The organism is Aliiroseovarius sp. PTFE2010 (assembly GCF_049943335.1).
In the GTDB taxonomy this organism is placed as follows: domain Bacteria; phylum Pseudomonadota; class Alphaproteobacteria; order Rhodobacterales; family Rhodobacteraceae; genus JBNFVY01.
Genome location: NZ_JBNFVY010000010.1, coordinates 1 through 99,203 on the forward strand (window position 1 = coordinate 1; position 99,203 = coordinate 99,203).

Annotated in this window: 91 protein-coding genes and 1 riboswitch; of the genes, 47 read left to right on the forward strand and 44 right to left on the reverse strand. The window is 60.1% G+C overall.

Annotation, left to right across the window (positions count from 1 at the left end; genetic code table 11):
- The first annotated feature begins 27 nt into the window (after nt 1–27).
- The 4 genes from ACP2AV_RS12555 (at nt 28) to ACP2AV_RS12570 (ending at nt 4,970) form a co-directional block, all read left to right on the forward strand.
- Nucleotides 28–1,263, forward strand: coding sequence for an ABC transporter permease (locus tag ACP2AV_RS12555; protein ID WP_426373189.1), 1,236 nt, complete (start codon nt 28–30; stop codon nt 1,261–1,263).
- Nucleotides 1,264–1,267: 4 nt separating this feature from the next.
- Nucleotides 1,268–2,116, forward strand: coding sequence for an ABC transporter permease (locus tag ACP2AV_RS12560; protein WP_426373093.1), 849 nt, complete (start codon nt 1,268–1,270; stop codon nt 2,114–2,116).
- Between the two features lie 601 nt (nt 2,117–2,717).
- On the forward strand, nt 2,718–3,905 hold the full coding sequence (locus tag ACP2AV_RS12565; RefSeq protein ID WP_426373094.1) for an acyl-CoA dehydrogenase family protein: 1,188 nt from the start codon (nt 2,718–2,720) through the stop codon (nt 3,903–3,905).
- A gap of 3 nt (nt 3,906–3,908) precedes the next feature.
- Nucleotides 3,909–4,970, forward strand: coding sequence for an acyl-CoA dehydrogenase family protein (locus tag ACP2AV_RS12570; RefSeq protein WP_426373095.1), 1,062 nt, complete (start codon nt 3,909–3,911; stop codon nt 4,968–4,970).
- Between the two features lie 68 nt (nt 4,971–5,038).
- Here the strand turns inward: ACP2AV_RS12570 and ACP2AV_RS12575 are convergent, their stop codons facing one another.
- The 10 genes from ACP2AV_RS12575 to ACP2AV_RS12620 form a co-directional block, all read right to left on the reverse strand.
- Nucleotides 5,039–5,434 carry a PaaI family thioesterase gene (locus ACP2AV_RS12575; RefSeq protein ID WP_426373096.1) on the reverse strand — a complete coding sequence of 132 codons (396 nt, stop codon included), beginning with the start codon at nt 5,432–5,434 and terminating at the stop codon, nt 5,039–5,041.
- Entirely contained in the window at nt 5,434–6,255 is an 822-nt protein-coding gene (locus ACP2AV_RS12580) for an IclR family transcriptional regulator (RefSeq protein WP_426373097.1), read from the reverse strand. The genes ACP2AV_RS12575 and ACP2AV_RS12580 overlap by 1 nt, the downstream gene beginning before the upstream one ends.
- An 11-nt stretch (nt 6,256–6,266) precedes the next feature.
- Nucleotides 6,267–7,052 carry an SDR family NAD(P)-dependent oxidoreductase gene (locus tag ACP2AV_RS12585; RefSeq protein WP_426373098.1) on the reverse strand — a complete coding sequence of 262 codons (786 nt, stop codon included), beginning with the start codon at nt 7,050–7,052 and terminating at the stop codon, nt 6,267–6,269.
- Nucleotides 7,045–8,082 carry a phosphotransferase family protein gene (locus ACP2AV_RS12590; protein ID WP_426373100.1) on the reverse strand — a complete coding sequence of 346 codons (1,038 nt, stop codon included), beginning with the start codon at nt 8,080–8,082 and terminating at the stop codon, nt 7,045–7,047. The genes ACP2AV_RS12585 and ACP2AV_RS12590 overlap by 8 nt, the downstream gene beginning before the upstream one ends.
- Before the next feature lie 243 nt (nt 8,083–8,325).
- On the reverse strand, nt 8,326–9,561 hold the full coding sequence (locus ACP2AV_RS12595) for an acyl-CoA dehydrogenase family protein (protein WP_426373101.1): 1,236 nt from the start codon (nt 9,559–9,561) through the stop codon (nt 8,326–8,328).
- A gap of 53 nt (nt 9,562–9,614) precedes the next feature.
- Nucleotides 9,615–10,817 (reverse strand): acetyl-CoA C-acyltransferase, encoded by a 1,203-nt coding sequence (locus ACP2AV_RS12600; protein ID WP_426373102.1) that lies wholly within the window; start codon nt 10,815–10,817, stop codon nt 9,615–9,617.
- Between the two features lie 29 nt (nt 10,818–10,846).
- Complete coding sequence (locus ACP2AV_RS12605) at nt 10,847–11,773, reverse strand: SDR family NAD(P)-dependent oxidoreductase (RefSeq protein ID WP_426373103.1); 927 nt, start codon at nt 11,771–11,773, stop codon at nt 10,847–10,849.
- Nucleotides 11,770–12,237 (reverse strand): MaoC family dehydratase, encoded by a 468-nt coding sequence (locus ACP2AV_RS12610; RefSeq protein ID WP_426373104.1) that lies wholly within the window; start codon nt 12,235–12,237, stop codon nt 11,770–11,772. The genes ACP2AV_RS12605 and ACP2AV_RS12610 overlap by 4 nt, the downstream gene beginning before the upstream one ends.
- Nucleotides 12,234–13,058: an SDR family NAD(P)-dependent oxidoreductase gene (locus ACP2AV_RS12615; RefSeq protein WP_426373106.1), complete on the reverse strand. Its 825-nt coding sequence runs from the start codon at nt 13,056–13,058 to the stop codon at nt 12,234–12,236. Before ACP2AV_RS12615 ends, ACP2AV_RS12610 begins: the two co-directional genes overlap by 4 nt.
- A gap of 113 nt (nt 13,059–13,171) precedes the next feature.
- On the reverse strand, nt 13,172–13,432 hold the full coding sequence (locus ACP2AV_RS12620) for a hypothetical protein (protein WP_426373107.1): 261 nt from the start codon (nt 13,430–13,432) through the stop codon (nt 13,172–13,174).
- Nucleotides 13,433–13,823: 391 nt separating this feature from the next.
- Between ACP2AV_RS12620 and ACP2AV_RS12625 the strand changes: the two genes are divergently transcribed.
- The 5 genes from ACP2AV_RS12625 (at nt 13,824) to ACP2AV_RS12645 (ending at nt 18,854) form a co-directional block, all read left to right on the forward strand.
- Nucleotides 13,824–15,071 (forward strand): branched-chain amino acid ABC transporter substrate-binding protein, encoded by a 1,248-nt coding sequence (locus tag ACP2AV_RS12625; RefSeq protein WP_426373108.1) that lies wholly within the window; start codon nt 13,824–13,826, stop codon nt 15,069–15,071.
- Nucleotides 15,072–15,152: 81 nt separating this feature from the next.
- Nucleotides 15,153–16,085 carry a branched-chain amino acid ABC transporter permease gene (locus ACP2AV_RS12630; protein ID WP_426373109.1) on the forward strand — a complete coding sequence of 311 codons (933 nt, stop codon included), beginning with the start codon at nt 15,153–15,155 and terminating at the stop codon, nt 16,083–16,085.
- Nucleotides 16,082–17,344: a branched-chain amino acid ABC transporter permease gene (locus ACP2AV_RS12635; protein WP_426373111.1), complete on the forward strand. Its 1,263-nt coding sequence runs from the start codon at nt 16,082–16,084 to the stop codon at nt 17,342–17,344. The genes ACP2AV_RS12630 and ACP2AV_RS12635 overlap by 4 nt, the downstream gene beginning before the upstream one ends.
- Nucleotides 17,344–18,108: an ABC transporter ATP-binding protein gene (locus ACP2AV_RS12640; RefSeq protein ID WP_426373112.1), complete on the forward strand. Its 765-nt coding sequence runs from the start codon at nt 17,344–17,346 to the stop codon at nt 18,106–18,108. The genes ACP2AV_RS12635 and ACP2AV_RS12640 overlap by 1 nt, the downstream gene beginning before the upstream one ends.
- Nucleotides 18,105–18,854 carry an ABC transporter ATP-binding protein gene (locus ACP2AV_RS12645; RefSeq protein ID WP_426373113.1) on the forward strand — a complete coding sequence of 250 codons (750 nt, stop codon included), beginning with the start codon at nt 18,105–18,107 and terminating at the stop codon, nt 18,852–18,854. The genes ACP2AV_RS12640 and ACP2AV_RS12645 overlap by 4 nt, the downstream gene beginning before the upstream one ends.
- A 403-nt stretch (nt 18,855–19,257) precedes the next feature.
- Here ACP2AV_RS12645 and ACP2AV_RS12650 read toward each other — a convergent pair whose 3' ends face one another.
- Nucleotides 19,258–20,892: a long-chain fatty acid--CoA ligase gene (locus tag ACP2AV_RS12650; protein WP_426373114.1), complete on the reverse strand. Its 1,635-nt coding sequence runs from the start codon at nt 20,890–20,892 to the stop codon at nt 19,258–19,260.
- A 129-nt stretch (nt 20,893–21,021) separates the two neighbouring features.
- On the opposite strand from ACP2AV_RS12650, the gene ACP2AV_RS12655 reads away from it, so the two are divergent.
- A complete protein-coding gene (locus tag ACP2AV_RS12655; protein WP_426373115.1) occupies nt 21,022–22,053 on the forward strand; it encodes an NADP-dependent oxidoreductase in 1,032 nt (343 codons plus the stop codon).
- 1 nt (nt 22,054) lies between these two features.
- Nucleotides 22,055–22,825, forward strand: coding sequence for an SDR family NAD(P)-dependent oxidoreductase (locus tag ACP2AV_RS12660; protein WP_426373116.1), 771 nt, complete (start codon nt 22,055–22,057; stop codon nt 22,823–22,825).
- Between the two features lie 7 nt (nt 22,826–22,832).
- Here the strand turns inward: ACP2AV_RS12660 and ACP2AV_RS12665 are convergent, their stop codons facing one another.
- The 3 genes from ACP2AV_RS12665 to ACP2AV_RS12675 form a co-directional block, all read right to left on the reverse strand.
- Nucleotides 22,833–23,492, reverse strand: a complete 660-nt coding sequence (locus ACP2AV_RS12665; protein ID WP_426373118.1) for an SOS response-associated peptidase — start codon at nt 23,490–23,492, stop codon at nt 22,833–22,835.
- 22 nt (nt 23,493–23,514) lie between these two features.
- A complete protein-coding gene (locus ACP2AV_RS12670) occupies nt 23,515–23,823 on the reverse strand; it encodes a DUF1992 domain-containing protein (RefSeq protein WP_426373119.1) in 309 nt (102 codons plus the stop codon).
- A 278-nt stretch (nt 23,824–24,101) separates the two neighbouring features.
- The gene (locus ACP2AV_RS12675) at nt 24,102–25,673 is read right to left on the reverse strand and encodes a bifunctional metallophosphatase/5'-nucleotidase (protein WP_426373120.1); all 1,572 of its coding nucleotides are present in this window, start codon (nt 25,671–25,673) and stop codon (nt 24,102–24,104) included.
- Nucleotides 25,674–25,827: 154 nt separating this feature from the next.
- On the opposite strand from ACP2AV_RS12675, the gene ACP2AV_RS12680 reads away from it, so the two are divergent.
- From ACP2AV_RS12680 to arsC, 3 genes are read left to right on the forward strand one after another with little or no spacing between them, the layout of a single operon-like run.
- Nucleotides 25,828–26,166 (forward strand): DUF952 domain-containing protein, encoded by a 339-nt coding sequence (locus tag ACP2AV_RS12680; protein ID WP_426373122.1) that lies wholly within the window; start codon nt 25,828–25,830, stop codon nt 26,164–26,166.
- Complete coding sequence (locus ACP2AV_RS12685) at nt 26,163–27,221, forward strand: quinone-dependent dihydroorotate dehydrogenase (RefSeq protein ID WP_426373123.1); 1,059 nt, start codon at nt 26,163–26,165, stop codon at nt 27,219–27,221. Before ACP2AV_RS12680 ends, ACP2AV_RS12685 begins: the two co-directional genes overlap by 4 nt.
- Complete coding sequence (gene arsC / locus ACP2AV_RS12690; protein WP_426373124.1) at nt 27,218–27,562, forward strand: arsenate reductase (glutaredoxin); 345 nt, start codon at nt 27,218–27,220, stop codon at nt 27,560–27,562. The genes ACP2AV_RS12685 and arsC overlap by 4 nt, the downstream gene beginning before the upstream one ends.
- On the opposite strand, the gene ACP2AV_RS12695 is transcribed toward arsC, so the two are convergent.
- The 3 genes from ACP2AV_RS12695 to ACP2AV_RS12705 are packed head-to-tail and all read right to left on the reverse strand — an operon-like array spanning nt 27,559 to nt 29,845.
- Complete coding sequence (locus tag ACP2AV_RS12695; RefSeq protein WP_426373190.1) at nt 27,559–28,821, reverse strand: MATE family efflux transporter; 1,263 nt, start codon at nt 28,819–28,821, stop codon at nt 27,559–27,561. The two genes, arsC and ACP2AV_RS12695, sit on opposite strands and share 4 nt — an antisense overlap.
- A 53-nt stretch (nt 28,822–28,874) precedes the next feature.
- Nucleotides 28,875–29,408, reverse strand: coding sequence for a PaaI family thioesterase (locus tag ACP2AV_RS12700; protein WP_426373125.1), 534 nt, complete (start codon nt 29,406–29,408; stop codon nt 28,875–28,877).
- Nucleotides 29,405–29,845: a PaaI family thioesterase gene (locus ACP2AV_RS12705; RefSeq protein WP_426373126.1), complete on the reverse strand. Its 441-nt coding sequence runs from the start codon at nt 29,843–29,845 to the stop codon at nt 29,405–29,407. Before ACP2AV_RS12705 ends, ACP2AV_RS12700 begins: the two co-directional genes overlap by 4 nt.
- A 105-nt stretch (nt 29,846–29,950) precedes the next feature.
- Here ACP2AV_RS12705 and ACP2AV_RS12710 point away from each other — a divergent pair, with 105 nt between their 5' ends.
- From ACP2AV_RS12710 to ACP2AV_RS12755, 10 genes are all read left to right on the forward strand, one after another.
- Nucleotides 29,951–31,090: a putative manganese transporter gene (locus tag ACP2AV_RS12710; RefSeq protein WP_426373127.1), complete on the forward strand. Its 1,140-nt coding sequence runs from the start codon at nt 29,951–29,953 to the stop codon at nt 31,088–31,090.
- 72 nt (nt 31,091–31,162) lie between these two features.
- Nucleotides 31,163–31,537, forward strand: coding sequence for a MerR family transcriptional regulator (locus ACP2AV_RS12715; protein WP_426373128.1), 375 nt, complete (start codon nt 31,163–31,165; stop codon nt 31,535–31,537).
- Between the two features lie 252 nt (nt 31,538–31,789).
- On the forward strand, nt 31,790–32,188 hold the full coding sequence (locus tag ACP2AV_RS12720; protein ID WP_426373129.1) for a MerR family transcriptional regulator: 399 nt from the start codon (nt 31,790–31,792) through the stop codon (nt 32,186–32,188).
- 29 nt (nt 32,189–32,217) lie between these two features.
- A complete protein-coding gene (locus ACP2AV_RS12725) occupies nt 32,218–33,993 on the forward strand; it encodes an acyl-CoA dehydrogenase C-terminal domain-containing protein (protein WP_426373130.1) in 1,776 nt (591 codons plus the stop codon).
- Between the two features lie 164 nt (nt 33,994–34,157).
- Nucleotides 34,158–34,370, forward strand: a complete 213-nt coding sequence (locus ACP2AV_RS12730) for a hypothetical protein (protein WP_426373131.1) — start codon at nt 34,158–34,160, stop codon at nt 34,368–34,370.
- Nucleotides 34,371–34,522: 152 nt separating this feature from the next.
- On the forward strand, nt 34,523–35,158 hold the full coding sequence (locus ACP2AV_RS12735; protein ID WP_426373132.1) for a glutathione S-transferase family protein: 636 nt from the start codon (nt 34,523–34,525) through the stop codon (nt 35,156–35,158).
- A 10-nt stretch (nt 35,159–35,168) separates the two neighbouring features.
- The gene (locus ACP2AV_RS12740) at nt 35,169–36,380 is read left to right on the forward strand and encodes an acetyl-CoA C-acetyltransferase (protein WP_426373133.1); all 1,212 of its coding nucleotides are present in this window, start codon (nt 35,169–35,171) and stop codon (nt 36,378–36,380) included.
- A 3-nt stretch (nt 36,381–36,383) separates the two neighbouring features.
- Complete coding sequence (locus ACP2AV_RS12745; RefSeq protein WP_426373134.1) at nt 36,384–36,806, forward strand: hypothetical protein; 423 nt, start codon at nt 36,384–36,386, stop codon at nt 36,804–36,806.
- A 2-nt stretch (nt 36,807–36,808) separates the two neighbouring features.
- Nucleotides 36,809–39,001 (forward strand): 3-hydroxyacyl-CoA dehydrogenase NAD-binding domain-containing protein, encoded by a 2,193-nt coding sequence (locus ACP2AV_RS12750; protein WP_426373135.1) that lies wholly within the window; start codon nt 36,809–36,811, stop codon nt 38,999–39,001.
- A 110-nt stretch (nt 39,002–39,111) separates the two neighbouring features.
- Nucleotides 39,112–39,480: a PaaI family thioesterase gene (locus tag ACP2AV_RS12755; RefSeq protein ID WP_426373136.1), complete on the forward strand. Its 369-nt coding sequence runs from the start codon at nt 39,112–39,114 to the stop codon at nt 39,478–39,480.
- 52 nt (nt 39,481–39,532) lie between these two features.
- On the opposite strand, the gene ACP2AV_RS12760 is transcribed toward ACP2AV_RS12755, so the two are convergent.
- Nucleotides 39,533–40,234: a Hint domain-containing protein gene (locus tag ACP2AV_RS12760; protein WP_426373137.1), complete on the reverse strand. Its 702-nt coding sequence runs from the start codon at nt 40,232–40,234 to the stop codon at nt 39,533–39,535.
- A 204-nt stretch (nt 40,235–40,438) separates the two neighbouring features.
- Nucleotides 40,439–41,104, reverse strand: a complete 666-nt coding sequence (locus ACP2AV_RS12765) for a sulfotransferase family 2 domain-containing protein (RefSeq protein ID WP_426373138.1) — start codon at nt 41,102–41,104, stop codon at nt 40,439–40,441.
- Between the two features lie 129 nt (nt 41,105–41,233).
- On the opposite strand from ACP2AV_RS12765, the gene ACP2AV_RS12770 reads away from it, so the two are divergent.
- Entirely contained in the window at nt 41,234–42,250 is a 1,017-nt protein-coding gene (locus tag ACP2AV_RS12770; protein ID WP_426373139.1) for a hypothetical protein, read from the forward strand.
- On the opposite strand, the gene ACP2AV_RS12775 is transcribed toward ACP2AV_RS12770, so the two are convergent.
- The 6 genes from ACP2AV_RS12775 to cdd form a co-directional block, all read right to left on the reverse strand.
- On the reverse strand, nt 42,251–43,525 hold the full coding sequence (locus ACP2AV_RS12775; protein WP_426373140.1) for an SPOR domain-containing protein: 1,275 nt from the start codon (nt 43,523–43,525) through the stop codon (nt 42,251–42,253).
- 69 nt (nt 43,526–43,594) lie between these two features.
- The gene (gene upp / locus ACP2AV_RS12780; protein ID WP_426373141.1) at nt 43,595–44,227 is read right to left on the reverse strand and encodes a uracil phosphoribosyltransferase; all 633 of its coding nucleotides are present in this window, start codon (nt 44,225–44,227) and stop codon (nt 43,595–43,597) included.
- Nucleotide 44,228: 1 nt separating this feature from the next.
- A complete protein-coding gene (locus ACP2AV_RS12785; protein ID WP_426373142.1) occupies nt 44,229–45,194 on the reverse strand; it encodes an adenosine deaminase in 966 nt (321 codons plus the stop codon).
- A complete protein-coding gene (locus tag ACP2AV_RS12790) occupies nt 45,191–46,402 on the reverse strand; it encodes a phosphopentomutase (RefSeq protein ID WP_426373143.1) in 1,212 nt (403 codons plus the stop codon). Before ACP2AV_RS12790 ends, ACP2AV_RS12785 begins: the two co-directional genes overlap by 4 nt.
- Nucleotides 46,399–47,715: a thymidine phosphorylase gene (locus ACP2AV_RS12795; protein ID WP_426373144.1), complete on the reverse strand. Its 1,317-nt coding sequence runs from the start codon at nt 47,713–47,715 to the stop codon at nt 46,399–46,401. Before ACP2AV_RS12795 ends, ACP2AV_RS12790 begins: the two co-directional genes overlap by 4 nt.
- On the reverse strand, nt 47,705–48,097 hold the full coding sequence (cdd, locus tag ACP2AV_RS12800; RefSeq protein ID WP_426373145.1) for a cytidine deaminase: 393 nt from the start codon (nt 48,095–48,097) through the stop codon (nt 47,705–47,707). Before cdd ends, ACP2AV_RS12795 begins: the two co-directional genes overlap by 11 nt.
- Before the next feature lie 207 nt (nt 48,098–48,304).
- On the opposite strand from cdd, the gene ACP2AV_RS12805 reads away from it, so the two are divergent.
- The 4 genes from ACP2AV_RS12805 to ACP2AV_RS12820 all read left to right on the forward strand — a co-directional run bounded on the left by ACP2AV_RS12805 (nt 48,305) and on the right by ACP2AV_RS12820 (nt 55,698).
- A complete protein-coding gene (locus ACP2AV_RS12805) occupies nt 48,305–50,584 on the forward strand; it encodes an NADP-dependent malic enzyme (RefSeq protein WP_426373146.1) in 2,280 nt (759 codons plus the stop codon).
- Between the two features lie 176 nt (nt 50,585–50,760).
- Complete coding sequence (gene prpE, locus ACP2AV_RS12810; RefSeq protein WP_426373147.1) at nt 50,761–52,653, forward strand: propionate-CoA ligase PrpE; 1,893 nt, start codon at nt 50,761–50,763, stop codon at nt 52,651–52,653.
- Nucleotides 52,654–52,927: 274 nt separating this feature from the next.
- The gene (locus tag ACP2AV_RS12815) at nt 52,928–54,355 is read left to right on the forward strand and encodes an ATP-binding protein (RefSeq protein ID WP_426373148.1); all 1,428 of its coding nucleotides are present in this window, start codon (nt 52,928–52,930) and stop codon (nt 54,353–54,355) included.
- The gene (locus ACP2AV_RS12820) at nt 54,352–55,698 is read left to right on the forward strand and encodes a sigma-54-dependent transcriptional regulator (RefSeq protein ID WP_426373149.1); all 1,347 of its coding nucleotides are present in this window, start codon (nt 54,352–54,354) and stop codon (nt 55,696–55,698) included. The genes ACP2AV_RS12815 and ACP2AV_RS12820 overlap by 4 nt, the downstream gene beginning before the upstream one ends.
- A gap of 44 nt (nt 55,699–55,742) precedes the next feature.
- Here ACP2AV_RS12820 and ACP2AV_RS12825 read toward each other — a convergent pair whose 3' ends face one another.
- On the reverse strand, nt 55,743–56,507 hold the full coding sequence (locus ACP2AV_RS12825) for an NAD kinase (protein WP_426373150.1): 765 nt from the start codon (nt 56,505–56,507) through the stop codon (nt 55,743–55,745).
- 169 nt (nt 56,508–56,676) lie between these two features.
- Between ACP2AV_RS12825 and glyA the strand changes: the two genes are divergently transcribed.
- Nucleotides 56,677–57,972, forward strand: a complete 1,296-nt coding sequence (gene glyA / locus ACP2AV_RS12830; protein WP_426373151.1) for a serine hydroxymethyltransferase — start codon at nt 56,677–56,679, stop codon at nt 57,970–57,972.
- A gap of 462 nt (nt 57,973–58,434) precedes the next feature.
- Here the strand turns inward: glyA and ACP2AV_RS12835 are convergent, their stop codons facing one another.
- Entirely contained in the window at nt 58,435–58,809 is a 375-nt protein-coding gene (locus tag ACP2AV_RS12835) for a hypothetical protein (RefSeq protein WP_426373152.1), read from the reverse strand.
- A 64-nt stretch (nt 58,810–58,873) separates the two neighbouring features.
- On the opposite strand from ACP2AV_RS12835, the gene ACP2AV_RS12840 reads away from it, so the two are divergent.
- On the forward strand, nt 58,874–59,626 hold the full coding sequence (locus tag ACP2AV_RS12840) for an alpha/beta fold hydrolase (protein ID WP_426373153.1): 753 nt from the start codon (nt 58,874–58,876) through the stop codon (nt 59,624–59,626).
- Here the strand turns inward: ACP2AV_RS12840 and ACP2AV_RS12845 are convergent.
- The 6 genes from ACP2AV_RS12845 to ACP2AV_RS12870 form a co-directional block, all read right to left on the reverse strand.
- The gene (locus ACP2AV_RS12845; protein ID WP_426373154.1) at nt 59,619–59,804 is read right to left on the reverse strand and encodes a CTP synthetase; all 186 of its coding nucleotides are present in this window, start codon (nt 59,802–59,804) and stop codon (nt 59,619–59,621) included. The two genes, ACP2AV_RS12840 and ACP2AV_RS12845, sit on opposite strands and share 8 nt — an antisense overlap.
- A gap of 227 nt (nt 59,805–60,031) precedes the next feature.
- Entirely contained in the window at nt 60,032–61,588 is a 1,557-nt protein-coding gene (locus tag ACP2AV_RS12850) for a cisplatin damage response ATP-dependent DNA ligase (RefSeq protein ID WP_426373155.1), read from the reverse strand.
- Nucleotides 61,588–62,592, reverse strand: a complete 1,005-nt coding sequence (locus tag ACP2AV_RS12855; RefSeq protein WP_426373156.1) for a ligase-associated DNA damage response exonuclease — start codon at nt 62,590–62,592, stop codon at nt 61,588–61,590. Before ACP2AV_RS12855 ends, ACP2AV_RS12850 begins: the two co-directional genes overlap by 1 nt.
- 36 nt (nt 62,593–62,628) lie before the next feature.
- Nucleotides 62,629–63,672, reverse strand: coding sequence for a quaternary amine ABC transporter ATP-binding protein (locus ACP2AV_RS12860; RefSeq protein ID WP_426373157.1), 1,044 nt, complete (start codon nt 63,670–63,672; stop codon nt 62,629–62,631).
- Nucleotides 63,669–64,559: an ABC transporter permease gene (locus ACP2AV_RS12865; protein WP_426373158.1), complete on the reverse strand. Its 891-nt coding sequence runs from the start codon at nt 64,557–64,559 to the stop codon at nt 63,669–63,671. Before ACP2AV_RS12865 ends, ACP2AV_RS12860 begins: the two co-directional genes overlap by 4 nt.
- A gap of 106 nt (nt 64,560–64,665) precedes the next feature.
- Nucleotides 64,666–65,676: a glycine betaine ABC transporter substrate-binding protein gene (locus ACP2AV_RS12870; protein WP_426373159.1), complete on the reverse strand. Its 1,011-nt coding sequence runs from the start codon at nt 65,674–65,676 to the stop codon at nt 64,666–64,668.
- A 659-nt stretch (nt 65,677–66,335) separates the two neighbouring features.
- A riboswitch (guanidine-I (ykkC/yxkD leader) is annotated at nt 66,336–66,445 on the forward strand.
- 98 nt (nt 66,446–66,543) lie between these two features.
- On the opposite strand from ACP2AV_RS12870, the gene ACP2AV_RS12875 reads away from it, so the two are divergent.
- From ACP2AV_RS12875 to ACP2AV_RS12905, 7 genes are all read left to right on the forward strand, one after another.
- Nucleotides 66,544–67,608 (forward strand): putative urea ABC transporter substrate-binding protein, encoded by a 1,065-nt coding sequence (locus tag ACP2AV_RS12875; protein WP_426373160.1) that lies wholly within the window; start codon nt 66,544–66,546, stop codon nt 67,606–67,608.
- A gap of 39 nt (nt 67,609–67,647) precedes the next feature.
- Nucleotides 67,648–68,460, forward strand: a complete 813-nt coding sequence (locus tag ACP2AV_RS12880) for an ABC transporter permease (RefSeq protein ID WP_426373161.1) — start codon at nt 67,648–67,650, stop codon at nt 68,458–68,460.
- Complete coding sequence (locus tag ACP2AV_RS12885; protein WP_426373162.1) at nt 68,457–69,224, forward strand: ABC transporter ATP-binding protein; 768 nt, start codon at nt 68,457–68,459, stop codon at nt 69,222–69,224. Before ACP2AV_RS12880 ends, ACP2AV_RS12885 begins: the two co-directional genes overlap by 4 nt.
- A 90-nt stretch (nt 69,225–69,314) precedes the next feature.
- Entirely contained in the window at nt 69,315–70,583 is a 1,269-nt protein-coding gene (locus tag ACP2AV_RS12890) for an agmatinase family protein (RefSeq protein WP_426373163.1), read from the forward strand.
- 3 nt (nt 70,584–70,586) lie between these two features.
- Nucleotides 70,587–71,036: a hypothetical protein gene (locus ACP2AV_RS12895; protein ID WP_426373164.1), complete on the forward strand. Its 450-nt coding sequence runs from the start codon at nt 70,587–70,589 to the stop codon at nt 71,034–71,036.
- Entirely contained in the window at nt 71,033–71,191 is a 159-nt protein-coding gene (locus ACP2AV_RS12900; RefSeq protein WP_426373165.1) for a hypothetical protein, read from the forward strand. Before ACP2AV_RS12895 ends, ACP2AV_RS12900 begins: the two co-directional genes overlap by 4 nt.
- A 581-nt stretch (nt 71,192–71,772) precedes the next feature.
- Nucleotides 71,773–72,429, forward strand: coding sequence for a GntR family transcriptional regulator (locus ACP2AV_RS12905; protein ID WP_426373166.1), 657 nt, complete (start codon nt 71,773–71,775; stop codon nt 72,427–72,429).
- Here ACP2AV_RS12905 and ACP2AV_RS12910 read toward each other — a convergent pair.
- From ACP2AV_RS12910 to ACP2AV_RS12935, 6 genes are all read right to left on the reverse strand, one after another.
- Nucleotides 72,426–73,244: a sulfite exporter TauE/SafE family protein gene (locus ACP2AV_RS12910; RefSeq protein WP_426373167.1), complete on the reverse strand. Its 819-nt coding sequence runs from the start codon at nt 73,242–73,244 to the stop codon at nt 72,426–72,428. The two genes, ACP2AV_RS12905 and ACP2AV_RS12910, sit on opposite strands and share 4 nt — an antisense overlap.
- Before the next feature lie 12 nt (nt 73,245–73,256).
- Complete coding sequence (locus ACP2AV_RS12915; protein ID WP_426373168.1) at nt 73,257–74,843, reverse strand: gamma-glutamyltransferase family protein; 1,587 nt, start codon at nt 74,841–74,843, stop codon at nt 73,257–73,259.
- 1 nt (nt 74,844) lies between these two features.
- On the reverse strand, nt 74,845–76,170 hold the full coding sequence (locus tag ACP2AV_RS12920; protein WP_426373169.1) for a TRAP transporter large permease: 1,326 nt from the start codon (nt 76,168–76,170) through the stop codon (nt 74,845–74,847).
- Nucleotides 76,157–76,705 (reverse strand): TRAP transporter small permease subunit, encoded by a 549-nt coding sequence (locus tag ACP2AV_RS12925; RefSeq protein ID WP_426373170.1) that lies wholly within the window; start codon nt 76,703–76,705, stop codon nt 76,157–76,159. Before ACP2AV_RS12925 ends, ACP2AV_RS12920 begins: the two co-directional genes overlap by 14 nt.
- Before the next feature lie 5 nt (nt 76,706–76,710).
- Complete coding sequence (locus tag ACP2AV_RS12930) at nt 76,711–77,691, reverse strand: TRAP transporter substrate-binding protein (protein ID WP_426373172.1); 981 nt, start codon at nt 77,689–77,691, stop codon at nt 76,711–76,713.
- Between the two features lie 554 nt (nt 77,692–78,245).
- On the reverse strand, nt 78,246–80,528 hold the full coding sequence (locus ACP2AV_RS12935) for an adenosylcobalamin-dependent ribonucleoside-diphosphate reductase (protein WP_426373173.1): 2,283 nt from the start codon (nt 80,526–80,528) through the stop codon (nt 78,246–78,248).
- 119 nt (nt 80,529–80,647) lie between these two features.
- On the opposite strand from ACP2AV_RS12935, the gene ACP2AV_RS12940 reads away from it, so the two are divergent.
- Entirely contained in the window at nt 80,648–81,070 is a 423-nt protein-coding gene (locus tag ACP2AV_RS12940) for a DUF1489 family protein (protein ID WP_426373174.1), read from the forward strand.
- On the opposite strand, the gene hisG is transcribed toward ACP2AV_RS12940, so the two are convergent.
- From hisG to hisS, 3 genes are read right to left on the reverse strand one after another with little or no spacing between them, the layout of a single operon-like run.
- On the reverse strand, nt 81,067–81,765 hold the full coding sequence (gene hisG, locus ACP2AV_RS12945) for an ATP phosphoribosyltransferase (protein ID WP_426373175.1): 699 nt from the start codon (nt 81,763–81,765) through the stop codon (nt 81,067–81,069). The two genes, ACP2AV_RS12940 and hisG, sit on opposite strands and share 4 nt — an antisense overlap.
- A complete protein-coding gene (locus ACP2AV_RS12950) occupies nt 81,762–82,850 on the reverse strand; it encodes an ATP phosphoribosyltransferase regulatory subunit (RefSeq protein ID WP_426373177.1) in 1,089 nt (362 codons plus the stop codon). The genes hisG and ACP2AV_RS12950 overlap by 4 nt, the downstream gene beginning before the upstream one ends.
- The gene (gene hisS, locus ACP2AV_RS12955) at nt 82,850–84,340 is read right to left on the reverse strand and encodes a histidine--tRNA ligase (RefSeq protein ID WP_426373178.1); all 1,491 of its coding nucleotides are present in this window, start codon (nt 84,338–84,340) and stop codon (nt 82,850–82,852) included. The genes ACP2AV_RS12950 and hisS overlap by 1 nt, the downstream gene beginning before the upstream one ends.
- 130 nt (nt 84,341–84,470) lie before the next feature.
- Here hisS and ACP2AV_RS12960 point away from each other — a divergent pair, with 130 nt between their 5' ends.
- Nucleotides 84,471–84,680, forward strand: coding sequence for a SlyX family protein (locus tag ACP2AV_RS12960; protein ID WP_426373179.1), 210 nt, complete (start codon nt 84,471–84,473; stop codon nt 84,678–84,680).
- Here ACP2AV_RS12960 and ACP2AV_RS12965 read toward each other — a convergent pair whose 3' ends face one another.
- Nucleotides 84,681–85,601, reverse strand: a complete 921-nt coding sequence (locus ACP2AV_RS12965; protein WP_426373180.1) for a hypothetical protein — start codon at nt 85,599–85,601, stop codon at nt 84,681–84,683.
- A gap of 95 nt (nt 85,602–85,696) precedes the next feature.
- Nucleotides 85,697–89,203, reverse strand: a complete 3,507-nt coding sequence (gene dnaE, locus ACP2AV_RS12970) for a DNA polymerase III subunit alpha (RefSeq protein ID WP_426373181.1) — start codon at nt 89,201–89,203, stop codon at nt 85,697–85,699.
- 536 nt (nt 89,204–89,739) lie between these two features.
- Between dnaE and xdhA the strand changes: the two genes are divergently transcribed.
- From xdhA to ACP2AV_RS13005, 7 genes are read left to right on the forward strand one after another with little or no spacing between them, the layout of a single operon-like run.
- Complete coding sequence (gene xdhA / locus ACP2AV_RS12975; RefSeq protein WP_426373182.1) at nt 89,740–91,149, forward strand: xanthine dehydrogenase small subunit; 1,410 nt, start codon at nt 89,740–89,742, stop codon at nt 91,147–91,149.
- A complete protein-coding gene (xdhB, locus tag ACP2AV_RS12980; RefSeq protein WP_426373183.1) occupies nt 91,146–93,551 on the forward strand; it encodes a xanthine dehydrogenase molybdopterin binding subunit in 2,406 nt (801 codons plus the stop codon). The genes xdhA and xdhB overlap by 4 nt, the downstream gene beginning before the upstream one ends.
- Nucleotides 93,548–94,468, forward strand: coding sequence for a xanthine dehydrogenase accessory protein XdhC (gene xdhC / locus ACP2AV_RS12985; protein ID WP_426373184.1), 921 nt, complete (start codon nt 93,548–93,550; stop codon nt 94,466–94,468). Before xdhB ends, xdhC begins: the two co-directional genes overlap by 4 nt.
- Nucleotides 94,465–95,982, forward strand: a complete 1,518-nt coding sequence (locus tag ACP2AV_RS12990; protein ID WP_426373185.1) for an ABC transporter ATP-binding protein — start codon at nt 94,465–94,467, stop codon at nt 95,980–95,982. The genes xdhC and ACP2AV_RS12990 overlap by 4 nt, the downstream gene beginning before the upstream one ends.
- Before the next feature lie 39 nt (nt 95,983–96,021).
- Nucleotides 96,022–97,107: an ABC transporter permease gene (locus ACP2AV_RS12995; protein ID WP_426373186.1), complete on the forward strand. Its 1,086-nt coding sequence runs from the start codon at nt 96,022–96,024 to the stop codon at nt 97,105–97,107.
- Nucleotides 97,108–97,145: 38 nt separating this feature from the next.
- Nucleotides 97,146–98,030, forward strand: a complete 885-nt coding sequence (locus tag ACP2AV_RS13000; protein ID WP_426373187.1) for an ABC transporter permease — start codon at nt 97,146–97,148, stop codon at nt 98,028–98,030.
- Nucleotides 98,031–98,067: 37 nt separating this feature from the next.
- Nucleotides 98,068–99,153: a BMP family ABC transporter substrate-binding protein gene (locus ACP2AV_RS13005; RefSeq protein ID WP_426373188.1), complete on the forward strand. Its 1,086-nt coding sequence runs from the start codon at nt 98,068–98,070 to the stop codon at nt 99,151–99,153.
- Nucleotides 99,154–99,203 lie beyond the last annotated feature (50 nt).

The window sequence follows — 99,203 nt, forward strand, 5'->3', positions numbered from 1 at the left end:
GGGCGCGGGCACCCCCTGGGGAAGATCATGACCGACACGACGATGAATCGCCACGACGCCCGCAACGCTGCAAAGGAATTGCGCCGGCGCAAGCTGACCGCTTTTTTGTTCGTCGTGCCGCTGTTGGCTTTCATCATCTTTGCCTTCGTAGCGCCGATTGCGACGATGCTGTTTCGTAGTGTCCATAATCCGACCGTTGCTGCTCTGGTCCCCGATACGCTCGCCGCGATGAAAACCTGGGACGGTGATGGGCTGCCGCCCGAAGCGGCCATGACCCAGTTCGCAATCGACATGAAACGGTTGGCAAATGACCGCACTAGCGGCCAGCTGGCCGAAGAGGTGAACCGCGTGCTTCCCGGCACATCATCGGTCGTCAAGTCCACCGCCCGCAAATTGCGGCGCGTCGATGACGCCGAACTTGCTGCATCCGGGCCCACTCTTTTGACCGAAGCCAATGACAAGTGGGGCGAGCCACCGATCTGGCGCGCCCTGCAAAAATCGGGTCAGGTCTATACCCCCAGCTACTATCTGACCGCGCTGGACCTGGAACTGAGCCGCGACGGCAAGATTGAGCGACGCGACACGCAGATTTACATCAAACTCTATGGCAAGACGCTGAAAATGGCGCTGATCATCACGTTGCTGACGATCGTTCTGGGGTACCCGCTGGCCTATTACATGGCCAACACCACGACAAAGCGATCCAATGCGCTCATGGTGTTTGTGCTGCTGCCGTTCTGGACGTCGCTTCTGGTGCGCACCACCGCCTGGATCGCGCTTTTGCAGACCAACGGCGTCGTGAATTCCACGCTGATGGCACTGGGCATCACGGGCGAGCCGCTGGAACTGCTGTACACCCAGTTTTCGACCATCATTGCCATGACGCACATCCTGCTGCCGTTCATGGTCCTGCCGCTCTTTTCGGTGATGAAGGGGATCGACCCCAGCTTCATGCGCGCGGCCATGTCGATGGGGTCGCGCCCGATCCCCGCCTTCCTGCGGATCTATCTTCCGATGTCCCTGCCGGGGCTGAGCGCCGGTGCGCTTTTGGTTTTCATCATCTCGGTCGGCTATTACATCACGCCTGCGCTGGTGGGCGGCACCGACGGGCAGATGATTTCGAACATCATCGCCTTCCACATGCAGCAGTCGAACAACTGGGAACTGGCCGCCGCGCTCGGCTCGCTGCTGCTGGCGTTGATTTTGATCCTTTATTGGCTCTACGACCGGTTCGTCGGCGCCGGCAACATCAAGCTGGGATAGGGCAATGCGGCTTCCTGAATATTACACGTTCTGGCACATTCTGGGGCACTACGCCTTGCGCGTCACCGCAGCCCTGGTGCTGGTTTTCCTGATGCTGCCGATCCTTGTCATTGTGCCGCTATCATTCAACGCTCAGCCTTTCTTTACCTTTACCGAAGGGATGCTGGCGCTTGACCCGGATGCCTATTCACTGCGCTGGTATGCGGCGATATTCGACAACGCGAACTGGATGCTGGCGATCAAGAACAGCTTTATCATCGGGATCGCTGCGGCGTTGGTGTCAACGGTCCTGGGTACGATTGCCGCAGTTGGCCTTGCCTCGCCATTCATGCCGTTCAAGCGATTGATCACGGCGCTGCTACTGTCCCCGATGATTGTTCCGCTGATCATCATCGCAGCGGGCATGTTCTTTTTTTATACTAGGTTCAATCTGGTCGGCAGCTACGCCGGCTTGATCATGGCCCACGCGGCGCTTGGCGTTCCCTTCGTGATCATTACCGTAACCGCGACGCTGACCGGGTTCGACCGAAGCCTGTTTCACGCGGGCCTATCCATGGGCGCCTCGCCGCTCAAGGTGTTCTGGGACGTGGTGATACCCCTGATCCGGCCCGGCGTCATCTCGGGTGGGCTTTTCGCCTTTGTCACCTCGTTCGACGAAGTTGTGCTGGTCTTGTTTCTGGCCGGCCCCGAGCAGCGAACAATTCCGCGCCAGATGTTCAGCGGCCTGCGGGAACAGATCAACCCGACCATTCTGGCTGTGGCGACGCTGCTGGTTGTCCTGTCTGTCACGCTACTGGTCACACTGGAATTTCTACGCCGTCGTTCCGAACGGCTTCGCGGGGCGGCGGCTTAACGACACGTCCCGCGGAGTTTTCGCGGTGCGGAACCCCATTTCATTTTTTGCGCCCATTTTCGCCGGGCGTAATTTGTCCGGTACTATCTGAAAGCAGTCCGGGCGTGCAGCTTCTGCACGGATTGTCTCAGGCGCGCAGAGGAAGAACACTCGGGCACCGTCCATGACCGCTAAAAGGGTGGTTCGGGCGCAAGATCGCCAAGGGGTTCCACGATAATTCGCGCGACGACATCTTATCCAACCCGCGCGCGCCAAGATCATCGCCACAAACGCAAGCCTGCTGGAAACACGATCCAGACAGCCGCCGGTCCGGACATTGTTGATCGGTATGTGACAGCGTGATCGGCCAGACGACCCGCGTTGTTGAAGACGGCACAATGCGCCGCCCCATTGGCGTGGATGCGCTGATCCCCTTCGGCTATGGCTATCTGTATGTCCCCGCCCGGCCGCTGAATTAAGTAGACGAATTGCGCGCCTGGGATTTGGTCCGGCGCATCACGGCAAACACGAAAGAAGACGCTTGCTACTGGAAAGTTGCGCGTTTGCTAGCCAAGATGAGCGCACGGCACAGCATTCACCCAGCTCAACGAGGAGGCATGAGATGGAACTGAGCTTCACCCCCCAAGAGGACGCCTTTCGCAAAGACGTGCGCGATTTCCTGAAAGAAAACCTGCCCGACACGGTGGCTGCGGCCGTGCGTTCGGGCAGCGAAATGACCAAGGAACTGGCGGAACAATGGCATAAAATTCTGTTTGATAAAGGTTGGGTTGCGCCAAACTGGCCTAAAAAGTTCGGCGGCGCCGAATGGACGCCGGTGCAACGACACATCTTTGAAGAAGAATGCGCAATGGCCTACGCGCCGCGTCAGGTCCCGTTTGGTCTGGCGATGCTGGGGCCGGTTTTGCACAAGTTCGGTAACAAGGAACAGCAGGACTACTACCTGCCGCGCATCCTGTCGGGCGAGGACTGGTGGTGCCAGGGCTATTCCGAGCCGGGCGCCGGGTCGGACCTGGCCAGCCTGAAGACCCGCGCCGAACGCGTTGGCAATGAATACGTCATCAACGGTCAGAAGACCTGGACCACGCTGGGGCAGCACGCCAACAAGATCTTCTGCCTTGTGCGCACCAAAACCGATGGCAAACCGCAAGAAGGCATCAGCTTTGTCCTTGTCGATCTGGACACGCCGGGCATTGAAATGCGCCCGATCAGATTGATCGAAGGCGGGTTCGAAGTGAACGAGGTGTTCTTTACCGACGTCCGCGTGCCGGCTGAAAACCTTGTGGGCGAAGAAAACATGGGCTGGACCATCGCCAAATATCTGCTGACCCACGAGCGCACCAATATTGCCGGTGTCGGCCTGTCTTACCGGGCGCTGGAAGATCTGAAAACCCTGTCAAAGAAGGTCAAGCGCAACGGCAAGCCACTGAACGAAAACCCGCTGTTCGCCGCCCGTATGGCGCAGGTGGAAATTGACCTGAAGGCGATGGAAATCACGAACCTTCGTATGCTGTTCCAGGCGCAGGAACAAGGCGCACCCGGGCCGGAAACCTCAATCCTGAAAATCAAAGGCACTGTGATCCGGCAGGCGCTGAATGATCTGGCGCGACGCGCACTCGGGCCCTCGGCAGCTCCCTTTCCGTCCGAAGACCTGCTGGGCAACATCTCGATCGCGCCGGAGGACAACGCGCATAACGCGGCGCATTATTTCAACAATCGCAAACTGTCGATTTTCGGTGGATCAAATGAGATCCAACGAAATATTCTGACCAAAGCGATGCTGGAGCTGTAAGACATGGATTTCAATCACACCGATGACCGGCGCATGCTGAAAGATTCGCTGGATCGTTATCTGGCCGATCACTACCCGGTCGAGCACCGTATCAAAGTGTCCTACGATGCGCCTTATCACGATCCGTCCAAATGGGCCGAGATGGCCGAACTGGGCGTCCTGCACGCGCTCGCGCCCGAAGATCAGGGCGGCTTTGGTGGCGCGGGGTTTGACATCACCACCGTTTTCGAAGCTTTGGGCGGCGCGCTGAACCCCGAACCGGTGCTGGCCACGCTTTTGGCCTCGCGCCTGATGGGGGCCGCAGGCGCGGATCAGGAAAAACTTCTGGCCGGCACAAAACGCTACGCCGTTGCGATTGGCGAATTGGACGCGCCCTACACGCTGGACGAAATTTCGACCACTGCATCGGGCGACAAGCTGACCGGGCGCAAATCCGTCGTCTATGGCGGCAATGATGCCGATGCCTTCCTTGTGGTCGCCAGGAACGGCGCCACGCTGGCCGTCTACGAGGTGCAGGCCGCGGCGGCCACCGTTCACGGTTACGGGCTGATCGACGGCGGTGGCGCGGCCGAGCTTTTGCTGGACAACACGCCCGGTACGCTGCTGATCGACGGCGCTGAAGCGGCGGTTCAAGATGCGATCGACGCAGGTGCGCTTGCACTGTGCGCCGAAGCGGTCGGGCTGATGGACACCACCTTTGCCATCCTTCTGGACTACTTGCGCACGCGCAAACAGTTCGGCGTTGCGATCGGCAAGTTCCAGGCACTGCAGCACCGTGCGGTCGATGTGATTGCCGAAATGGAACAGGCCCGCTCTATCACGATCTATGCCGCCTCGCGCATGGGCGCGCCCGATCAGTCGCGCGCCGTGTCGATGGCCAAGAACATGATCGGGCGGGCTGCAAAGCTCTGCGCGGAAGAATCCATCCAGATGCATGGCGGCATCGCCATGACATGGGAATACCCCGTCAGCCACATGGCCAAGCGTCTGGTGATGATCGACCATCAACTGGGCGACACAGACTATCACGTGGAACGGGTTATGGACCAATATATGACCGCCTGATCCGGCCAGTCGAAAACCAAAAGGGGCGCCTGCGGCGCCCTTTTTCAGTCGTGTCATAGGCAGGGATCCTAGCCGCGCCGCCGGAATGTTCCCGAAGCAGTCGCAACCTTTTCACCGGTTTCGTCCGTCACGATACCGTCGGCAAAAAACGTCTTGGCCCCACCGCCGGTCATCTGCCCTTCGCCAATCAGCAGTTTACCCTTGGGCCGCGACAGGTAGTTGACCGTCATCGACAGGGTCATCGCAAGTTTGCGCGTGTCCGGATCGCCGGTGTAGCTGCCGCAGTATCCCATAACCGTATCCAGCAGCGTCGCGTACACTCCACCGTGCGGAATGCCGAAACGGTTCATCAGGAACGGCTCAAGCGGCAGCTCAAACCGCGAAAACCCCTCGGACCATTCGGTGATCCGAAAGCCCAGGTGGGCCTGCAGCGGGTAAGCTTCTTCAACCAGACGCGGATCCATCAGGACGGATCCCCTGCCACTGCATGACCCGACGACAGATTGCGCGCCGCTGCCTTGAGTTTTTCGCCGTAAGCCCCGCACAGCTCTTCGGGCGTCACCAGAAATGACGGCCCGCCCACATTCATCCCATAGTACCGTTCACCGTTCAGCGATATCACCGGCACCGCGATCCCGTTTACTTCGGGGCGCCATTGGCCGAAGGATGTACAATAGCCCAGCTTGTCGTAATCTTCGAGCGCCTGGTCGATCGAAGCGCGAATCTTGTCGGCGTTTTGCGGTTTCTCTTGCTTGGCAAGTTGCACCATGTGCGAGCGCTCTTCGGGGCTCATGGCCACAAGGATCGCCCGCCCGATTGCCGAATACATTAGCGGCAAGCGTGCCCCAACGTTTAGGGTCAGCGCCACGGCCTGGGCCGACCGGCGGCGGGCGGTATAGACGACAGACATACGGTGACGTTCGCCCAAGGCACTGGTGATGTGCTTGTTCGGCCCATCAACCAGACGCTTCATTTCTTCGGCCGCGCGGTCCGAAAGTTCCATCCCTGACAGAACGCCAAAGCCAAGGGCCAGCACACCCGCCCCAAGGCGATACGTGCCGGTCCTGTCGGAATAGACAAGATAGTCCAACTTGCACAGCGTATGCGTCAGCCGTGAAATTGTCGGCTTGGGCAGACCCGTGCGCGCCGCGATTTCCTGGTTGGTCAGCGTCGTTTCATACGGGCGGAAACACCGCAGGATCTCGAGCCCACGCGCAAGCGCAGTGACAAATTTGCGATCACCTTCTGCATCAAGCTCATCGCCGAATACTTGATCCTTGCTCATTCCCGTTCCCCTTACACAGCCGTCAGGCCCCCGTCGATCGCGACGGCCTGCCCAGTCATGAAGCTGTTGTCCCGCTCACAAATCCACAGCATCGCCTGCACGACTTCCGCAGGTTCAGCAACGCGACGCAATGGCACACGCGCGGCGATTTTTGAATAGGCTTCTTCGCGGCTTATCCCATGTTTTGCGCCCATCATGTCGCCCATGTTTTCGACCATGGGCGTCGATGCAAAAGACGGGCAAATCGCGTTGACGCGGATATTGTATCTGGCGCTTTCGTCGGCCGCAGCCTTTGTCATGCCGATCACCGCGTGTTTCGACGCCGCATAAGCCGACAGGTACCCCGACCCGACAAGCCCTGCGGCCGAAGCGGTGTTCAGGATCGCCCCGCCGCCTTGCGCCCGCATCACGGGTATCTGATGGCGCATCCCGATGAATACGCCCTTGGCGTTGATTTCCATCACCCGGTCGTAGTCATCCATCGCAATATCGGGCAACGGGGCCATCCCGTTGCTGATCCCGGCGTTGTTCAACGAAACATCCAGCCGTCCGAACGTCTCTACGATACGCGAAACGTGGCGCTGCTGCGCTGCGTCGTCGGCGACGCTGAACGAATCTGCGATGACGTCGAACCCGTCCCTGGTCAGGCTGTCTGCAATCGCAGTCACACCTTCTTGGTTCCAGTCGGACAAGGCCAGTTTTGCGCCTTCAGCTGCAAACCGCCGTGCGGCCAGGGCCCCAAAGCCCGATGCCGCACCCGTAATCTGGACGACCTGTCCACGAAAGCGCTTAGCCATTCTTGGCTGCCTCCAGCCCGAATTGGGCGAAATTTCCCACATTCGCCCCCAAAGCGATCCCCCGTTCGGGGTTTGATGCATTCCCGTCCAGCGCGCGCTTGTAAACACCCTGAATGATCCCAGCCATGCGGAAGAAGGTAAACGCAAGATAGAAGTTGAAGTCCGGAATAGACGAAATTCCCCGCCGCTCGCAGTATTTTGCGACGAATTCTTCGTCCGTCGGAATATTCAGCGGCCCGCGATCCACACCGGCCAGACCGCGCCCCATCCCGCCCGGCGCCATGCGCCACTGCATGATCACGGCCGCCAGATCTGCATAGGGGTGCCCGATGGTGGACAGTTCCCAATCCAGAACCGCAACGCAGCGGGGGTCCTTCTTGTCAAACAGCATATTGTCGATGCGGAAATCCCCATGCACCAACGTGCGCTGCCCGTCGTCGGCCGGCATGTGCGCGCCAAGCCACTCGATCAGCTCTTCCATCGGCGCCAGACGTTCGGTTTCTGCAGCGCGATACTGCTTGGTCCAGCGCGAGATCTGACGCTCGTAATAATTGCCCTCGGGGCCATAGTCGCTCAGACCGACCGCATCGATGTCCACGTCGTGGATCGCGGCCAGAACCCGGTTCATGTCGTCAAAGATTTCGCCCCGCTCGTCATTGTTCACCTCTGGCAGGCGCGGGTCGAAAAAGTTGCGCGCATCGACCATTTCCATAATATAGAACATCGAGCCGATCACATCGTCGTCTTCGCACAGCACATACATCTTGGCGACCGGCACATCGGTCCCCGCCAAAGCGCTTTGCACGCGGAATTCCCGGTCGACCGCATGGGCCGATTTGAGCAGCTTTCCCGGCGGTTTGCGCCGCAAGACGTAACGGCCTGACGGCGTGTCCAGCCGGAAGGTCGGGTTTGACTGTCCGTCTGCGAATTTCGTGGCTTTGATCGGGCCCTTGAAGCCTGGCAGATGCGCTGTCAGCCACGCCTCTACCGCCGCAGTATCAAGTTTGGTCGGGTCAGAATTGTTGTCCATCGCCCCTCTCAGGAATAGGTCAGCATGTGGGCCGTATCGGCCGTGATATGCGGAGTTTCGTTGAAGGAATTCAGAAATATCTTGCCGCCGGACGCGATCACGCGCGTCTGCGCCATGAAACCCTTTCGCTTTCAGCGCCCGCCCGACAGCGCGCGCCGGGGTCTGGCCCAAGTCGGACAGGGCGCCATAATCACCCGCCCCAGTGCTGGCCTGCCGCTGCCGTATGAAGAACCGCTCCAGCACTTACTTTTTTTCGTTGCTGTACTTGCGCAACTCGGCGCGCGCGACCTGCCGACGATGCACCGCGTCTGGCCCATCGGCAAAACGAAGCGTGCGCAGGTTGGTGTACATGCGCGCCAGCGGCTGGTCCTGGCTGATGCCTTCGCCGCCGTGAATTTGCATGGCTTCATCCACGATCCGGGTCGAAATCAGCGGGGCCACCACCTTGATCTTGGAAATCCACGGCTGCGCGGCGCGCGTGCCTGCGGTGTCCATCATGTAGGCGGCCTTCAGGCACAATAGCTGCGCCATTTCGATGTCCATCCGCGCGTTGGCGATAATGTCGTAATTTGCGCCCAGTTCGGCAATCTTCTTGCCAAAGGCTTCGCGCGACAATGCACGCTTGCACATCAATTCCAGCGCGCGCTCAGCCTGTCCGATGGCGCGCATGCAGTGGTGGATGCGACCCGGTCCAAGGCGCCCTTGGGCCACTTCGAACCCGCGGCCTTCGCCCAGGATCATGGCGTCGGCGGGAATGCGTACATCGGTGAACCGCATGTGCATGTGACCGTGCGGCGCGTCGTCATTGCCGAAGACCTGCATTGGGCGCAGGATCTCGATCCCCGGCAGCCCAGCTGGCAGCACGAACATCGAATGGCGTGCATGCTTTGGCGCGTTTGCATCGGTACAGGCCATCAGAATATAGACCTTGCAACGCGGATCACCCGCGCCCGAGATCCACCACTTTTCGCCGTTCAGAACCCATTCGTCGCCGTCTTTCCTGGCCTCGAATGCCAATTGGGTCGCATCGGACGAGGCGACATTCGGTTCGGTCATGATATAGGCCGAGCGGATTTCGCCATCGAGCAGTGGCTGCAGAAACTGTTTTTTCTGCGCCTCGGTGCCGTAGCGTTCCAACACTTCCATGTTGCCTGTGTCGGGGGCCGAACAGTTGAACACCTCGGACCCGATCGAGCATTTCCCCATTTCCTGCGCCAGATAGGCGTATTCTACTGTGGTCAACCCATAGCCACGCTCGCTGTCGGTCAGCCAGAAATTCCACAGACCGCGCCGCTTGGCTTCGGCCTTCAGTGCGCTCATGATTTCCAATTGACGGTCGTTCAGCACAAACCGGTCGTTCTGCGGGTTATTGCCGATTTCCGCATGATATTCATGGTCGAGCGGCGCGATGTCATTCGCGATCATGTTGCGCACCTGCTCGATGAGCGGGCGTACCTTGTCCGTGATGCCCAGATCCATTGGGGCTCCTCCCTCGGGTTTGCTGGGCGGGGCGCCATGCCCCGCCGTTTGTTTTACAAGACTTCGAACAGGCCCGCAGCGCCCATGCCGCCGCCTACGCACATGGTGCACACGACATATTTGGCGCCCCGGCGCTTGCCCTCGATCAATGCGTGCCCGACCATGCGCGCGCCCGACATGCCATAGGGGTGACCGATGGAAATGGCGCCGCCATTGACGTTGAGCAGCTCGTCGGGAATGCCCAGCACACGCTGCGATTGCAGGACCTGGCTGGCAAAGGCTTCGTTCAACTCCCACAGGCCGATGTCATCCATCTTTAGTCCGTGCGCTTCGAGCAATCTGGGCACGGCATAGATCGGGCCGATGCCCATTTCGTCCGGCTCGCAACCAGAGGCCATCACGCCCACATAGCGACCAAGCGGCTGCAGCCCGGCTTTTTCGGCGGCCTTGGCCTCCATGATGACAGATGCCGAGGCGCCGTCGGACAGCTGGCTGGCGTTGCCCGCGGTGATGTAGGTACCGTCCTTGATCTGCTGGCCGTCCTTGAACACAGGCGGCAATGCGGCCAGAGATTCGTAGCTGGTGCCCGGGCGGTTGCCTTCATCCTTGGTCAGCTCGACTTCGACCTCGCTGATTTCCTTGGTTTCCTTGTCCTGGACCTTCATGACCGTTTTCAGCGGCACGATTTCGTCATCGAACTTGCCTGCGTCCTGCGCGGCGGCGGTGCGGGACTGGCTGCGCGCGGCATATCGGTCCTGGTCCTCGCGGCTGACGCCATAGCGCTCGGCCACGATTTCCGCGGTTTCCAGCATGGACATGTAAAGCGCGGGCTTGTGTTCGCGGATCCAGGGATCGCTTGCCCGGTCCATGCGCATGTTTTGGTTCTGGACCAGCGAAATGCTCTCAACGCCACCGCCAATCGCAACATCCATGCCGTCATGCACCACCTGCTTGGCGGCCGTTGCAATCGCCATCATGCCGCTGGCGCACTGACGGTCCATCGACATGCCGGCGATCGTCACAGGCAGGCCCGCGCGGACCACCGCCTGGCGGCCGATATTGCCACCCGTGCTGCCCTGCTGGATCGCGCAGCCGATCAGGCAGTCTTGAATGGTGGCGGGGTCGATGCCGGCGCGGTCGACCGCGTGTTTGACGGCGTGGCCGATCAGTTCCTGGGCCTGGGTGTCGTTGAAAGCGCCCCGATAAGCCTTGCCGATCGGGGTGCGGGCGGTAGATACGATAACGGCGTCACGCATTTGTTTGCTTCCTTATGTCTGGGGCGATCTTATGTCTTGGGCAATTCGATACCGAGCTTGCGCGCGGCGTTCTCGATGTATTTGTGGGTTTGGGCAAAGGCGCCCGGCATTTCTTTCTGACCCTCTGGATTGCGGATTGCGGCCATCTGGGCGGCCACGTTGTCGGCGCTCAGATCTTCACCCACCAGGGTGATGCCGGGGGTCTCATAGACCTTGATTTCCGCGAAGCTGCCGCCGCCGGCGCCCAGCATCATCTTGGTCGGCGCGTCCTCGGCCACCAGCGCCAGAAGGCCCGGAGTAATCGTGTCGGGCTTGATCAGCTCAAGCAGCTCGTCCGGGAGCAGGTCTTCGGTCATGCGGGTGGCGGCAGTCGGGGCAAGGATGTTGGCCTTGATGTTGTATTTCTGCCCTTCCATCGACAGCACGTTCATCAATCCCAGCATCGCAGATTTGGCCGCGCCATAGTTCGATTGGCCGAAGTTGCCGTACATGCCGCTTGCCGATGTGGTGAAAACGATGCGCCCGTATTGGCGTTCGCGAAAATGATCCCACAACGCCTTGGTGGTCACGACGCTGCCCATCAGGTGCACGTCCAGCACGACCCGGAAATCATCCAGCGTCATCTTTGCAAAAGACCTGTCGCGCAGGATACCGGCGTTGTTGACCAGAATGTCGACCTGGCCCCAGTCGGCGATAGCCTTGTCGACCATGTCCTGCACCTGTTCAGCGTCGGTCACGTTGGCGCCATGGGCCATCGCCTGCCCACCCATCGCCTTGATCTCTTCGACCACGGAATGCGCCCCTTCGGACGACTGACCCGTGCCATCGGTTGCCACGCCCAGATCGTTCACCACCACCTTGGCGCCACGTTCGGCCAGCCCCAGCGCATGGCACCGACCCAAGCCATTTCCCGCGCCTGTCACGATCGCGACACGTCCATCAAATCTCATACTCATGCCTGTTCTCCAAAGTATCTGCGGCCCAGCCATTCGGCCACCAGCGCGGGCTTGTCCCGCCCTTCAATTTCGACTGTCACGTTCAGGGTCGATTCAATCTCACCGGGGCGAATATCTTCGACCTTGCCAAGCACGAACCGGCCACGGATACGGCTGCCCACCGGCACCGGCGAGACGAAGCGCATTTTGTTCATGCCATAATTGACGCCCATCACCACGCCGTCGATGGTGGGCATCTGGGAAACCATGGCCGACAGCATCGACATGGTCAGAAACCCATGCGCGATCGTGCCGCCAAAAGGCGTTTGCGCTGCTTTTTCGGGATCGACGTGGATGTACTGCCAATCCTCGGTGCAATCGGCAAACTGATCGATCCTTTCCTGCGTGATCTCAAACCAATCGGACACGCCGATTTCGGTACCGACCATAGCTTTGTATTCTTCGCGGGTGACGGTCTGGTTCATATGTCGTCTCCGAAAATCGAGCCTGTGGCCATGGAATTCATCCCCCCCGACAAGGGCAGGATCGCGCCAGACACATACGCGCCGCCCCGCCCGCAGAGGTACTGCAGCGCGCCGGCGATATCTTCGGGCCTGCCAACACGGCCCAAGGGTATGCCCTGGGCCGCCTTGTCACGGCCAGCTTCGTTGCCCATGGCAAAGGCTGTCATATTCGACATGAACGGCCCCGGCGCAATCGCATTCACGGTGATGCCTTGCGGGGCCAGATCGTTCGACAGCACACGCGTCATGTGATGCACCGCGCCTTTGGACACCGCATAGGAATAGGTGGCCGTGCCCTTGGGCATGTCACCCATGATGCTGCCCACATTGACCACGCGGGCGGGATCGCCTTCGGCCCGCCCCTTCATCAAGAGCGGCAGCAGCGATTGGGTCAGGTGGAACATGCCCTGCACATTCAGTTTGAGCAGCTTGTCCCACGCATCATAGGGGTGTTCGCCCAACGGCGCGCCCCAGGTGCGGCCTGCATTGTTCATCAGAATGTTCAACTTGTCGGTGCGGCTTTCCACCTCGGCAACAAGGGCGGCGATGCCTTGTTCCGAGGCAACATCGCCGCCAAATCCTTCCACGCTTCCAGCCACGCCACTATCGTTGATTTCCTTGGCAGTAGCTTCACAGGCATCGGCCTTGCGACTGGCAATCAGCACCCGCGCCCCGGCGGCGGCCAGCCCTTCGGCGGCCATGCGCCCGATCCCCGTGGCCCCGCCGGTCACCAGCGCCACTTTGCCCGTCAGTCCGAATAGTTCGTTCGGTGTTACACCCATAGATCAAAATCCCTTCGCAGCGGCAACAATCGCAACATGACAGCCATAGTCGTCCACCCATTTTGCGCCCAAGCGGGCGCGTTTCATCCATAAACCCCTGTCGAATTCATCGCTCACACCAATGCTGCCATGCTTCTGAGGTCATGGCGATGCTGCAGGGCCTGGAACGTGCCGCTCAGAACCCCGACTTGCTTGCGCCGCTTGAGGTGTCGGGCGCCGGTCTGGAAAGCCACGCTGAACGGGGGGTTGCCGGAAATCAGGCGCAACCACCGGGTCGTCACACCTGCCTTGCCCGCATCGATCGGCAGGCAGTTGATGCCCGTGTATTTTGGCGCGTCGCGCGCCAATTCGTCCCGCCAAATCTGTTGAAGCACGCAGGGCAGTCGCACCCCACCGTATTCGATGGACCAGGTCGGAACGGTCGGCCCCTCTGGCGCGGCAGGCCAGATGCAATCTTTCTGAGTCGGCGACGAAAATCCGAACCGTTTTCCGCCCCGGAAGATGACAGATTCGGACAGCACTTTGTGCGCGCCCCGGCCTTGCCTTCCGGCGGGGTTAATTCTGTTAAACCACTGACGAATTGGGTTGCGAAATCGCGCAGGATCACGCGAGAATTCCGGCATGTGTCTCCTCCCAAATGCCCGGCGTTTTGCATTGCAGAATAGGGTTTCACATTATCCTTGACAAGTCAGCGCAGCCTTCGTTTCCTATGTTTCCAAGAGACGCCCGAGGAGGAGTGGGCGTTTCGCGTTTGGGAGGAAACACATGACCATCTTGAAAACTGCGTTACTCGCCGCGACAGTGTCGTTCGGCGCGCTGTCGGCTGCTCAGGCCGAGATGAAGATTGCATTTATCGATCCGCTTTCGGGCCCGTTCGGCCCGTCGGGCGATGCCGCGCTCAAACAATGGCGTCACGCCGCCGAAGAAGTGAACGCCAACGGCGGGATCAATGGCGAGCAGGTCGAGATCATTGCCTTCGACAACAAGGTCAACCCCAAGGAATCGCTGGTTCAGCTGCAAAAGGCCATCGACCAGGGCGTACGTGTGGTTGCGCAGGGGAACGGATCGTCCGTGGCTGCGGCCCTCATCGATGCTGTCAACAAGCACAACAAGCGCAACCCTGGCGAAGAAGTCATCTACCTGAACTATGCGGCCGTGGACCCGGCCTTTACGAATGAGGCGTGCTCGTTCTGGCATTTCCGTTTTGACGCCAATGCCGACATGAAAATGGAAGCGCTCACTGACTGGATCGCCGCTCAGGACGACATCAACAGCGTCTATGTGATCGGTCAGGACTATTCCTTCGGAAAGGCTGTTGCAGCGGCTGCCGTTGGTCAGTTGGCCGAGAAAAAGCCTGATCTGACCATCGCCGGGAACGAACTGCACCCGCTGGGCAAGGTCAAAGACTTTACCCCATACATTCAAAAGATCATCTCGTCCGGCGCTGATGCGATCATCACCGGCAACTGGGGCGCCGACATGGTGCTGCTGGTCAAGGCTGCGATCGACTCGGGCTGGGACAAACCGATCCTGACGTATTACGGCGGATCGCAGGGCGCCGCGTCCGCGATGGGCGACGCGGCAACAGGGAAGGTCATGCAGGTGTCCGAGGTAGACATCAATTTCGACACCGGCAACGACATGCAAGAGGCGCGGATCGACTCGTTCAACGAACAGTATGGGCCGAAGAACACCTATTTCTACCACCGTGCTTACAACGCCATGAATTTCTTTGACATGGCGGCCGAAAAGGTCGGCAACAACGACGATATAGTCGCGATTGCCAAGGCGATGGAAGGCATGACCTACGATGGACCCTACGGCAAGGTGACCATGCGCGCCGAAGACCACCAGGTTCTTCAGGATCTCTTCATTACGACCTTTGTGAAAAACCCCAAGCGCACCGTCGAAGAATTGCCGCTTGGCTGGTCGATGATCGATCCATCCGCAGACCGGATCCCTGCCGATGCGACCGAGACCGAGACGACGTGTGAGATGGAGCGCCCCTCCTAATCGTCAGCTCGCCTCTGCGAGACCACGATGGGGCGCCACGTCAAACCCGCGTGGCGCCCTGGTTCATAATTGGGGCTAGTCATGGAAACGATCATCTTTTCCCTGCTCAACGGGACGATCTATGGTCTGCTGCTCTTCATGCTTTCGAGCGGTTTGACCCTGATCTTTTCGATGATGGGCGTTTTGAACTTTGCGCATGCCAGTTTTTACATGCTGGGCGCGTATTTTGCCTATACGATTTCGGAAAGTACCAGTTTTTGGGTCGCCCTTATCTTTGCGCCGATCCTGGTCGGACTGGTGGGCGCGCTGGTCGAACGCTATGGCCTGCGTAAAGTCCACGCCAACGGTCATGTCGCCGAGTTGCTGTTCACGTTCGGGCTGGCCTACCTGATCGACGAAATCGTCAAGATCGTCTACGGGCGCAATGCCGTCGGCTACGACGTACCCCCCGCGTTGGACTTTTCGCTTTTCGAACTGTTTGGCGCGCAGTACCCGGCGTACCGTATTTTCATTCTTTTCGTGGCGATCTTCATGCTGGCGGTACTTTGGTATGTGCTGAAACGCACCCGCGCCGGCCTGATCATCCAGGCCGCGCTGACACATCCGCACATGGTGGGCCACCTTGGCCACGACGTGCCACGCATCTTCATGACCGTCTTCGGCGTGGGCTGTGCGCTGGCAGGCCTGGCCGGCGTAATCGGCGGCAACTATCTGGTGACCGACCCGGCCATGGCTGTCCAGATGGGCCCGATCGTGTTCGTGGTCGTGGTGGTTGGTGGGCTCGGCTCGCTAGAAGGGGCATTTCTTGCTGCCATGCTTCTGGGCCTGCTCCAGACGTTCGCGGTGTCGGTAAACGCCACATTTGCCGATCTCTTCGGCTGGCTGGGCCTCTCGGCCACGTCCGAACTGGGCAGCATCACCATCGCGCAGCTGGCTCCGCTGCTGCCGTTCCTGATGCTGGTTCTCATTCTCATGGTCCGTCCAACCGGCCTGATGGGGGACCGTGAAATATGAGCGATACAGGCGTACAACACCTTCAGGATCTCGCACCATCGCGGTCTCAGAAACTCCGCGAACGGGTCCTGCCCTTTGTCATCATGGCAGTGGTCTTGGTGATCATCCCCATGATGGGGCCCTCGCGCACGATTTATTCGCTGCTCAACCAGATCGGCATCTATATCGTCTTCGCGCTCAGCTACAATATGTTGCTGGGCAAGGGCGGGCTGCTGTCCTTCGGCCATGCGGTGTATTTTGGGCTGGGGGGGTATGCGGCCCTGCACGCGATGCGCGCAATCGAAGCGGCAGATAGCGGGTTCTGGGCCACCTACCCGGTCTTTTTCCTGCCGATTGTCGGCTTTGCGGGCGGCGCCTTGGCCGGGGCCATTATCGGCTGGCCGTCGTGCCGCCGCGCTGGCACGCCGTTCGCGATGATTTCACTGGGTGTGGCCGAATTGGTCGCCGCCGCCGGCTTTATGTTCGGATCGATCTTTGGCGGCGAAATGGGCATTTCGGGCGACCGGATGAACGGCCCCGCCTTGTTCGGCCTGTCGCTGGGGCCAATCCACGAGGTCTACTGGTTTATCGCCTTCTGGACCCTTGTAGGCGCCGTGGCCATGTTCGCCTTTACGCGCACCCCCTTGGGCAAGATGTCCGAGGCAACCCGCGACAACCCTGAACGCGTCCAGTTCGTGGGTTATGACCCGCAGCGTGTGCGCTATCTGGTGTTCATCTTTGCCGGGGCCTTTGCAGGTCTGGCGGGGGGAATGTCGGCGGTGAACTATGAGATTTTCACCCCCGAAGCTCTGTCAGTAGTCCCTTCGGGCATGGTGCTGATCATGGCGTATCTGGGCGGCGTGCGATATTTCTGGGGGCCGGTTCTGGGGGCCGTGGTGATAACGTATATGGTATCGAACCTGTCGGATTATTCCGAAGCCTGGCTGTTCTACCTGGGTCTGATGTTCGTTGCGATTGTGATGTTTGCGCCGTCGGGCCTGTCGGGCATCGTGGTCACGACAATCCAGGGCGTGCGTCGCAACGGGCTGCCCTACATCGCCCGATGGCTGAGCTATGCTGCGGGGATCGCAATCTTGTTGGTTGGAATCATCGTCATCGTCGAAGCCGGCGTGCGTCAAACCAGCGGGTACGGTGAAGTGTTTGAGCCGTTCTCCCTGCACCTGTCTTTGTCGAACCCGCTGACCTATGCCCTGACCTTCGGTCCGGTGGCCGTTGGGGTTGCCATTCTGCGGTGGGTTTCGAAGAAGGAGGATCTGTGATGAGCACGCCAGCGCTTGAACTGAAAAACGTTCACAAGAGCTTTGGTCCAGCCAAGATCATCCAGGGCGTGGACCTGGCGGTCGGCAAGGGTGAAAACCACGCCATCATCGGGCCGAACGGGGCTGGAAAGTCGACCCTGTTCAACCTGATATCAGGGCTCTACAGCCTGTCGGACGGCCAGATTAAGCTGAACGGCGCGGTCATCTCGGGCAAAAAACCCTACCAGATCCAGCGCTTGGGCCTGTCGCGGTCATTCCAGGTGTCAAACATCTTTCAGAACATGACCGTGCGCGAAAACGTGCGCTGCGGTGTGCTGTTTTCCATGGGCTACGGCTATTCTTTCCTGCGCAACATTGGCGCGCAGCGCGATGTGCAGGAAAAGACGGCTGAAATACTGGAACGTGTGGGGCTGATCGACAAGGCGCACCTGCCGGCGGCGCTGCTGCCCTACGCGGACCAACGGACGTTGGAAATCGCGATCACCATCGCCAGTGATCCCGATGTGATCCTGCTGGACGAACCGACCGCTGGCATGAGCCGTTCGGAAACTGATCGCGCGGTCGAATTGATCGGCCACGCAACCAAAGGCAAGACCCTGCTGATCGTCGAGCACGACATGGGTGTGGTCTTTGGTATGGCCGACAGGATTTCGGTGCTGGTCTATGGCCAGATCATCGCCACCGGCAAGCCCGAGCAAATCCGCGGCGATCCCAAGGTGCGCGAAGCCTATCTGGGTGACGACGGCGAAGGAGAAGCAGCATGAACGCGGACACCATCAGCAGCGCCAGCGCAACGTCGGCCACTGCCGTGCCCATGCTCGAAGTCACAGACCTGCATGCCTTTTACGGCAAAAGCCATGTTCTGCACGGCGTGAACATGCGCATCATGCCCGGCGAAGTCATCGCCCTTCTGGGGCGCAACGGCGTGGGCCGATCGACCACCGCCAAGGCGATCATGGGTGAAGTGCCGCCCGTCGGGTCTGTCAAGTTCAAGGGGCAAGAGATCGCGGGTTTGGACAGCCACAAGATCGCGCATCTCGGGCTGGGCTATGTGCCCGAAAGCCGGGACATCTTCCCAAGCATGACCGTTCGACAGAACCTGATGCTGGGCATCAAGAACCTGCGGCGACCCGGCAAATGGTCCATCGATCAGATGCTGGACATGTTCCCCAACCTGCGCTCGCGCGCCGACAATGCCGCTGGCGTCTTGTCGGGTGGGGAAAAGCAGATGCTGACCATGTGCCGGACACTGATGGGCGACCCCGAGTTGATCATCATCGACGAGCCGACCGAAGGGCTTGCCCCCAAGATCGTGCAGCAGGTCGGGGACATGATTGCCGAGATCGCAAAAAATGGCGTGTCGATCCTGCTGGTCGAACAGAAATTGTCGATCGCATTGCGGATTGCCGACAGGGTCTATGTCATGGGCCACGGCGAAATTGTCTACGAAGGAACCCCGGAGGCGTTCAAGACCCGCGACGACGTGCGGTCCGAATGGCTGGAAGTCTGATCGACCTGTATTGACCCAGCCTGCACTGACACCGAAAGCCCTGCGGATCGGGCGGGACCATTTTACATAGATCTGTTCCCGCCATGGTTTGCAGGGGACGCTGGGCCTTGTTCTGGGCGCCCGCGTCGATCCCGGCCTGTGGTGGTAAAACGCTCGGCAGTCGTCATCGGCCAAAAAGCCCGTGATCAGCCACCTGTGGTGGTACTCAGCGCCCCCAACTTGCCGCCGCGCGTGTCATCATAGGCCTGAGTGACCGCCCTGACGGATCAGATCCGCTCCAGTGCGCTCTGGGGCGGCGCGAGGAGCAATCGCGCGCAACGTCAGCCACACACCAAACCCAGACCAAGGCGCCCCGACCTTTGGGTTCGGGGCGTATTTGTCACAGGTTCTGGCCGGCCAAGGCTCAGTGCACTTCGGGGTGTTTGTAGTCGGCAAGCGCCTTGCGCAGATTCAGCTTACTAACCTTCCCGGTCGCGGTCATGGGCAATTCATCAACCCAGACGATATCGTCGGGCAGCTGCCACTTGGCAAAATGCTCGCTCAGCAACTCGTGCAATTCTTCCAGCGTCACACGTTCGCTATCAGTGGGAACCGCAACAAGGATCGGGCGTTCGTCCCACTTCGGATGCGGCACGCCAATGGCGGCGCAGTTTGCGATGCTGGGGTGGGCCATGGCTGCGTTTTCAAGGTCGATTGACGAAATCCATTCGCCGCCCGACTTGATAAGGTCCTTGGCCCGGTCCTGGATCGTCAGATAGCCGTCTTTGTCGATCGATGCGACATCCCCGGTGCCGAACCAGCCTTCTTCGTCCAGCGCCTCGGCCGTGGCCTCGTCGTTGTTGTAATAGCCCGCGACCACCGCGTTGCCACGCACGAACAATTCGCCAACCGCTTTGCCGTCATTGGGCAAGCGTTCGCCGTCGTCGTCAACGATCTTCAGTTCGACCCCGAAGACGCGCCGCCCCTGGGTCTGCTTGAGGTCGAGACGTTTTTCCAATGGCCAATCATTGGTAAAACTGGGAAGCGTGCCGTGGGTTCCGACGGGGCTCATTTCCGTCATACCCCAGGCGTGGCCCACGCTGACGTCCATTTTTTCGAACGCTTCGATCATGGAACGCGGCGCGGCAGAGCCGCCGATCACCACATCGCCGAACCCGTTCGGTTTGCGGCCCTGTTCCTTGATTTCGGCCAGCAGACCCAGCCAGACCGTCGGCACGCCCCAAGCAGAATACACATTTTCCTGATCCATCAACTTGAACAAGCTTGGCCCGTCCAGCGCGGGCCCCGGCATCACCAGCGACAGGCCGGCCATCGGCCCTGCGTAGGGCAGGCCCCAGGCATTGACATGGAACAAAGGCACCACCGGCAGAACTTTCTGGCCTTCGCGAAAAGTGTTGCCAAGCGTCACCGCGATCATCATCGCATGCAGCACGTTCGAGCGGTGGGAATAAAGCGCGCCCTTGGGGTGCCCCGTGGTGCCCGAGGTATAGCAAAGCCCTGCGGCGGTGTTTTCGTCGAAATCGCGCCAGTCCATCCGCTGCGGCTGGCCCTTGAGCAGGTCTTCGTAGCACAGCGCGCCAACCAGACTGGTTGCGGGCATGTGGTCGCGGTCTGTCATGATCACATAGGTCAAACCCTTTGGCAGATGCTCCTGAACGGCCTCAAGAAGGGGCACGAACGTGGTGTCCACAAAGATCAGTCTGTCGTCGGCGTGGTTGACGATATAGATCAACTGTTCGACCGACAGGCGCGGGTTGATCGTGTGGCAGACAGCGCCAATACCCGAAACTGCATAGTAAAGTTCAAAGTGGCGGTATCCGTTCCACGCCAGCGTCGCCACCCGGTCGCCCATTTCGACCCCGAGTTTTTGCAGCGCATGCGCCAACTGGCAGACGCGGTCGCGCGTTTCGGGGTACGTCTGGCGGTGAATATCGCCTTCTGTGCGGGCCGAAATGATTTCAGCAGTGGGAAAGGCGTCGGCGGCGAACTCCAGGATGTCGCTGATCCTGAGCGGCCGGTGCATCATTTTTCCAAGCATCGAGTTCCTCCTCAACATAATGCTTCCAGAGTCCAAAGCGGGACGTTCTGCACCTCGAAACGTAGTTTCACATTGATTGTTGCGCCAGTCGGATTTTTACTACCGACCTATCACTAAGGGAGGAAACCCATGGCTGAGATGATGAAACGTATTGCGCTGGCCGAGCGTCCCAAAGGCGAGGTCGGCCCCGAACACTTCCGTCTGGATCAAACGGAAGTGCCCACCCCCCGTGATGGAGAGGTCCAGGTGCGTGTGACGGCCATGTCGCTTGACCCTTACATGCGGGGGCGCATGGACGACGTGGCAAGCTACGCCGATCCCGTTCCGCTGGGCGGCACGATGGAGGCCGGCGCCGTCGGCATTGTCACCGAGTCGAAAGATCCGCGTTTTGCGCCGGGCGACAAGGTGTTCGGCATGTTCGGTTGGGCCAGCCACGGCGTGCTGCCCGGCCAGCAGCTGCGCAAGCTGGATGATCGCGCACCGATGAACACTGCGCTTGGCGTGCTCGGAATGCCCGGTTTTACCGCCTGGGCGGGTTTGACCGCCTATGGAAAGCTCAAGGCTGGCGAGACACTGGTGGTCGCCGCCGCGACCGGCCCGGTCGGATCGATGGTGGGCCAGATCGCCAAGTCGCAAGGCCTGCGCGTCGTCGGCGTTGCCGGTGGTCCGGACAAGTGCAAGATGGCCGTGGACATCTTTGGCTTTGACGCCTGCGTCGACCACCGCGCGCACGGATCGGCAAAAGACATGCGTGGGGCGCTGGCTGCCGAATGCCCCGACGGCATCGACGTCTATTTCGAAAATGTCGGGGGGCCGGTTCTGGGCGGTGTGCTGCCGCTGATGAACCTGCATGGCCGCATCATCGTGTGTGGCATGATCGCGTGGTACGACGGCGCGCAAGACGAGGTCGCACGCATGCCCTTGGCCAACCTCTGGCGGATGGCCCTGGTCAAGCGCCTGACCATTCAGGGCTTGCTTCAGACGGACCATGTCGCGCGCTATGGCGAATTTCTCAGGGATATTGCCCCAAAGGTGACCAGCGGCGAATTCAAATATGTCGAAGACGTGGTGCAGGGCCTGGAAAACGCGCCCGAAGCCTTCATGGGCCTGCTCAAAGGGCGCAACAAGGGCAAGCTGATCGTGCAAATTTCGGAGGAATGACATGGACCTATTCGACCTCAAAGGCAAAAACGCCCTTATCACCGGATCGACCAGGGGCATCGGACGCGCCATTGCAGAACACTTTGCAGCGCATGGCGCCAACGTTGTGATATCCTCGCGCAAGAGCGAAATGTGTGACGCGGTGGCCGAACATATCAACACTCAAGGCGCTGGCAGGGCCGTTGCTATTCCGGCCAATGTCTCGGAAGACGCGGACATCGATGCGCTGGTCGCCAAAGCAACGGCAGAACTGGGCAAGATCGACATCCTTGTCTGCAACGCCGCCGTGAACCCCTATATGGGGCCATTTCTGGACACGCCTGATGACGCCTTCGACAAGACCATCGCCGTGAACGTGCGTGCCAATATGCGCCTTTGCAAACACGTGGTGCCGGGAATGCAACAGCGCAAGGACGGCGCCATCGTCATTATCTCATCGATTGCCGCGTTCAAGGGCTCGCGGGATCTGGGGATTTACGCGGTGACCAAGGCCGCCGACACGCAAATCGTGCGCAACCTGGCCGTGGCTTACGGCAAGGACAACATCCGCGTGAACGGTATCGCCCCCGCCGTCGTCAAGACCAAGTTTGCCAAGGCGCTTTACGAGGACCCCGAGCGCGAAAAGCGGACTGCGGCCTCATACGCGCTCAAACGTCTGGGAGAGCCGGACGACATTGCGGGGGCTGCGCTGTATTTCGCCAGCCGCGCGGGGGCATGGACCACCGGGCAGACGCTGATCGTCGATGGGGGCTGGTCAGTGAGCGAGACCTGAGCGGACGCTATACCGGTTCGATCAGATCGGGCCCCGAAGCCCGGTTGGAATTGACCGCGGTATCGACCCGGTGAAAGGCCAGAAAATCATCCGGCGCGGCGCGCATCAGCGTGGCTGCACCGGGCCCTTCTTCGCCCAGCCATTTCCCACAATCCTCGGGACGCAAGACGACCGGCATCCGGTGGTGGATGTCCGACATCGGCCTGTTTGCGCCCGTGGTGACGATCGCACAGGACGTGGTCCGGGTTTCGCCTTTGTCCCAGATTTGCCAAACGCCTGCCATCACCAATGGCGCGTTGTCTGCCGGATGGATGTACCACGGCAGGCGGTTGCCTTGGGCATCCTTTGTCCATTCATAAAACCCGGTGGCGGGGATCAAGCAGCGCCGCTCGCGGCACGCAGTGCGAAAGGCGGGCTTTTGCGCGATAGTTTCTGCCCGCGCGTTGATCAACAGCGGCCCGTCGGTGGGTGACTTGTACCAGTGCGGCAGAAATCCCCACCGCATGGACACCAGCTGACGTCCGGTGTCCCCCGACCGCACAACATGGATCTGCGTGGTGGGACAGACATTGAAATTCGGGGCCTCTGGCAGGTCGTTCGCCGGCGCGGCGCCGAACAGTTGCGCCATCGCGTCGGGCGGCAAGGTCACCGCGAAACGTCCGCACATCAGGCTGCCCCCTGCCCTGCGCTCACTTGGACCACGCCTTGCGCGCCATATCGATCCGCGCCTCCATCATCGACATGTCCTTCAGGATTTGGTGCCTGCGGGTTCGATCGCCGGTCTCGCGCAGTTCGGCCCGCAATTGCGCAAGCTTACGCGTCAGGGCAACATAGGGTGGCACCGCGCCGTTTTCGCGCACCACCCGGTTCAACAGGGCGTTTTGCGGATCATCGCAGGGTGGAAGGGGTTTTCCCGTTCCCTCCAGCCCTTCAAATTGCCCCTCGGCCTCGGCCGCTGCAATTTTCGCATTGATCAGGTCTATCAGCGGGTGATCCATATCGCGCCCTCTCGTGTCGACCAATTTATCGCGCCCAGCAAAAATTGGAACCGCACCACGGTTGGTGGCCACGGACAAGTCGCGCGCAGGTCTGTGTCATCGCAGCACACGCCAAATCCGCATCCAAAGATGCCCCTTGGCCTTCAGAGATCGGCCCCGAACCAAGTCGGCGCGAAAGCCACGCTGGGGTTGATTTCCATCCGCGAAGACGACCGCTGCAAGATATGGCAAAGGCCCCGCCGAATTAGCGAGGCCTTTGCACCAAACGCAGTCGCGATCTATTTCCTGGTGATCCGCCCATCTGTGAAAGGCTTGTAGGGACCTTGTTCGGCCAAAAACTCGGCCGTCACGTCCGCAAGATCGGGCCCGAAGTCATAGACATTTTCGGCGTCCTTGAACATGGCATAGCCGTCCCCGCCGTTGCGAACGTAGTTGTTCGACACTAGCGTGTAGGTCTTGGCAGGGTCCAACGGCACGAAACTGTCGCCTTCGGCCACCATGACGTCAGACACACGGTCCCCTACTGGCGCGGCCGGATCGAAAGTGAACTTGATGCCGGCAACTTGCGGGAAACGGCCGGCGCCCTCTTCAACCTGGCTCACGCCGTTTTCAAGCGCTTCCTTGACGGTGGCACCATCGACCTGGAACGTGGCCAAGGTGTTTTGGAACGGCAGCACAGTCAGCACTTCGCCCATCGTCACTTCGCCCGCGTCGATCGAAGCGCGCAAGCCCCCACCATTGGCGATGGCGATCTGGACGCCCTGGTCCTTCACGCGGTCCAGCATGGCGTCAGCAACCAGATTGCCCATCGTGCATTCGCCCGCCCGGCACGAGCCGCGTTCGCCATCGATCGGTTCGGCGGTTTGCGCCACGACCTTGTTGCGGATTTCCTCTAGCGGTTCGGCCGCTTTTGCAATGCGATCCTTGGTGGCCTGATCCTCGGCGACATTGCCGTCCATGATGATCGGCTCGCCTTTGGCCTCGATCACCTTGCCCGCGTCGTCGAAGGTCACATTCAGTTCGCCAAGGAACTTGCCATAGGCGTAGGCTGACACGATTGCCGTATCGTCAACCATCGTGGGATAGGGCCCTTCGGCACTGTCCGCCGTATTGGACAGGTAGGTGTTGGTATGCCCACCCACGATCACATCGACGCCAGTGGTTTCAGCCGCGACCTTTTGGTCGACGCCATAGCCCGAGTGCGACAGCACGATGATCTTGTTCACGCCGTCCGCGGTCAGTTTGTCAACTTCGCCCTGAACCGCGTCCGAGGGATCGGTGAAAATGACGTTCGGGCCAGGGCTGGCCAGTTCGTCCGTGTCTTGCGGGGTCAGACCGATCAAGCCGATCTTTTCGCCGCCCTGCTCGATCACAGTAGACTTGGCGATCTTGCCCGACAGCAACGGCTCGCCCGAGATATCGGCATTCGACATCAGGATGGGGAAGTTCACGGCGTCGACGAAGCCGGCCAGAACCTCGGGGCCGTCGTCGAACTCGTGGTTGCCCACGGTCATGGCCGTGTAGCCCATCTTGTTCATCATTTCGGCGGCCAGTTTGCCCTTGTAATAGCTGTAAAACAGCGTGCCCTGGAACTGATCGCCCCCATCCACGAGGATGTAATTGTTCGTGCGTGCCTTGGCCTCTTCCAATGCGGTGATCAAACGGGCGGACCCGCCAAAACATTTGCCTTCGGCGTTATCCTCGGACGAGCATCCCGAATCGTACTTGCTAATCGGCTCGAAACGCGCGTGGAAATCGTTGGTGTGCAGGATCGTCAGCGAATAATCGGCTGACGCGGCACCGGCCAGCAAAGCAACCGCAGCGCTGGTGGAAAGAATACGTGTGAGCATGACAGCCCCCCTTTACGTCTTGAACATGAGTAGCTTTGCTTGGCTTGACCACAGAGTCAAAGAAGATCGGCGGAAGTGGGCTTGTTGCCTAGCGGCAACCGCCATATCATGACCAGCGCTTGACCAAATACTGGGCACAGGGCAGATGGTGCCCATGCTGATTTACAAGATCTTTCGCGCCGACGAATGGGCGCAACTGCAGGCGGACGGCTCTACGCCGGGCGCGCCGGTGGATATCGCTGACGGGTACGTACACTTTTCGACCGCCGAGCAAGTCGCCGAAACTGCGTCCAAGTACTTCGCCAACACGGACGGCTTGATCCTGTTGGCCGTCCAGAGCGACGGGTTGGCACCGCTTGAGTGGGAGCCTTCGCGCGGCGGGGCGCTGTTTCCGCATCTTTATCGCAATCTGACGCTGGGCGATGTGCTGTGGGCAAAACCGTTGCCCTGCGACGGCGATGGTCACATCTTTCCCGACGGGGTTCTGACATGAGCCTGCGCGAACAAGTCGGCATGCCGTTTCTGCGCCTGCTGGACCCCGAGCTCAGCCATGGAGCGGCGCTGTCTTTGTTGCGTGCGGGTCTGGCGCCCCAACCGGGGCCTTACACCTCGGACCGCGTCGCGACAAAACTGGCCGGCATGAACCTGCCCAACCCGGTCGGGCTGGCGGCCGGGTTCGACAAGAACGCCACTGCTGCGGCCCCGCTCATGCGGGCTGGCTTTGGTTTTATCGAACTTGGCGCCGTCACGCCGCGCCCGCAGCCGGGCAATCCCAAGCCGCGCCTGTTTCGCTTGTCTGAAGACCGCGCGGTCATCAATCGCTTCGGCTTCAACAACGATGGGATGGAGGCAATCGCCGGGCGCTTGGCCCGGTTGGACCGCACGATCCCTGTGGGTCTGAACCTTGGTGCCAACAAGGATAGCGACGACAGGGCCGCCGATTTCGCCAAGGTCATGAAGTGCTGCGGGCCCCATATTGATTTCGCCACGGTCAACGTCAGCTCGCCCAACACCGAAAAGCTGCGTGAACTGCAGGGGGCCGAAGCGCTTTCCGCCCTGCTTGCCGGGGTGACCGAAGTGCGCCAGGGGCTGCGTCGTTTCGTGCCCGTGTTCCTCAAGATCGCACCAGACCTGACCGACGCCGAAATTTCCGAAATCGGCGCGGTCGCCCGTGACGCTGATATCGAGGGGATCATCGCCACCAACACCACCCTGTCACGCGAAGGGCTGACGTCGGCGCAGGCTGGCGAAGCTGGCGGGCTGTCCGGCGCGCCGCTGTTCGAAAAATCGACCCGTGTTCTGGCGCAGCTGGCGCAGAGCACGCACGGCCAGATCCCGTTGATCGGGGTCGGCGGGATTGGATCGCCCGAGCAGGCCTATGCCAAGATCAAGGCTGGCGCGTCCGCGGTGCAAATCTATTCTGCTATGGTCTATCAAGGCCTGTCACTGGCAGACGATGTGGCGCGTGGGCTGGATACCTTGCTGGCGGCCGACGGGCATGACAGGATTGCGCAGGCCGTGGGCACCGACATAGGAGCATGGTTATGAGCGTCACCATCTGGCACAATCCGCGCTGTTCAAAGTCGCGTGCGGCCTTGGCCGCCCTGCAAGAACGCGGCCTGTCACCCAGTGTCCGCCTCTATCTCAAGGACCCGCCCCCACGCGCCGAGATCGAAGACGTGCTGAACATGTTAGGCGTGCCTGCGGCGCAGATGATGCGCACAAAGGATGCCGCCTTCAAAGATGCGGGCCTGACAACGAATGACGATGACGCGACCCTGATCGCGGCCATGGCCGCAAATTCGGCCCTGATCGAACGCCCGATCGTGATCGCAAACGGCAAAGCCGCCATCGGGCGTCCGACCGAAGTGATTTTCGACATTCTCTAGTCCAGCGCGGCCCGCTCAAGCGCCGGGTAGCGCAGGCCCAGCGTCACGGCGCGCACGACGAACCAGATCAGCAGCGCCGCCCACAAGCCGTGATTGCCGAACACCGGCAGGGCAATCGCCAGTACAGCGCCGTACACAGCCACGCTGATCAGCATCATGTTGCGCATATCGCGCGACCGTGTGGCCCCGATGAACACCCCGTCGAGCAGCCAGGACGCGAACCCGACAATGGGCGCGGCCACCATCCAGGGCAGGTAATCGCGCGCAGAAGCGCGCACCCCGTCAGCCGTTGTCATGACATCGATGATGCCGGGGCCAAATATCATGAATGCCAGGGCCAGCATCACGGCCGTTCCCCCCGACCAGATCCCGCATAGCTGTACAGACCGGCGCAAGCGCGCGACGGCACCCGCACCAAAGGCCTGCCCGACCAGCGCTTCAGACGCAAAAGCGAACCCATCCAGGGAATAGGACGTGATCATCAAGAACTGCATCAACACCTGATTTGCGGCCAGTTGCACATCACCCAGTTTCGATCCGAACAGCGTGAAACTCAGGAAAACTGCCTGCAGCAGCATCGAGCGGATCATGATATCGGAATTGACGCGCGCGATCTGGATCAGCCGGGTCCGGTCCAGCACCCGCGCCCAGTCTCGCCAGTCGGGCCGCTGGAACGCATCACGACACATCCACAGGCCCAATGCAGCCCCGGACCATTCCGCAAGGAATGTTGCAATCGCCACCCCTTGAACGCCCCAGCCCAGCCCCAGAACGAACCAAAGGTCCAGCAGAATGTTCAGCCCGTTCATGGCCAGCTGGATCACAAGGATCTGCCGGGTCCGCTCCTGCGCGACCAGCCAACCGGTCAAACCATAGACAGCGATAGCCGCAGGCGATGACCAGATGCGGATCTGCATATATGCGTGTGTCAAATCCTCGACTGCCGGACTGGCGGGGGATAGCGCCAAAGTCAGCGGGATCCACAGCCATTGCAGCACGATGAACGCCCCGCCCGCGATTGCAGCCACCATCAGGGCGCGGGTCAGCAGCATCGACACTTCGGCCAGATCGCCCCTGCCGAGCGCCTGGCTGGACAGCCCCGTTGTGCCCATCCGCAAGAACCCGAACACCCAGTAAATCGACGTAAGGATCATTGCCCCCAGACCGACAGCCCCAATAGGTTCGGGCGTGCCGATCTGGCCAACAACACCTGTGTCGACCGCACCCAGGATCGGCACCGTAGCTGAGGACAACACCATCGGCAGCGCAATGCGCAACACCCGGCGATGGGTGACGGCCTCAGCCACAGGGGTCAGCCATTATCCTGCATCAGGAAATGTCCAGTGCCTTGCGCGAATGGGCGCAAACGGTTGTCTTGCCACGCTTCGACGTGGACGCTGGCATACCGGCGACCCGACCGCACGACACGGGCCCGCGCATAGGCGTCGCGCGGCAGACCGGTTCGCAGGTAGTCGATGGTGAAATCAATCGTCTTGGGGTAGCGCGGAAGGTGATCGCGGGTGATTTCCTCGGCCGATATCTGATCGCTTTCCAGATCGTCCCAAAAGCTGGACCACGTCAGTTCGATGACTGCTGCCACTTCGAGGAACGCCGCAGTAACCCCGCCGTGAATCGCGGGCATTACCGGATTTCCTATCAAGTCTTCTTTGAACGGCAGCACGGCCGTCAATTCATCCCCGTGCCGTTCGAACAGGATTCCCAAAAACCGGACGTATGGCACGCCGTCGGCCAACGCTGCCAAAGCCGTGTCGCGGCGCTGCTTGACGATCTGCACCGGCTCAGGCCGCTCGCGTCCTGCGCCGTAGTGATTTGGGGTGTTGCTCATGTTGTTTTCTTCTTGAATGTGAATGCGCCGGCGGCCGTGGCTACCGGGCGTGTCGGGTCATCATCTGTCGCAGTCGCGCGAATGAAAGCCACCGAGCGGGTGACGTTGTAGCATTCGGCATGCGCGGTCACTGTCTGCCCTTTGGTGGCCGGACGCATATAGTCGATCCGCAGATCAAGCGTCGCCGTCCCCAGCGCCGCCAAAGGATGAGACATCACGGCCGCGCCGCCGCATGTGTCCATCAGTGCGGACACCGCACCGCCATGCAGGACGCCCGTTTCCGGATCGCCCACCAGATCCTCGCGCCAGGGCAGACAGAACTTTGCTTCGCCGCCGCCCATGGCAACAGCCACAATCCCCAGTGCGCGGGCATGGGGCAAAGATTCTATGAATTTCCTTGCGAGCTTGGCGCTATTTTCGTCGCTGTCGCGGGTCATGTGTCGCTGGCTCCGTTCAACTTGCTTGCGGCAACTATTTGCCCTTGCCAAATCAACTGCAAGACCCATATTCTGCACTTGAGAGTTATTCTCAAGAAAGAAACCATGACTGACTTGGCCCATACCACCTCTATCGGCGTCGGAAACAAGCTGCAGCTATTCAATCCGCGCAGGCTTGCGGTTGCATTGCTTTTGATGATCCTGGCCCTTGCGCCCGGGCAATTGGGCGAAGTCACACGCGCCATGATGATCGATGCCTATGTTCAAGTGTCGGTCTTTGTCGCGGCAACGCTGTTGATCTTTTACGGATCTGAACGGCTGTTCAATTACGATATCGGCACTTCACTGTCGCGTGCGAAACACTGGCAAGTGCCCATCGCAGCATTGATGGGGGCCACGCCGGGCTGCGGCGGGGCCGTTGTGGTCGTGTCAGCCTATGCATCGGGCCACGTCAGCTTTGGCGCTGTCGTCGCCACGCTGACCGCCACCATGGGGGACGCGGCGTTTTTGCTGATTGCAACCCGGCCCGACGCTGCCGCAGTGGTCTTGCCGCTCAGTTTGGCGGTCGGGGTGACTTGGGGCTGGATCGTTGATCGCTTCAACACATCCGAGTACCGCACCGGCACCCAGCAGAGCTACAACACCACGCCAGTGATTGGAAAAACGCGGCTGCGCGATGTTGCCTATCTGATCCCTGCTGCGCCTGCGCTGATTGTCGGGGTTGCCCAGCTGGTGCAAACTGACCTGCACAATGTCATGGGCATTCCGGTCGGGGTCATCGGCCTTGCCGGTACTGCCCTTGGTCTGGCGATCTGGGCCATGTCACCCCTTGTCGCGATGACGTCGTCGCAGGATACGCCTGTCACCCGCATGGCCGAAGAGACCAGCTTTATATCGGTCTGGGTGATCGGGGCATACCTTGCCTATGAATACGTGGATGTGTTCGCAGGGCTGGATCTGGCGACGCTGTTCAACTCTGTGGCGCCACTATTGCCGTTGGTGGGGGTTCTCATCGGGTTCATCCCCGGGTGCGGGCCACAGGTTCTGGTCACGACGCTCTATATCAATGGGCTCATCCCGTTTTCCGCCCTTGTGGGCAATGCGATTGCAAACGATGGGGACGCGCTTTTCCCCGCGATCGCGCTCAGTCCCCGGGCTGCGGTCATGGCCACAATCTGGTCGGCTGTCCCGGCGGTGATCCTTGCCTACGCTTTTTACCTGCTGGCGCCTGGCTTCATGTCCTGATCGTCGCTTGGTAATTGCGTCCCCTTTTTCAGTGGGCTAGGCTGGTTCAGTGAAAAAGGAGAGCACTCGCGAATGTCCGAAGATCGCCTGTCATTCAAAGAAATGTGTGCCAAGTTCGACGTGACGCCACGCACGTTGCGCCACTACGAATACATCGAACTGCTGACTCCCGAAAAAGAAGGGCGGTCCCGTTTCTACACGCCCCGGGAAGTCGCGCGGATGGTCCTGATCCTGCGGGGACGCCGGTTCGGCTTTTCGCTGGAAGAGATCCGCCAATGGCTAGAGGTGTACGAAACAAAAGGGTCCACGGTCCAATTGGAGATCTGGGTGCAGAACGCGACCCGGCAAATCGGCGAACTCATCCGCCAGCGTGATGAGCTGGATCAATCGATTGCCGAACTCAAAAAGCTGCGCGACGAGGCGCAAGAGCAGTTACGTAACCCCTGATATTGACCGGATCGTCATATATGACGCGAATCCAATATCTTTCCCCCAAAGCGCTTTGACTAACGGCTAAAACCGCTTTGGGGTAGAAAAGTTGCGCGTGACGCTTGGTCATGTTTTCGAAAATTTTACCAATCGGTAAATGACGTGGCGTTCCGATTACGTAGGCGTCAAGTTTCCTTGTAGAAATACGGGGCAACCCGCATCTCGACCGAGCACACGACTTGGGCGTGTGTTTGAAACCGAGGTGTAAACATGACTGACGAGTTGATGACCATTCGCAAAATGTGTGATGCTTTTGATGTATCGGCCCGCACCCTGCGCTTTTACGAATCCAAAGAGCTTCTTTCCCCTATTCGGGAAGGCCAGAAGCGGCTCTTTACGAAACGCGACCGCGCCCGTTTGAAGCTGATCCAGCGCGGCAAGCGCTTTGGCTTTTCACTGGAAGACATCCGACAGCTGTTGGATTTGTACCATGAGGACGAGCAGGGTTTTGCACAGCTAAGCGAAGTGCACGCAAAAGGTCAGGAGCGATTTGCCGAAATGATCGCCCAACACAAAGAGCTGACCGCTGCCATCGACGAGCTGAAACGCCAGCTCGACTGGGGCGCGGAGCAGCTTGCCAAGATGAACGGCGTTCAAAAGGCCAGCTAAAGCCACACCAACCCCCTTGGGAGGACACCATGCCGACTTACACAGCCCCTATCGCAGATATGCAGTACATCCTGCACGACGTGTTGAAAATCACGGACTCAGGCATACCGGGATACGACGAGCTAGACGCGGATTATACATCGGCGATCCTGGAAGAAGCCGGCAAGATTTCGTCTGAAGTTCTGGCCCCGCTGAACATCGTGGGCGATCAGGAAGGCTGCAGGTTGGAAAACGGCCTGGTCTACACCCCTAAGGGGTTCAAGGCGGCATTCGACCAACTGCGCGAAGGCGGATGGACGGGCCTTGATGTCGCTCCCGCCTATGGGGGGCAAGGAATGCCCTATCTTGTGGGGACTGCCGTGGGCGAGATGTTCAGCGCTGCCAACCAGGCGCTGATGATGTATCCGGGCCTGACGCACGGGGCCGCATCGGCCATCGCGGCGCATGGTTCGGACGAACAAAAGACCACTTACCTGCCGAAGATGACCACCTGCGAATGGACTGGCACCATGAACCTGACCGAACCGCATTGCGGGACGGATCTGGGGCTGATGCGGACCAAGGCCGAACCGCAGGACGACGGCAGCTACAAGATAACTGGCCAGAAAATCTTTATCTCTGCTGGCGACCATGACCTGTCGGACAACGTCATTCACCTTGTGCTGGCAAAGATCGTCGGCGGCCCGGAAGGGATCAAGGGCGTATCGCTGTTCATCGTACCCAAGTTCCTGGTGAACGAAGACGGCAGTCTGGGCGAACGTAACGACGTCTCTGTCGGCTCGCTGGAAGAAAAGATGGGCATCCACGGCAATTCGACCTGCGTCATGAACTACGACCAGGCGACCGGATACCTGATCGGCGAGGAACACAAAGGCATGCGCGCCATGTTCACCATGATGAACGAAGCGCGTATCGGCGTGGGCATGCAGGGCCTGGCCCAAGCATCCGCCGCCTATCAGAATGCAGTGACCTACGCGAAAGAGCGCCTGCAAGGACGTGCAGTGACCGGGGTTGAAAACCCGGATGGGCCCGCCGATCCACTGATTGTGCACCCTGATATCCGCCGGAACCTTATGGCGCAGAAGTCTTTCATCGAAGGTGGACGGGCTTTCATGCTGTGGGGCGCGCAACTGATCGATCAGGCGCATCGCAAAGAGGATGCAAAGGCGAACGGGCTGATTTCTCTCATGACGCCGGTCATGAAGGGCTTCATCACCGATATGGGCTATAACGCCACTGTCGAGGCCCAGCAGGTTTATGGCGGCCACGGCTATATCGAAGAATGGGGCATGTCGCAGTTCACCCGCGACGCGCGTATCACCATGATCTACGAGGGCGCAAACGGCGTCCAGGCGCTGGATCTGGTCGGGCGCAAACTGGGCGCTGATGGCGGCAAGCCCGTCATGGCCTTCTTTGAGATGATCAAGGACTTTGCCGCCGAGAACAAGGATGTCGAGGGCATGGAGCCGTTCCTCGGCCCCCTCAAGGAAGGGTCGAAAGCCCTTCAAGCGGCAGCCATGTTCTTTATGCAAAACGGGATGAAAAATCCCAACGTGGCTTTGTCGGGATCGTATGACTTCATGCATCTCTTCGGGCACGTTTGCCTGGGCTACATGTGGGCACAGATGGCCAAAACCTCGCTTCAGGCGCTGGAAAGCGGCACGGGCGACAAGGCGTTCCACGAAAACAAGCTGACGACAGGCAAGTTCTACATGGCCCGCTGGATGCCGATGTGTTCGACACATCTGGCCCGGATCGAAAGCGGCGCCGATCCTGTCATGTCTCTGGACGCCGAGGCGTTCTGAACCACTCGGGAGCGCCGAACGGGTGATCATCGGGCCGGTTGCGGACGGTCCGATTGACGGCAACGCTCCCCGCGCCGCGGGCCTGTGCACCGGGAACTCCCCAAAGGGGTTGAGGCACAGGCCCGCAGAGCGCACACTGCGGGCAAATCGACACGTGGACTGCTATGCCAAAAAGATTCCGCCTGACCCGCCGCTTTAACGCCGCCATGACCGAAGACGGTTACCGCCGTCTGCGCCGTTTTGCATCGGAGGCAGGTCTGGATGAAGGCGAGGCGCTGTCCTTTCTGTTCGAAAATTTCGACAGCGTGACCGACGAAGATAACCTGACCCATCGTTTGCGCCTGTTCAATTCCGAGCTGGACGCGCGAAAGCGCTGAGGGGCGTGACGTTGACGTCACGACACTAAAATTCGGAACGGAACGTCACACCGTGACTCGGCCGCTCTAACTGGGTTTATTATGCGCGACCTGTGGTGCAAGGACGCTCTTGTTGTCCGCCGCACCATGCATCGTTTGGGAGGACGAAAACCATGGCGATCAAGCTCTATTGTTTTGGCGAAAGCGGCAATTCGTACAAGGCCGCGTTACCCCTGGAACTGTCCGGGCTCGAATGGGAACCGGTATTCGTCGACTTTTTCGCAGGTCAGCACCGCGCGGACGAATTTCAGGCGCTGAATGCGATGGGCGAAGTGCCGGTGCTGATCGACGGCGATGTGACCCTGACTCAATCGGGGGTCATGCAGGCCTATATCACCGAAAAAACCGGCAAGTTCGGCGGTGCCACGCCCAAAGAGGCGCGTGAGGTTCTGCGCTGGCAATTCTGGGACAATCACAAGATGTCCAGCCAGGCCGGCATGACCCGATTCTTGATGAACTTCCTGCCCGAAGACAAACGCCCCGCTCAGGTGATCGGTTTCATGCAAGGGCGTCTCAAGTCCGCCTACGCCACGCTGGACAAAGCGCTTGATGGGCGCGACTGGTTGGTCGGCGATGGCCCGACCCATGCGGATTTTTCTTGCTGTTCATACCTGTATTACCCAGAGCCCTTCGGCTTCGACCGCAAGGTCTGGCCCAACATCGACCGCTGGCTGGACGGCATCGCCGCCCTGCCCGGTTGGAAACATCCCTATGATTTGATGCCCGGCTCGCCTGCCGACCGGGCCTAAGGAGGACCCTATGACAGATGCTTATATCTATGATGCCGTGCGAAGCCCGCGCGGAAAGGGCCGCAAAGACGGCGCGCTGCACGAACTGACGTCCATATCGCTGTCGGCCAAGATCCTGAATGCTCTCAAGGATCGCAACAATCTGGACGGTCACGCGGTGGAAGACGTGATCTGGGGAAATGTCACGCAGGTGATGGAACAGGGCGGCTGCCTTGCGCGCTCTGCGGTGCTTGCTTCGGATCTTGATGAATCGATCCCGGGTCTGGCGATCAACCGGTTCTGTGCATCCGGCATGGAAGCGGTGAACCTGGCCGCCAATCAGGTCAAGGGCGGCGCAGGCGATGCTTACATCGCGGGCGGCGTGGAAATGATGGGCCGCGTGCCCATGGGCAGTGACGGTGCAGCGATCGCCGCCGATCCATCGTTGGCCCTGAAAACCTATTTCGTGCCCCAGGGCATCAGCGCCGACATCATCGCAACCGAATATGGCTTTACCCGCGACCAGGCCGATGCGCTTGCCGTCGAAAGTCAGCGCCGCGCCGCCGAGGCGTGGAAGGATGGCCGGTTCAGTAAATCGGTGGTCGCGATCAAGGACCAGAACGGGCTGCCAATTCTGGACCACGATGAATATATGCGGCCGGGCACAGACATGCAGAGCCTGGGCGCGCTGAAGGCTTCGTTCAAGGACCTGGGCGAAACCATGCCGGGGTTCGACAAGGTCGCCATGCTGAAATACCCGCACCTTGAGCGGATTGAGCACATCCACCACGCCGGCAACTCCAGTGGGATCGTGGATGGTTCGGCCGCCGTCCTGATCGGCAACAAGGAATTTGGCGAAAAGCATGGGCTGAAACCTCGCGCGCGCATCAAGGCCACCACCAAGATCGGTACCGATCCGACGATCATGCTGACTGGCCCCGTGCCCGCCACCCAGAAGATCCTGAAAGACAATGGCATGGACATCGGCGACATCGACCTGTTCGAAGTCAACGAAGCCTTCGCATCCGTTGTTCTGCGCTTTCAGCAGGCCTTTGATGTCGACCCAGATCGGGTCAACGTCAACGGCGGAGCAATCGCAATGGGCCATCCTTTGGGCGCAACCGGTGCCATGATCATCGGAACCCTGCTGGATGAGATGGAGCGTCAGGATAAAGAAATCGGCCTGGCAACTCTGTGCATCGCATCTGGCATGGGCGCGGCAACGATATTGGAGCGCGTCTAGGCAATGACCCGGGAAGACCTGCTGAAAACACTAGGCGACATGGGACCGGCGATCGTTTCGGACGACGTCGTGCTCGATACGCCTTGCGTTTGCGGGCCCTTGTTGATCCTGAGTGGCGAGGAACAAATGGTCTGCCGCCACAGCCAGGCTTCACACGATGTGCTCGGCGATTGCAGCGATGCAATCCGCAGTCATCCCGGTGACAAGACCGTGCGAATTCTGCCCCCCTTCGAGGATTGCCACAACGAAACATGGTTGGGACCGGTGGATACCGTTTTCCCGAGCGGCCAGCGCCGTATCCCCACCACCCATTTTTCTGCGCGCTCGGCTGGCGAAAGCAGCCCAAAGCGCCGTGTGGCAGCAATCCGTGGAACCCGAAATCCCCAAGAGGCGAACGCGTTCGCCCCGACTATCTGGGAGAATTGAGAATGACTGAATTTCACTTTGACCTTGCCGATGACGGCATCGCGACCATTACCTGGGACTGCGCCGACAAATCCATGAATGTGCTGTCCATGGAAGGCGCACAGGAATTAAATGATCACATCGACCGCGTGTTGTCGGACGACGCCATCAAAGGCGCCGTGATCACCAGCGGCAAGCCTGACTTCGCCGCCGGTATGGATCTGAATATTCTGGCCGGAATGAAAGAAAACGGCGCCGAAGGCGTATTCGAAGGCGTCATGAGCCTGCATCACATCCTGCGCAAGATCGAACGCGCCGGCATGGACCCCAAGACCAACAAAGGCGGCAAGCCAATTGCCGCTGCCCTGCCCGGAACTGCACTTGGCATCGGGTTGGAACTGCCTCTGTCTTGCCACCGCATCTTTGCCGCTGACAATCCAAAGGCCAAGATCGGCCTGCCGGAAATCAAAGTGGGCATTTTCCCCGGATCGGGCGGAACGACGCGCCTGGTGCGAAAGATGGGCCTGATGGGTGCCTCGCAATACCTGCTGCAGGGCAAAATGGTCGATCCAAAGGGCGCCAAGGGCGCGGGCATCATCGACGAAGTGGTGGGCGATCCCGTCGCTGCGGCGCGCGAATGGGTCGCGAATGCCAAGGATGGCGATATCGTCAAACCCTGGGATGCCAAGGGCTACAGAATGCCCGGCGGCGGCCCCTATCACCCAGCAGGATTCATGAATTTCGTGGGCGCCAACGCCATGGTGCACGGCCAGACCCAGGGCGTTTACCCCGCCGCAAAAGCCATGCTGTCAGCCGTTTATGAAGGCGCATTGGTGGATTTCGACACTGCTATCCGGATCGAGGCGCGCTGGTTCACCAACGTGATCATGAACCCGTCCTCGGGCAACATGATCCGCTCGCTCTTCATCAACAAGGAAGCTCTCGAAAAAGGCGCGGTCCGCCCGCAAGACGTCCCCGATCAACGCGTCAAGAAAGTCGGTATCATGGGCGCGGGCATGATGGGTGCGGGCATCGCCTATGTCAGTGCGAATGCCGGCATCGAAGTGGTACTGATCGACCAAAAGCAGGACGCTGCGGACAAGGGCAAGTCTTATTCCGAAGGCATCCTGGACAAGGGTATCAAGCGCAAGAAAGTAACCGAAGAGAAGAAATCCGAGGTGCTGGGCCGCATCACCGCCACCACCGAATACTCTGCTCTGGAAGGTTGCGATCTGATCGTCGAGGCGGTCTTCGAAGATATGAGCATCAAGGCAGAGGTCACAAAGAAGGTGCTTGAGGTCGTGCCCGACGACTGCATCTTTGCTTCGAACACGTCGACTCTGCCGATTACCGAATTGGCCAAGGCATCAGACAAGCCCGACCAATTCATCGGCATCCACTTCTTCAGCCCCGTCGACAAAATGCTGCTGGTTGAAATCATCAAGGGGAAGGAAACCGGTGACCGCGCAGTGGCCAAAGCGCTGGACTACGCCCGGCAAATTCGCAAGACGCCGATTGTTGTGAATGATGCGCGTTTTTTCTACGCGAACCGTTGCATTATCCCCTACATCAACGAAGGCGCGCGCATGGTGACCGAAGGCGTCGAACCGGCTCTGGTGGAAAACGCCGCCAAAATGCTGGGCATGCCATTGGGTCCGCTGCAGTTGACCGACGAAACCTCGATCGATTTGGGCGTGAAAATCGCCAAGGCCACCAAGGCCGCGATGGGCAACGCCTATCCGGCCGATGCCAAGCCGGTCGATGACCTGCTGTTCTGGATGCATGATCAGGGGCGCGACGGACGCAAGGCGAACGCGGGCTTTTATGAATACAGCGACACCGGCAAACGCTTGGGTCTGTGGCAGGGTCTGCGCGACAAGTACCCGCAGGTCGACGAACAGCCAGAGGTCACGCAAGTCCAGCACCGCCTCATGATGTCGCAGGTTCTGGAAGCGGTGCGTGCGTTGGAAGACGGGGTTCTGATGGACATCCGCGAAGGCGACGTTGGCGCAATTCTGGGCTGGGGTTTTGCCCCGTGGTCTGGTGGACCACTATCATGGCTGGACATCATCGGCGCGGCCAAGGCTGTTGAAATTTGCGACGATCTGACCGAAAAATTTGGCGAACGGTTCACGTGCCCCGCGCTGCTGCGCGACATGGCCGCCAAGGGTGACACCTTTTACGGTCGATTTGGCCAAAGCGCCAAAGCCGCGTGATCGAAACCGGGCGGGGCCATAGTCCCCGCCCGACTATAATAAGGCCAGAAATGACAGACATCCCCCCCGCTACAGTTCAGAAAATCCGCAGCAGTTTCGCCTCGCAGTCCATGATGAAGAGCATTGATGCGCGGATCGACGCGATCGCACTTGGATCGGTCACCCTGTCGGCTCCCGTCGGCGATGGGTTTCGCCAACAACAGGGTTTCGGGCACGCGGCACTAACATTTGCCCTAGGCGACGTCGCCGCAGGTTATGCCGCGCTTTCGGTGATCCCGCCAGAGTTCGACGTCATGACTGCCGAGATCAAGATCAACCTGCTGGCCCCGGCCGCCGGACATCTGACTGCGACGGGCCGCGTGCTGAAGCCGGGCAAACGCCTTGTCGTGGTTTCAGCGGATGTCTGGAGCGAGGGCCCCGATAGCGCACGCAAACATATCGCTGTGCTACAGGGCACAATGGTGCCAGTGCCGGTCTGACCCGAACCGCTGCAACCAGCGGCGATAGCCCGATCAGACCTGTGCAGAACGATCAAGCGGCGCTGTCGCGCAATGCCTCGTTCGTGGTGCGCCACAAATCAACCTCGTCCGATACGCCTTGCAGACAGTTGACCAGCATCTCGGCCTCGTCCCGATCCGCGATCTGGTAGAGCGGGTCTTGCGCCAGCGGGGTGGGCAAACGCAGATCAAGCGCGTCGGGTCTTTGCGCGGGGCAATAGACCAATGCCGCAGCATGGGCAAAGACCACATGGTCCGTCTCGAAATACAGCGTGATCACATGAACGGGGCCAGACGGCGCCACGCGGCTAATTCCCTTGTAGCCGACCAGCGCTGCGGCGCGGACCAAGGTGAAGGGGTCGTCAAACAGCGCCTCGCCCGTGTCACTCTTGACCATGACCGCCTGCCCCGGCATCAGCGTCATGTCCCGGTCATTTCCAAGCGCGCCGGCAGGGACGTTCAAGGGCCACAAGTCTTTTGGGACTGGTCTGGCCGATTGCCACAGACACGTGCGTTCGACCCCTGTGACAAGTTGCATGCCACCATCCAAGGTCAGCACCTTGTCTGCGACCCGGACATCGTCAACCGGTTGCCAACCTGCCTGGGTCGCAACCAGCGTTCCCGATGCCATTCCAGCGCCCAGGGTTGTGGGGCCCGTCGCCGGTCCGCCACATAACTGCGCCGGATCATGCGCGTTAAAAGTCATCCCGGTGGTCGTCGTCTTGCGCGTGAACATGGTCTTGCTCCCCTTGCGATTGCCGAAACCCACGTTCATACAACTGGAAGGGGTTTCTTGGCCAACAAGGTTAGAACCTGCGATTCCCATGACGCTACTTCGGCTGGTTTCGGGCAAATGTAAGGCACAAATGCTAATTTCGAACCAATAACCACAATCGGGGCTAAACTGTTTCCCGAAAGGTCTGGATCGACCGAATTTTACCTAACGTACAGGTGCATCGTCGAAGCAATATCCGAACCGATGGATGTCTTTTGCACATAAATCCGCCACCAGATCACGGTCTGCATCGCTGTAATACCCGCGCCAATCGCGGGACCGGTGCGACGTGTTGTGCACCGGCAGAGGATTAAGCGAAAAGCCCAAATGCGCTTCGAACGGCGCAACGTCGTCTGCGAAATGTTCCAACCGGATGAACAGGTCACACCGGTCCTGACCCGCTGGGTCTGTCACGTAGGATCCAAAGGGATGATGCTGGATGCTGGAGCGGGTCACCGGCGCATTCAGGAACGCCGAAAACTCAAGTGACTTGGCCAAACTCACGGCGGGATGATCAAAGCTTTGCACGCGCAGCCAGTGGTAGTAGCTGACCAGTCGGTCCCACGGATTTCTGACAAGCGTTACAACGAACATCTGCGCCATGGTCTGTGGGTCAAGTACCCCGTCGATGTCTGCAAGGGTGGAATGCTTCCACAATCGTCCGGCCGCGTTCAAGGTGGCAACACGCTTGCGCCGCCGGATCGCCTTTGGGGTGTCGCCGATCAGGATATCATCGGCCATTGCGCGCTGCTCTAATGCGACAGACAACGCAGTTCCCCCCGTCTTGGGAATATGGACAAAGATGTATTTCCGCCCGGTCGAAATGATCATGACGCGACACTAAGCGATGCAAGGCAAACGGACCAGCGCCGCGCTGCGCGATTGTCGGCACGTGGTGGTTGCGGTATCTTTCCAGCCAAGCACACGAAAAAAACAACGATCGATCAGGCATTACCACCGATGACAGCACTTTCCGAGTTGGAGCGACTCGAGACAACAGGATTGTGGCGCGAAACTGCGGGCGCACAGCGCCGCGAGGTCGTGGTGTCACTAGGGGATGCGTCGCTGATCATTTCCGACACCGCAGGGCGGGCGTTGTCGCATTGGTCGCTGCCGGCGATTGCACGCCTCAGCGGGCCATCGGACCGCCCGGCCGTTTATCAACCTGCCGCCGATGCCGAAGAACTGCTCGAACTCGACGATGAAACGATGATAGATGCGCTCACGCGGGTCAGCCGCGCAATTGAGCGCGCACAACCAAAACCGGGTCGTTTGCGCGGATTGATCATTGCGGGGGTTTTGATCCTGGCCATCGCGCTGGCTGTTTTCTGGCTGCCCGGTGCGCTGGTGACACAGGCGACCCGGGTTGTCCCCGAGGCGACGCGCGTTGCATTGGGTGAAGCGTTGCTGATCCGAATACAGCGGGTCGCAGGGCCACGATGTGACACGCCATCGGGCACGCGGGCCTTGGACAAGCTGACCGAGCGGCTGATACCCGAAGGGGGGCGTATCGTGGTCTTGTCCAGCGGCGTGCAAACTGCCGCGCACTTGCCCGGCCCGATAGTGTTGATCAATCGTGCGCTGATTGAAGACTACGAAGACCCGTCCGTTGTGGCGGGATATGTTCTGGCCGAACGTGCGCGCGCGAAACAGGTGGATCCCCTGGAACGGCTCTTGCACACCACCGGTTTTGTATCGTCGGTTCGATTGCTCACGACGGGGATGCTGAAGGACGAAACACTGGATCGCTATGCCGAGACGTTTCTGACCACCGCGCCCTCGCCGATTTCCAACGATTTGCTCTTGGCCGAATTCGCCCGGATGCAAGTGCTCAGCACACCTTACGCCTATGCGCGCGACATCACGGGCGAAGAAACGCTGGGCCTGATCGAAGCGAATCCGACCAGTGCCACCCGGCAAAAAATCGTTCTTGGCGACGGAAGCTGGATCGCCCTGCAAGGTATCTGCAGCGAATAATCAGCGGCGCGCAAAAGCGTCCCAGTAGCCGGCCTTTCGGGTCCGATCACGCGCGTCCATCACATCTGTCTGTGTGTCGAAAGGCCCGGCCAGGACGACGGACAAGGGTTTGCCAGCCCGCGTCGCTTTGGCAATCGATACCGGCAGCCCCATCTTGCGCAGGGTGGCCTTTGCCCGGTCAGCATTCGCGACCTCACCAAATGTGCCGATCTGGACATAGCGGTAGGTCTGGGTCGGCTGGGGTTTTTCTGTTTCGCCAGCGCGCGGCGCATAGGCTTTCGTCGAAACCGCCACGTCGCCCGATCGGTTTTGGGTTGCCCGACCATAGTGCGCGGTGACGTCGCGCCCGGTTTCACTATCGACCAGGCGCCGTGGCACTTCGTCCGTCCAAACATGTTTCAAACGTTGTTGATCACCCGGGCTCAGCGCGCCGCTCTTGGCGTTTAGGTTCTCCTGATTGATGCGCTTGAAGCCCTCGGGCACGCGCGTGTTTGTAACCGTTCCCACATTGACCTCTGCCCCCTTGGCCACGCGCACCCTGGTCGGGCGGCGGGTCGTCACGGTCTGACCATCTGGCGTCTTTACGACTGTGCCGGCCGGGACAGTTCCCACGATATACCCCGGATAAGCACTCTCGGCCCGAGGCCCGCAACGCACGGTAAAACCGGGAGGCGCAGCTGCATGGGCCCGCGCGATCTCGGCCAAGTTGGGACAGGTTCCATTGCTGTCCGAAATCACCGTGATGCGACCCGTGCCGGCGACAGGCGCCATATGGGGTGTCATCGCCATGCGGGTCGTCTGCCTGCTTGAACCCGGGCGCAACCAAGCCAAGAGCTGCTCGAACAGTCCGCCGGCTTTTTGCTGTGGCCGGCTCATTGGTCGCGCGGTGGGCGCAGCGACCTCGGCCGTCTGGCGATCCTGCGCCGTGGCGCTGGCAGGCGCTCGGGTCTGCGGAGCGGCAGTTACTGCATGTGAGGGCGTCGGGGCAGGTTCGGCCCTGGTTGCGGCCTGCTTCGCCTGCGGCGGGGTGGCAAAAGTAGGCTTGAACCCGCAAAGGTGTTTGCGGTCACGCGTGACGCGCGGCACCCAAGTGACCCGACCATCGTAACCAGCGCGCACGAACGCGCAGCCCTGACTGTCGACATATTGCTTGCCCTGGTAGGACGCGGGCGGAATTTCGGCCGGGCCATTGGACGTCATAGCAAAGCCCTGCGCGGGCACCCCCAATATGCCAAGGGCAAGACAAATGCGCGATACGGCCGTGAATGACTGCATGATGTGCCTCTACACAAGATATTGTGTAAAGATGCCTGAAAATGCGGTACGAGTAAAGTCGCGCGCGGGCTATTTCGTGCCGAACATGCGGTCTCCTGCGTCGCCCAAACCGGGCACGATATAGCCGTTTTCATCCAGACATTCATCGACCGAGGCGGTGACGATGGGGACATCAGGGTGGGCCTGTCGCATCCGTTCGATCCCCTCTGGCGTGGCCAGCAGACAGAGGAAACGAATGTTGGTCGCCCCGGCCTCTTTCAATTTGTCGATCGCCGCGACCGACGAATTGCCCGTGGCCAGCATCGGATCGACCGCAATGACAAGACGGTCCTCCATCGCCTCGGGGACCTTGAAATAATATTCGACCGGCTCCAACGTCTCTTCGTCGCGATACAGCCCTACGAACCCCACGCGCGCGGACGGGATCAGTTCGAGCACGCCATCAAGAAGCCCATTGCCCGCCCGCAAGATCGAAATCAGTGCCAGCTTCTTTCCCGCCAGCGTCGGGGCATCCATCGGCTGCATCGGCGTTTCGATCTGCTTTGTGGTCATCGCCAGGCCGCGCGTCACCTCATAGGCGAGAAGCTGGCTGATTTCGCGCAAGAGCTGACGGAATACCGCAGTTGGCGTGTTTTTGTCGCGCATGATGGTCAGCTTGTGCTGCACCAAAGGGTGGGTGACGACGGTCAGATGATCGGTCATGTCAGGCGTCCAGTGTCTTGAGCAGTTTTGCTTTGGTGTCCGCGTCGCAAAAGGCCGCATCGACCGCAACACGGCCAAGTGCGGTGAACTCGGCCTCGTCCCAATCGGTGACATCGGCCATGCGTTCGAATTCATGCGTCATGTTGGTGTGAAAGAATGGCGGGTCGTCGGTGCTGATGGTCACTTTGCAGCCCCGCTTGCGCAGATCGGGCAACGGGTGAGAACGCCAGTCATAAAGCCCAAGCGCCACGTTCGACCCGGGACAGCATTCCAAAACGATCCCGGATTGGGCGATTTCGTCCACCAGCGCCAAGTCTTCGATCGCGCGCACCCCGTGACCGATGCGTTCCACCCGCAGATCGCGGATCGCTTCGCGCACACTGTCCGGCCCGCCCCATTCGCCCGCGTGGGTGGTCAAGCGCAGCCCAGCTTCTCGCGCCATATCGAACGCGTAGGCGTAATCGCCTTGGCGGCCGACTTTTTCGTCCCCCCCCATGCCAAACCCTGTGATGAAATCGCCCATCGTTTCAGCCGCGCATACGGCCGTCTCGCGGGCTTTTTCGGGGCCAAAATGGCGAATGCACGTTACAATCCCGCGCATTTCAATATCGGGCACGCTGTCTGCGGCCTCGCGGATGGCATGCATATAATCGCGCCATGCGCCCACGTCCCGACCGCCGCAAAAGTCGGGGGACAGGAAGCTCTCGGTGTAGATCACACCGCTTTGCGCGCTGGCCTCGAGCACGGCGCGGGTCAGACGGGCGTAATCTTCGGGGCTCTGCAAGACGCTGGTTGCTGCCTCATATACCCTGAGGAAATCCCAAAAGTCCGAAAACCGATAGCTGCCGTCTTCGTTGAAGATGCCCGACAGATCGACGTTCTTTTCTTGTGCAAGCCCACGGATGAAGGATGGCGGCGCGGCGCCCTCCAGATGCATGTGCAATTCGATTTTCGGCAGGTTCTTCACAGAAAACTCCTTCCCGGCCCGTGCGCATCAATACCAAGATGGGCCGCGACAGTTGCGGCCACGTCGGTGAAATTCACGATGCCGCGCCCGCCGATGCCCGCCCCATGAATCAGGACCGGCACCCGCTCGCGGGTATGGTCCGACCCGATCCATGTCGGATCGTTGCCATGGTCGGCAGTCACGACAATCATGTCACCGGCGCGGGCGGCGGCGATCAGCCGTCCCAGTTCCGCATCGAACCATTCAAGATGGCGCGCGTAACCCGCGACGTCGCGCCGATGACCATAGAGGCTGTCAAACTCGACGAAATTCGCAAAGGTCAGCGATCCGTCCAGGGCTTGCGCCATCAAATCATGCATGTGCCCCATCAGGGCCTGGTCGTCGCCTTTTCGGTTCTCGTCGATGCCGCGCATTGAAAAAATATCGCCGATCTTGCCGACCGCATAAGTCGCCCGCCCCGCATCCTTGGCCCAGTCGAGCAGCGTCGGTTCGGGCGGATCAATCGCATAATCGTGCCGATTGGTGGTGCGGGTAAAGCCAGAGGTGGCGTCGCCTATAAAGGGACGCGCTATGACCCGCCCGACCTTCATGGCGTGGACGATGGGGGCCATGTCTTCGCACAGTTTCAACAGCCGCTCGAGCCCGAAGTGTTCTTCGTGCGCCGCGATCTGAAATACACTGTCCGCCGATGTGTAGCATATCGGCCAGCCCGTGCGAATGTGCTCCTCGCCCAGATCCGCGATGATCTTGGTGCCGGACGCGTGGACATTGCCGAGCGTACCATCCGTCCCGGCGAGCTTTGCGCAAGCGCTCATGAGCGCGGGGGGAAACGCGGGTTGTGTGTCAGCGAAGTAATGCCAGTTCCATGGCACCGGGACACCGGCAAGCTCCCAATGGCCGGTCGGCGTATCCTTGCCCGGCGATATTTCGGTCGCGGCGGCCCACAGGCCGGTCAGATCTGCGTCCAGATCGGGAACTTGCGTGCCGCTGGCCGCTTCAATTGCAGCGCCAACCCCCAACGCGGCCATGTTCGGCACGCGCAGGGGCCCGGTGCGCCCATCTTCGGCCTGCCTCTTGGCGCAAGCAATGGCGATATGTGCCAGCGTATTGGCCCCGCTGTCTGGGACATCGCCGTTGAAAAACTTGTCGGTGTCAGGCGCGCCGCCTATGCCCACGCTGTCAATAACGATCAAGAAGGCTCGGCTCATGGAAATATCCTGTCATGGATCAGCGGCGGGATCTCTGTCGGACCATCCGAGACGCTCATCGCAGCTTGCAACGCCTGTTGCGCCATTTCCGCGTCGGCAAGGCTTGCGGCGTGGACACGCGCCAACGGCTGATCCGGGCCGACATCGTCGCCCAGCGCGGCGACATTCGACAAGCCCACCGCCGGGTTGATTTCGTCGCCGCTGGTCATCCGTCCACCGCCCATGTGCACGACAACATTGCCCATCGCGGTTCCATCCATTGACGAAACAACCCCGGGCCGAAGCGGCATCACATCAATAACGACCGGGGCAGCGGGCAGCCTGTCTTCCCAACGCTCGACGAAATCCGCAGGCCCGCCCAGTTCCGCCACCATGCGCCCGAACCGTTCGGCGGCCGACCCATCGCGGATCGCCTCGCGGATGGTGCCCGCAGCGAGGCCCGTGTCATCGGCCTGCCCCGAAAGCACCAAGAGCGCCCCGCCCAGATCAGCCGCCAGATCGCACAGCGCCCCGCTGGCATCGCCTTCGGTCAGCGCCTCCATGACTTCCATGACCTCGAGAACATTTCCCAGCGACGGGCAGCATGGCTGGTTCATATCGGTGATCAGGGCGGCCGTTCTGCACCCGGCCCCATTGGCGGTGGACACCAGACTGTCGGCCAAGGCGCGTGCATCCTGCGCCGTCTTCATGAACGCGCCCGACCCGCATTTGACATCCAGAACCAATGCGTCCAGCCCCGCCGCAAGCTTCTTGGACAGGATCGAGGCCGTGATCAGATCGATGCTTTCGACAGTTCCGCTGACGTCGCGGATTGCATAAAGGCGCTTGTCTGCAGGGGCAATTGCGCCCGTGGCGCTGACAATCGCGCACCCGACATGTTCCACGATCTGGCGAAAACGGTCCTCGGAAACTTCGGTATCCAGGCCCGGAATGCTTTCGAGTTTGTCCAAGGTGCCACCGGTGTGGCCCAACCCGCGCCCCGACACCATTGGCACATAGGCCCCGACGGCAGCCAAAGCGGGTGCAAGCAACAGGGACACCGCATCGCCAATCCCGCCCGTCGAATGCTTGTCGATCGCCGGTCCCGGCAGATCCCAGTTCAGAACGTCGCCGCTGTCGCGCATGGCCAGCGTCAGGGCCACACGCTCGGGATCGGTCAGTCCATTCAGCAACGCGGCCATGGCAAAGGCGCCGGCCTGGGCATCGGACACATCGCCATTTGCCAGCCCCGTTGCAAACCAACGCAACTCATCCGCGCTGAGCGGGGTCTTGTCGCGCAGTTTTGCAATGATAAGACGGGCATCACCCTTCATCGATATGCTCCTGCGTGAACGCGCCGGGCAATAGTTCGCCCATTGTCATGACCAGGGTTTCGCCCGCCGTCGTCGCCATGGTGACCTTGACGTCCGACTTTGCGAATTCGCGCAGCTTCTGGCGGCAGCCGCCGCATGGGGTGACAGGCAGCGGCGCATCCGCGATCACGGCGACCTCTGCGATTTCGGTGTACCCGGCCGCCACCATCGCGGCGATGGCCCCGGCTTCTGCGCAGGTGCCCTCGGGGTAGGCGACATTTTCGACATTCACGCCCTGAAACACCTCACCCGACGGGGTGCGGATCGCTGCGCCAACCTTGAAGTTCGAATACGGAGCATAGGCCATTTCACGCACGTCGCGGGCTGCCGACAGAAGGTCCATTATCGCCTCTGGAATTTTTTGACTATTGGGTCAACGATGCGGCGGCTGGACGATTTATGCAAGCGCCCAGATGCGCGGTGTTGTGATTTCCGCCAGGTGATGCACATCATCGCTTGCGTCACGCGATAATCTGACGGTAAGCCAAGCACGCGGAAACACGACGCTGAAAAGTAGTTTAACGTTAAACAGCCCCAAAGAGGCGCCCCCATGAGCGACGAAAGAGCCGACAGCACACGCCAAGCCGCGCTGGACTATCACGAGTTCCCCAAGCCCGGAAAACTAGAGATCCGTGCCACGAAACCCCTGGCAAATGGCCGAGATCTGAGCCGCGCCTATTCACCAGGGGTGGCCGAAGCGTGCCTTGAGATTCAGGCCGATCCGGCATCGTCCTCTCGCTATACCGCACGCGGTAACCTTGTCGCGGTCGTATCGAACGGCACCGCGGTGCTTGGGCTCGGGAACATCGGCGCAGCGGCATCCAAGCCGGTGATGGAAGGCAAGGCTGTCCTGTTCAAAAAGTTCGCCAACATTGATTGCTTCGACATTGAGGTCGATGAAAAAGACCCCGAAAAGCTGGCGGAGATCGTCTGTGCGCTTGAGCCGACCTTCGGCGCAATCAACCTGGAAGACATCAAGGCGCCAGATTGTTTTATCGTTGAACAAATTTGCCGCGAAAGAATGGGCATTCCGGTTTTCCACGACGATCAGCACGGCACGGCGATCGTCGTCGGCGCGGCGGCGACAAACGCGTTGCGCGTTGCAGGCAAGTCATTCGAGGACATCAAGGTCGTCTCGACGGGCGGCGGTGCAGCCGGAATTGCTTGTCTCAACATGCTCTTGAAGCTGGGTGTCAAACGCGAAAATGTATGGCTTTGCGACATTGACGGCCTGGTCTATGCGGGACGTCCCGGCGAAATGACCCCGCAAAAGGCAGCCTATGAGCAAGTTTCGGATTTGCGAACGCTGGACGATGTCATCGCGGGCGCGGATCTGTTCCTGGGGCTTTCAGGGCCCGGCGTGTTGACGCCCGACATGGTTGCGAAGATGACAAAACGGCCGATCGTGTTTGCCTTGGCCAATCCGACGCCTGAAATCCTGCCCGAACTGATACACGATGTCGCGCCGGACGCGATTATCGCCACCGGCCGCAGCGACTACCCAAATCAGGTGAACAACGTCCTGTGCTTTCCGTTCATCTTTCGCGGCACGCTGGATGTGGGCGCGACAGAGATCAACGATGCCATGCAGATTGCCTGCATTGAAGGCATCGCCGCACTTGCGCGCGCGACAACCAGCGCCGAAGCCGCCGCGGCCTACCAGGGCGAACAGCTCAGTTTCGGGGCCGACTATCTGATCCCCAAACCCTTTGACCCGCGCCTGATGGGTGTCGTCGCCAGCGCGGTTGCCGGGGCGGCGATGGAAAGTGGGGTGGCCACACGCCCCCTGCCCGATCTGGGCGCCTATAAAGCCAAGCTGGACCATTCGGTCTTCAAATCCGCCCTGATCATGCGCCCCGTGTTCGAAGCGGCCGCCACCGTTGAACGCAGGATCATTTTCGCCGAAGGCGAAGACGAACGCGTGCTGCGCGCGGCGAACGCGATGATCGAAGAAACGACAGACAAGCCGATCCTGATCGGTCGTCCCGAAGTCATCGAACACCGGGCCGAACGGGCCGGGCTCAAAATCCGCCCTGGCACAGATTTCGAACTGGTGAACCCCGAGAACGACCCCCGCTACCGCGACTACTGGTCCACTTATCACCAGCTGATGGCGCGCAAGGGCGTGACCCCCGACCTGGCGCGCGCGATTTTGCGCACCAACACGACCGCCATTGCGGCGGTCGCCGTTCAGCGCGGTGATGCCGACAGCCTGATATGCGGCACCTTCGGACAATTCCTGTGGCACTTGAATTATGTCACGCAGATCCTTGGCTATGACGGGTTGCACCCGGTTGGGGCGCTCAGCCTGATGGTGCTGGAAGACGGCCCGCTCTTTGTCGCAGACACACATGTGCACCCCGAACCGACGCCCGAGCAGATTGCCGAAACGGTCATTGCCTGTGCGCGCCATGTGAAGCGCTTTGGAATAGACCCGCAGATCGCGCTTTGCAGCCATTCGCAGTTTGGCAATCTTGACTGCGGAACCGGGGTTCGCATGCGCGCGGCACTGGACATACTGGATAGCGCGCCGCGCGATTTCACTTACGAAGGCGAAATGCACATCGATAGCGCCTTATCCTCGGATCTGCGGAACAGGGTATTTCCTGACAGCCGCCTGAACGGCGCGGCCAACGTATTGGTGTTTGCCAATACCGATGCGGCCTCGGGTGTGCGCAATATCCTCAAAATGAAAGGCGGCGGATTGGAGGTCGGCCCGATCCTGATGGGCATGGGAAACAAGGCCCACATCGTGACGTCGTCGATCACGGCGCGTGGGCTTTTGAACATGTCAGCCATCGCTGGCACGCCGGTCGCGCATTACGGGTAGAGCCGTTCCCGGCCGTTGTGGTACGAAATTTCATTGCTCGCGGAAACATGACAGATAAAGTCTCGTGTATCCGCAAACTTTCTGCGCCAATGTGACGCTACGTGTCACAAGTTAATTGCTCGATGACGGGCCGCGCAGGTATTTAGATCGGCAGTTGCCAAGGAGGAGTGCATACCATGGGATACAAAGACGTCTACGCTGCGTGGAAAGCCGACCCAAACGCGTTCTGGATGCAGCAAGCCGACGCCATTCATTGGGATCGCAAGCCCAGCAAGGCACTGTTTGACGACAACGCCCCGCTGTATGAATGGTTCTCCGATGGGTTGACGAACACCTGCTACAACGCTGTTGACCGGCACGTCGAAAACGGTCGGGGTGAGCAAACCGCGATCATCTACGACAGCCCCGTCACGCATACCAAGCGCGAGATTTCGTATGTCGAGCTGCGCAACCGGGTGGCCGGCCTGGCTGGCGCGCTCCGTGCGAAAGGCGTCGAAAAGGGCGACCGCGTCATCATCTACATGCCGATGATCCCCGAGGCACTGGAAGCCATGCTGGCTTGCGCGCGAATTGGCGCGGTTCATTCGGTGGTGTTCGGTGGGTTCGCCAGCAACGAACTGGCTGTCCGCATTGACGATTGCACCCCCAAGGCCATAATCGCCGCGTCCTGCGGGATCGAACCGGGGCGTGTCGTGCACTATAAACCGCTGCTGGACGAAGCGATCGATCTTTCATCGCACAAGCCCGACTTCTGCGTCATTTTCCAGCGAGAACAAGAGGTTGCCGAACTCCAAGAGGGTCGCGACTATAATTGGCACGGTTTCCAATATGGGGTTGAGCCGGCTGACTGCGTGCCCGTCGAAGGCAACCATCCGTCCTATATCCTCTATACGTCGGGCACGACTGGCCAACCCAAAGGTGTGATCCGCCATACCGGTGGCCAATTGGTCGCGTTGGACTGGAGCATGAAGGCAATCTACGACGTCGATCCGGGGGATGTCTTCTGGGCCGCGTCCGATGTGGGCTGGGTGGTGGGGCACAGCTATATCTGCATTGGCCCGCTCATCCATGGCAACACCACGGTTCTATTCGAAGGCAAGCCAGTCGGCACCCCGGACGCAGGCACGTTCTGGCGCGTGATTTCCGAGCACAAGGTCAAGAGTTTCTTCGCCGCCCCCACCGCTTTTCGCGCCGTGAAGCGCGAAGACCCCAAGGGCGAATTCATAAAGAAATACGATCTGAGTTGTCTAAAGGCTGTGTTCCTTGCGGGCGAGCGGGCCGACCCGGACACAATCCACTGGGCTCAGGATACCTTGGGCGTTCCGGTGGTTGATCATTGGTGGCAGACTGAAACCGGGTGGAGCATTGTCGCCAACCCGTTGGGGATCGAAAAGCTGCCGATCAAAGTCGGCTCGCCCAGTGTGCCCATGCCGGGCTATGACGTGCATATCCTGGACGAAGACGGGCAACCCATGCCCGCAGGTGAACTGGGCGCGATTGCGATCAAACTGCCCCTGCCCCCCGGCACTTTGCCAACGCTTTGGAATGCCGAAGACCGGTTCAAGTCCAGCTATCTCACCAAATTTCCCGGGTACTACGAAACCGGCGATGCCGGTATGATCGACGAGGACGGGTACCTGTATATCATGGCGCGCACCGATGACGTCATCAACGTGGCCGGTCATCGCCTGTCTACCGGTGCCATGGAAGAGGTCTTGGCCGGACACCCGGATGTCGCCGAATGCGCGGTAATCGGCGTGGCGGATGATCTGAAGGGTCAGATGCCGCTAGGGTTTCTTTGCCTGAACGCCGGGACCAACCGACCGCATGATGAAATCATCGCGGAAGTGGTCAAACTGGTGCGCGAAAAGATCGGTCCCGTTGCCGCTTTCAAATCGGCGGTTGTTGTCGATCGGTTACCAAAAACCCGCTCAGGGAAAATTCTTCGCGCTACCATGGTCAAAATTGCAAATTGCGAAGAATACAAGCTGCCCGCAACCATCGATGACCCGGCCATCTTGGATGAAATTCGCGTTGCGCTACAAACCATTGGATATGCTAAAGAATAAAGTTTTAACTAACTATTGTTAACACCCCCTTTACCTTGTTTTGCCGGTCGTGAAACGGTGTGTCGACGAACTGACGGTTCTATCGTTTGTAGGTTGAGTTTATTTTAACCAGACTCAGCGATAGGGCGACTTGTTCGCTCAAGTTATTGGGGTGATGGTATTGGAAAAGGGTAGTCAGTCGGGTCCGACGGCGGAAGTCGTTGCGCCCGAACGCCTGGCACTGTTGACGCACGACATAAGGGCAGCCTTATCGGATGTGTTAGGCGGACTGAGCTTGATTGACGCGTCCGAGATAACGCCAGAGCTGCGCAGCCAATTCGAGCAGGTTCGCGGGTCGGCGGATTTGCTCTCGCGGCTGCTTGAGGATGCACTATCGGCCTGGCTGGGCCAGAGCATAGAGCCGCATCAAGTCTTGCCGACCGTGCATTTGCAGAGGCTCGTTCGTGCGCTGCACGTGCGCTGCGAGCTATTTTCGCGCTATACTGGCACCGCGCACCGCATCAACGTGTCTATTGCAGACACCCTGCCAAAGCGCGTGCGTATCGATGGGCTTTCGCTGGAACGCATTTTGACGAACGTTCTCGCGAACGCTTTGCGCCATGTCCCGGATGGGGAAATCGACTTTTTGGCCTATCAAGACGACAACGGTGCGCTGGTTTTCGAAATTCAAGACAACGGCCCCGGATTGCCCGAAGCCGAACTTCATGCCCAAGTCGACCAAAAGGAATTCGAACCGTTCACGCGCGGCATGCCGGGATCGGGTTATGGCCTTCGGATCGCGCGCGATCTTGCACATCGGCTGGGCGGCAAGCTGGATCTGGTGAACCGGACAGATCAAAGTGGCACATGTGTCATGCTACGCATTCCCGCCGAGGCCTGGACAAAAGCGGAACGCGACCACACGCAGGCACGCCTGCCGGACCTTGCCGGCAAAACAGTACTCTTGGCCGATGATAGCGACGCGCATCGCATGCTCTTGGCGCAGTATCTTGGGCAAATGGGTGCGCAGTGCGTTACGACATCGGATGCCGCCCAGGCCAGCGCAAAGCTTCGCGAACACGATATCGACATCGCAGTATTGGATATCGACCTGCCCATGCAGAGCGGTTTGACGGTCATGCAGGACTACCGGCAGAGCTTTGGGGCAGGCTTGGGGGCGCAAACCGTGTTCATCGCCGTCACGGCGTTTTCGCTTCCCGGAATGACCGCCAGCCTGGAAAGCGCCGGTTTCGACGGCGTCATAACCAAGCCAATAGGCGGTGCCAGTACGTTCGGTCACAAGCTTGCCGAAATTCTCGGTCTGCCCCTGTCCCGGCCCGCGAACGCCGAACTGGATGAAAAGGCCAGACCAGATCATCTCACTGAAAATCTGGAACGCCTGATGTTGACGGTCGGCCCCGCGCAATCAAAAGAGCTTTTGCGCAGACTTCAGAACGATTTGAGCGAAGCTGCGAAATTATTGCGCAAGGGTGTCGCCGAAAACAACGCGCAACTGCTGCGTCGCTGGGCCCATGTCGCCGGGGCGGTGGCCGGCAGTATCGGGGCGAACGACCCGCCGTTGCTGGCCGCGCGCATGACCAGCGCCTTGGATCGCGGCGGACCGCAAAGCGCGGCGCGGCTTGCGCGCACGCTGATCGCCAGCATTGATGAGTTGATCGAAGAAATCGCGGTTTTCCACCACTATTATGGGGACGTGACATGACCCCGTCCCCCATTCTTTTGATCGAAGACACGACAAGCCTGCGCACCATATACGAGGGCGCGTTGCGCCAGTCTGGATATCAGGTCGAAACAGCCGCTAGCGGGGCCGAAGCGCGGCAGAAAATGCGCGTGCACGACTATCAGGTTGTCCTATTGGACATCATGCTGCCAGACGTCGATGGGATTGAGCTCTTGCCTGAAATCGCCGAGGCCCATCCGAATGCGCGCATCGTGGTTATCACGGCCCATGGCTCTGTCCACCGCGCCGTCGAAGCCATGCGCTCGGGGGCGTTCGATTTCCTGACCAAACCGATCGACAATCAGACCCTGCTGGACATCGTGATGAACGCCCGTGCAGATGCACGTCAGGCAGAACGGCTGTCAACGGAACCCCTCGGCGGGCTCATCGGGTCGTCGCAGGCGATGCGCGACATCTACAAGCGCGTGCGCAATGTTGCCAAGTCTATGGCGTGCGTGTTCATCACCGGCGAAACCGGCACAGGCAAGCAGATGTGCGCCCAGGCCATTCACGCGCTGTCGCCGCAATCGGAAGGTCCCTTTGTTCCGGTCAATTGTGCTGCTATGTCGACTGAGGCGCTTGAGCGCGAATTGACAGGGCTGTCTGGGCCGACCAACACGCCTCGGGCCTTTGAACGCGCCAAGGGCGGAACACTATTTCTGAATGAAGTCAGTGAATTGGCGCCACATTTGCAAGCTGGTCTTCTAACCTTGCTTCAGTCGCCGACAGAAAGCGGGACGGCCGCGTCAATGCGTGTTCGCAGCGCTAGGGTGATCTGCGCCTGCTCAAAAGATCCGACCAAGGAAATGCGCGAGGGGCGTTTGCGCAGCGATCTTTATTATCGCCTCGGAATCCTGCCAATTCATTTGCCGCCGCTTCGCGAACGCAGCCAGGACGTCATCGAAGTCGCCGAAGCCCTGCTGGCGCGGATCGCCGCTGGCGAAGGCCGGCAGGTTCCCCGTCTTTCGCAAGACGTGCGCGCCCTGTTTCTTGAGCACGCATGGCCGGGCAACCTGCGCCAACTGGAAAGCGTTCTCTGGAACCAGGTCGCGCTGAACTATAGCCCGGTTATTCGCCTGTCGTCGTTGCCCGATGAATTTTTGGACGCAAGGGATACCGTCAGTCCCCCACCCAGCATCAGCAAAGAAGACGCGATTGATGCTCTGGTGGGCAAAACACTGTCTGACGTCGAACGTCAATTGATTGAAAAGACCATCGAAGCGGAAGGCGGTGCGGTATCTTTGGCCGCGAAACGGTTGGGCGTGTCGCCGTCAACGCTGTACCGCAAGCTCGAAGCTTGGGGCCTGCCCACACCCCGTCGCTGATCGGGCAACTCTTGGCCCGGACGGGCCCCAGTTTGGCGACGGGGTCAGACGAACTGCTCGCGGATCAGCCGTTCTTCCAACCCGTGGCCCGGATCGAACAATACCCGGTGCGCGACATCGCGGGCCGATTCAATCTCAACCCAGATCACATCGCGCACGCTGCGCCCGTCGGCATCGGCCATGACCGGGCGCTTGGGCGCTTCCAATACGTCGAAGCGGACCTTGGCGTTTTGCGGCAACAATGCCCCGCGCCAGCGGCGGGGCCGGAAGGCGGCCATGGCAGTCAGCGCCAAGACATCCGAGCCGATCGGCAGAATCGGACCATGCGCCGAATAATTATACGCGGTCGACCCGGCTGGTGTGCTCAACAGTGCCCCGTCGCAAACCAGTTCGTCCATGCGAACCTTGCCATCGATCGAAATTTGCAGTTTCGCGGCCTGCGGCCCGGCCCGCAAGAGCGCCACTTCGTTGATCGCCAGCGCGTGATGGACCGTCCCGTCGGCACTTTCCGCGGACATGCGCAGTGGGTGGATGACCTCTTCTTCGGCGGCGGCAAGGCGCGCGTCCAGGGCCTCTTCGGAATACTCGTTCATCAAGAACCCGATGGTTCCCCGGTTCATGCCATAGACCGGAACGTCCAGTTCTTGCGTATCATGCAGCGTATGCAGCATGAACCCGTCCCCACCCAAGGCCACGATCACGTCGGCCTCGTTCATCGGAACGTTGCCATAGCGTTTGGCCAGACGCATTTTGGCGCGCTGCGCGATATCGGCCTTGCTTGCGGTCAGAGCGATTTTCAGATCGGTCATGGCTGGCCGTTTCCCCGTTCCCTTCATTCCCAATGACTACCAGCCAAAGGGGGCAAGTCCACCGAATTCGCGGCGTTCAACATGAATATGCATCAAACGAGGGTTTCCGTTGCGCGCATGATCGTCTAAACCGCGCCCATCTGCACCGCTGCCAACGATGAGAGCCCCCATGACAGATACATTCCGCGATTCCGGATTTTTTTCTGAAACCCTCGCCGCGCGCGACCCCGAACTGATGGACGTCATCACCAAGGAACTCGGTCGCCAACGGGACGAGATCGAATTGATCGCCTCGGAAAACATCGTCTCCAGGGCGGTTCTGGAAGCGCAGGGTTCCGTACTGACGAACAAATACGCCGAAGGCTATCCCGGTCGCCGCTACTATGGCGGCTGCCAATATGTGGATATCGCCGAAAATCTGGCCCGCGACCGCGCCAAGGATCTGTTCGGCTGCAAATACGCCAACGTCCAGCCAAATTCTGGCAGCCAGGCGAACCAGGGCGTGTTCACCGCGCTTTTGCAGCCGGGTGACACGATCCTGGGCATGTCACTGGACGCCGGCGGCCACCTGACCCACGGGGCCAAGCCGAACCAGTCGGGCAAATGGTTCAATGCTGTCCAGTATGGCGTGCGCCAGCAAGACCAGCGCATCGATTACGAAGCCATTCAGGAACTGGCCAGCGAACACCGGCCAAAGCTGCTCATCGCAGGTGGCTCGGCCATTCCCCGTCAAGTCGACTTCGCCAAAATGCGCGAAATCGCCGACAGTGTTGGCGCCTACCTGATGGTCGACATGGCCCACTTTGCCGGGCTGGTCGCTGGTGGGCAGCATCCGTCACCCTTCCCCCATGCTGACGTGGCCACCACCACGACGCACAAGACCCTGCGCGGCCCGCGCGGCGGCATGATTCTGACCAACAATCCTGAGATCGCCAAAAAGGTCAACTCGGCCATCTTCCCGGGCATCCAAGGCGGTCCGCTGATGCACGTGATTGCTGCAAAAGCCGTGGCCTTCGGCGAAGCGCTGCGCCCTGAATTCAAGGACTACGCCGCGCAGGTGGTCAAGAACGCACAAGCCTTGGCCGATCAGCTGATGAAAGGCGGTCTGGACATCGTGACCGGTGGGACCGACACGCACGTACTGCTGGTCGATCTTCGCCCCAAGGGCGTGAAAGGCAACGCGACAGAAGACGCGCTTGGCCGCGCCCACATCACGTGCAACAAGAATGGCATCCCCTTCGATCCCGAGCCGCCGATGGTAACCTCGGGCGTGCGTCTGGGGACACCGGCAGGAACCACCCGCGGTTTTGCCGAGGCCGAGTTCCGCCAGATCGCCGACTGGATCGTCGAAGTGGTCGACGGGTTGGCCACGAACGGCGAAGACAATAATGCCGAGGTCGAGGCCGCCGTCCGCGCCAAGGTCGAAACACTCTGCAAAGCCTTTCCGATCTACCCCGAGCTCTAATTGCCAGCATAGGGACGTTTCAGCCGCCGCGCCCCTCGTCGGGGATGCGGCGGTTTCTTTTTTGCACCCTCGGCTGGCCCATGACACCTGAACCTGCTGGGGTCGCCACTGACTGCTTGGCGGGCTGAATGCGGGACGAAACGGGAAATCGGGGAATTGTCCGGCGCCATGTTGGAACAGCGCGATAGTCACAGGGGCGCCAACGATGCTGTGCCGAATGCGTTTCACCGTGCAAACCGCTTGGGGCCCATCGGCGGTGAACACACGGCGCTGGCACCAGCACGCATTGACCGGCAAGATTTCAAACAGATGCGCGATGGTCAGGCGAAGCGGGTTTCGTCGACAGGTGCCCATGTTGCGTGACATCGTCGATCATTGCCAAACAACTCTTCGCGGCCAACCACGTCTGATCCACCGGCCATCCGGTCGAAGAGTTCCCACTTCGCCGGTTTCGACCGGCGCCTAGACAAATCCGCGCAATCGCAGCACCCAAATGACCGCCACAGCCGTGACCAGCAGCACGAACACCACGCCAGCCGCAATATTCAACGCCATGCCCTTGCGCCCGGACCAAGGGTCTTGCTGTGAAAGCCAGTGCTCAAGTTCGTGAAAAGCCCGGTCTACGGCCGCGTGATCGATTTGACGGGCCAGTTTGGGCGACTGCTCCAATTCGACCGCTCGGGCGATGACGCCCCCCTGGCGGCGCGCCCAGCGGGGCAATCGCCGTCCGACCCGTCGCAACCGTCCAGCGAACCCTTTGCCGCCGACGCCCATGTGGGTGTGCAACATGTCAGACAGCGCTTCGGCGCGGGTCGCGATCGGTGTTGGCGGCAACATAGCCGCACCCTAACGGTTGGCCCTGCCCCTTTCCAGCCCCGCCGCGGCGCGCTACACCGCGCATATGCTGAACTTCGAAACATACGGAACCGCAACCGATTTGCCGTCCCTGCTGATCGCCCACGGGCTTTTCGGCAGCGCCCGGAATTGGGGCGTGATCGCCAAACGGATGAGCACTGACCGGAAGGTGATCGCGGTCGACATGCGCAACCACGCCAATAGCTTCTGGGCGAACAGCCACAGCTACGCCGATCTAGCAGCAGACTTGGCCGAAGTGCTTGAGCAACAGGGAAAAATGGACGTTATGGGCCATTCCATGGGCGGCAAGGCCGCGATGGTCCTGGCGCTCTCGCGGCCAAACCTGGTCAATCGGCTGGTCGTGGCCGACATTGCGCCCATGGCCTATAGTCACACGCAAAACCATCTTATCGCGGCCATGCGCAAGGTGGATTTGAGCAAGGTCGAGCGCCGCTCAGACGCTGATGCGCAATTGGCCCAATGGGTGGAAACGCCCGCCACACGGGCCTTTTTGCTGCAATCGCTGGACGTCAAACGCAAATGTTGGGTGCTGAATTTGGACGTTCTGGAAGCCGAGATGGACAAGATCACCGGCTGGCCCGAAATCTCGGGCTGCTTCACCGGTCCAACGCTGTTCTTGTCCGGCGCCGACAGCGATTATGTCCCGCGCGAGGCGCGTGATGCGATCACTGCGCTATTCCCCAAGGCAAAATTCGCCAAGATTCCCGGCGCCGGCCACTGGTTGCACGCTGAAAAACCACGCGAATTCGAAGCCGCGTTGCGCGTTTTTCTCAGTTGAGCGAGACGATCTTCTTGGCCACCAGATAGGTCACCGGGATCGACAGGACCAAGCCCGTCGCGGCCCCCGCCAGAATCGGCCTCAGCGTGTCCAACCCCATGGTTAACACCACGATAATCCCAACCCCCATCAGCGTGGTCGAAATTATCGCAAACAGGATCACCGCCAAACGTCTCATCACCGCCTCCTTTTTTGCAAGCGCGTTCAAGGGTGGTTTATTCCAATTGGCGAACGCGGCCTTGATCCAGATCAGACCGCAATTGTCCCTATTTCCGCCCGCCAAATCCGCCCGTCAGCGCCGCAAGCACTGGTAAGCTGCCCCGTGTGACGCGTCCAAAAAGATTATCGTCAATTCAGCGGTTGGCATTTCCAGGCCGCACAGGCTGGCGTCACAGGTGACGCGCATCAATCTGTTGGCAACATCGCTTGCAGGGCGGACAAAGTGTCGGCTTCGCACGCGGGTTTGTCCCAACGGATTCGGGAAATGCGTGGAAAGCGCATCGCCAGCCCTGATTTGTGTCGGCTGGAACGGTTGAGCCCTTCGAACGCCACCTCGAATACCAGGTCGGGCTTGACCGACCGGACCGGGCCAAAGCGGTCGATCGTGTTGGCGCGGATGAACTTGTCCAGTTTGCGCAACTCTTCGTCGGTGAAGCCGAAATAGGCCTTGCCCACTGGCACCAGCGTATCACCGTCCCAGACGCCGAAAGTATAGTCGGAATAAAACCCCGACCGTTTTCCGTGCCCGCGCTGCGCATAGATCAGCACCGCGTCCACGACCATGGGATCGCGCTTCCATTTGAACCATGGACCACGCTTGCGTCCGGCTAGGTAAGTGCTGTCGCGGCGCTTGATCATGACGCCCTCGATCTCGGGCGCAGGCGGGTCGCCGCGCAGCGCGGCCAGTTGATCCCACGACGCAAAATCCAGCAGGGGCGAGATGTCCAGCCGCGGTCCCGTAGGCACCTGATCCAGACGTGCACGGCGCTGGTCAAAAGGCAAATCGCGCAGGTCTTCGCCCTGCCAGATCAACAGGTCATAGGCGCGCAACGCAGCAGGGTGCGACGCCTGCAATGCCTTGCTGACGGACTTTCGGTTCAGGCGTTTTTGCAGATCGCCGAACGGAGCGACCGCATCGCCGCGCCGCACCAATAGTTCGCCGTCCAACGTGCCGTCGAAATCCAGCGTGTCCATGAGATCGGGAAACGCGCCCGAGATATCTTCGCCCGTCCGCGAATAGAGCCGCCGCACGCCCTGTTCGCTGACCGCCTGTACCCGAATCCCGTCCCATTTCCATTCAGCGGCATAGGCGGCCGGATCCAACGATTGCAAACTGTCCAGATCGGTCGGCGTGGATAGCATAACGGGACGAAATGGCGCCAAACCGGCCTGAACGGGCTTATCGCCCCCTTCAAGCCAAACGAAGAGGTCTTCGTAGGGCGGTGTCAGCCCATGCCACAGCTCTTCGATGTCAGTCACATCGACCCCGCCAAAGGTCGCCAGCGCTGTACGCGCCAACCGTCCAGACACCCCCACCCGAAGCCCGCCTGTCGCCAATTTCAGCAACGCGTACCGCTCAGACGGGGGCAAGGTGTCCAGCCAACCACCGATCAGGCGCGGCAGGTCGGTCTTTGGGGCGCGGCGCAATGTGTCCACCACATCGGGCAAGCCAATGTCTTGCGGCGGCGCATCCGTTGGCCAGGCCAATGCGATCGTTTCGGCCAGATCGCCAACGAAATCATATGACAGCGCGAAAAGCTCTTCGTCCACGCGTTCTGTCACCATGGCGCGCAGCAGGCTGGGCGTCACCGTACGCAGGGCCAAGTCCCCGGTTAGCGCGGCCAGGGCATAGCCCCGTTCGGGATCCGATACCGTACGCAGGTATTCGCGGATCAACGCCAGCTTGCCATTTCGAGCAGGTGTAAAAGCCAAACGCTCTAGAAGGGTGGCAAAGGCACGCATCAGTCCGGCTCGTCCTCGTATCCCACAAGATGCAGCGGACGCGCTTGCATCTGGTTCAAGGCGCACCAGCGCACCAGCGCCTCTTCGCGGCCATGTGTGACCCAGGTTTGCAGTGGTGACAGTTCGGCCACTGTCGCAGTCAATTCAGGCCAGTCCACGTGGTCCGAGATCACCAGCGGCAGTTCGACCCCGCGCTGACGCGCCCGTGCGCGCACTTGCATCCAGCCTGACGCAAAACTGACAACAGGGTCGCGGAACCGCTGTACCCACGGGCTTGCCATGGCCGATGGCGGTGCCAGGATAACGGCCCCTTCGAACCCGGACTGACCGCTTTTTTCGACGGTTGCCGGACGCAAATCGCCCAAGGCGACGCCTTGTTCGATGTGATATTCACACAGCTGCTGCAACGCACCGTGGATGTAGATGGGTGCGCTGTAGCCTGCGTTGCGCAGCAGCATGATAACGCGTTGGGCCTTGCCCAGGGCATAGACCCCGACGATATGAGCACGGTCGGGAAAGGTCTGTAGGCTGGCCAGCAGCTTGCCGATTTCGTCGCGCGGGTCGGGGTGCCGGAATACAGGCAGCCCAAACGTCGCCTCGGTGATGAAGACGTCGCATGGCACGGGTTCAAAGGGCGCGCAGACCGGGTTGGGCGCGCGCGAATAGTCACCCGAAACAACGATGCGCAGGCCATCTTCTATCAAGATCTGTGCCGAGCCGAGCACGTGGCCAGCAGGATGAAAGCTGGCCTTGACGCCGTTGATTTCCGTGACGCCTGTTGCCACTTGCCGCGCACCGGTGAAATCGGCGCCGTAGCGAATGGCCATGATGTCCAGCGTTTGCGCGGTGGCCAGCACGGCGCCGTGTCCTGCGCGGGCATGATCAGCGTGAGCATGTGTGATCAGAGCGCGCCTGACCGGGCGCACCGGATCGACGTGGAAATCCCCTTTGGGGCAATAGAGCCCTTCGGGCGTGGGGTGCAAAAGGTCTGACGGCGCGCTCATCGTGTGAAAGATGGCGCGCCGCCCCGTTTCTGCAAGTCAGTAGGTTTCGGTCCGCTCGCCCGCCGGCGGGGCCAGGGCAGCCAGGGCATCGCCCAGTGTGACCGCGCCTAGCAAATCGCCCGTCGGCGCTATGACGTTGGCCCGTTGTTCTGGCGCGGCGTGCAATTTGGGCAGCGCGTCGTCCAGCGTCATCCGACTGGACAGCTCAGGCGCGCCCATTGCGGCCTCGCCCGAAGCAACCGAGCGCAGCTGGATCACCTTGGCGCGGTTAATCTCGCGGATGAAGTCGGTGATGTATTCGTCGGCCGGCTGCATGATGATGCTCTGCGGATCACCAGATTGTATGATTGCCCCGTCACGCAGGATCGCGATGCGGTCCCCGATGCGCAGCGCTTCGTCAAGATCGTGGGTGATGAAAACAATCGTCTTGTGCAATTCATCCTGCAGATCCAGCAGGATTGACTGCATATCGGCCCGAATAAGCGGATCGAGCGCCGAAAACGCTTCGTCCATAAGCAGGATATCACTGTCGGTCGCCAAGGCGCGGGCCAGGCCCACACGCTGCTGCATGCCGCCGGACAGCTGGCCAGGATAGCGATTTTCGAACCCTGACAGGCCCACGCGGTCCAACCAATGGCGCGAGCGCTTGTTCGCTTCGGCCGCATTGACGCCTTGGATTTCCAAGCCGTATTCAACATTTTCCTTGACCGTGCGATGCGGCAGCAGCCCGAACTTCTGGAACACCATCGACATCTTGAAGCGACGCAGATCGCGCAACTGGTCGTGGCCCATTTCCAGAACGTTTTCGCCGTCGACCCAGATTTCCCCTTCGGTCGGGTCGATCAGGCGATTCAGGTGCCGGATCAACGTGGATTTGCCCGACCCTGACAAGCCCATGATCACCTGGATCTGTCGCGTCGGAATTTCCAGGTTGATGTCCCGCAGGCCCAGAACGTGGTTGTACTGCTCGAGCAGGTCACTTTTCGATGCCCCGGCGTGGACGTGTTTCATCATCGCTTCGGGGTGTGCGCCGAAGACCTTGTAGAGGTTGCGAATGTCGATCTTGACGTCGTCGCTCATTGCGCGTCCCCCGACCGGTGGGCCTGAAGGCGTTTGCCGTAGGTCTGGCTGACGCGGTCAAAGATGATCGCCAAAGCAACAATGGCCAACCCGTTCATCACGCCAAGCGCAAGGTACTGGTTGGAAATCGCGCGCAGAACCGGAACGCCCAGCCCCTGCACCCCGATCATCGACGCGATCACCACCATGGATAGCGCCATCATGATCGTCTGGTTCACGCCGGCGAAAATGTTGGGCAGCGCCAATGGTATCTGGACGCCGAACAACTTTTCGCGGCTTGATGCGCCAAAGGACGTGGCCGCTTCCATCACTTCGGCGTCGACCAGCCGGATCCCAAGGTTGGTCAAGCGCACCAGCGGCGGCAAGGCATAGATGCAGACCGCCAAAAGGCCGGGCACCTTGCCGATGCCCAGCATCATGACCACCGGGATCAGGTAAACGAAAGACGGAATGGTCTGCATCACGTCAAGGATCGGCGTGATGATCGACTGCGCCCGGTCATAGCGCGCCATCAGGATACCGATCGGAATGCCAATCGCGATACAGACAAAGGTTGCCACGGATATGATCGCCAGCGTCGACATCGTGTCTTCCCACATGCCGAAAAAGCCGATCACGAAAAACGCGATGGCCGTACCAACCGTGATCTTCCACGACCGCGAGCCTGCCCAGGCCAGCACGCTGAGCACAAGAATCACGATCGGCCACGGCGTGGCCAGCAGCACGTCTTCGAACCACACAAGAAACTTCAAAAGCGGGTTGAAGAACCCTTCGATCGCCTCGCCATAGGCGCGCGTGAATTCGCGAAAGTTGCCATCAATCGTGCGCCGCAATGCGGAAAGGTCCGCGCGCCCCAGCGATGGAAAATCTGTCAGGAAGTCGAGCATCCGTTACGTCCTTGGTCCCTGTTGGGTCTATTTTAAAATAATTGGGGGCCCGCGCAACGAACGCGAGCCCCAGTTTTCCGTTTCTCAAAGCACACGCGCACCTGCGTTACAGGGCGCCTTTGACTTTTTCGGCCACGTCCGGCGACACCCACTGAGTCCACACGTCTTCCTGGGTGGCCAGGAATTCATATGCGGCATCTTCGCCCGACGCCTGGTTCTCGGTCATGAAAACCAGCATGTTGTTCATGATTTCGCCCGGGAACACACGGTTTTCAAAGTATGCCGCAGCAGGGCCGGCCTTTTCGAGGAAGTCGTCAGTGACAACGGTGCTGACCTCGGATTTGGTCCAGCTCGTTTTTTGCGGATCGAGGCAATCCTGTTCGGCCTTCACGATACAGCCGTCCCAGTTTTCCGTCCCGCCCCATTCAGCTTCGTATGGCAGCATTTGCAACTTGTACTTGCCTATGATCGAGGTGGGCGACCAGTAATAACCGAACCACGGCTCATCCCGTTCGACAGCCTTGGCAATCGAACCATCCAGACCCGCGGCCGAACCCGGATCGACCAGAACCCAGCCTTTTTCTTCCATTTCGAAAGCGCGGAACATGTTGGCGTTGGCCAACTGGCAGCCCCACCCGGCCGGGCAGCCGACAAACGCGCCCAGGCTTTCATCTTCGGCGTAGGGGAATAATTCGGGATGTTCGAGCAGCTTTTCGACCGTGTCCAGTTCAGGGTGGTCGTTGCGGAACTTTTCAGTCACCCACCAGCCTTCGCCCAGATCGGTAATCGGTCCGGCATTCACGGTCACAAGCGACCCTTCTTCCTGTGCTTTCAACAGCGGTTCGCGCACGGCGTTGATCCACAGTTCAGGCGCCACATCGGGCTGACCCTTTTCATTCATCGACGCAAAGGTGGTCGTGGTCGCGCCGGGAACCAGCTCGACGTCACAGCCAAAACCTTCGCTCAGGATGATGGCATCGACGGCGGCCATCAGTTCAGCCGAAGCCCAGTTCATTGAAGCAATTGAGACGTCACCACATTCGTCGGCAGCCATCGCGGCGGTTGCAGATACAGATGTGGTCAGCGCGAAGAGCGCTGTTGCGAGCTTACGATTCATGCATTTTTCCTCGTTTGTGACTTGTCCGGCCGCAAATCCAAATTGCGGCGACCGGTCACCGCCCCTCCCGGGCGATTTCCCCGGGCCAACAGCTATCCCGGAGCATTATATACAGCAAACCACAAGCGCAGGATCACTTCAACCGTCCAAAAAGTCGATGCCAGCCCCCCGTTGCGGCAATCCAGACAAGAAACCGGTGCTTTTCGGTGTCTTCCGCGCGTCTGTGATGCGCGCTGGCGGGACCGTGCCCTTTGGCGATACGGCCCCAGCCCAGGTCGACCCCGAGACGATCAATATCATCCCCGCCGAAAACAGCCTTGGCGGCGTGACGCAGATCGCTGCCTTCTACAAGGTCGCGGGCACGGCTAGGCTGTTTGATCTGGAATCTGGGAAAACGTCCGGGCCCGCCAGCAATCAAAATGGAAACCTGCGGCCACTGGTTCGGATGTGTTGGGCGTTGATCCACGTTCCTGACACAAGGCTGCTGACGCCGACCGATCCGCCTGATTTGCGCCCGAGCGCGCCCAATCTGATTCCGTATGGCGCAAAAACTAGGCAAAAAGCCCGAAATTCATCCCATTTTGTCACCAACCGACCATCGCCACCCGTTTTTGCCGACGAAAAGATTGCCCGGCGCCAAAGGCTCGCCCCTACTGGCATGGCAGGCCGCTTAGGGTTCCGCTCGCCTCACGGCGGGGACTGGTCCGAGAAGCGGCACCCGCGCGGCAAAATCCGCACGGGCACACGGCGGGCCAAAATCCCGGGAGACACTACTGCGCTGGTTTCGTCCGCGCCCGATCTCTTTGTTCCGCCAGTGCGACGACGCCCAACAGTTGACACGGCGGGACGGACAACGGGGAAAGTCATATGAAGAAAGAGATTCTAACCGCTGCCGCGCTCTCTGCTGGCCTTCTGGCGTCGACCGCCGCGCCGAGCTACGCCGAAGAGAAAACCGAATTCAAATTGGCTTGGTCGATCTATGTCGGCTGGATGCCTTGGGGCTATCTGGAAGACAGCGGCATCATGGACAAGTGGGCCGACAAATACGGCATCACGGTCGATATCGTTCAGATCAACGACTATGTCGAATCCATCAATCAATACACCGCAGGCGCCTTTGACGGCGTGTCCGCTACCAACATGGACACGCTATCGATCCCTTCTGGCGGCGGGGTAGATACCACGGCGCTGATCATTGGCGACTATTCGAACGGCAACGATGCGGTCATTCTCAAAGGGGATGGAAGTATTGCGGATTTGGCGGGCAAACCGGTGAACCTGGTTGAACTTTCTGTGTCGCATTACCTGCTGGCGCGCGGTCTGGACAGCGTGGGCCTGTCCGAGGCTGATCTGGACAGTGTCATCAACACTTCGGACGCCGACATGATCGCGGCCTTTACAACCAAAGACGTGCAAGCGGTCGTCACGTGGAACCCGCTTGTGTCAGAGATCCTGGCGTCGAACCCGGATGCGAGCAACGTGTTCGACAGCTCGAAAATTCCGGGCGAAATTCTGGACCTGATGGTGGTGAATACCGAAACGCTGGCAGACAATCCGAAATTCGGCAAAGCCGTCGCGGGCGCCTGGTACGAGGTCATGTCTCTTATGGCAGCGGGCGACGAGGCCGCATTGACGGCGATGGCCGAGGCGTCGGGCACGGACCTTGAAGGGTACAAGGCGCAATTGATGGCGACCGAGATGTTCTATGAACCGGCCGATGCCGTGGCGCAGGCGATGTCTGCGCAGCTGCCGGTAACAATGACCGAGGTTGCCAAATTCCTGTTTGACAAGGGCATCCTGGGCGAAGGCGCGCCATCGCCAGACTTCGTGGGCGTTGCCTATCCCGATGGCACAGTCACGGGCGACAAGAACAACATCAAGTTCCGGTTCGATCCCACTTACATGCAACTGGCCGCGGATGGCGCGCTGTAATCTGCGGGCGGCCCGTCATTCGGCGGACCGCGTTTATTCATGCGATTGATCAATCACATACCCAAGCGCCCCGCCGCAGTGTTCCTGACGGCCCTGCCCTTTGTTCTGGTCTTCATCGCCTATGCGATCGGATCGGAAATCCGGCTGGCGGCCAACCCGTCGGACAAACTCTTGCCCGCGCCTTCGACCATATGGGATACGGCGCACCGGCTCTTTACCCAAGGCGATCGACGCACCGGCGAAATTCTCTTGTGGAAAGACACATGGGCGTCGCTGGCGCGGCTGGCGGGTGGAGTCGGCATCGCGGCGGTCGTGTCGCTGACCCTCGGCCTGCTGATCGGATTGTTGCCCTATGCGCGCAGCTTGTTGTCCGGTTTTGTCGCCGTCTTGTCGATGGTGCCGCCGCTTGCCCTTCTGCCTGTCCTGTTTATCGTCTTCGGTCTTGGCGAAGTGTCCAAGGTCGTGTTGATCATCATCGGCATCACACCAATCATGACACGCGATCTGGCACAGCGCGTGCTGGACATCCCGCACGAACAGATGGTCAAGGCGCAAACCCTTGGCGCGTCGTCTCTGGTGATCGCGTTGCGCGTGGCCCTGCCTCAGGTTCTGCCCCGTCTCATCGCGAATGTACGTCTGTCGCTGGGGTCTGCGTGGCTTTTCCTGATCGCCGCGGAAGCCGTCGCATCCAATGTCGGGCTGGGATACCGGATTTTCCTGGTGCGGCGATACCTGGCGATGGATGTCATCCTGACATACGTCATCTGGATCACGCTCTTGGCCTTTCTGCTGGACTGGATCCTCAAGACCATATCGCGCAAGGCATTTCCGTGGATGGAGGCCGGGCTATGAGTTTCGTTTCCGTCACGGATGTCTGGCAGGAATATGACGGACGCTCGATCCTTGAAAAGGTCAACGTTGCGGTCAAGGAAGGCGAATTCATTTCGATTGTCGGCGCGTCGGGATGCGGGAAATCGACTTTCCTGCGGATGCTTCTGGCCGACGAACGCCCGACCCGCGGCGAAATCCGGATCGACGGCGGACCGCCCGCGACCGAACCCAACCCCGAACGCGGCGTCGTGTTCCAGCGCTATTCTGTCTTTCCACATCTGACAGTGCGCGAAAACCTGATGGCGGGCGAAGCCTTCAAGTCAGGCTTTGGCCGGTTGCGCGGATCCAGCCGAAAGGCGGCATCCGAACGGGCCGATGCCATGCTGGCCCGCATTGGGCTGAACCACGTCGCGGATCAATACCCGGCGTCGCTTTCTGGGGGGATGCAGCAGCGCTTGGCGATCGGTCAGGCGCTGACGGCCAAGCCGCGTGTGCTCTTGCTCGATGAACCTTTCGGCGCGCTTGATCCTGGTACGCGCATCGCCATGCACGGGTTCCTGACCGAACTTCAGGCTGAAACGAACATGACCGTGTTCATGGTGTCTCATGACATTGAAGAGGCGTTCAAGCTCGGCGACCGCGTGCTAGTGTTCGACAAACCGCGGTGGGATCCGCATGATCCCGGTCTTTACGGCGCGACGATCACCTATGACTTCGACGCGCGCGATCAGGGCGTACCGTTTCAGCATCTGCTCGATCAATACCCATCGCTGATGGGGGATTGAGCCCGTTCCGATCTGCGCCGCTGGGCCCCGCAGATCGGTTTCACAGAGGCCTGGAAGCCGCCCGTATGGGCAGATGATTAGGAGACACACATGTTTTCGGATCCAACACGAACCCGGTCGCACCATCCCCGCGACATCGCCGCAGCGCATGAAGCACGCGCCAAGCGCGCCCACCATCCCGACCTGAGCAAGTTGGCCGGTTGGAAGGCAATGCAGAAAGAAGCAGATCTTCCCGAAGGGCGGTGGGACGAAGAACGTCGCTGGGCCCTGCGCATGGGTTTGACCGGGGCTGACAGCATCGAAGACAAGTCCATTCCGACATTCGCGCGGGGCGAATTGCCCCACTTTGCCGGAATCAATACCTTTCTGAAGGCGCCCTATACCGAAGACGTTCAGGACGTCGCCTATTATGACGCAACCGTGTTGGGCATTCCCTTTGACGGTGGCACCACCTATCGGCCCGGCACACGGTTCGGCCCGCAAGGCGTGCGCAAGATCAGCGCCCTCTACACGCCCTACAACTACGAAATCGGCGTCGATCTGCGCGAACAGATGACCCTGTGCGACGCGGGCGATGTGTTTACCATCCCAGCCAACATCGAAAAGTCCTTTGATCAAATCAGCCGCGCGGTCAGCCACGTGGCCTCGTCCGGGTCGCTGCCCATCATGATCGGCGGGGACCATTCGATCGGGTTTCCCTGCGTGCGCGGCATTGCAGAATGCACGTCCAAGAAAATCGGAATTGTCCATTTTGATCGTCACGCCGACATTCAGGAAAAGGACCTGGATGAACGGATGCACACGACCCCTTGGTTCCATTCGACGAACCTGCCGAACGTGCCCGCGAAAAACCTTGTCCAGATCGGCATCGGCGGCTGGCAGGTCCCGCGCGAGGCGGTCAAGGTCGCGCGCGAGCGCCAGACCAATATCATCACCATGGGCGACATGGAAAAGATGGGGATCGACAAGACCATAGAAATGGCGCTGGAGATGGCCTGGCATGGGGTCGACATGGTGTACATGTCCTTCGACATCGACTGTATCGATTGCGGCTTCGTCCCTGGCACGGGCTGGCCGGAACCGGGGGGCTTTCTGCCGCGCGAGGCGCTGGCGCTGGCTTCAGGCGTCGCAGCCGAAGGGATCTGTGGCCTGGAACTTGTCGAAGTGTCCCCGCCATACGACACCTCTGACATCACGGCCCTTTTGGGAACGCGGGTCATTGTGGACGTGCTTGGCGCTCTGGTGTCGAACGGCAAGATGGGCGCGCATAAAAGGCACATCGATAAGCCTGTGTCGCTGCCTCATGGTGAATTCGAAGGCAAGCGGTGGTCGAACACCGCCCCGCACAAGGTGGGATGACCCATGGCACACGATCATCCACACCATCATGATCACGATCATTCGTCGCACGGTCCGGGCCACAACCACACGCACCCGGACCATCTGCATTCCCATATGCACCCCGAGGACCAAGCCGCTGACATCCAGGTGCTGGCCACGCAGTTCATCGATGGTTTCTTGCAGGCCAAGGACAAGTCCAGCTATCTGAAACTGGCCGGCGTGCCCTTTGAACGCCCGTCGCGCACGGGGGCCAAAGCGCTCAAACTCATCGATGTCGAGCTCAAGACCGAATGGCAGGTTGGCACCGCATCGCCATCCTTTGGGTCGCGCGAGCTAAGCTATCTGCCGTTTCCGGGCGAAATGGTCACGGAACGCACAAACATGTCGCTGGTCTATGTGTCGATGGACGAAAAATCGACACTCGACCTTCGCGATTTCCTCTATCAGCGCAAAAAGGATTTGGACAAATGACACAGCTGAAACTTGCTTTGATCTTGCTCGTCGCAGGCTCGCCCGCCGTAGCACATGCCGATCGTCACTTACATATTCACAGTTGGGACGTGGCGGCGGTGCTGATTGTCACGGTGGGACTTGCGCTGGTGGCCCAGATTGTCAAAAAGCGCTGACCACCAGCCGGCATTTTCTAAAACGAAACGGGGCCCGTGGTCCCGTTTCACATCGGCAAGTCGTGAAACGCCGGCTTGCCAGTATCGCCGTGACAATCTGCCCGGGATGTTGTGAGGATTGCGTCGAGGGACAGCATGTCAAAATAAAGGGCACTCAATGCGTCTTGAGGCACAAAGTTAAGGCGATTTTTGCGCGCGCAGCGATGTCGAGGTGCTGGCCCATCGCGAGTCCGGCGCAAAAAGAATTGCTTGCGCCGCTTTTCCGGGCACTGTCGTTCATTGAACTGCCTGTAGCGCAAGACACGGCACGCCGCTCTTGATCATCGATTGTAAATAGCCATCCGAGATGTACGCGCTGGCAAGTGTGCTCAGGCTCAAACCACTGTCACTTGTGGCACGCGGCATCCCCGATCCTGATGTCGCTCGGCAGCTGCGCCCGCGCGCGCCCCGTACCATGGCATCAGCCACAAGATCCCCCGCACGGACCGAACGAAAATAGTGCGTGCCGGTTTTCTTTCATGCGACCGAACTCTACTGTCAAAGCGTGACCGTTCTTCATCTGTTTTTTAAGACTATTGATCATGACCGATGCGCTAGACACATCAAAAAGACTTCAAAGCGAGTTGATTGCAGACCAGCTGGCGTCCGAAATCATCTCGGGTGTTTTGACTGCCGGTTCCAAGCTTGAAGAACAACGCTTGACCGAACGTTTCGGTGTGTCGCGCACCCCGATCCGCGAGGCTTTGCATACGCTTGCATCACGGTCATTGGTCAACCGCATTCCATACAAGGGTGTCGTCGTCGCAAGCCTGAGCCGCGCGCGCGTTGAAGAGATGTTCGAAGCAATGGGCGAAATCGAAGGCCTGTGCGGGCGCTTTGCCGCTGAACGGATGACAATCGGCGAACGCGCGCAACTGGAACTGTTGCACAACGAAATGGACGAACTGGCGGCCGCCAAAGAGATAGAAGCCTACGAGGCGACCAACACAACATTCCACCAGAGCATCTATTTGGCGACGCATAATCAGGACATGATCGAAATTGCGCAAACGCTTCGGATGAAGCTGGCACCGTTTCGTAAGTCACAACTTCGGGCGGAAAAACGGATGCTGCAATCCTCGCAAGAGCATGACCGCATCGTCAGCGCCCTATTGGATCGCGACGCAAGGACTGCGGAAAAAGCCTTGCGCCGCCACATGGTCAGCGCGGCCAAAGAAGTACTATCACAGATGGACTAGCCCAACACGCTCAGCAGCATCCGGCATCCGGTGATCCCGAGGAAGATGGCAAAACACCTTTTGACCCAGATGGTGGAAATTCTGTTCGACAACGATGCCCCGACCGGCGCGAAGCCAACCGTAAATGGCAAGATGATCAACGTGCCGATCAAATTGACATAACCCAAGGATCCGAAAGGGCGGTTCGGCACATTCCAGCCCGCCCAGATGAAGCCCAACGTTGCCGGAACGGCGATCAGGATTCCCATGGCCGACGCGGTGCCCACCGCCTTGCGGATCGGGACGCTAAAACTGGACAGGATCGGGACGGCCAAAGTGCCGCCGCCAATCCCCATCAGCGCGGAAAACAAACCGCACAAGACCGAGATCACGCCGTTGGTCGCGGGTGACTCTGGCAATGCGCTTCGAAACACCAAGATGTTCTTGCGCATCATGTTGATGGCCACCAAAACCGCGATCACCCCAAAAATCGTCTTGAGCGCATCCGCGTCCACGAATTTCGCGGCAAGCCCGCCCCCGAGTGCGCCGATCACGACACCCGGCGCCCAGAGTTTCAGAATTTTCACATCCACATTGCCGTGGCTGTGATGCGAGCGCGCAGATGACAGTGACGTAAAGATGATCGTGCTCAGCGATGTGGCCACCGCCAAATGCATGGAAATGTCAGCCGGGAAATCGACAAATGCCAAAATCCAGAACAGGACAGGCACCAGAACGATCCCACCGCCCACACCCAATAGCCCGGCCAGGACGCCCGCAAGCACCGACGAACCGATCAGCCCGATCAGGATCACAAGACCCTGCTGAAATGTCATGGTATCCATTGTTCAAATACTCAATGCGGCGCCATCGGCGCGTGGGTCTGTGGCGGTTTCGACCAGCCCAGTGGGATGAACGACAAGCGCGCCCGCATGCCCGGTCAGATCGCTGAATTCAGGCAGCATTTCAACATCGTGCCCCGCCGATTTCAGCGCTGCGATCAATGCGGGATCAAACCGGCTTTCCAGCTTGAGCGTTGTGGTATTATCCCCCCAGGTTTTCCCCAGCAACCAGCGCGGTGCGGTGACGGCCGCTTGTAGATCGGAATTGAACTGGACGTAGCGCGAGAAAATGGCCGATTGCGTCTGCGGCTGCCCTTCTCCGCCCATGGTGCCGTACGCCATGACACGACCATCTTTCAGATTAGCCAGCGCAGGATTGAGAGTGTGGAACGGTTTGCGGTTCGGGCCAAGTTGGTTGGGACCGGGTGCCAACGAAAACCCTGCCCCGCGATTTTGGAAAAACACGCCTGTCTCGGGGCATGTCAGCCCAGATCCAAATTCCCAGAAAACACTCTGGATAAAGCTCACGACGGTGCCGTCGCGATCAGATGCACCCATCCAGATTGTGTCACCTTGGGCCGGCTCATAGGGCCATTTCATCGCGGTATCGCGGTCAATCCGTTCTGCCATCGCATCCAGGTGTTCATCTGTCAGCCAGTCCTGCGCGGGGATGGCCATATGATCGGGGTCCCCCAGTTCGACGTTGCGCTGGATAAAGGCCTGCTTTGTCGCCTCGATCAGCCCGTGCAGGTGGGCAAAGCTTTCGCCCCGCGTGACGCCTAACCGGTCGAATAGCGCCAGTATCATCAGCGATGACACGCCCTGGGTCGGGGCGACCATGTTGAAAAGCTGACCGTGAGACGTTTTTACGGTCAGCGGTGTCACGACGTCTGCGCGGTAGGCTGTGAAATCGCCATAGCGAAGCGGGCTGCCATGTTTTTCCAGGGCATCTGCATGGGTTTGCGCAATCTCGCCGTCGTAAAAACTGCGCAAACCGTGGCGGGCCAGGTGTTCCAACGTGCGCGCCAAGCTGGGTTGCACAAGCCTGTCACCTGCCTTTGGCGGGGCACCATCAATCAGGTAGGTCTGCGCAAAACCTGGAACATCCCGAAGATCCGCAAGCTTGTCAGCGGTGCACTTTGCCTGATTGCCGGTAACGGCGGTCCCGGTCTTTGCGTGCCCAATGGCATCCGCAAGCAGATCAGTCAGCGGAAGACGTTTGGCTTGGGGCACCAGAGACAGTGCCGTTTCCCAGCCGCTGATAGTGCCAGGCACGGTCAACGCTGCCAGCCCACCGCGCGCAGGAATCGCTGTCGTGTGGCCCCGGTCGGCATAAAATTGCGGTGTGGCCAGCGCGGCAGCGGTCCCGCAGGCAGAAATGCCGATGGGATCTTGTCCAGGCTTGTGGATAATCCAAAACCCGTCCCCGCCGATCCCGTTCATATGCGGATAGACGACGGCAATCGTTGCAGCGGCGGCCACCATTGCCTCGATGGCCGTTCCGCCTTGGGCAAGGATATCACGCCCAGCCAAAGCAGCAGCATGGTGGGGCGCAGTGATCCCGCCGTTCAGTCCAAGTGAAGATCTCAGCATATTACCATCCTATTGCTTGAGGCAGCCAAAGCGCGAGCGACGGATAAGAAAAGACAAGCGCGACACCCAAGAGCTGGATCGCAATGAACGGAAGGACACCACGATAGATTGCCCCCGTTGTCACCTCTGGTGGGGCAACCCCCTTGAGGAAGAATAGCGCCCACCCAAACGGCGGCGTGAGGAACGAGGTTTGTAGGTTAACGGCCACCAAAATAGCAATCCACGCCATATCGACGCCAGCCTGCTGAAAGATCGGCAAGAACAGCGGCAGTGCGATATAGGAAATTTCAATCCATTCCAGAAAGAAGCCCAGGACAAACAGGACGATCATCAAGAACAGGATCTGGCCGTTCAGCCCACCCGGTACGAGCGAAAAAGCATCCTGAACCAAGCGTTCACCCCCCAGGCCGCGGAAAGCCAGCCCAAAAGGTTGAGCAAAAATCAGGATCAGGAATACCATGGCGCTGGTGACAAAGGCGCCGCGCACAGCGGATTTCAGGATCTGAAAATCCAATCGCCCGGCGAAAAACGCCAAAACGATACTGCCTAGCGCGCCCATCGATGCGGCTTCGGTCGGGGCCGCGATACCGCCAATAATCGATCCCAACACCACCACAATGAGCGCGATCGGCGGCAATACGACCCCAAGCAGTTTCATCACCAGTTCACGGCGCGATGTCAGGGCACGTTCTTCGCGGGGGATGGCCGGGACCAGTTCGGGTCTGAAGAGTCCCAATAGCAGAATGTAGGCTACGAAAAGGCCCGACAGGATCAGGCCCGGGAACAATGCAGCCGCAAACAGCGTGCCGACAGATTCGCCCATGATATCGGCCAATAGGATCAAAACGAGACTTGGCGGGATGATTTGCCCCAGGGTACCGGACGCGCAGATCACACCCGAAGCGACGGCCGTATCGTACCCGCGGTTGATCAGTGGTCCGAGTGCGATCAGCCCCATCGTTACCACCGTGGCGCCAACCACGCCCGATGCTGCGCCCATCAAGACACCGACAATGATGATGGCCAGCGCCATGCCGCCACGCAGCCCCCCCATGGCCAGGCCGATCACTTCGATCAGGCTTTCCGCGATCTTGGATTTCTCCAACATGATCCCCATGAAAATGAACAGCGGCAACGCCAGCAATGTGTAGTTCGTAACCACCCCGAATATGCGGGCGGGCAACAGGCTGAACAACGTCGATCCAAAACCCATATATCCGAAAACGAGACCTGTCGCGCCAAGGCAAATCGCAACGGGAAAGCCGACAAGCAGCATCACAAAGAAGCTGCCGATCATGCAGAGCGACAGTATTTCAGTGAATGGCATTATCCGCCCGATCTTGTTTGCCCCTCTGAAGAGGTGTGAGAAGTCCCAAAATCGCGCGACCCATCATCGCCACGCCCTGAATGGCCAGCAGCGTGAAGCCCAGCGGGATGAGCGCTTTGAGAAGAAAGCGATGGTCCAGTCCACCCGGATCTGGTGACCCCTCGCCGATCACGTAGCTGCTTTGCACATAGGCGACGCTGAGCCATGCGATGATGCCCGCAATCACAATCAGCAACGCGGTCGAGCAGAGCTCGACCCACGCCTGAATACGGGGCGGGAACCGGGCATAAAATATGTCCACGCGGACTTCTCCGCCTTGGTTCAAACCATAGGACATCCCCATCAAGGCGCCTGCGGCCATCAGGTGCCATTCGGTTTCCTGCAGCGCGACACTGCCCATTCCAAACAGGTAACGGCCGATGACATTCAAGCTAACGACAGCCACCAGCACCAGGCCAAGCCATGCGCTGAGATGTCCGGCGGTCCGCACAAGGGCCGAAGCCTCGTGCGTCACGACCTGAATTGATTTCAACATTGCGTTTAGCTTGGCATCTTGAACAGGGGCGCTTCCGACACATCGGCCCATGCACCGTGTTCAGCTTTAAACGCCATGTAGGCATCATGAACCTTGCGGGTCGCCGGATCGGCGGCAGCGCCTTCTTCAAGAACCCGTTCGGTCACGGTTTTTAATTCGGCAACGACCTCTTCTGGCAATACGTTGGCGATGACGCCTTCGTTATCCACCAGATCCTTGAGCGCTGAGGCATTGTTCGCCTCAGACCAGGTGTGGCTTTCCAAATTGCTAGCCATGGCGGCGGTGGACACTATGGCCTGCAGATCCGCGGGCAGGCTGTCCCATGCGGCTTTGCCGATCAAAAGCTCGGTCGTGTTAGAGGGCTCGTGCCAGCCGGTTGTGTAATAGTATTTTGCGGCATTTTGCAGACCAAGACGTCGATCCTGATACGGGCCTACAAATTCCGCCGCATCAATGACGCCCCGTTCAAGCGCTGGAAAAATTTCACCCCCAGGGAGCAGTTGGACATCAACGCCAAGATCAGCATAGACCTTGCCCGCCAACCCGGGGATCCGCATTTTCAATCCGTCAAAATCTGCGACCGTTTCAATCGGATCGCGGAACCACCCGGTCATTTGCACCCCGGTATTGCCCATTGGCAACGCCTTCAGGCCAAGCGGTTCGTACAACTCATCCCACAGCTCTTGACCACCGCCGTGATACAGCCAGGCATTGGTGCCCTGAAAGTTCATGCCAAACGGAACAGTGGTGAAATACTGCGCCGCAGGAAGACGGCCTGCCCAGAAATAGGCGTTGGCGGCATTCATTTCCACCGCCCCGGACCGCACTGCATCAAACCCTTCCAAAGCGGGGATCAACTCGCCCGCCGCAAAGTGCTGAATGGTCAACCGACCCCCGGACATTTCAGCCACCTTTTCGCAAAAATCCATAGGGCTGCCCGGGCCTTCCACATAGAATGGCGATCCTGGCCCGTAGGCGTTGGTCATCTTCCAGGAAAAGGTTGTTTGAGCACGTGCAACTGAGGGTGCAGCGAGGGGCGCGGCAGCCAATCCGGCCCCTGCAGCGATAAAACGGCGACGATCCATGAGTAGTCTCCTAGCAAGCGGGTTTGATACTCAAAAACGCTATTTGCGCCATTGCTAATGGGGCAAGCTTTGGACTGAATGCAGGAAGGGTTACGCCCTAAATTGTATACAACTAGGTAATATTTTTGCCTGTTGCATACAAAAATGGCGATTGAAAAATTCTCTGCGCAGGGATTTCAACCTTAGCGGGCGTGAGTGTTCAGCAGAAAGCAACGATAACGCTGCTGGCATGTTTTTCACGGCGTCGAACACCGTCGAAGCCTTCATTCGCGGCAATCCCCGCAAAAATTTGCGGTAATCAAAAGTAGAATTTTCTCGGCAAATTAGCTGAGGGGATTATTGAATGAAGAACGGACGATCTAGTGACGGCTAGATTGTAGCGATCCTTATATAAGCAGCGGGCGGCGCGCCGGTCTCGGGGCTTTGTCGCGACACACACATCCTTTCCGATCCTTTCAGCCACACTTGGAATAGCCGCAATTTGCGCAGGTCATGCAGCCTTCGATCATACGCATCTCGTAGCTGCCGCAGGATGTGCAGGCTTTGCCACGCGCTTGTGCAAGGTCTGCCTGCGGATCGGATTTGAGCCCCATGCCTTCGCCTTCGATGAATCCGATGCTGATCATGTGCCGCTCAATCACGCCACCGATTGCGGCCAGGATTGACGGAATGTACTTGCCCTGCATCCAAGCCCCGCCACGGGGGTCAAACACAGCCTTCATCTCTTCAACCACGAATGACACATCGCCCCCGCGCCGGAACACCGCCGAGATCATGCGGGTCAGGGCCACGGTCCAGGCAAAATGCTCCATGTTTTTTGAATTGATGAACACTTCGAACGGGCGGCGGTGCCCACCGACCACGATGTCGTTGATTGTGATGTAGATGGCATGTTCGCTGTCGGGCCATTTAAGCTTGTAGGTCTGGCCTTCCAGTTCATGCGGCCGGTCCAGCGGCTCGGTCATATAGACCACGTCGCCGTGGGGTGTCGGATCTTCCACGTTCACCACGTCGATCTTTTCGGCCTGCGCTGAGTCTTTCTCGTCGGTCAAGCTCAACACGCTGCCGGTGACATCATTGGGCCGGTAGGTCGTGCAGCCTTTGCAGCCCTGATCCCACGCGGCCATGTAGACGTCCTTGAAGTCTTCAAAGCTGATGTCTTCAGGGCAGTTGATCGTCTTGGAAATCGACGAATCCACCCACTTCTGTGCTGCCGCTTGCATGCGGACATGCTCAAGCGGGCTCAAGGTCTGGGCGTTGACGAAGTAGTCAGGCAGGTCTTTATCACCGAACTTTTCGCGAAACAGGTTAACCGCATAGTCCGCGACGGTTTCTTCGGTGCGCGAGCCGTCCTTCTGAAGGACTTTTCGGGTATAGCTGTAGGCAAAGACGGGCTCGATCCCGCTGGACACGTTCCCCGCATAAAGGCTGATCGTGCCGGTTGGCGCAATCGAGGTCAGAAGCGCATTTCGAATGCCATTTTGACGAATGAGCCCTCTTACCTCATCATCCATATGCGCAAGCGATTCACTGGCCAAATACTTGTCAGCGTCAAAAAGCGGGAACGCGCCTTTTTCGGCCGCCAGATGCGCCGAAGCGCGGTAAGCGGCGCGGGCGATCGCGTGCAACCAATCTTCGGTCTGACGCGCCGCCTCTTCCGAGCCATAGCGCAGCCCCACCATCAGCAGCGCATCGGCCAACCCCGTCACGCCCAGCCCGATCCGGCGTTTCTTGGCCGCCTCATCGGCCTGCGCCTCAAGCGGAAAGCGCGAGGCATCGACTGTGTTGTCCATCATCCGCACAGCGGTTGCGACCAGATCTTCCAGTGCCGCTTCGTCCAGCGCGGCGGCATCTTCGAACGGATCCGTCACCAACCGCGCAAGATTGATCGATCCCAGCAGGCACGCGCCATAGGGCGGCAGAGGCTGTTCGCCGCAAGGGTTCGTGGCCGCGATGGTTTCGGCGTAGTTCAGATTGTTCATCTGGTTGATACGGTCGATAAAAATCACGCCCGGCTCGGCGTAGTCGTATGTCGCCCGCATGATCCGATTCCAAAGTTCGCGTGCCTGGATCGTGTGATACACCTTACCGTCAAAGACCAGATCCCATGGGCCATCGGTTTTGACCGCTTCCATGAATGGATCGGTCACCAAAACCGACAGGTTGAACATGCGCAACCGCGCTGCATCCTGCTTGGCGCTGATGAAATCCAGTACGTCCGGATGATCGCAGCGCATGGTCGCCATCATCGCGCCGCGGCGGGACCCGGCCGACATGATCGTGCGACACATCGAATCCCACACATCCATAAAGGACAGCGGGCCCGAGGCATCCGCCGCCACGCCCTTCACATCCGCGCCCTTGGGCCGGATGGTACTGAAGTCATAGCCGATCCCACCGCCCTGCTGCATGGTTAGCGCGGCCTCTTTCAGCATGTCGAAAATGCCGCCCATGCTGTCGGGAATCGTGCCCATGACAAAGCAATTGAACAGGGTCACGCTGCGCTCGGTGCCGGCGCCGGCGGTGATCCGCCCGGCGGGCAGGAATTTGAAATCGGACAACGCCCCGTAGAATTCTGCTTCCCACTTGTCTGGATCTTTTTCGACCGAGGCAAGCGCGCGGGCGATCCGGCGCCACGTATCTTCGACCGTCAGGTCGATCGGCGTGCCATCGGAGTGCTTGAAACGGTATTTCATGTCCCAGATTTGCTCGGCAATGGGTGCGGCAAAGGCAGTCATGGTGTCGATTCCCAGTCGTGGTGAAGGCCCGTAAGGTAGCCGAAATCACCGCTGGCGCACAAGACATTGAAGCTGCGGGTCGATGCGCTACAATATTTATGAAATTTAGGAGCGACTCTGTGGATAACTCGGTTATCAACCTTGTAAAGCTATGCGTCGGCGCGAACAGCGTCGAAGATCTTGCCGCTTGGATTGCAGCCAGTGGCGGGCGCGAACGCGCGCACACCACACGCATGCGGCCCAAGAAAGAAGCGCAATTGCTGAACGGCGGCTCGCTCTATTGGGTCATCAAGGGCGTGATACAAGCCCGCCAAAGGGTGCTTCGGCTGGACGAGGTGATTGGCCCAGATGGAATTCGGCGATGTAATATCGTGCTGGACGCGAACCTGATCCGAACTGAGAACGCCGCGCGCCGACCATTTCAGGGCTGGCGCTATCTACTTCCCGAAGACAGCCCCCGCGATTTGCCAAAAGCCCGTGCGTCAGACAGCGACCTGCCCCCGGAGATGGCGCAGGCGCTGGCGGAAATCGGCTTGGTCTAGTCGTCTATATTCAGCTTGGCGCAGAGCGCGTTGAGCGTGGCGCGCGAATTTCCTGACCAATCGGCCTTGCGGCTCTTGAACAACGTCGCCTGGCTCTGATGGATCAGACCGTCGTCCAGAATTTTCAAGTGGTTGGCGCGCAGGGTATCGCCGGTCGAGGTGATGTCAGCGATCGCCTCGGCGGTTTCGTTCTTGACCGTCCCTTCCGTTGCGCCCTGACTGTCGACCAGCTGATAATCCGCCACGCCACGTTCTTGCAGAAACTCGCGCACGAGGTGGTGATACTTGGTCGCGATGCGCAGGCGGAAACCGTGCGTGCGCCGGAATTGCGCCGCGACCGCATCCAGGTCGTCCGTTGTGTCGACATCGACCCAGCCGGTCGGCACCGCGATGATCAGGTCGGCGTGGCCGAAACCCAAAGTGGCAAGCTCGGCGACCTGTTGATCCCACCCGATCAACTTGTCGCGGACCAAATCGCTGCCCGTGACCCCGAGGTGAATGCGCCCCGCCGCCAGTTCACGTGGGATTTCACCGGCGCTGAGCAACACCAGATCGACGCCCTCGATCCCTTCGACAGCCCCGGCATATTCGCGCTCGCCGCCGGTCCGCCGCAAGATCACGCCACGTTGCGCGAACCAATCAAAGGTTTTTTCCATAAGCCGTCCCTTGGACGGCACGCCCAGTTTGATGGTCATGACCGGGCCTCCTGCAACTCAAGTATCAGGCCAGGACGGATGACGGCACCGACCGCCGGAATTTCACGGCCCTCGCCCAGAACTCGGGTCAGGGCATCATAGCGCCCGCCGGTGGCAATGGGGGGCAGATCAGGACGCCCCGGCGCGTGAAAGCCGAAAACAAAGCCATCATAATATTCCATGTTCGAGCGGCCAAAAGTCGCCTCGAAATCAAGAGAGGATATATCGATCCCGCGATTTGCCATGGCGTTCAAGCGTCGCCCAAGCCCATCCACCGCTTGCGCAATGGCCGGCATATCCACCGCAAAGTCGCGTAGTTGCGACAGGGCGTTGTCGCATGTTTCGCGCAGGGTCAGGATGTCTTCGATCAAATCCACTTCGCCAGCGCCAATCGGGTCTTCGGCGGCATCGGCCCGCAGCGCGTCAAGCCGCGCGGCCACCTCAGCGCGGCTTCGCAGGCCGTTGTCCGGTCCGGACTGATCAAAGGGATCGGCCTGAGACAAAAGATCAGCCCGGCGGGCCGGCATCGGGGTACGCCCCCCGAACCGTTCGAGCAGCGCGCGGAACCGGCGTGGGCGCCACAGGTGACGCATCAGGGCGTTGCGGCGGTTTTCCGAACAGCGCAGGCCCTGGACGGCCGCGATCAGGATACCGATGTCGCCAGTGGTGGGGTGCAGACCCATCGGCGCAAGCTGCGCCGAAATCAGGGCAAACACTTCAGCGTCAGCCGCGGCAGGATCGGTGCGGTCGAACACCTCGTAGCCGACCTGGATGTATTCGTTGGCCCGGCCCGACAGATCCTCTTGGCGGCGGAACACTTCGCCCGCGTAGGCATAGCGGGCCGGATCGGCGCCATTGGCCATGTGCATCTGCACGACCGGGACCGTAAAGTCCGGGCGCAGCATCAATTCCCCCCGAACCGGGTCGGACACGGTGTAGGCGCGCGCGCGAATATCCTCGCCATATAGATCAAGCAGAGTGCTGGCGGGCAGCAGCAAATCGGTATCCACCGGCGCTGCGCCAGCATTTTCGAAACCCGAGAGAATACGCGCGGCCTCGGCCCGAATGTCAGCCTTGTTGGGCATCAGGCGTGGCTTTCGATGATCTCGCGCACTTTCGCAACCATCTGGTCACGCGGCACTTCGTATTGGCTGGGGCGCTCTTTCCATTCTTCGAGCGTGGCATTTTCGGCGATCTTGGCGCCAAGGATCAGGTCCTTGATCTGCACAACGCCGCTTTCTTTTTCGTCGCCGCCTTCGATGATGGCGACGGGGCTATTGCGCTTGTCAGCGTATTTCAACTGGTTGCCAAAGTTTTTGGGGTTGCCCAAGTACACCTCTGCCCGGATGCCCGCTGCGCGCAGTTCGGACACCATGATTTGGTAGTCGGCCATGCGGCCCTTGTCCATGACGGTCACGACGACCGGTCCCTGCTGCGCGCTGGTGGTCCTGCCCCTCATCTGTAGCGCCGCAAGCAAGCGGTCGACACCGATGCTGACGCCCGTTGCAGGGACCGCCTGCCCGGTAAAGCGTTTGACCAGATCGTCATAGCGCCCGCCGCCTGCCACGCTGCCAAACTGGCGCGGGCGGCCTTTTTCGTCGGTGATTTCAAAGGTCAGCTCGGCCTCGTAAACCGGACCGGTATAGTACCCCAGACCGCGCACGACCGACGGATCGATCACAATGCGGTCAGGGCCATAGCCCTGTGCATCTAGAAGAGCGGCAATCTGTTCCAGTTCAGCCACGCCTTCGGATCCGACGGCCGATCCCACGACCAGGTCGCGCAGCCGGCTGCAGGTTTCCGCGCCGCTATCGCGTTTGGCCTGCATGAACCCCATCACGATGTCGCACTGCGCGTCGCTCAGCCCGGCCCCTTCGGTGAAATCCCCGCTGTCATCCTTTCTGCCCGGCCCCATGAGAAGACGCACGCCAACTTCTCCAAACTTGTCGAACTTGTCGATGGCACGCAGAACAATGCCGCGTTCCTTTTCGAACTTGTCGGGATCAGCGGGGTCAAGGATGCCCGCCGTTTCCATCACCCCGTTCAGGACCTTTCGATTGTTCACCCGCACGATGTAGTCGCCGCCAAGCCCCAACTTGTCGAAGACATCCGCCAGCATGGCGCAAATTTCGGCATCTGCGGCGACCGACGGCGCCCCCACCGTGTCTGCATCGCATTGATAAAATTGTCGAAACCGCCCCGGCCCTGGCTTTTCGTTGCGCCAGACGGGGCCCATGGCATAGCGCCGATAGGGCGATGGCAGATCGTTTCGATACTGCGCAGCGACACGGGCCAGGGGGGCGGTCATATCGTAGCGCAGAGCCAGCCAATCGCTGTCATCCTCTTGCCAGGCAAAGACGCCCGCGTTCGGGCGGTCGACGTCGGGCAGGAACTTGCCCAATGCCTCGACCGTTTCGACCGCGCTGGTTTCCAAGGCATCGAATCCATAGAGATGGTAGACCTGCGCAATCCGATCCAGCATCGCCTTGCGGGCGGTCACTTCGGCACCGAAGTAGTCGCGGAACCCTTTCGGGGTCGCGGCCTTGGGGCGCGGCTGTTTTTTCTGCTTGGCCATGGGGCTATTCCTGCCTGCAAACGTCGGGTGCGTCCTAGCCGATGGGGCCACGCGGGGCAAGCAGGCCCTTAACTCGGCGACGCAATGATCCTAAATGGATCTATATGTTTCGCCAAACCCGGAGGCCCATATGTCCGAAGACCGCATCACAGCACTTGAAGAGCAGGTCGCGCATCTGACCCGCACGGTTGACGATTTGTCAGACGTCGTAGCCCGGCAAGAGATCGCCTTGGAAAAGGCAACGCGCCGGATCGGGCTGCTGATGGAACGGGAAGCCGAACGCGAAGCGGCCGGCAGCGGGACCGAAGTGATCGCCGATCAACGCCCGCCGCACTGGTGATCAGCGCATGTTCTTGCTGACCAGCCGCCCGTCTGCCAGCATCAGCTCAAGCCAGCCAGTGGGTTGACCGAACTGGCGATAGACCGACACGAAGGCCACTTTTCGCCCCATCCGATCGACGCCAGATCCCTTGCACGGCTGACCGTGGCCGACGTTGCAAATCCGGGCCTTGATCTGTTCGTAGGCCTTGTCTGTGTCTGAAAAGGGCACGCCTTTCATGGCGGCGCCGAAACGGTGGATTTCATGTGCGGCCGGGCTGCCAAACAGCACAAGCGACGCGGTGACCTGCAAGGCGCATCCGCGCTTCAGGCCAATAATGTACTGCGTGCGCAGACCGGTCGACGAGGGGTCTGTGTCATATAGCCTATACATCGTGCGGCCGTCCGAAGGGTAGGTATCGACCTCGGTACCCATCTCGCGCCGCGGCAGATCGCAGACCTCGGCGACCTCGCCGAACTGCAGGGTCTGGCCGGGCGCGGCAGGTTCGCTCAGTTCGCCTTCGGCGGCATTGGTGGGCGCGCGGGTGGGCGCGCGCGCCGCAAAGAACCCGCGCAATCCCCCCTGCGTTGGCGCAGATGCGGGGGGGTCTTGGGCCAGGTCTGACGCCACGCCAACCTCTTCGGGCGCTTCGGCTACGGTCTGATCGTTTGCGATGGCGTCGTTTGGCGGGCCGCCACGAAGAAATGCCAGAAAGCCTGAATTGGATTTCTGAGGCTCGCTTTCATAGAGCGTTTCGTCCGGCAACTGCGGGCCAGGGGGCCCATCCGGGGTGCTGGATGGCGCATCCGGTTCAGGGCGCAAGAATGCGAACAGCCCCCGCCGGGGCCCGGTCGCAGGCGCTGCCTGTCCGGTTTCCCCTTCCAGTTCGGCAACCGCCGCCAAGAGCGCCGCGCGCTCTTCCGGCGTTGCGTCTTCTGACATGACCACCCCTTCGGGCAAGTCGCCATCGCTGAAAGAGGACGCCCCACACGCAGCGAGGGTCGCTGCAAAGACAAGAGAAAAAATGGCTCGGGTCACTAAAAATCCTCGACAGTCAAGACACCGTCCAGAGACTTCACCGCGGCCTTGATTTGTGGGTTGATAACGAATTCTTCGCCCAGATCGACCTCGACCTCGCCCATCAGGCCCGGGTCCAACAGGCACAAGCGAACTGGCGCGCGCGCGGCTTTTCGGGCCCCGGCGCCTGCTTCTTGAAGCAGTTGCGCAACCGGTCCGATCGCCTCTTGTTCGTCCAGAAATATGCGCAAACCGGTGACGCCGGCATCGGCCACGACACTGTCAATCGGCGCAACAGACCGGGCCAGCAGTTTCAACTGCTCGGCCTCATATGTCGCCTCGACGGTAACAACCACGTTGGCCCCGGTTTCAAGATGATCGCGGCAGGCTTCAAGCGTGTCCGAGAAGATCGTCACTTCGTAGGCGCCGGTGGGGTCGGATAGTTGCGCAAATGCGAACCGGTTCCCCTTGGCCGATTTACGCTCTTGGCGACCGGCCACGGTGCCGCCTAGCTTTGCGATACAGGCCCCGGATACGGCCACTTTCTGCTCGAGTTCGGCCAGGGTGATCACCTGCTTGCGCTTGAGCGCCGGAAGGTAATCGTCCAACGGATGCCCGGACAGGTAAAACCCGATGGCCTTGAATTCCTCGGCCAAACGCTCGGCTGGCAACCAATCATTCACCTGCGGCAATCGCGGCTCGGGCAGGTCTTCGCCGGCTTCGCCAAAGAGCGATACCTGATTCGATGCCTTTTGTTCGAAGATCGCGCCGGAATAAAGCATTAGCGGCTCGATCGCCTCGAACACGCGGCGCCGATTTCCGTCAAGTTGATCGAAAGCACCCGACCGGGCCAGCATCTCCATCGGGCGCTTGCCGATCCGCTTGAGATCGACCCGCCGTGCGAAATCGAACAGCGTTGCAAATGGTTTGTCGCCGCGCCCTTCGACCACCAGCTTCATCGCTTCGACGCCAACATTCTTGAGCGCGCCCAGCGCATAGACCAGCGCTCCGTCGACCACGTCGAACGTGGCCTGGCTGCGGTTTACGCAAGGCGGGACATAGGGCAGCTGCAGACGCTTTTTCACCTCTTCGAAATAGATCGCCAGCTTGTCGGTCAGGTGGATATCGCAGTTCATGACGCCGCCCATGAACTCGACCGGGTGGTTCGCCTTGAGCCAGCCGGTTTGATAGCTGACCACCGCATAGGCAGCGGCGTGCGACTTGTTGAAGCCGTAGTTGGCGAATTTCTCGAGAAGATCGAAAACTTCGCTGGCTTTCTTCTTGTCTACCCCGTTTTCCGCAGCGCCCTTTTCGAATTTGGGGCGCTCAGCATCCATCGCCTCTTTGATCTTCTTGCCCATGGCGCGGCGCAACAGGTCAGCACCGCCCAGGCTGTAACCAGCCATGACCTGCGCAATTTGCATCACCTGCTCTTGATAGACGATAATCCCTTGGGTTTCCTCAAGAATATGGTCAATCAGCGGGTGGACGGATTCAATTTCGCGCTGGCCATTCTTGACCTCGCAATAGGTGGGAATGTTCTCCATCGGGCCGGGACGATAGAGCGCCACCAGCGCCACGATGTCCTCGATGCAGGTAGGTTTCATGCGCCGAAGCGCATCCATCATGCCGGTGGATTCCACCTGGAACACGGCCACGGTCTTGGCAGCGGAATACAGATCGTATGTCTTTTTGTCATCCAGCGGGATCGCGTTGATCTGGTTTTCGGCGCGCTCGGGTGGATCATAGAGCCGGGTACCATCAGCCGCGATATGCAGCGGTCGGCCCGATTTGAAAATCAGGTCCATCGCGTTTTGGATCACCGTCAACGTCTTGAGACCCAGAAAGTCGAACTTGACCAGCCCGGCCTGCTCGACCCACTTCATATTGAATTGCGTTGCGGGCATATCCGAACGCGGGTCCTGATAAAGCGGCACCAACCGGTCCAAAGGACGGTCCCCGATCACGACGCCCGCCGCGTGGGTAGACGCGTTGCGCAACAGCCCTTCGACCTGCATGCCGTATTTCAGCAGCCGGTCCACGACCTCTTCTGCCCGCGCCTCGTCGCGCAGGCGGTCCTCCTGCGCAAGCGCCTGTTCGATGCTGACGGGCTTGACCCCTTCGACGGGGATCATTTTCGACAGGCGGTCCACCTGTCCATAGGGCATCTGCAACACCCGCCCGATGTCTCGGACCGCAGCCTTGGACAGAAGCGCGCCGAAAGTAATGATCTGGCCGACCTTGTCGCGACCGTATTTCTCTTGCACATAACGGATCACCTCTTCGCGCCGATCCATGCAAAAGTCGATGTCAAAGTCGGGCATCGAAACCCGCTCGGGGTTCAGAAAACGTTCGAACAGCAGGCTGTAGCGCAGAGGATCAAGGTCGGTGATCGTCAACGCATAGGCGACCAGGCTACCCGCGCCCGACCCGCGACCCGGCCCGACCGGGATGTCATTGTCCTTGGCCCATTGGATGAAGTCAGCCACGATCAGGAAATAGCCTGGAAAGCCCATGTCCTCGATGATGCCCAGCTCGAAGTCCAATCGGCTCTGGTATTCTTCGACCGATGCCGCGTGCGGGATGACAGCCAGCCGTGCTTGCAGACCTTCGTTGGCCACGCGGCGCAATTCGGTCACCTCATCGTCGGCGAACTTGGGTAGGATCGGATCGCGGCGATAGGTTTGAAAGGCGCAACGCTTGGCGATTTCGACCGTGTTTTGAACCGCTTCGGGCAGGTCGGCAAACAGGGTCACCATTTCCGCCTGACTCTTGAAGTAATGCTGCGGGGTCAGGCGGCGGCGCGCTTCCTGCTGGTCGACATAGGCCCCTTCGGCAATGCAGATCAGCGCGTCGTGCGCCTCGTACATCTCTTGCTTGGGGAAATAGACATCGTTGGTTGCCACCAGTGGCAGGTCCATCGCATAGGCCATTTCGACGTGGCCGCGTTCGGTGGCTTGCTCGGCCTCGGTCAGTTGACCGCCTTCGCCGGGGTGGCGCTGAAGTTCGACATAGAGCCTGTCACCATATGTTGCGGCAAGCCGCCCCAGCAGGGCTTCGGCCTTGGGCCGCTGTCCGGCCCGCAGCAGTCGGCCAACCGGGCCGTCGGGACCGCCAGTCAGGCAGATCAGCCCTTCCGAAAACTCTTCCAGTTCGTCCAAGGTCACCTGCGGCAATTGCCCATTCTTGTCGATATAGAGGCAGGTGTTCAGCCGCATCAGGTTTTCGTAGCCCGCCTCAGACTGTGCCAGCAGCACAACCGGGGCCGGATCGCGGGTCTTTTCACCGGGTGCGGCAGGGTCATATTCCACATCGACCTGGCACCCGACGATAGGTTGCACCCCCGCCCCGCTGGCGGTGACTGAAAATTCCAGCGCTGCGAACATGTTGTTCGTGTCGGTGATCGCGACGGCCGGCATTTCGGCAGATTCGCACATTCCGGGCAGTTTCTTGACCCGAACCGCCCCTTCCAAAAGGGAATATTCCGTGTGAACGCGAAGATGTATGAAACGTGGGCCTGCCGACATGGGCCGTAAGCTAGCCAAAGCCCCAGCCGGATGGAATGGCGAAAGCTGCTGCGGGGCAAATTTAGCGAGAGGGTTCTTGGTAAGCGGTTATTCCTGAGGGGAAATAAACCTTGGACACGCCACCAGACCAGACATGGCCGAGCGTCGCGAAACGGGGCGCACTACGCCTGCCAGTTCATCGCCGGGGCCCAAGCCTTCGCGCCAATCAACCCGGGCCACAGCACCGCTGCAAACCCCCTGCCCGCCCCCAAGTAAACCCTGCCGCAGCAGGGGCCACAAACCCTGTCAGAATCAGCGCGGCCCGGTTCATCGCGCCGCCCCTTCCGCCATGTCGCCGTGACCGGGATGCCTCGCCAGAGCAGATCACCACCGTCAACCCGACCGTTTTTTGACCTTTTGGCCCAAAATTAGGCAGCGCACAGGCTCAAGCCCTTGCCAAACTGAACAACCAGCGGTTTGCTGGGTGAAGCCGATCCCGCTTTACGCCACATCGGGTGGGACCGGACAACGCGACAGACAGTGGCGGACATTTATGCATGCAGATCGTCTTTCGCCTCAACGGTGAGACCGTGGAACTGCGCGACCCTTCCCCGACGCGAACGCTGCTCGATTGGCTGCGCGAAGACCGCGGGCTGGCCGGAACCAAAGAAGGCTGCAACGAAGGCGACTGCGGCGCGTGCACTGTCATGGTCATGGATCGCGATGGCGTCAGCCCGCTGAACGCGTGCATCCTGTTCCTGCCACAGCTGCACGGCAAGACCGTAAGAACCGTCGAAGGCCTTGCACAAGACGGTGTCTTGCACCCCGTACAGCAGGCTATGGTGGACCATCATGGCTCGCAATGCGGGTTTTGCACGCCCGGTTTTGTCACCACGATGGCGGCCGCGCACCTGAACAAGGCGACCAATCACGACGACGCCTTGGCCGGCAATCTGTGCCGCTGCACAGGCTATGCGCCGATTGTCCGCGCCGCACAGGCCGCAGCGCAAGTGCCGCCGCCCGCCTGGTTACAGGCCGAAGCTGCGGCGGCCGCGGATTACCAGGCGTCGCTGCAGTCAGTCGCAGAACAATCGAAGCCGACCAGTAAAGATCAGGGCCCCTTTGCCCGCCCCGCAAGTGCCGACGAACTGGCCGCATGGTATGAAGCGCACCCTGACGCGACCCTGATCGCGGGGGCGACGGATGTGGGCCTCTGGGTCACCAAACAACTGCGTGACCTGGCGCCGGTCGCCTTTCTCAACGGATGCCGTGACCTGAAGACAATCGAAATCTCGGACGACATTCGGATCGGCAGCATGGCCTCCGTCGAAGATGCGCGCAGGGCGCTTGCCCCCTATCACCCATCGCTGGCCGAGCTTTTGCGCCGTTTCGCGTCACCGCAGATCCGTGCCGCGGCCACGGTGGGCGGCAACATCGCCAACGGATCGCCCATCGGGGACAGTCCGCCTGCGCTGATCGCCTTGGGCGCACAATTGCACCTGCGCAAGGGAGCCGAGCGACGCACCATCGCGCTGGAAGACTTCTTTGTTGACTACGGCAAACAGGATCGCCAACCGGGCGAATTCGTCGAAGCTGTTACCGTGCCGCGCCACGCGCCAGGCCTGCGCTGTTACAAACTGTCCAAACGGTTCGATCAGGATATTTCTGCCGTCTGTGGCTGCTTCAACCTTGCGGTAGAAAACGGACGGATCACGGGCGCGCGGATCGCGTTTGGCGGCATGGCGGGAACGCCGAAACGCACGCACGCCGTCGAAGCTTTCCTTGCAAACCGCGCCATAGACGACCCGTTGCACGGAATATCCGACACGTGGGAGCAGGACTTTGCGCCGATGACCGACATGCGCGCCAGTGCGGGCTACCGGATGCAGACGGCACAGAATATGCTGGTTCGGTATCTGGCCGACCTGGCAGGCAAACGTACCTACCTTTTGGAGGTTCTGCCATGAGTGTCGCCAAACCGCTGCCCCACGACGCGGCTGTCCTGCATGTAACCGGGGCGGCCCGCTACATCGACGATATTCCGACCCAGAGCGGTACGTTACATCTGGCGTTTGGCCTGTCGGACGTTGCGCACGGTGAATTGCAAGCCGTTGATCTGTCACAGGTGCGCGCCGCGCCGGGTGTCATCGCAGCGTGGTCGGCGGCCGATCTGGACTCCGTGCCGGACTGTTCGCCATCCATCGGGGACGAACCGCTTTTAACCGGCAAAGAAATCCGATTTTTGGGCCAGCCGGTCTTTTTGGTGATCGCAGACAGCCACTTGGCCGCGCGCAAAGCGGCCCGTCTGGGGCGCATCGATTGCACCGAACACCAGCCAATCCTAACCATCGATCAAGCCATTGCGGCGGGTAAGGATGGTTTTGAACCGCCTGTCACCTGGACCAAGGGCGATGCGGGCAAAGCCCTGGCCGGATCGGTACATCGCATCGAAGGGACGCTCTACATGGGCGGGCAGGAACACTTTTACCTTGAAGGCCAGGCAGCGCTGGCTGTTCCGCAGGAAAACGGGGATATGCTGGTGCATAGCTCGACCCAGCACCCCACGGAAATCCAGCATAAGGTCGCCCACGCCCTACATGTCCCGATGCACGCGGTGCGTGTGGAAACCCGGCGCATGGGGGGCGGCTTTGGCGGCAAGGAAAGTCAGGGCAACTGGCTGGCCATCGCCTGCGCCCTTGCTGCCCGCGCCACAGGCAAGCCGTGCAAGATGCGCTATGATCGCGACGACGACATGGTCATCACGGGCAAACGCCATGACTTTCGCATAGACTATGACGTTGGCTTTGATGGCGACGGCCACATCGAGGCGGTCGACTTCCGCCAATATGCGCGATGCGGTTGGGCGCAGGACCTGTCGCTCGCCGTGGCCGATCGGGCAATGCTGCACGCGGACAACGCCTATCACCTGCCCAATGCGCGGATCGAAAGCCACCGCTTGCGCACGCACACCCAGTCGGCCACCGCCTTTCGCGGCTTCGGTGGCCCACAGGGCATGCTGGGAATTGAACGGGTTCTGGATCACATCGCCCATCACCTTGGGCGCGATCCCGCCGCCGTGCGGCAGGCCAACTACTACCGCGAAATGGAGGACCCGCACGCCCGACCGGGATCGCCGATCGACCATCGCGCCGGCGGAACGGGTGATCTTGCCTCACGCGGGGCAACCGGCAAGGTCGCAAGCAAAAAGCCGGATGGCATGGCGCTGGAACGCACCGGAACGTCGCTGCAGACCACACCGTTTGGGCAAGAGGTCGAAGACTTCATTCTGCGCGCCATGACCCCCAGGCTGTTAAAAACCAGCGACTATGCGGCCCGCAAATCCGCGATCCAAGTGTGGAACGACGAAAACCCCATCCTGAAGCGCGGACTCGCGTTTACGCCTGTCAAATTCGGCATCTCGTTTACTTTGACCCACCTGAACCAGGCCGGAGCGTTGGTGCATGTGTACCAGGACGGCTCAATCGCGATGAACCATGGCGGCACCGAAATGGGCCAAGGTCTGTTCCAGAAAGTGGCGCAGGTGGCGGCAAGCAGCTTTGGCGTTGCGGTTGACGCCATCCGTATCACGGCCACCGACACCGCAAAGGTCCCGAACACGTCGGCCACCGCCGCCTCTAGTGGATCGGATTTGAATGGCATGGCCGTCAAACTGGCCTGCGACGAAATCCGTCTGCGCATGGAAATGCTTCTGGCCGAACGCTACCAGACCACCGATATCACCTTCCAGGACGGGAAAGTGCACGTCGGCACCCAAACGATGTCGTTCGCCGATGCCGCCAAGTTGGCCTATGAAAATCGTGTCAGCCTGTCAGCAACGGGGTTCTACAAGACCCCAAAGATCGAATGGGACCGGCTGCGCGGTAAAGGCCGCCCATTCTTCTATTTTTCTTATGGCGCCGCAGTGACCGAGGTGATCATTGACACGTTGACCGGCGAAAACAGGATCCTGCGCACCGATATCCTGCATGATTGCGGCGCGTCCCTGAACCCCGCGATAGACATAGGCCAGATCGAAGGCGGGTTCGTTCAGGGCGCGGGTTGGCTGACGACCGAAGAACTGGTGTGGGATGACAAGGGGCGCCTGCGAACCCATGCCCCCAGTACCTACAAGATCCCCGCCTGTTCGGACCGACCGCGCATATTCAACGTAGATCTGTGGCACGCTGAAAACCGCGAAGACACCATTTACAGATCCAAGGCCGTGGGAGAGCCGCCGTTCATGCTGGGGATTTCCGCATTTCTCGCGCTGTCGGATGCTTGCGCATCCTGCGGGCCAAACTACCCGGACCTGCAGGCCCCTGCGACGCCAGAAGCCGTACTTGCCGCCGTGGGACGCGCGCGCGCATGAGCTTTGACCGCCAAGAACTGTCCCACGCACTGGCCATCCATAACAAAGTGGCCCGCGTGGTTGTCGCCGATGTCCGCGGATCAGCCCCGCGCGAGGTCGGCGCATCGATGCTGGTTTGGAAAACCGAAAACGGGCTGGAACAGTCCGGCACGATCGGTGGCGGGGCCCTGGAATATGAGGCCGCTGCGATGGCATTCGACCGTCATGGGGTGACCCGCCATCCGCTGGGTCCGTCTTTGGGGCAATGCTGTGGTGGGTCGGTGACCTTGTTGACGGAACAATTCACGCAGGCCCCCAAGGGCAACGTGTTTGCCCGCGGTCCGGGCGACATGCCGTTGGCGGTTCGAAAGTTGCTGGCCGAGGCGCGGGGCCAGGGCACGCGCCTTGCCCCTCAACTGATTGAAGGCTGGATGATCGAACCTTTTGCCGCGCCACAAACCCCGCTGTGGATTTATGGCGCCGGCCATGTCGGACGCGCCCTGGTGGCAACCCTGTCGCCACTGCCAGAGTTTGACATCACATGGGTCGATACAGGGATGAACCGGTTTCCCGACAGTGTTGCGAAAGGTGTCACAGTGGTGCCGGCCGCAGACCCGTGCATGGCCGCGCGCCACGCGCCGGACGATGCGCAGCATCTGATCCTGACCTTTTCCCATCAAATCGACCTGGACCTGTGCCATACGATCCTGCAACAGCCGTTCGCCTTTTGTGGCTTGATCGGCTCGGACACCAAATGGGCCCGTTTCCGCAACCGGCTGGCGAACCTGGGCCACTCTGACGCACAGATTTTGCGCATTTGCTGCCCAATTGGTCAAAAATCGCTTGGCAAGCACCCGCAAGCCATTGCGATTGGCGTCGCAGCCGCCCTACTGTCATCGGCAGGGACAACTGCAGCGACCAGGGGCATCGCAATTTGACGACAGCTTTGCTTACTCTCAATGGGCTGACCAAGGCCTATCCCGGTGTCGTAGCGAACGACGATGTATCATTTCGCATTCAACCCGGTGAGGTGCACGCCCTGCTCGGGGAAAACGGCGCGGGCAAGTCCACGCTGGTCAAAATGATATACGGCTTGGTCAAGCCAGATGCTGGCACGATGACGATGATGGGTCACGGCTTTGCCCCCTCTACGCCGTCCGAAGCGCGCAAATCGGGCGTCGCCATGGTCTTCCAGCATTTTTCATTGTTCGACGCTTTGAACGTGGCCGAAAACGTGGCCCTGGGCATGGAAAACCCGCCGCCGATGGGGAAGTTGGCCCAAGCGATCCGCGATGTCAGCCAGACCTACGGCTTGCCATTGGATCCCTCGCGGACCGTTGGTGATCTGTCTGCCGGCGAATGCCAGCGGGTCGAAATCATTCGCTGCCTGTTGCAGGATCCTAAACTGCTGATCATGGATGAACCGACCAGTGTTCTGACCCCGCAAGAGGTCGACATCCTGTTCCAGACCCTGCGAAAGCTCAAAGCCGAAGGCACGGCCATTCTTTATATCAGCCACAAGCTCGAAGAAATCCGAACCTTGTGCGACCATGCGACCGTCCTGCGTTTGGGCAAGGTGGTCGGCAAATGCATCCCGCGTGCGACGACGGCGCGCGAGATGGCCGAACTGATGGTGGGCACAAGCCTGCACACCCCGTCGCGCGATACGGCCGTTCCGGGCGATGTATTGCTGAGCGTTTCTGAATTGACGCAGGCGCCGGTCGCTGAATTCGGCACTACGCTCAAAGATGTGTCGCTGGAACTGCGCGCGGGCGAAATTCTGGGCATCGGGGGCGTGGCCGGAAACGGTCAGGACGAATTGCTTGGTGCGCTTTCGGGTGAAACGCGGGCACGCGCGGATGCGATCTGCTTTGTGGGGCAATCCGTGGGCGACAAAGGCCCCGATGCGCGCCGCCGCGCCGGGCTTTTGACCGCGCCCGAAGAACGGCTGGGCCATGCCGCCGCACCGGACATGACACTGACAGAAAACGCTCTGCTGACGGGGTCCAGCCGAAAATCGCTGCAGAAGAACAGCTTTGTGAATTGGACTGCCACCCGCGCTTTCACCCAGGCAATCATCGACCGTTTCGATGTGCGCACGCCCGGCACCGAAGTTGCCGCACGCGCGCTGTCCGGGGGGAACCTTCAGAAATTCGTCATTGGGCGCGAAGTGATGCAAGACCCGGTCGTTCTGGTCGTCAATCAGCCGACCTGGGGCGTTGACGCGTCGGCGGCTGCCGCGATCCGACAGTCGCTCATGGATCTGGCGGCCGATGGTGCCGGCGTGATCGTCATCAGCCAGGATCTGGACGAGCTGATGGAGATTTCCGACCGGTTCGCGGCCCTGACCGAAGGCCGCCTGTCGCCCGCACGTCTGACGCGCGAGCTGACCGTGGACCAGGTCGGGTTGATGATGGGCGGTGCCCACGACATGGAGGCGGCGGATGTCTGATCTGCGAATCAATGCCCCCCGGAAATCGGAGCGGCACCTGTGATTGCGCTGGAAAAACGGCCCAACCCGTCGCGGTTCTGGCAATACGCGACACCTTTGGTCGCCGTGCTGGCGACGATGATCGCGGGCGGCGCGCTGTTTGCGTTTCTGGGCAAGGATCCGTTCGAAGCGATCCGAACAATCTTTTGGGACCCGCTATTTTCCGAACAGTTCGCCAGCTATTCGCGCCCCCAATTGCTGGTCAAGGCCGGCCCGCTGATCCTGATCGCAATCGGCCTGTCGGTAGGGTTCCGGGCCGGGGTTTGGAACATTGGGGCCGAAGGCCAGTATATCATTGGGGCGATTTGCGGGGCCGGTGTCGCGCTGGCGCTCTACCCCATGGAAAGCCGTCTGGTTTTCCCACTCATGGTCGCTGCCGGGGCGCTCGGGGGCTGGGCCTGGGCGATGATCCCGGCCATTCTCAAGGTCAGGTTCAACACCAACGAAATTCTGGTTTCTCTGCTACTTGTATACGTTGCCGAACAACTACTGGCGTCGATGGCCCTCGGGCTGATGCGCAACCCAGACGGGGGTGGCTTTCCCGGCAGCCGCAATCTGCAGCAGTACCCGTCGGCCGCGAACCTGGAGCTGATGGCGAACACAGGGATGCACTGGGGCGTGGTAGCGGCCATGATCGCAGTGATCTTTGCCTATGTCCTGTTTGCACGCCACATGCGCGGATTTCATATTCGTGTCGCCGGTGACGCACCGCGCGCTGCGCGCTTTGCCGGGGTAAATCCGGCACGACTGATCCTGTTCTGTCTTGGCACCTCGGGCGCATTGGCCGGCATGGCGGGGTTGTTCGAGGTTGCGGGACCAGCAGGCCAGATCAGCATCGATTTCAACTCGGGCTACGGGTTTACCGCGATCATCGTGGCTTTTCTTGGCCGCCTGAATCCCTTTGGCATCCTGCTGGCGGGTCTTTTGATGGCCCTGACCTACATCGGTGGGGAACTGGCGCAGTTCATGCTGGGCCTGCCATCTGCCGCGATCCAACTGTTCCAGGGGATGCTGCTGTTTTTCCTGCTGGGCTTTGACGTGCTGGCAAATTACCGCATCCGCGTTGGCAAACGAGAGGTCACCTGATGGGCTCGATCGATCCAATTCTCTTGCTTGCGGCGCTAATGGTTGCGTCAACGCCGATCTTGCTGGCCGCCATTGGCGAAATGGTGGTCGAGCGCGCGGGCATTTTGAACCTGGGCGTCGAAGGCATGATGATCACCGGTGCGATCTGTGGCTTTGCGACGGCCGTAGAAACCGGATCACCGGCGCTCGGCTTTGTGGCCGCGGCGGTTGGTGGGGCCTTGCTCAGCCAATTGTTCGGGGTGCTGACACAGATCCTGCTGTCGAACCAGGTGGCAACCGGCTTGGCGCTGACCATGGTCGGGCTGGGAATATCGGCGCTGATGGGGCAGGACTATGTGGGTATCAAACCACCCCCCACTGCTGATCTGCACATCCCGCTGTTGGGCGACATACCAGTGCTGGGACCGATCCTGTTCCAGCACAACGTGATGGTTTATCTTTCGCTTGCCTTGGTCGCGGCTGTCTGGGCGACGCTGAAATACACGCGGGCCGGTCTGATCCTGCGCGCTGTTGGCGAAAGCCACGATGCGGCGCATGCGCTTGGTTACAAAGTGGTGCGCATTCGTCTGGCCGCTATTGCCTTTGGCGGGGCCTGCGCCGGGCTGGGGGGCGCCTGCATCAGCTTGATCCGCGTTCCGCAATGGACCGAAGGCATGACCGCCGGCGCTGGCTGGATTGCGCTGGCCATCGTCGTCTTTGCAAGCTGGAAGGCATGGCGAGTTCTGATCGGTGCTTACCTTTTCGGCGGCATCACGGTGCTGCAATTGAACCTGCAGGCCGCGGGCGCCAAGGTCCCGGTCGCGTTGCTGTCGATGTCTCCATATATCATCACGATACTGGTCCTCGTCATCATTTCCGCCCGGCGCAAACGGGGCTCGGACGCCCCTGCGGCGCTCGGCCGGATTTTCCATGCCTCGCAATGAGGCCAAACCAAACCTGTCTGCATCTGGGAGATCAATCATGAAACGCAGAACTCTGCTCGCGGCCGCGGCCTCGGCTCTTGCCATAACAACCGGCGCGTCCTTCGCCGAAAGCCACGGCGGCACGGTCAAGGCCGGCTTCATCTATGTGGGCCCCGTCGGCGATGGCGGCTGGACCTATGAACACAACCAGGGGCGATTGGCGGTCGAGGAAGAATTCGGCGATGCGGTTGAAACAGTCTACCAGGAAAACGTGCCCGAAGGCGCCGATGCCGAACGCGCGCTGACGCAGATGGCACTGTCAGGCGCTGACATCATCTTTACGACATCCTTCGGCTACATGGACCCGACGATCAACGTCGCAGCCAAGTTCCCGGACGTAAAGTTCGAGCACGCCACAGGCTTCAAGCGCGCCGACAACGTCAGCACCTATTCGGCCCGCTTTTACGAAGGGCGCGCGGTGCAGGGCACGATCGCCGGGCACATGACCAAATCCAACAAGATCGGCTACATCGGATCCTTCCCCATTCCCGAGGTGATCCGCGGCATCAACAGCGCCTACATCCACGCCAAGAAAGTGAACCCGGATATCGAATTCAGTGTGGTCTGGGCCTACACATGGTTCGATCCGGCAAAAGAAGCCGACGCGGCCCAGGCGCTGATCGAACAAGGGGCAGACGTGATCTTGCAGCACACTGATTCCACGGCGCCCCAGGCCGCGGCACAGAAGGCCGGCAACGTGATCACCTTTGGCCAGGCGTCTGACATGGCCGAATACGCGCCTCAGCCGCGCGTTTCGTCGATCATCGACAACTGGGCGCCCTACTACATCGAGCGCGTGAAGGCCGTCATGGACGGCACATGGGAAAGCACGGACACCTGGGACGGCATCGGGCCGGGCATGGTCGGCATTGGCGAAATTTCGGATGCCGTTCCGCAAGACGTGAAGGCCGCTGCACTAGAGCTGAAGAGCAAGATCGCCTCGGGCGAATATCATCCTTTCACCGGGCCACTGAACAAGCAGGACGGCAGCGCCTGGCTGGCCGAAGGCGAAGTTGCCGACGACGGCACTCTTCTGGGGATGAATTTTTACGTCGAAGGCCTGACCGGCGACATTCCGAACTGACCGGGCGGGACGTATCTTTGAAACACTGACAGGCAGCGGCGCGGGGACAA

Excerpts from the sequence above, each read along its gene's own strand:
- ACP2AV_RS12965 (WP_426373180.1), bottom strand. The coding sequence starts at position 85,601 with ATGTCAGAAGACGCAACGCCGGAAGAGCGCGCGGCGCTCTTGGCGGCG.
- ACP2AV_RS12880 (WP_426373161.1), top strand. The coding sequence starts at position 67,648 with ATGCGATTGATCAATCACATACCCAAGCGCCCCGCCGCAGTGTTCCTG.
- ACP2AV_RS12885 (WP_426373162.1), top strand. The coding sequence starts at position 68,457 with ATGAGTTTCGTTTCCGTCACGGATGTCTGGCAGGAATATGACGGACGC.
- ACP2AV_RS12845 (WP_426373154.1), bottom strand. The coding sequence starts at position 59,804 with ATGAGACGTTTGGCGGTGATCCTGTTTGCGATAATTTCGACCACGCTG.
- ACP2AV_RS12840 (WP_426373153.1), top strand. The coding sequence starts at position 58,874 with ATGCTGAACTTCGAAACATACGGAACCGCAACCGATTTGCCGTCCCTG.
- ACP2AV_RS12770 (WP_426373139.1), top strand. The coding sequence starts at position 41,234 with ATGACAGCACTTTCCGAGTTGGAGCGACTCGAGACAACAGGATTGTGG.
- ACP2AV_RS12695 (WP_426373190.1), bottom strand. The coding sequence starts at position 28,821 with ATGGTGTTGTCCTCAGCTACGGTGCCGATCCTGGGTGCGGTCGACACA.
- ACP2AV_RS12750 (WP_426373135.1), top strand. The coding sequence starts at position 36,809 with ATGACTGAATTTCACTTTGACCTTGCCGATGACGGCATCGCGACCATT.
- upp (WP_426373141.1), bottom strand. The coding sequence starts at position 44,227 with ATGACCGATCATCTGACCGTCGTCACCCACCCTTTGGTGCAGCACAAG.
- ACP2AV_RS13005 (WP_426373188.1), top strand. The coding sequence starts at position 98,068 with ATGAAACGCAGAACTCTGCTCGCGGCCGCGGCCTCGGCTCTTGCCATA.
- ACP2AV_RS12590 (WP_426373100.1), bottom strand. The coding sequence starts at position 8,082 with ATGGACAACAATTCTGACCCGACCAAACTTGATACTGCGGCGGTAGAG.
- ACP2AV_RS12925 (WP_426373170.1), bottom strand. The coding sequence starts at position 76,705 with ATGTTGAAATCAATTCAGGTCGTGACGCACGAGGCTTCGGCCCTTGTG.
- glyA (WP_426373151.1), top strand. The coding sequence starts at position 56,677 with ATGACAGATACATTCCGCGATTCCGGATTTTTTTCTGAAACCCTCGCC.
- ACP2AV_RS12660 (WP_426373116.1), top strand. The coding sequence starts at position 22,055 with ATGGACCTATTCGACCTCAAAGGCAAAAACGCCCTTATCACCGGATCG.
- ACP2AV_RS12855 (WP_426373156.1), bottom strand. The coding sequence starts at position 62,592 with ATGAGCGCGCCGTCAGACCTTTTGCACCCCACGCCCGAAGGGCTCTAT.
- ACP2AV_RS12960 (WP_426373179.1), top strand. The coding sequence starts at position 84,471 with ATGTCCGAAGACCGCATCACAGCACTTGAAGAGCAGGTCGCGCATCTG.
- ACP2AV_RS12605 (WP_426373103.1), bottom strand. The coding sequence starts at position 11,773 with ATGAGTATGAGATTTGATGGACGTGTCGCGATCGTGACAGGCGCGGGA.
- ACP2AV_RS12630 (WP_426373109.1), top strand. The coding sequence starts at position 15,153 with ATGGAAACGATCATCTTTTCCCTGCTCAACGGGACGATCTATGGTCTG.
- ACP2AV_RS12850 (WP_426373155.1), bottom strand. The coding sequence starts at position 61,588 with ATGCGTGCCTTTGCCACCCTTCTAGAGCGTTTGGCTTTTACACCTGCT.
- ACP2AV_RS12790 (WP_426373143.1), bottom strand. The coding sequence starts at position 46,402 with ATGAGCCGAGCCTTCTTGATCGTTATTGACAGCGTGGGCATAGGCGGC.
- ACP2AV_RS12765 (WP_426373138.1), bottom strand. The coding sequence starts at position 41,104 with ATGATCATTTCGACCGGGCGGAAATACATCTTTGTCCATATTCCCAAG.
- xdhC (WP_426373184.1), top strand. The coding sequence starts at position 93,548 with ATGAGCTTTGACCGCCAAGAACTGTCCCACGCACTGGCCATCCATAAC.
- xdhB (WP_426373183.1), top strand. The coding sequence starts at position 91,146 with ATGAGTGTCGCCAAACCGCTGCCCCACGACGCGGCTGTCCTGCATGTA.
- ACP2AV_RS12595 (WP_426373101.1), bottom strand. The coding sequence starts at position 9,561 with ATGGATCTGGGCATCACGGACAAGGTACGCCCGCTCATCGAGCAGGTG.
- ACP2AV_RS12665 (WP_426373118.1), bottom strand. The coding sequence starts at position 23,492 with ATGTGCGGACGTTTCGCGGTGACCTTGCCGCCCGACGCGATGGCGCAA.
- ACP2AV_RS12890 (WP_426373163.1), top strand. The coding sequence starts at position 69,315 with ATGTTTTCGGATCCAACACGAACCCGGTCGCACCATCCCCGCGACATC.
- ACP2AV_RS12675 (WP_426373120.1), bottom strand. The coding sequence starts at position 25,673 with ATGCTCACACGTATTCTTTCCACCAGCGCTGCGGTTGCTTTGCTGGCC.
- ACP2AV_RS12760 (WP_426373137.1), bottom strand. The coding sequence starts at position 40,234 with ATGTTCACGCGCAAGACGACGACCACCGGGATGACTTTTAACGCGCAT.
- ACP2AV_RS12875 (WP_426373160.1), top strand. The coding sequence starts at position 66,544 with ATGAAGAAAGAGATTCTAACCGCTGCCGCGCTCTCTGCTGGCCTTCTG.
- ACP2AV_RS12745 (WP_426373134.1), top strand. The coding sequence starts at position 36,384 with ATGACCCGGGAAGACCTGCTGAAAACACTAGGCGACATGGGACCGGCG.
- ACP2AV_RS12835 (WP_426373152.1), bottom strand. The coding sequence starts at position 58,809 with ATGTTGCCGCCAACACCGATCGCGACCCGCGCCGAAGCGCTGTCTGAC.
- ACP2AV_RS12650 (WP_426373114.1), bottom strand. The coding sequence starts at position 20,892 with ATGCTTGGAAAAATGATGCACCGGCCGCTCAGGATCAGCGACATCCTG.
- dnaE (WP_426373181.1), bottom strand. The coding sequence starts at position 89,203 with ATGTCGGCAGGCCCACGTTTCATACATCTTCGCGTTCACACGGAATAT.
- ACP2AV_RS12820 (WP_426373149.1), top strand. The coding sequence starts at position 54,352 with ATGACCCCGTCCCCCATTCTTTTGATCGAAGACACGACAAGCCTGCGC.
- ACP2AV_RS12565 (WP_426373094.1), top strand. The coding sequence starts at position 2,718 with ATGGAACTGAGCTTCACCCCCCAAGAGGACGCCTTTCGCAAAGACGTG.
- hisG (WP_426373175.1), bottom strand. The coding sequence starts at position 81,765 with ATGACCATCAAACTGGGCGTGCCGTCCAAGGGACGGCTTATGGAAAAA.
- ACP2AV_RS12860 (WP_426373157.1), bottom strand. The coding sequence starts at position 63,672 with ATGAGCGACGACGTCAAGATCGACATTCGCAACCTCTACAAGGTCTTC.
- ACP2AV_RS12600 (WP_426373102.1), bottom strand. The coding sequence starts at position 10,817 with ATGCGTGACGCCGTTATCGTATCTACCGCCCGCACCCCGATCGGCAAG.
- ACP2AV_RS12920 (WP_426373169.1), bottom strand. The coding sequence starts at position 76,170 with ATGCCATTCACTGAAATACTGTCGCTCTGCATGATCGGCAGCTTCTTT.
- ACP2AV_RS12680 (WP_426373122.1), top strand. The coding sequence starts at position 25,828 with ATGCTGATTTACAAGATCTTTCGCGCCGACGAATGGGCGCAACTGCAG.
- ACP2AV_RS12950 (WP_426373177.1), bottom strand. The coding sequence starts at position 82,850 with ATGCCCAACAAGGCTGACATTCGGGCCGAGGCCGCGCGTATTCTCTCG.
- ACP2AV_RS12915 (WP_426373168.1), bottom strand. The coding sequence starts at position 74,843 with ATGCTGAGATCTTCACTTGGACTGAACGGCGGGATCACTGCGCCCCAC.
- ACP2AV_RS12805 (WP_426373146.1), top strand. The coding sequence starts at position 48,305 with ATGAGCGACGAAAGAGCCGACAGCACACGCCAAGCCGCGCTGGACTAT.
- ACP2AV_RS12755 (WP_426373136.1), top strand. The coding sequence starts at position 39,112 with ATGATGAAGAGCATTGATGCGCGGATCGACGCGATCGCACTTGGATCG.
- ACP2AV_RS12735 (WP_426373132.1), top strand. The coding sequence starts at position 34,523 with ATGGCGATCAAGCTCTATTGTTTTGGCGAAAGCGGCAATTCGTACAAG.
- ACP2AV_RS12610 (WP_426373104.1), bottom strand. The coding sequence starts at position 12,237 with ATGAACCAGACCGTCACCCGCGAAGAATACAAAGCTATGGTCGGTACC.
- ACP2AV_RS12655 (WP_426373115.1), top strand. The coding sequence starts at position 21,022 with ATGGCTGAGATGATGAAACGTATTGCGCTGGCCGAGCGTCCCAAAGGC.
- ACP2AV_RS12825 (WP_426373150.1), bottom strand. The coding sequence starts at position 56,507 with ATGACCGATCTGAAAATCGCTCTGACCGCAAGCAAGGCCGATATCGCG.
- ACP2AV_RS12910 (WP_426373167.1), bottom strand. The coding sequence starts at position 73,244 with ATGACATTTCAGCAGGGTCTTGTGATCCTGATCGGGCTGATCGGTTCG.
- ACP2AV_RS12935 (WP_426373173.1), bottom strand. The coding sequence starts at position 80,528 with ATGACTGCCTTTGCCGCACCCATTGCCGAGCAAATCTGGGACATGAAA.
- ACP2AV_RS12725 (WP_426373130.1), top strand. The coding sequence starts at position 32,218 with ATGCCGACTTACACAGCCCCTATCGCAGATATGCAGTACATCCTGCAC.
- ACP2AV_RS12865 (WP_426373158.1), bottom strand. The coding sequence starts at position 64,559 with ATGCTCGACTTCCTGACAGATTTTCCATCGCTGGGGCGCGCGGACCTT.
- ACP2AV_RS12645 (WP_426373113.1), top strand. The coding sequence starts at position 18,105 with ATGAACGCGGACACCATCAGCAGCGCCAGCGCAACGTCGGCCACTGCC.
- ACP2AV_RS12685 (WP_426373123.1), top strand. The coding sequence starts at position 26,163 with ATGAGCCTGCGCGAACAAGTCGGCATGCCGTTTCTGCGCCTGCTGGAC.
- cdd (WP_426373145.1), bottom strand. The coding sequence starts at position 48,097 with ATGGACCTTCTGTCGGCAGCCCGCGACGTGCGTGAAATGGCCTATGCT.
- ACP2AV_RS12740 (WP_426373133.1), top strand. The coding sequence starts at position 35,169 with ATGACAGATGCTTATATCTATGATGCCGTGCGAAGCCCGCGCGGAAAG.
- ACP2AV_RS12930 (WP_426373172.1), bottom strand. The coding sequence starts at position 77,691 with ATGACCAACGCCTACGGGCCAGGATCGCCATTCTATGTGGAAGGCCCG.
- arsC (WP_426373124.1), top strand. The coding sequence starts at position 27,218 with ATGAGCGTCACCATCTGGCACAATCCGCGCTGTTCAAAGTCGCGTGCG.
- ACP2AV_RS12575 (WP_426373096.1), bottom strand. The coding sequence starts at position 5,434 with ATGGATCCGCGTCTGGTTGAAGAAGCTTACCCGCTGCAGGCCCACCTG.
- ACP2AV_RS12560 (WP_426373093.1), top strand. The coding sequence starts at position 1,268 with ATGCGGCTTCCTGAATATTACACGTTCTGGCACATTCTGGGGCACTAC.
- prpE (WP_426373147.1), top strand. The coding sequence starts at position 50,761 with ATGGGATACAAAGACGTCTACGCTGCGTGGAAAGCCGACCCAAACGCG.
- ACP2AV_RS12580 (WP_426373097.1), bottom strand. The coding sequence starts at position 6,255 with ATGAGCAAGGATCAAGTATTCGGCGATGAGCTTGATGCAGAAGGTGAT.
- ACP2AV_RS12670 (WP_426373119.1), bottom strand. The coding sequence starts at position 23,823 with ATGGATCACCCGCTGATAGACCTGATCAATGCGAAAATTGCAGCGGCC.
- ACP2AV_RS12585 (WP_426373098.1), bottom strand. The coding sequence starts at position 7,052 with ATGGCTAAGCGCTTTCGTGGACAGGTCGTCCAGATTACGGGTGCGGCA.
- ACP2AV_RS12705 (WP_426373126.1), bottom strand. The coding sequence starts at position 29,845 with ATGACCCGCGACAGCGACGAAAATAGCGCCAAGCTCGCAAGGAAATTC.
- ACP2AV_RS12635 (WP_426373111.1), top strand. The coding sequence starts at position 16,082 with ATGAGCGATACAGGCGTACAACACCTTCAGGATCTCGCACCATCGCGG.
- ACP2AV_RS12775 (WP_426373140.1), bottom strand. The coding sequence starts at position 43,525 with ATGCAGTCATTCACGGCCGTATCGCGCATTTGTCTTGCCCTTGGCATA.
- ACP2AV_RS12715 (WP_426373128.1), top strand. The coding sequence starts at position 31,163 with ATGTCCGAAGATCGCCTGTCATTCAAAGAAATGTGTGCCAAGTTCGAC.
- ACP2AV_RS12625 (WP_426373108.1), top strand. The coding sequence starts at position 13,824 with ATGACCATCTTGAAAACTGCGTTACTCGCCGCGACAGTGTCGTTCGGC.
- ACP2AV_RS12640 (WP_426373112.1), top strand. The coding sequence starts at position 17,344 with ATGAGCACGCCAGCGCTTGAACTGAAAAACGTTCACAAGAGCTTTGGT.
- ACP2AV_RS12730 (WP_426373131.1), top strand. The coding sequence starts at position 34,158 with ATGCCAAAAAGATTCCGCCTGACCCGCCGCTTTAACGCCGCCATGACC.
- ACP2AV_RS12570 (WP_426373095.1), top strand. The coding sequence starts at position 3,909 with ATGGATTTCAATCACACCGATGACCGGCGCATGCTGAAAGATTCGCTG.
- hisS (WP_426373178.1), bottom strand. The coding sequence starts at position 84,340 with ATGGCCAAGCAGAAAAAACAGCCGCGCCCCAAGGCCGCGACCCCGAAA.
- ACP2AV_RS12720 (WP_426373129.1), top strand. The coding sequence starts at position 31,790 with ATGACTGACGAGTTGATGACCATTCGCAAAATGTGTGATGCTTTTGAT.
- ACP2AV_RS12905 (WP_426373166.1), top strand. The coding sequence starts at position 71,773 with ATGACCGATGCGCTAGACACATCAAAAAGACTTCAAAGCGAGTTGATT.
- ACP2AV_RS13000 (WP_426373187.1), top strand. The coding sequence starts at position 97,146 with ATGGTTGCGTCAACGCCGATCTTGCTGGCCGCCATTGGCGAAATGGTG.
- ACP2AV_RS12615 (WP_426373106.1), bottom strand. The coding sequence starts at position 13,058 with ATGGGTGTAACACCGAACGAACTATTCGGACTGACGGGCAAAGTGGCG.
- ACP2AV_RS12895 (WP_426373164.1), top strand. The coding sequence starts at position 70,587 with ATGGCACACGATCATCCACACCATCATGATCACGATCATTCGTCGCAC.
- ACP2AV_RS12900 (WP_426373165.1), top strand. The coding sequence starts at position 71,033 with ATGACACAGCTGAAACTTGCTTTGATCTTGCTCGTCGCAGGCTCGCCC.
- ACP2AV_RS12870 (WP_426373159.1), bottom strand. The coding sequence starts at position 65,676 with ATGAATCGTAAGCTCGCAACAGCGCTCTTCGCGCTGACCACATCTGTA.
- xdhA (WP_426373182.1), top strand. The coding sequence starts at position 89,740 with ATGCAGATCGTCTTTCGCCTCAACGGTGAGACCGTGGAACTGCGCGAC.
- ACP2AV_RS12700 (WP_426373125.1), bottom strand. The coding sequence starts at position 29,408 with ATGAGCAACACCCCAAATCACTACGGCGCAGGACGCGAGCGGCCTGAG.
- ACP2AV_RS12555 (WP_426373189.1), top strand. The coding sequence starts at position 28 with ATGACCGACACGACGATGAATCGCCACGACGCCCGCAACGCTGCAAAG.
- ACP2AV_RS12710 (WP_426373127.1), top strand. The coding sequence starts at position 29,951 with ATGACTGACTTGGCCCATACCACCTCTATCGGCGTCGGAAACAAGCTG.
- ACP2AV_RS12795 (WP_426373144.1), bottom strand. The coding sequence starts at position 47,715 with ATGAAGGGTGATGCCCGTCTTATCATTGCAAAACTGCGCGACAAGACC.